We start from the raw sequence: 89,315 nt of genomic DNA, 5'->3' as shown, positions 1-89,315 counted from the left end.
TTTTTGTTGACGATGGGCAGCACCGTCATGTTCATGATTTCCGGGATGGTGTCCATGTCCGCTCCCCAAGTGGAATGCCCCTCGTGCAAAAAAGTGACGAAAATGCTGGGAAAAAAAGACGCCTGTATGTTTTGCGGGCAGCCTCTCCTGCTCGAGGACGAACAGCCGCAGCAAAACCAGACCTGACGGGAAACAAAAAATCCACCTGCAGCCGATTGGCGCAAGGTGGATTTTTTCCTTGGTCACATGTCATTGCGGCCGGAAAGCCGCGCGCGAAATCACCGTGTATCACTTTCGATTCAGCCCGTCATTGATCGCCTTCCAGATCTCGGGCTGTTCGAAGCCGCGCCGCCACGAAGCGATGCCGGCCAGATTGTACTTGTGCACAAGGGCGACCCGCTTTTGCATGGAGGTGACGTCTTCCAGCCACATCTTGTAGACAGCTCCATCGGCAGGGTCCTCATAGCGGACAAACAATTGTCCGGAATCTTCGTCAAGCGTGGGAGTCAGCTTGCGCTCTTTTATCCATTCTGAGGCCCCGGCCATCGACAGCGCTTTGGATGTGACCTTGACGCTGCCGTCCGGCTGCTTCGTCTCTTTCCACAGCCGGGTGTAAAACGGCACACCCAGCAGCAGCTTCTCGGCGGGCACCTCTTCCAGAACACCCTGCAGTCCTCTCTCCGTCCACGGCAAGGAAGCGACAGAGCCCGCTATCGGACTGGACGCCCAGTGCTCGTCATACGTCATGACCGCGATGTAGTCCACGACCTCGGCCAGTTTCGCCCGGTCGTAAAAACGGGACCATCGGTCGCTGGACGACTTGATCGTGACGTCCATGGACACGGCCAGTCCCAGCTCGTGCAGGTACGGCGTCATCTCACGGACGAATTGGACAAGTCGCTCCTTGTCCTCTACATAGACGTTTTCAAAATCGATGTTGATGCCGTCCAGATCGTACAGATGAGCGTAGTGCACGATCTGCGCAATCAGGTTTTCCCGCTTGTCGTAGCTGCCCAAAACGGACTGGGTCCAATCGGGGTTAAACCCGTTTGTCACCACCCCCCAGACCTGGTACCCGCGCTGGTGGGCCCACTGCACGTACCCGGGGTCCGCCTTGTTGAGCAGCGTGCCGTTGCCGTCCTTCAGCTCAAACCAGGTAGGGGAGACGACGTTCACCCCCGGCATCGGACCAATGTTGGCAACGGCGGGATTGCGGTTGACCACGTGTTCCCAGGTCAAATTGATCTTTGTACCCTCCGGCTTCCACACGGTCGGCTGTTCCCGGCCGGGCTGGTCGAGACTGACTTTGCGCACCTCGGTCAGCGATACCGCCGATGTCGGCAGGTAGCCCGTAATCCCTTTGGAGGACAATACGCGGTACCACTTTTCCGATTCGCCCAAAATATCGACGGCCTCGCCATTGGACAGCTCAGCCACATAGGGGGAACGGTGCGTCGGCTCCAGGCGCAGGCGGACCGGCTCATCCCCGTTGACGACGCTCCCCTGCTGCACGGTGTACCCTTCCTTTTCCACCCGCAGCACCCCGGTGTCGGGATCGCGGCTGAACGAGACGCGGTACAGCTTTTCCAGCGGCTCCAGCGGAATGAAGCGGGTGCCGTTTACTTCCTTGACGGGCACCTGCAGGGAAACGGGCCGTTTGTTCAGGTACGCGACCAGTTCCCCGCTCTGCATGCGCAGCACCTTGTCCTTCGTGGTCACGATCACCGATCGGGTAGGCTCGTCCCAATAGATCGCAGGATCGAGATGTTCCTTGAGAAATTCAAACGGCAGCAGCACCTGCTCCGCTTCAAAGAGATACTTCTTGTCGTACAGGCCGCCCTGCCAAACGATTGCCTGACGGCTGCCTCCATACGGTTCGACATGTTCGTTGGACGGTTTGATGAAAAACCAGTACGCCGCCGCGGCAATCGCCGCCAGCAGCAGAAGGATCGGGGTCACGCGCTTTCTCTTTCGCTTGCGCTTGAAACGAGGGCGAGGGCCCAATTGCACTTCCAGACTCACAGATTTGCTCTCCTTGCACACGGTCCGCCTGCCAGAAAAGACAGGCATCCCGGTCGTTTCCGCTTTTTTTGATCATAGGGCATTGTCGGTCGATTCACAACCTTTTGGCTGGAGGGACATGTTGGGAAACGTGCCCCTGTAAGAAAGACGAATCAGACGAAAAAAGGTTACACCAACAAAAAACACCCTCTCTCCAACAGGAACAGCCGGTTGAAGCAGAAGGTGTTGTTCCGGGGCGCACGCGGTTCAATCAATGAGCTTTCTTTTGGCACTCTTCGCACACGCCGTAAATCTCCATGCGGTGACCGGTCACGCGGAATCCGACCGACTCGGCAGCCGCTTCCTCCACATCCTGCAGGTACGGGAAGTGAAAATCGCGGATGGCCCCACACTTCGTACAGATGGCGTGGTAATGGTCTTCCTCCACGTTGGCGTCAAAGCGGCTGGACGCGTCCCCGTAGGTCAGCTCGCGAACCAGACCCGCCTCCTTGAACACGCGTAAATTGTTGTAAACCGTCGCCACGCTCATGTTGGGAAACTTGCCTTCCAAAGCCTTGTATATCTCGTCAGCCGTCGGATGCGACATGCTGTCCAACAGATAGGAGAGAATGGCATGACGCTGAGGTGTCATACGTACCCCGGTACTTTTCAGGATTTCAACAGCCTTTTCCACTCGCTGTGACATTGAGTTACACCTCACAGTCTTATGCAAGCCAAACAAACAAGCGTTGCTTGTTTGTGATTGATTAGAATTACTTTAAATAAGTGTACGTCTATTCTTCGAACGCTGTCAATATCCATTCCGCTGAAAACGGGAATGTCCGGAGCCGTTCCCCGTCATTTGGCCACGGTCCGCTTGGTCGTTTTCTGTTTCGCTGCCGTGGATGGAGTCCGCGATTTTTTCGCCTCTGCCTGGGCATATCTGCACATCTCCCGCAGCGGACAGACGTCGCACTTGGGATTGCGCGCGGCACACACCCGACGTCCGTGCCAGATCAGCCAGTGATGGGCGTCGGACCACTTCTCTCGCGGAATCCGCTTCATCAACTGCCGCTCCACTTCGTCCACGTTGTCGCTTTTCGCCAGACCCAGCCGGTTGGCGACGCGGAAGACGTGCGTATCGACTGCAATTGCCGGTACGCCAAAAGCGTTGGAGAGGACGACGTTGGCTGTCTTGCGCCCGACACCCGGCAGCGCCTCCAGCTCCGCATGGGTTTGCGGCACTTCGCCGTTGTACTTCTCGTAGAGGATGCGACAGGTCTCCAGGATGTTCTTACTTTTATTCTTATACAACCCCAGCCCTTTTATATGCTCTTCCAGCTCTTCTGGCGTCAAATGGATGAAATGCTCCGGCTTGTTGAATTTTTGAAACAGGGGGCCGGTGATTTCATTTACCCGTTTGTCCGTGCACTGCGCAGAGAGAATCGTGGCAATCAAGAGTTCGAACGGCGTCGTGTAGTTCAGCTCGCAATGAGCGTCCGGGTACATTTGATAGAGGGTATCAAGAATTTGGTCGACTGGTACTTTTCGTTGCGCCATAGGTATGTCCCCCTTTCCTCTTCATTATACGTCCGCCGTCAACCAGTCGTCCTGTACGCCTGAAGCTGCTGCAGGTCATGGCAGGGATGTAAGCCCTGGCGTCGAATACGATTTGGAAGAATGTTACACCGGGAAGGTGACGCTGATGAAGGTATTTCTCACGGGTGCAACCGGTTTTGTGGGAAAAGGCGTGCTGTCCAGGCTGACGGCATCCGGTCACGAGGTCACCTGTCTGGTCCGTCCCGGCTCGGAGGCGAAGCTGGCGCAGGCGGACACAGCGCATGTCACGATGGCCCCGGGAGACTTGTTCGACCCGGATTCGCTCCGGCGGGCGATGGAAGGCGCTGAAGCGGTGATTCATCTCGTCGGCATTATCCGGGAACAGCCGAAAGCGGGCGTGACGTTTTCCCGCATCCACGTCGAAGGCACGCGGAATGTGCTGCAAGCGGCCGCACAAAGCGGCGTCCGCCGATTCGTCCACATGAGTGCGCTGGGAGCGCGAGCCGGTGCCGCCAGCACGTATCACCGCACCAAGCACGAAGCCGAGGAACTGGTCAAAGCGAGCGGCATTCCCTACGTGATCTTTCAACCATCGGTCATCTTCGGCCCGGGCGACGAGTTTGTGAACATGCTGGCCAATTTGGTCAGGCTTCCCGTCACCCCTGTTATCGGCGACGGTTCCTACCCGCTGCAGCCTGTCGCCCGCGAGACGGTAGCCGACGTGTTTGAACAGGCGCTGACACGGGAGAGCGTCACAGGCCAAACGTTTGAAGTGGGAGGTCCGATCCCTCTTAGCTACGCTGAGATTTTGGACGTCATCGGAGAGGTAATCGGCAAGCGGCACGTCCGCAAGCTGCACATACCGGTGGGGCTGATGAAGCCGGTTGTCTCGCTGATGGAAGGCTTCTCCTTTTTCCCGATAACCCATACGCAGCTCACCATGCTGCTGGAGGGCAACGCCTGCTCCGACACCGACGTCCTGTACAGCGCGTTTGATACGCCCAAGATCCCGTTTCGGGAAGGAATTGCCCGGTATGTACGATGACCAGATTACCCCTGAAAGTTTCATCAGGGGTTTTTAGCATTTAGCGTATCTCCAGGATGCCTTTGCCGCCGCGGTAGGCGTGCAGGAGACGAACTTCGCCAACGTCAGCGAAGCCGTACCGGCGGTAAAGGCGCGCGACGTGATCATTGATCGGGAAGACCAAAAGCCGGCTGCCGCCCTCCTCCAAAAACCGCTCCTGGGCATGGCGCAGCAAATGGCCGATCAAGCCGCGGCCGCGAAATGCGGGCAGGGTAGCCACGTTTTCCACCCGCATGTACTCCCCGGCGCGAAGCAGGCAAAGCGTGCTGGCCGGTTCGCCGTTGACGCGCAGCAGGTAATGCGAAAAATCGGGATGGGCAAACTCCCTGGCAAACGCCTTCTCCCTGACTTCTCGTCCGCCCAATTCCGGAATCGACTCGACGGTGAGGCAATCGTCGTAGTTGGCCGCCGTCACCGGTTCGATCACAATCCCTTCCATCGGCCGAGCCTCAGCCAATTCCCCCTGCCACAACTGCATGGGCGAAGGCAGGGATTCCATTTGAAAGCCGTGCCGTTCCAACGCCGCAATCAGCGGCTCTTTGTCCCCCTGTTCGTACACGTATATACGGGGAATGATGCCGCGCTCTGAAAAAAACGAGATGGTCTCACGGACAATCGCTTCCGCCTCAGCTTCCCCGGTGACCGGCTGGGACACATGGGCGTGATTGGCATCGTAGTGCATGGGATTTGCTTCATTCACAAACAACATCCCCCAGGAACGGACCTCCATTCGGGAAAACGCCCGCTTGTACGCTATGTCCGTCTGTTCCGTAATCGACAAAATTGCAGCCTGTGAGAAGACAGTCACCTTTGCTCACCCGCCTTACGTGTCATGTTCGAAAAACGGCAGACAGTGCAGCAGATAACCGATTTGCTGCGACACGCTCCATTTCCGGTGTGTTTAACGTCAGCAGCGAAACTGCCGTAAAAAGGGGCGATCGTCTAAACGTCTGCCGATCCGACGGGATGCTCAAATCACGCTGATAACCTTTTAAAAAATTGCGATTTTTCTGTCTGAAGGGAAGACATCATGATCCGCCATGCCCCTGATTGCTCTCTCACCAGTTCAGACATATAGCCGGACCGGCCGCTCCTGTTCACTGAGCGGCCGGCGACTGATCCGGCGACAGATCCTTTGCACTTGCAGAACACAAGCTGCCCGGGTGCTGACAGTCCTGCTGCCTTCTATCTGCTGTTGCACTAAGTACAACGCAGTCAGTCTGTTCCCTGTTCGTGCAGATGCTGCTCCGCTTGGCCCGTATTTCGGTTGACCCAGCGGGCGACGACAAACAGGTAATCGGAGAGTCGGTTCAAATACTTGACCACCGCAGCATTCAGCTGCTCCTGACTGCTGACCAGCACCGCCTTGCGCTCCGCTCTCCTCACTACCGTCCGCGCCACGTGAAAAGCGGCCGCAGCAGGGTGACCGCCGGGCAGGATAAAATTGGAGAGCGGCGGCAGAGTCGCGTCCAGCTTGTCGATCTGTTCCTCCAAAAACTGAACATCCTCGTCACGAATCGGCCAGCCCACCGTTTTTCCTTCCGGCGTCGCCAGCTCTGCACCGATGTGGAAGAGCTTGGTCTGCACGATGTGAAACACGCCCCGCAGTTCGTTCCATGCTTCCCCGTCAGGAAGCAGCGACAGCGCCAGTCCAATGGCGGAGTTGGCCTCGTCGCACGTGCCGTAGGCCTCCACGCGGTCAGCGTGCTTGGGAACGCGCACGCCGGATACCAGAGACGTTTCCCCTTTGTCACCCGACTTGGTATAGATTTTCACAAACAGCCCCCCATTCCCGTTATTTCCCTGGAAATCGACAAAAACACGCGGCTTTTTGAATGCACCGCCGTTTTACATGGCTTCGGCGACCACAATCAGCTCGGTGCTGGAGGCGTCAAACGGCGCCTTGGCAAACGAGCCGAACCGCTGCGTCACTTTCAATCCATTAAGCCGAAGCAGGTGGTGCAGCTCAGCCGGAAAGATGTAGCGCAGTGTAAAGCGGCCCGTCACCCGCTCAGTCACCACTCCTTCCGGGGAGATCCGCTCGTAGGTCCGGGTCACTTCGGCCAACTGCTGAAAGTGGTCGTAGCGAGTGTAATCCCACATCGCGACCTCTTCGCCCGACTCCAGCCGATAAACCCCGCGCAAGGACATTTTTTCGCTCTCTTCGTAAAGATGAGCGATTTTCGGGACAAATACGTTCATCACGAACTTCCCGCCCGGTGCCAGGTGACGGCGGATACAGGAGAGGGCCTTCATCTGCTCCTGGATATGCAGCAGGTGCAAAAACGAGCGAAACGGAATCATGATCAGCGGAAAGGTTTTGCCCAGATCAAATGCCCGCATGTCTCCCTGCACAAATGTAAGCCGTCCCGATACTCCGCGCTCGTCCGCCTTCTTTTGGGCCCGCTCCAGCATTTCCGCCGACAGGTCCAACCCGGTAACGCTCACCCCCGCCTCTGCCAACGGAATGGCAATGCGTCCGGTACCGCAGGCGAGATCCAGCACCTCACCCCCGGCAGCGCGGGCCATCTCCAGGTAAAATTCGACGTCCCCCGGCAGACCGCGCTGCGTCAGATCGTAATACTGCGTCCAACGATAGATCTCACTCATCATCTCTTCACCTACGCCTGCATGACTTCCGATTCGAGGTAGGCCAGCAACAGTTTGGCCGTGTTTTCCAGTGCCTCCTTGTGCGTCCGCTCGTGGGAGTGGGACGCGTCCACGCCAGGCCCGATCAACCCGTGCACGATGTCGTATCCGGCACGAAGCGCGGCGCTGGCGTCGGAGCCGTAGTACGGGTATATGTCCACCTGGTAGTTCAACCCATGCGCTTCAGCCAGCTTCACCAGGTGCTTGCGCAGTCCATAGTGGTACGGACCGGACGAATCTTTGGCACAGATGGAGACGCAGTACTCGTCCGTGGTCTGTCCTTCGCCGATTGCCCCCATGTCCACCGCCAGATACTCCACTACCCGTTCCGGGACGCTCGCATTGCCGCCGTAGCCTATCTCCTCGTTGTTGCTGAAGAGGAAATGGGTCGTGTACGGCAGTGTGGCTCCGCTCTCCCGCAAGTGTTTCAGCACGCCAAACAGGATGGCCACGCTGGCCTTGTCGTCGATGTGGCGGGATTTGATAAACCCGTTCTCGGTAACAGTCACCCGCGGATCAAACGAAACAAAATCACCGACGCGAATGCCCAGCGCCAGCACGTCTTCCTCGTTTTTTACCTTTTCGTCCAGCCGCACTTCCATGGTTTCCTCGGTGCGCTCCATTTTGCCTGCTTCCCGGCCGTAGACATGGACCGACGCCTTGGTCGAGAGGATCGTGCCGGTAATGATCCGGCCGCTGTCCGTCTCGATCATGCAGTGCTCACCTTCCACGGCGTTCCACGCGAACCCGCCAATCAAGTCCAGTTTCAGCCGGCCGTTTTCCTTGATCTCTTTTACCATTGCGCCCAGCGTGTCCACATGGGCCGTCAGCAGTCGTTGCTTGTCGTCGTTTCTGCCAGGCAGGGTGGCCAGCACCGCTCCCTTGTTGGTGCGAACATAGTCGATGCCCAATCGGCTCAATTCTGCTTCGATCAGGGCCATTACTTTGGCGGTATTGCCGGTCGGACTGGGCGTGTTGGCCAGGCGGCAAAACATCTCCACCATGTAGTCGGTCGATACGGTCATCGTATTTCCTCCAATGTCTTGCATCATGATGCGTGTAGTATCCTTGAATGAAAAAGCCTTCCTCGCGTGAGCAGGCGCGACAGAGGGGCTAATGTTATTGCTGCTGCAGTTGCTCAATCGTTTGCAGCACTTCCTCGACGTGCCCCTTCACTTTTACCTTGGGCCACACCTTGACGATCGTGCCTTCCGGGTCGATGAGAAATGTAGAGCGTTCAATGCCCATGTATTCCCGGCCGTACATCTTTTTCAGCACCCAGACGCCGTACGCCTCCGCCACCTGATGATCCGGGTCGGCCAGCAGCGGAAACGGCAGCTCGTGCTTGGCAACGAACTTGTCATGCGATTTGACATCGTCGGGGCTGATGCCGAGCACCACCGTGTTCAGCTCGGCAAACTTCGGGTGATAGTCGCGAAAATCGCACGCTTCCGTCGTGCAGCCCGGGGTCATGTCCTTGGGATAAAAGTACAACACTACGTATTGACCGCGAAAATCCCGAAGAGAAATCGTCCGATTGCCGTTCGCCTGCAGGGTAAAATCAGGCGCCGCTTGTCCTACTGCTACCATCATGAAATCCCTACTTTCCGTTTCAATTTTTATTGACGCGCTTGTCTCATTTTACCACAAAGCGCAGATCCACTTCATCTGCTCGCACGTTGCGTATTTGGGAGGAAGACGATAAAATGGAAGGATAGGAAAATTGTCAAAAATAAAGAATTATAAAATTTGGCGTAGTAGCTGGATGGTGAATCAATCATGAAGGAGTTTTTTCAGGTAACCGAGCCGGATGCCCTTAAATCTCTTGCCATACCGGAGCGCGTAAAGATTTTGGAACTGTTTGAAGACCTGGAGCCCCGCACGGCGAAGCAGATCGCGACCGAACTGGGCGAAAACGCCGCTCGCCTGCATTACCATGTGAAGGAGCTGGTCCGCGTCGGTCTTTTGGAACAGGTGGACACCCGGGTCAAAGGCTCGATCGTGGAGAAGTACTATCAGCCTGTGGCCAAGGTGATCCAGGTCAAACTGCAGCTGATGATCGAAGAAAACGCACAGCAGTTGAGCGACATCATGTTTACGCCGTTCCGCACCACGGAGCAGGATTTGATGCGGACACTCAACCGGTTTGTGGCCAGCGATGTGGACGTGCGCAAAGAGTACAAGGACACGTTCGCGTTCAATTTAACTGAATTTTATTTAAATCAGGAAGAACGGAATCAGCTGGTGGACGAGATCAGCGAACTGCTGCAAAAGTACAAGGGGCTGAAAAATGAAAACGGCCGCCGCAAATTCAAGTTCTTTGACGTGCTGTTTCCGCTGATGCCGCCCGATCCGGCCGAAGACGAGGGCGACGGGGTTGAGGACAGCGACGAATAACCGCTTTGCCTGACGCATAGGAATGACTGTCACGCTGACACACGAACATCATGTTTGCGCGATGGTTTTCGCCCATGTTTGACGGCAAGGAGGTTGGCAATGTGCACCATCCTGTTTGATTTTGACGGCACCGTCGCAGATACGCTGCCGCTGATTTTCACCGCGTTTCGCTCGACGTTTCAGCAGTATCTCCACCGCCACTACACAGACGAGGAGATCCTCGCCATGTTCGGACCGACGGAGACTGACATTCTGCAGGCGATGATTCCGCCAGAACAGCTGGAACAGGCTCTCGACCACTTTTTCCGGGTCTATGCGGAAGGACACCGGCACGTGCACAATCCATCGGAAATCGCGCTGATGCTGGACCGGCTGCGCGAGGCCGGCTTCGCCATGGGCATTGTCACCGGAAAAGGGCGGCGCAGCGCCGACATTTCCCTGCAGGCGTGGGGGCTGGACCGCTATTTTGACGTGGTCATCACTGGCGACGACGTGTCACGGCCAAAGCCCGATCCCGAAGGCATTCTGTCGGCAATGAAACAACTGGGAGCACGCGCCGAACAAACGCTGTACGTGGGAGACAGCGATGCCGATGTACTTGCGGGACGGGCCGCATCCCTGGTCACGGTCGGCGTGGATTGGCTGCCAGTCACACAAAAAGCGGGCTGCTTCCAGCCCGAACCGGATTACCTGTTTACAGACCCCGGGTCCTTTACAGATTGGGTCCTGGGTAATGAAAAAGCGGGCACCCGATAGACACGGGTGCCCTTTTGTGTTGAGGACGGTTTAATAGGCGCGAGCGAACCAGACAGTATGTTTGGCTTCCCCGCCGCAGGTGATGCAGGTATGCTTGACTGTCGGCGGCTCAAACGGAATGTTGCGGGAGGTGAACTTGGTCTCCTCTTTCACTTTCGCCTCGCAAGCGTCGTCGCCGCACCAGCCGGCCAGCACCCAGCCGGCAATGCGGTTTTCGCTTTCCGCCTTGGCGATGTGCTCCTTCAGCGCATCCAGGGTGTCGATGTCCAGGTGGGAGTGGGCGGTACGGAACGCCAGCGCCTTTTCAAACATGTTCCGCTGAATCTCTTCCAGCAGGTCGGCGACCGCTTCCACTGCCCGGTCCAGGGCGACCGTCACCTTTTCGCCGGTATCGCGACGGGCCAGGACCACCTGTCCGTTGTCCACATCGCGCGGACCAATCTCCAGGCGAATCGGCACGCCGCGCATTTCCCACTCGTTGAACTTCCAGCCCGGCGTCTCTTCACGCAGGTCTGCCTTCACCCGCACGCCCGCCGCCTTCAGAGCGTCAAACAGCGGATCGAACTTCTCCATCACCTTTTCCCGCAGTTTGGGCGGACCGACCGGGATCATCACCACCTGGGTCGGTGCCACACGCGGCGGCAGCGCCAGACCGCGATCGTCACCGTGAACCATGATCATCGACCCGATCAGGCGGGTGGACGTCCCCCACGAAGTGGTATGGACGTACTTGAACTGATTGTCCCTGTCGAGAAACTTGATGTCAAAGCCTCTGGCAAAGTTTTCACCCAGGTAGTGCGAGGTGCCGGCCTGCACCGCCTTGCCGTCCTTCATCATCGCTTCGATGGAATAGGTGTCCACTGCGCCGGCAAAGCGTTCGCTCGGCGTCTTCTGCCCTTTCCAGACAGGGATGGCCAGCTCCTGTTCGACCACCTCGCTGTAGATGTCCAGCATCTGCATCGTTTCCTGCCGCGCTTCCTCCTCGTTGGCGTGGGCGGTATGCCCCTCCTGCCAGAGGAATTCAGACGTGCGCAGGAACGGCAGCGTCCGCTTTTCCCAGCGAAAGACGTTGGCCCACTGGTTGATCAGCACCGGCAGATCGCGATAGCTCTGAATCCACTGGCTGTACATGTGGCCGATGATCGTCTCCGATGTCGGCCGCAGGGCGAGCCGCTCTTCCAGCTTTTCGCCGCCCGCTTCGGTCACCCAGGGCAGCTCCGGATTGAAGCCTTCCACGTGCTCCTTCTCTTTTTGGAAAAACGACTCGGGAATCAGCATCGGGAAATAGGCGTTGCGGTGGCCCGTCTCCTTGAACCGTTTGTCCATCGCCGCCTGAATCCGCTCCCACAGCTCGTACCCGTCCGGCTTGAACACGATACAGCCGCGGACTGGTGTGTAATCCATCAGATCCGCCTTGGTAATCGTATCGATGTACCAGCGCGAAAAGTCTTCCGACTGCGGGGTAATCTCCTTTACATACGCTTTTTCATTCGCCATGTCACACACTCCTCTAAAATAAATAAACCCCCATCCCAATTAGGGACGGGGGAATTACCCGCGGTACCACCCTGATTGACCGCAACGGCGTGCTGCGGCCCACTCAACGCCCGATAACGGAAGGGCATCCGGCATGGCTCATCGCCAGCGGCTCCAGGATGGGGAGCAGATACGCCTGTGCATCGACCTTCCAGACAAGGGCCGACTCTCTGGAACACGGTCAGTACCTGCGGGTCCTTTCATTGCCTTTGATTAGGCAATATCATAGCAAGCCAAGAAATCATTGTCAATTTGTCATGCGAAGGTTGAGCCGTCCAGACAGCTTTACGTACAGCGGATACGCTGCCAGCGAGAGCACAACCCCTTTGAGTATGTTAAACGGCACGATGCTGTACAAAACAAACGACCAGACGCTGTCCGCCTGGAACTGGGCCAGCAGCTGTTCCAGCGACACCTGGTAGAGAGCCGCGTAGGCGGGCAGCAGGAAGTAGGCGTTGGCAGCCGCCATGACCGCCGTCATCAGCACGGTTCCCAGCACAAGTCCTGCGGCAAAGCCCTTTTTCCCCATGCCGCGGCGCTGCAGATAAATGGCTGCCAGGATAAAGCTGGCGCCGGCAACGACGTTGGCCGCCTCGCCGATCAGCAGGCCATCCGTATTTTTTAACAGCATGTGCAGCGTGTTTTTCAGCACTTCCACCAGGACCCCGGCCACCGGTCCGTACAGCAAGCCCCCGATCAACGCCGGCAGCGTGCTGAAATCCAGCTTCAGGAACGGCGGCAGCAGCGGCACCGGAAACTCGAGATACTGCAGAACAAATGCGACCGCCGCCAGCATGGGAATCGCCACCAGCCGCTGCGTCGCGTGTGATGGGCGCATCGTCGTTGCTTTCATCTGTACCATCTCCTCACGTGTTACTTCCTTCTGATGAGGAATGGCAACAGAAACGTCCACCCCTGCCCGGTCGTCTATCCGTACGTTCACCAAACAAAAACCCTGAGGACTGACTTCTCCTCAGGGCTTGCGAACGCGGACAGCTGACCATGCCAGTGCCACAGGTATGCGAAATGAAAGGGGCCACAACAGGCATACGCCCCCACATCCCGTACCCGCGCACAGACAAACAAGCACGTGCGGTGTACGTACTGTCGTCATCCTTCTCCCATCCAGACTGTACTGTCGGCTCCGGACTCGCACCGGATCCTGCACTCCAAGCGTTTACGCCGGGAGGCTCGCGGGCTTACGCGCCGTGCGCGATCACCGCCGGTCGGGAATTTCACCCTGCCCCGAAGGAATTGTATATTGGTTGTTACCAGCTTATTATACGACGACGCTGATGAAGTTGACAATGCCGGAAGTTTCCAAATCTCCAAATCATCAGGGAGCCCACATGGTCAAACCGCAGATGGTGGAATCTGCGGTTTGACCCGTTACTGCTTCGGCTGTTTTTTTACTGGGTGGCCAAGCGTTCTACGATATTGTTGATCAGCATTTCTTTTTGCAGAGCTAATTCATTTGGTTTATCGCCGACCCAGAAGTATTTCGACACAGCGACAGCAAGGTAAATGGTTACTGCACCACCGGCATTCAAGGCCACTATATGGCTGTATATAGCCGCTGCACTGATCGCCGCAGCAGCGTACGCAACGTACAACACGCACTGTCCAGTTCCGTATCCTTCTTTTCCGCTTTTTACCCTTCGTTCATCTTCTTTGATTACCTGATCCAAAATTTGGCCGCCCTTGTCGATTGCCTTATTAATTTTGAGGTGGTCACCGCTGTATACTGCGCGCTCAAATTCCGCGAAGTAGGACGGAGATTTCGCCTTCATCCGCGCAACCAGGTGATCAATGACTTGCTTCGTTTCTTTTTGATTTACCTTGCTCAGCAAATCTTTCGTCCAGATTTCAGGGAAAAGGTGGGCAACAGGACCTTGTCCAAAGATAATGCCGCGGAAGAGCGTTTCCCCATCGTACTTCACTTTGGAAGGTTGAGTTGCGTAAGCATTTACGCTTACCAGCATAAGCAAAAAGGCCAGAAAAATGGGAAGTGCTTTTTTGAGATTCATCCCTACTCAAACCCCTTTTCACAATATTTTTTCTTCTCTGTGGTCAATTAGCGATGATTCAAAATCTTATAGGCGTCCCCTCCCTTTCAACATGGAGCAAAGCCAACCTGAATCCTTGCCACGTTGAAATGAAAAGTGCCGCTGCCTTCGCCATGGACAAGACGGTTGTTGCTGCTCCAACGTGTTGTTGTAAAGATTAAGCACCTTTCACTTGTTGAGGAGAAAGGTGATAATCTTTCTGCGTTGGGCTTGTCTCCTTCTTGAACAGTCTGATCCGATGCAGAGACGTGAACTCTTGCTCCACTGGCCGCAGATAAAGGATCAAAACGGCGCTCATGATCATGGAAAAGCTGATTAACCCGAGCATAACGGCAATCACTTCATGCATGAGCAGGGCAGCAATGAGGAAATATTTCCAATACTTCTTGGGGGCAAACAGCGCGCCAAACAAACACACTTGCAGAACAAGGGTGCCCCATGTCGGCAGGACGACCGCTGGCGATGTCAGGATGGGGTTTACCAGTTGCAGAAAGAATGAGGGCAGACCCAGCATCGGGTCCCGCAAATAGTAGTAGACGGAGGTTCCGTTGAGCCACGTTGACTCGAACATCTTGGCAACCGATGAATGAAAATATATGATCGCAACCTGCAAACGAATGGCAAAGAAGGTTACCAGTGCGATGATGCGCCGAATAATGACGTGATCGGAAACAACTTGCGGTTCATGGGCTTTTTGCCAATGCCATTTTCTCGAATCGGTCAATGTGATCGGCAGCAGCAAAAACGTAAAGACAGCAGCTACCTGGTCTCCGCCGTCCAAGGTGATGGCCGACACGTTGAAACTGTAGCAAATCCACCAGTGAATGACCCCGGTAATTCGCGGACGCCATCCGGAAGCGACGATCAGAAGCAAAACGACCGCGATCCATCTGACCATGTCCAAATAGAAATAGTCGTTGGGAACGGTGCAAAACAGGCTGATCGTGTTCACGCAAGTGGGATAGACATCCATGCCGGACGAAGGTCGGAAAAACGTATGGGCATCGTTTACCGCCAACGTCAGCGCGGTCGACAATGCCATCAACGATCTGGCCAAGCCATACACGTTTGTCCACGGGTTTTGCGTCAACGCCAGGTTGTAGGCAAATGATCCTAATTTTTCGAACATTTCACGTTCACCCTCACAACTTTTGATGGCATATCGATTTTCTTACCGCTGCGGCTCCACGCCCAGGGAACCGGTTCCTGATACACAAAGCCGATGTCTCCGCAAATGGTCGGATAAGGCGTAGGGTTGTCCAATTCCGCGTAGACAGCTGCCTTGTTCAAGCAAGCATAGGGATTTTCTTCGCAATCCGTTTTGGCGGACTCCGGTATTCTGGAACTGAGAAGACCGGCCTCGATCCCTTGACTTCTTCCAAAGCGCTTCAATCCAAAAAAGTTTTCAGACCGATTATTTGGCCAGGCGGCTGCCAGTGTCCCATTTGTTATGTCCACCACTTGAAACGTGAGGTCTCGCGCATCTTTGCTGTAAAAGCCCCACCCCTGCGGAAACCACGAGGCAATGTACAGTTCCTTTGCAAGCGGTAAAGCGGAAATGGGATTGGTGGGCATCACTGCGTGAATGGCTGCGACAAAGATGTAGAGCCAAAAGGCAGCCACCAGAGCGAAGATGAGCCCAAAGCGTGAAAATCTGGTTACACCGACAGGCTTCAACATGCTTCTCCCCTTTCACTGTTTTTTCATCTGGATTGGCCATGGTTTCGCTCCGTACACCCAGGATAGAAATGATTAAAAAAATTTATATATTTTTCCATCCATTAGTAGGATTGGACCATGACTTGCATCAGTTTTTGGGAGTGGAAAATCTATCATTTGGATACATCTTATTCCTTTTTTACTACTATATCCAATATTTTGAAAAATCAACTATTATTATCGCAGTATGTCAGTCTTCTCGCGGTGCATCATGGAAATATCTGCATAAAATTGTATAATATATACTTGCGAGTTCTTTTTTGGGGTGAAGAGGCTACTTGTGGGGGAGGTTTGCGTATGGGAGAAAAGGTGTATCACCGTGAAGTCCAGCGCTTTCGCCAAAAAGTGCTGTGGACGATCGTCATCATCGTGGATGTGATCCTGTTGTCCGCATTTAGCTATGATTTGTACCAACGAATCGTTTTGCGAAAAGTGGTCAGCGAGCCGGTAACCGATGTGGAAGCGTGGATCATTTGGATTCTGTTTGGTATTGCTACGCCGCTGTTGATAACCTCGCTGTTCTTGACAAAACTCGTCGTTGAGATCAGGGAGAAAGGGTTGTACCTGCGTTTTTTCCCATTCGCGAAACACTTTATCCCCTATAACGAGATAGCAGCGTATGAAGTTTGTCAATTCAGCCCTTTCTGGGATTTCGGCGGTTTGGGTGGAAGATGGATCTTTGGCGGATGGGCCTATACCGTGAGCGGAAATCGCGGAATCAAAGTACGCCTGAAGAACAACAAGGTATTTGTGATCGGTTCGCAACATCCTGAAAAACTGGTTGAAGCCTTGGCCAAAGCAATCGGAAATTCATAGTTTCCCGTTTGAAGGCCTGCACATTGATCTGCCAAAGTTGCTGGTCGGCTTTGGCAACAAAACTGGAGCGGGGTCACGACCCCGCTCCTCTGTATTTGCGCACACCCCAGTTCCAGATCGCCAGCCCGATGCCGAAAAAGATTACCCCCATGACCGGCGTAAACGCCGCGTACACGTACCACGTCTCCTTGCGCAGAAAGTAGGCGGCCGGATAAACGCCGACGAAAGCAAACGGCAGAATGTACGTCAGCACGAAACGAATCACCTTGTTGTACACGTCCACCGGGTAGCGGCCGTACTGCTGGATGTTCCAGATCATTGGCGCGATGCCCGTGCGCGAATCAGAGAAAAAGCTGACGGCGGCAATCGCCGTGTACACCCCTGCATAGATCAGTGCCCCGCCGATCACCAGCACGACAAACAGCAGCGGATCGTACCAGTGGAAGGACAGATCCAGCTTGAATGCGGCGTAGCCCATGATAATCAGCCCGGAGATGATGCCAAAGATCCGGTCCGGTGCCATCGATTCCAGACACACCTGGGCCAGGTTGTGCAGCGGCCGGGTCAGGATGCGGTCCATTTCGCCGCGGATGATGTAGCGCTCGTTGAAGTCCCAGAAGCTGAAAAACATGGAGAACAGCGCGTACGGAATCAGGAAAAAGCCGTAAATGAAGATGATTTCGTCCCGCGTCCAGTCTTTTAGCAGCGGCACGTGCTGAAAGACGACGATGATGAAGACGAGATTAATCAGCTCGTAGATCAGATTGGAGACCAGATCGCCGAAAAAGTCGGCCCGGTATGCCAGCCTGGTCTTGAAATACTGTCCGAGGTAATCGGCGAAGACGCCGATGATGTGTCGCGCGTTTTGCATCGGTTACCCTCCCTGCACGACCAGTTTGTGACGAGCCCGCCGCCACAGAATCAGGATCGGCATGAAAATCACCGCAATCCAGACCGCCTGCAGCCCGATCAGCTCCCACGCCTGCTCCGGTGAAATCGCGCCGGTGAAGATCAGGCTGGGATAGTAGTTGATCGCCTGGAACGGCAGCCACCCCATCAGCGTCTGGGCCCAACCGGGGAAAAAGCTGATCGGCAGCACCAGGCCGGACATCAGATCGACAATCACCCGCTTGGCCCGCATCATCCCGTCGTTGCGGAACAGGAAAAAGGTAAACAGGCCGGTCAGCAAATTCAGCTCCGTGTTGATGACAAACGCAAGCGTCAGGCTGACCAGGTACAGGCCCCAGCCTTCCGGCGTTCCCGGGAAGCGGAACGGGATCAGCAGGCTGACCAGAAAAATGCCGGGCGCTGCAAAAAAGAGCAGGCGAAAGATACCCTCGCCAAAAGCCTGCGCCGTTTTCACCGAAAGGTAATTGTAGGGCCGGATCATCTCGATGGCCACCTTGCCTTCCCGCACGTCCTGGGCGATCTCCATGTCGATGTTGTTAAAGTAGAACGCTCGGGACATCCAGGCGATGGCGACGTATGCGGTCATCTGCTCCACGGTGAGGCCGCCGAGCTGCTGCTGGCCGCCGTAGATCGCTCCCCAGAGGAAGTAGTAGGCGCCGATGTTGATCGCGTAGATAATGATGCCGCTGTAGTAGTTCACCCGGTAGGCGAGCATGGTGAGAAACCGGATGCGAATCAGTTCCAGATAAAGTTTACCCATGGCTGACAACCTCGCCGTCAGTCGAGTAGATGTTGCGCACGATGTCTTCCGTGCTGGCCTCCTTGATCTTCACGTCGCTCACCTCAAACGAGCCCATCACCACAGACAGGACGAACGGCAGCATCTCCTGGCTGCGCGCCACTTTTACCCGCAGCGAGAACTCGTTGTCCTGCAGGATTTCACAGGGCAGCTCGCCAAGCGCCGCCCGCATCTCTTCCGGCGCCGTCCGCTTCTTGAACTGGAATGCCACCTCGGTGCCGTTGCCCCACTTCTCTTTCAGATCAGTCAGTTGGCCGTCAAAGATCAGCCGGCCTTGGTCCATCACCAGCACCCGCTTGCAGAGCGCCTCGATGTCGGACACATCGTGCGTGGTCAAGAGAATCGTCGTATGTTCCGTTTCATTCAGATTGCGGAGAAATTCCCGGATTTTCTGCTTGACCAGCACGTCCAGTCCGACCGTCGGCTCGTCGAGAAAGAGCAGCTTCGGCTTGTGAATCAAGGCGGCGGCCACTTCGCAGCGCATGCGTTGGCCGAGGCTCAGCTTGCGCACCGGCTGGCTGACGAACGAGGCGATGTCCAACTCCTCGATCAACCGCTCCAGCCAGCGCTCTCCTTCCGTGTCGTCCACCTTGTAGACGTTTTTCAGCAGGCGGAACGACTCCAGCGGCGACAGGTCCCACCAAAGCTGGGAGCGCTGTCCGAAAACGACGCCGATCGAGCGGACGTACTGCTCCCGCTGCCGGTACGGCACGTATCCGTTGATGACGATCTCGCCGCCGCTCGGGGTGAGAATCCCCGTCAGCATTTTGATCGTGGTTGATTTGCCGGCTCCGTTTTCCCCGATCAGGGCGAACATCTCCCCCTCCTCAACGGTAAAGGAAATATCGTCAACCGCCTTGACCGTTTTGTACTCCCGGCTGAACAAGTCGCGAAACGCACCCGCCAAGCCGGCACGGGCCTGGTGGATGCGAAATTCCTTTTGCAAATGACTGACACGTATCATGACAACCCGTCCTTTGCTTAACCTCTACATAATCCATAGCTAAGTTTATCGAAGGCCATTCATTTCTGCAAAATCCAGTGTGCTGAAAAGCGTCGAGACGCCAATCTGTTCGACAGATCGCCATCCCGTCGTCCTGCTTTTTAACGGGGACAATTGCACCTTTTCCAATTACGCCCCCAAGCCGGCTGTGGTAAGATGATGGAGGACTTTGTGGACAGAAAAGAGGGAGTACATATGAAACGAGAGCGATCCGCACAGCTGCACGAAGAAGCGATGGAGGTCATCCTGGGCGGGGTGAACAGCCCGTCCCGCTCGTTCAAGGCAGTCGGCGGCGGCGCCCCCGTCACGATGGAACGGGCGCAGGGCGCCTATTTCTGGGACGTCGACGGCAACCGGTACATCGACTATCTGGCGGCGTACGGTCCGATTATCACCGGCCACGCCCATCCGCACATTACCAAAGCGATCAGTGAAGCGGCGGCCAACGGCACGCTGTACGGCACGCCGACGCCGTGGGAAATCCAGTTTGCCCGCATGATTCGCGAGGCGATTCCGTCGATGGAGCGCATCCGCTTCAACAACTCCGGAACGGAAGCGGTGATGACCTGCATTCGCGTCGCCCGCGCGTATACAGGTCGCGTCAAGATCATCAAATTCGCCGGCTGCTACCACGGCCACTCCGACCTGGTGCTGGTGGCGGCAGGTTCGGGGCCGTCCACGCTGGGCATCCCGGACAGTGCCGGCATCCCGCAGAGCATCGCCAACGAAGTGATCACCGTTCCCTACAACGACATCGACGCGTTTGCCGAAGCGATCCGGGTCTGGGGACAGGAGACCGCGTGCGTCCTGGTGGAGCCGATCGTCGGCAACTTCGGGATCGTGCCGCCCAAACCCGGTTTTCTGGAAGCGGTGAACCGGATCGCCCACGAGGCGGGCGCGCTGGTCGTCTACGACGAAGTGATCACCGGCTTCCGCTTCTGCTACGGCGGGGCGCAAAACCTGCTGGGCGTAGAGCCGGACCTGACCGCACTGGGCAAAATCATCGGCGGCGGGCTGCCGATCGGGGCGTACGGCGGCCGACGCGAGATCATGGAGCAGGTGGCACCGCTCGGCCCTGCGTATCAAGCCGGTACGATGGCGGGCAATCCAGCCTCAATCCGAGCCGGCATCGCCTGCCTGGAAGTGCTCCGGCAGCCGGGCGTTTACGAGGAGTTTGAACGGTTGGGCCAGCTGTTGGAAGAGGGCATTCGCCGCGCTGCCGAGACACACGGAATCACCATTCAGGTGAACCGCGTCAAAGGAGCGCTGGCCGTCTACTTCACGGACCAGCCGGTCACTGACTATGCCTCCGCTCAGGCGGCGGACGGAGAATTGTTTGCCCGCTTCTTCCGGCTGATGCTGGACGAGGGCATCTGCCTCGCGCCGTCCAAATACGAAGCCTGGTTCATCACCACCGCCCACACGGAAGACGATATTCGCGCCACCGTGGCGGCAGTGGACCGTTCATTTGCCGCACTCGCGAAGTAAGCGGTCAAAAATTGCCTGCGACAGCTGCCGGCCGCTCGGGCATACTAGCCTCAAACAGCATTCACACAGGAGGGAACCCCGTGTCCAAAGGCGAACACACTTACCCGCAGGCACCGGAAAAGACGATGGACCCAAAGATGAACTCCAAGATGATGGAGGTCGTCGGCTTTCAAAATCCGCGAAAAACCGAACATCACAAAACCCAACAGCACGACCGGTAACAAATGCAAATTAATGCGCATTCCTCTATTTACCACAGACGAATGCGCTTTTTTTTATGCGCGTGGGACAGGCGTTTTTATCGAACAAAAACATTTTATTTGCATAAAAACGCTTTCATTTGCATAAAAAGCCAGACGATTTCTTGTGTCCCCCTTATATTCGTGGTATTCTAAACATTACAATTTTGAACTTTCCGAATTGTACGCAGGGGAGGTGGAGGGTCAGGCCAACTGACCGGGACCATGCTAGACAACAGACAGAGAAATACGATTGAGCAGTTTCAAGGCTATCATGTGATTGAACACGACAGTTGCGGCATCATCTGTATCATCGAGAAGTCGGGAACGCCGACGCGGACCAACGTGCAGGAAACGATTCGCTCGCTGATCCAGATGGAACACCGCTCCGGCTTTATCGACGGGGAAGGAGACGGCTGTGGCATCCTCACGGACATCCCCCGCGCGCTCTGGTCCGCCTATCTGCACCAGGCCGGGCTGGACGGCGATCTGGCCCGTGATCCACGCTTTGCCGTCGCCCACATCTTCGTGCCGCGCTCGGGCCACGACCCGCAGGCCGTTCAGGAAGCGATTCGCGGACTGTTTGCCGCGCACGGTGTGGAGATCCTGCTGGAACGGGAAAACGCCGTCAACTCGGCAGTGCTTGGCAATAACGGCAAGCGGGACGAACCGGTTTTCTGGCAGTTGGCCGTCTTCGCGCCGGAAGGCTTGAACCAAGCTGCGTATGCCAGCCGCCTGTTTGAATTGCACGTCGCCATCGAAGCGGCCCACAACGTTCACGTCGCTTCGCTCAGCCCGGTGACCAGCGCCTACAAGGTAATGGGCGCCGCCAACATTCTGCCTCAGTATTTTCACGACCTGGCTGACGAACGCTTTGTCTCGTCCGTCACCATCGGTCACAACCGCTATTCCACCAATACCTTGTCCAACTTCTTCCGCGTTCAGCCGTTTTCCCTCCTGGGCCACAACGGTGAGATCAACACGATCAGCAAGCTGGAAGAAGAGGCACAGATGCTCGGCGTGCCTTTGGTCGACGGAGGGAGCGACTCGCAAAACCTCAACCGCACGATCGAAACCTTTATCCACCGGTACGGCCTGAGCCTGTTTGAAGCGATGGAAGTGGTGTTCCCGCCGATCCATCACGAGATGAAAAACCTGCCGGATGACCTGCAGGACTTGTACACGTACCTGCGCCAGGCTTGGGGTCACTTTGCCCAGGGACCGGCCGGGATCGTTTCGCGGTACGGAAATGAGTGCGTGTTCAGCGTCGACGCCCTGGGGCTGAGACCGCTGTGGATGGTGGAAAGCGCCACGTCCTATTACTTCTCCTCCGAGCAGGGAATCATACCGGTTCATCAAATGGCAAGCGAACCAAAACCGCTCGCCCCCGGTGAAAAGGTGGGCGTCATCCTGCACGCGGAGAAAGAGGTGGAAGTGATCCCCCACCACAAGCTGCAGCAGATCGTCCGCGACCGCTTTGCGGAAAAGGTGGAAGCAGCCGGTGCCCGTCAGCACCTGCACTTCGCCTATGAAGCCAACGCGCTCGTCGCCGAACCGGACACGTCGGCACCGACCTCTTCCGTCTACAGCGCATTTGGCTGGGACCGTGAACAGATTCAACTCGTGGAGCAGATGTCCGCCAACGGAGCCGAACCGATCCGTTCGCTCGGCCACGACGGCCCGCTGGCTGCACTGTCCAAGGAGCGGCAAAACCTGGCCGATTACATCAAGGAAAGCGTGGCTGTCGTCACCAACCCGGCGATTGACCGCGACCGGGAGATGGAGCATTTCTCCACGCGCGTCGTGATCGGGACCCGCGTACCGCTGTCCGGCACAGCCTCGGACGGCCTGCGTCTGGAGCTGCCCTCGCCGCTGCTCTTCGAAGGGCAGTCGCTGCAGGAGACGGCGCAGCAGCAGGGCACGCTGTCGCTGGAACAGGTGATCCACTACTTCAACAACCACCCGTCCAGCATCGCGATCCTCTCGACCCACTTCGAACGGGAAAGCGGACTGGAAGGCGGGCTGAAACGGCTGCAGGAATCGGCCGTACAGGCAGTGCAGAATGGAGCCGTGCTGATTGTGTTGGACGACACAGAGACGCATCAGAACGGCCGGTACTGGATCGACCCGCTGCTCGCCGTATCCGCTGTCGACCAAGGCTTGAAAGCAGCGTTTGACGCTGATGGTATCAGCCTGCGCCGCCGGGCCGGCATCATCCTCCGCTCCGGTGCCGTCCGTTCGCTGCACGACCTGGCCTTGTCCTTTGGTTCCGGTGCGGACGCGGTTTCGCCGTACCTGATGTTTGCCACCGCCTTTGCCAAAGCAGGCGCGGCATCAGCCGCCAATCTCTACGCCGCACTGAACAAGGGGCTGGAGAAAGTGATCTCCACCATCGGCATCCACGAGCTGCGCGGCTACGGTCGGCTGTTCTCCTCCATCGGGCTGCAGGCGGACGTGGCGAAGGCGCTCTCCATCGTGAACTTCTGCGGTTCCGATCAGGTCGGCCTCTCCTATGCCGCTCTGGAGGCGGACAGCATCAAACGGCACGAGGATTACGCCAGTGCAACGGCGAGGGAAGCCAAGACGTTCCACATTTTCCCCCGCCTGTGGAAACTGATCGGACAGGTCGCCGCCGGAGAGATTCCGTACGCCGACTACGCGTTGAAGCTGGAAGAAAACGAACGGGACAACCCGATTGCGATTCGTCACGTGGCCGACTTTGCCTTTGACCGTGCCGAGCAGCAGGTGGACCCGGCCCAGGTGGACATCAGCGTAGGCGATCATTCGCTGCCGTTTTTGATCTCCTCCATGTCGTTCGGCTCGCAGAACGAAACGGCCTTCCGCGCCTATGCCGAAGCCGCCGACCAGCTCAACATGATCAGCATGAACGGCGAAGGCGGCGAAATCAAAGACATGCTCGGCCGCTACCGCAAAACGCGCGGTATCCAGGTGGCGTCGGGCCGCTTCGGGGTCAACGTGGAGCTGGCCAACGCGGCGGATATCCTGGAAATCAAGATCGGCCAAGGGGCAAAACCGGGCGAAGGGGGACACCTGCCCGGCTCCAAGGTAACGGCGAAAATCGCCGCTGCCCGGAACGCCACGATCGGCTCCGACCTGATCTCGCCGTCCAACAACCACGACATCTACTCCATCGAGGACCTGGCCCAGATGATCACGGAGCTGAAGACGGCCAACCACGAAGCCAAGGTGTGCGTCAAGGTGCCGGTCGTGCCCAACATCGGGACCATCGCCGTCGGCATTGCCAAGGCAGGCGCCGATTTCATCACGCTCTCCGGTTTTGACGGAGGAACGGGGGCGGCACGCGTCCACGCCCTGCAGCACGTGGGGCTGCCGGCCGAGATTGGCGTCAAAGCCGCCCACAACGCCTTGCTCGAAGCAGGCCTGCGCCACAAGGTGGAACTGTGGGCCGACGGCGGCGTGAAAAGTGCAGCAGACGTCGTCAAGCTGATGCTGCTTGGCGCCAATCGCGTCGGCTTTGGCACCCTGGCGATGATCGCTGTCGGCTGCACCACCTGCCGCGGCTGTCACCTGGACACCTGCCACGTGGGTATCGCCACCCAGATCGACTCGCTGGAAGAGGCCCACGAAAAAGGGCTGCGCCGCTTTGTGCCGCGCCAGTTCGACCAGGCTGTCAACGGGCTGAAAACCTTGTTTACCCTGTTTGGCGAGGAAGTGCGCCGCATCACCGCCGCGCTCGGCTTCAGCCGTACGCAGGATCTCGTCGGCCGCTCCGACCTGCTGGTCCAAACCCGTCTGCTGGAGCGAATCAACCTGTCGGCGCTGCTGGCCGTCCATCCGCTGTACACGCCGGAGGCAGCCGCCGTTCGGGCGGAAGAAGCGGAGGAGCGCGTGCTGGTCACCGCCGGTGCTGCCGCCGCTTCGGAGAACCGCTACTTCAGCCCGGATCGACCCATCCGGGAGACGTTTGCCGGGATTTTGTCCAGTGAACGCGTGCTGGGCAGCCGCTGGTCCGGTGCCCGCGTGAAAAATTACCTGGACGGCAGTTACGCCTCGCTGCCGGAAGTGTCGCTCCACTTCACCGACGGCAGCGTGCCGGGCAACGGTCTGGCCGCTTACAACGCACAGGGCGTTACCATTCGGGTGGAAGGCGGCGCCCAGGACGGCGTCGGCAAAACCAGCTTTGGCGGCCGCGTCTCCATCCTCAAGCACAAGGGTCATAACGGTGCGTACATCAACGGCTCCGTCGGCAAGAGCTTCTGCTACGGTGCGCAAAAAGGCTTGTTCATCGTACAGGGCAATGCCGATTCCCGCGCCTGCATCCGCCTCTCCGGTGCAGACGTCGTGTTTGGCGGCGAGATTACCGAGCCGATTCGCGACGAGCTGGGCGGTATCGGAGCACGGGCCAATCTGAAAGGCTTTGCCTTTGAATACATGACCAACGGGCGCGCCGTCGTGCTGGGCGATCCCGGTCCGTGGATCTGCGCGGGCATGACCGGCGGTGTCGTGTACGTCCGCCTGCAACCTGAGATGGGCTTTGACCAGGCAGCTCTGGAGCGCAGGATCGCCAAAGGGGCAAAGGTGTTCCTCTACCAACTGGACGAAAAAGGCGTAAACGACGTGCGCGAGCTGCTCTCCGCCTACAAGGAGGAACTGCTTGCCACCGAGCAGTACGAAACAGCCGGCCGCATCCAGAAGCTGATTGACGATCCGGCTGCACACTTCCTGATGATTTCGCCGAAAAAAGAGCAGGCCGATCCGTCTGTCTCCACCGAGTAACCTCCCCGACAAGATCAGCAGCCTGCCAGAGAGGACTGACGTCCTGAAAACACTCGCACTCTTCCCACTATGGGAAGAGTGCTTTTTTACCACACATAAGCATTCACTGATATTGTCAAGATTGGTCAAAGACTGTACAATAAAAAAGTGAAACTGTCACCTGTGATGATCGTACAATTGAGTATAGGGCAAACTATCATACGTGCTCTCATTGTTCATGATCATATACGAAGGAGTGATTTTCCCCCATGTTCTTTCACCCCATGGACTTCCTGATTTTGATCGCGTTCGGCCTGTCGCTGTGGGCCCAGTTTCGCGTCAAGGGAACGTTCAACCGCTTTGCCGATGTTCCCGCGTCTTCCGGCCTGACCGGTGCGGAAGCGGCACGCCGCATGCTGGACGCCAATGGCCTGACGCACGTTCCAGTTGAACACATCCCCGGTACGCTGACCGACCACTACGACCCGATTTCCCGCACGGTTCGTCTGTCCGATCCGGTCTACTTTGGCAATTCCATCTCGGCAATCTCCGTCGCCTGCCACGAGGTAGGACACGCCGTGCAGCACAAGGTCTCCTACCCGATGCTGGTGGCCCGCCACCGCATCTTCCCGGTCGTCAACTTTGCGTCGGGGGTTGCACCGCTGCTGCTTTTGGCCGGCTTCTTCTTCAAGGCAGCCAATCTGCTGCTGCTGGGGATCATCTTCTTCTCCGCAGCCGTCGCCTTCCAATTGATCACGCTGCCGGTCGAGTTCAACGCAAGCAGCCGCGCCAAAGACATGATGGTCAAAATGGGCTTCATCCGCAACACGGAAGAACGAGGCGTCAACAAGGTGCTGGGCGCCGCTGCGCTCACCTATGTGGCCGCCGCGCTGATCTCCGTGCTCGAACTGGCCAAATACGTAATGATCTTCAACAGCTCCAACGAAGACTGATAAATCTTGCAGCACATGCACGAACAGGTACAGCCTCCTGTTTTTAAGGAGGCTGTACCTTTTTCCTTATATCCGCTACGATAGGTGATGAAGCTTTACATAGGTATAATGGATGTGAACGTGGCTCGGTAAGCCAAACACGTCCTGCCGAATGAACGATTGCAGTTTTCCGCAACAAGAAAGGAGACAGTTGTGATGAAAATCGGATGGATCGGGCTGGGCAACATGGGGATCCCGATGGCCGGCAATCTGTTGGCTGCCGGATATGAGGTGAAGGCGTGGAACCGCACGCCCAGCAAGGCAGAGCCGCTGCTCGCGCAGGGAGCCACCCTGGCTGGCTCTTTGGCGGAACTGGCGGAATGCGATATCGTGTTTACAATGGTGAGCGATGACGAGGCCGTCAAGGCTGTCTACACCGGACCGGACGGTCTGCTCACTTCCGGTGCTCGCGGCACATTGGCCGTGGACATGAGTACGGTCTCTCCTCAGACGTCCCGCTATCTGGCCGAACAGTGCCGACAGGCGGGATTTCGCTTCCTCGACGCACCGGTCTCCGGCAGTGTCGGCCCGGCCAAGGAAGGCAAGCTGGTCATCATGGTCGGCGGCGACGAGAGCGACTATACCCAAGTCAAACCGCTGCTGGACAAGCTGGGCAAACTGGCACTTCACCTCGGCCCCAACGGTGCCGGCACGTCGGCCAAGCTGGCGATCAACCTGCTGTTGGGCATTACCGTGCAGGGAGCGGCTGAAACCCTGCTGTTCGCCCGCAGCATGGGTATCGAAGCCGAGCAGATGCTGACCATCATCAGAGAGAGCGCGGTCGGCACGCCGCTGATCCGCGGCAAGGAAGCGTCCATTCTCGCCGACAACTACCCGGCCGCGTTTGCCCTCAAACACATGGCCAAAGACCTTCGCCTCGCCCGCGAGGAAGGCGTCTCCACGCCGTTGGCCGAATCGGCGGCCGCCTGCTACCGCGCCGCGCTGGAGGACGGCATGGGTGATCTGGACGTCATGGCAATCTTGCGTTTTCTGGACCGGCAGTAACGCCGGTCCTTCAGTATGTAGACAAAGTCCGTGGTGTCATGTGTGATGGTGCCCGCTCGCTCGCTAGGCCCATCACTTCATGTCACGTACTTTTTCTCCCACTTCGGTTGATCATCATGTTTCCATTTCCCGCTGGGGTTTTTGACGGAAGAAGCTGAAAAACACCCAGCCGGCGTTGATGAACAGCAGGGCACTGGTCATCAGAAACACCCCGTTGATGCTGATGAAACCGGCCAGGAAGCCGCCGATCATCGGTCCCAGCATGCTGCCCATGCTGACAAAGCTGTTGTTGTACCCGTACACACGGCTGATCATGTGACTGGGCGTGAGTCGGCGCAGCAGAGCATTGACAGCGGGCAGCAGGCCGCCAAGCGACAAGCCGAGCAAAAAGCGAAGCACCACCAACTGGGTGACGTTTGCTGCCAGAGCCTGCGGCACGAACAACACGGCTGCAAACAGCAGGCTGCCAAACAAAACGCGATGGGAACCGTAGCGGTCTCCCAACCGTCCCAAGAGGGGCGCCGCCAGCACGTTGGCGATGCCGGTAGACGCCTGGACCACACCCGCCCAGAAGGCGACGTTTCCCTGCTGATGCAAAAGCTGTGCAATGAAAATCGGCAGCACCGGTACGATACTGAACAAGGCAAACTGGATCATGATCGTCACGAAGAAGACCGTCGGCAGCTCCCTGGAAGAGAAAATCTTGCGAAAGTCATCAGACAGACTGGAGCGTTCCTTGGCCTTCGGGGGCACAAATGTTTCCTTTACGGTAAACGTAATCACCAGCGTCGCCAACAGGACCAGGCTGCCGGTCACGACAAAGATCATGCGGAACCCGATTCGATCGGCCAACACCCCGCCGATCAGCGGTCCCATAATGGAGCCGGCGGTCACGAACGACTGCAACAGCCCCAATGCCCATCCCGCTTTTTCCCGAGGCGCATTGGAGGCGACCAGAGCCGTGCTGGCCGGGACAATTCCTCCCACCGTTCCGTTCAAGAGGCGCAGGGCCAAAAGCTGCCACAAACTCCCGGCAAAACCGGTCGCCGCGATGATGACGGACATGAAGTAACCGGAGCGCAAGATCATGATTTTGCGGCCGTACTTGTCAGCCAGATTGCCCCAGATCGGGGACACCAGACTGGCGGTCAAAAAGTTGGCGCCAAAAATGACTCCTGCCCATGCGGTCACTTCATGCGGGTCTTCCACCCCGAAATCCTGCTGGATATACAGCGGCAAAAACGGCATGATCATGCTCATCGCCATCATGACGACAAACAGCGCCCCGCACAATACATACAAGTTGCGTTTCCACGTTTCCACGGGCGCCCTCCTCCTTTCCGGTGCGAGGAAACGCGACTGCCTCGCCGTCTCCTCGCGGCCCCGCGCGTTTCGTCCACTGGCCGGGTTCCCTATGACACCGGATGCTCTGCTGTGGGAGCGCCCAGATCCTGTACGCTCCACAAATTATGATACACACCTTTTAGCGCCAACAATTCTTCGTGTCTTCCCTGTTCGACGATCCGCCCCTCTTTCATGACCACGATCTTGTCCGCGTGGGTGATGGTGGAGAGGCGGTGGGCCACGATGATCGTGGTGCGCCCTTTGGTCAAGCGGGCCAGCGATTCCTGAATCATGTGCTCAGACTCCAGGTCGAGTGCTGATGTGGCTTCGTCCAGGATCAAAATGGCCGGATCACGCAGAAAGACGCGGGCGATGGCAATCCGCTGTTTCTGCCCGCCGGACAGCTTGACTCCCCGCTCGCCCAGCTCGGTGTCGTATCCATCGGGCAGTTCCATGATAAACTCGTGGGCGTTGGCCGCCTTGGCCGCTTCGATCACGGCCGCTTCATCCGCGTCGGGATCGCCCATCAGGATGTTTACCCGCGCTGACTCGCTGAACAGGATGTTGTCCTGCAGCACCATGCCGATGTGGCTGCGCAGATTCTGCTGCTGCACGTCGCGAATGTCAACACCGTCGATGGTGATCCGTCCTTCCGTCACGTCCCAGAAACGGGGCAGCAAGCTGATCAGCGAGGTCTTGCCTCCGCCCGACATGCCGACGATGGCGACCGTCTCGCCCGGATTGATCGTCAAATTGACGCGATCCAGCACCAGCGGCCCATCCTTGCGATAGCGAAACGAGACGTTTTCAAACCGGATTTCGCCGCGAATCCGCCCCGTCTGCGGATCGACCGGGAGCCGGCCGGCGCCGGGCTTGTCGACGATATCGTACGACTCGTCGATAAATTCAAACATCCGATCCATCGAAGCAACGGCCTGTGTCAGCGTGGTGGAGGAGTTGACCAACCGGCGCAGCGGCGTATAGAGGCGTTCCAGATAGGCGTAAAACGCCACCAGCGTCCCGATGGTGAGCGTTCCCCCGATTACCTGGTAGCCGGCGTAGGCGATCACCATGAGCGGCGCAATGTCCGTCACCGTGTTGACGGCAGCAAAGGTGTTGGCGTTCCAACGCGTATGCTCCAGCGCCTTTTGCAAAAAGCGGTTGTTTTCCTTGGCGAACACCCGGGATTCGTGCTCCTCCAGGGCAAAGCTGCGCACCAGCGACATGCCGTTTACGCGCTCGTGCAGGTGTCCCTGCAGGTGGGCCAGGGCGGCCGAGCGCTCCCGCGTAAGCTGCCGCAGCCGCTTGTAAAAGTATTTAACGGACACCGCGTACAGCGGAAAGACCAGGATCGCGACCAGCGTGAGCTTGACGTCCATGTACAGCATCACACTCAGGGTCAAACCGATCGTGATCAGGTCCAGCCAGATGTTCATCAGGCCCGTTTCGATAAAGGACTTGGTTGACTCCACGTCGTTGATTACCCGGGAGACCACTTCCCCTGTCTTGTGGTTGTTGTAGTAGCGCATGGAGAGCCGCTGCAGGTGAGTGAACAGTTGGTTGCGAATGTCAAACAAGATGCGGCTGGACACCCACTGGGCGAAGTACTGCCGCCAGTACTCCACAGGCGCTCGCACAACGGTAAAGACCACAAACGCCACGGCCATCAGCCAGAACAGTTGAGTCAGCTTCTCCTCCCGGGGCAGGGGGCTGGGCAGCAGGTCATCAATCACGTACTTGATCATCAGCGGCAATAGCAGCGGTATCGAAAATTTGATGATGCCGATAAAAATGGTTCCCAGGATATGTTTCCAATAGGGCATGACGTATGCCATGTAGCGCCGGATGCTGTTCACGGTCGTCCCTCCTTTTGCCAGTTCCCGCTTTCCCTCCTACATGTATTCGTTCCGGGACAGGTGATGACCGACAAACAAGGAAATCCCTCTCCCGGCCGTTCGGGAAAGGGATCATACCTCGTCATCGCGCACCAGCAGGTAACGCTCGTACCAGCGTTGGACAAATCCGTTTTGAAAAGGGCCACGCCGCAAACGGACCCAATCCAGCACTTCCCGGAGAGCGGTCTGCACGCGTTCGACGACAAACGGAGGGTAGTTCATCTGCTTGCTGTGCAGCAGAAACTCCTCTTCGTCGAGAATCGTGTAAGTCATGTCGGGAAATACCTTGACGTCCAAATCGTAATCAATGTAGCTTAACAGATTTCCTTTCAAGCTAAAAGGCGAACCAATGTTGCAGTAGTAATAGATGCCGTCATCGCGAATCATCGCGATCGTATTAAACCACTGTCCGCGGCCAAACGTGCAGATGGCAGGCTCTCTCGTCCGCCATTCCCGGCCGTCTGCCTCTGTTACCTTGACCCGGTCGTTGCCTCCAATCACGACCGCATCGCTGGAATGAATCAGCGTCGTCTTATCCCAGATGCGGTGCAGTGAATGGTCGTGTTTAAAACTTTCAATGCGGATAATGGAGCCTGGAGCTGGCGACATGACTCTCCCCTTTCTTCTCTTCTCTGTATGAATGGGGATAAGCCTCCCTTAACTTAAGAAGAGAGCTTTTTGGAAAGTGTAACATATTTTTGCATCTCGTAGCCAAGTGAATAGTAAAAAGGGAGAACCTCCGGGTTGTCCTGATTCACCATGATCAAGACGCGATGGACGCCCCGTTGCCGAAAGCGTTTTTCAATCGCCTCCACCAGCTTCCGCCCGATGCCGGTCCCCTGCAGGCGGGGAGTAACGGCCAGGCGGTAAAAGTAGGCGCGTGATCCGTCTATCGTGCCGACGACCACCCCTACCACTTCTCCATCCTTCTCCGCAACCATGACCAAATCGCTGTCCCAGGCCAACTGTTTGGCCAGGTCGTTCAATGACTCCGTGTCCGATTCTTCCAAACCGGTTTCCTGCCAAATACGCGTTATCGCCGAATAGTCACCGAGCCGAAACGGTCGAATCAGCATACGTTGCCTCCTTCGATGCCTTCTGTTCTTATTGTACACCACTTGGACAACTTTGTCTCCGTATGAACGCGAGAAACAGGTCGCAATTGGGAATACAAACCCGTCGGCCCGGCCCAAACGGCCCAAACGGACTTAGGTCAGCAGCGACAGACCGCCGTCCACGATGAGGGTCTGGCCGCGGATCATCCAGGCCTGATCGGACAACAGGAACATCACCGCATTGGCCAGATCGTCCGGCTCCACGATGCGGCCAGCCGGTGTACGCGCCGCTGAGTGGGCCAGGAGCTCCTCGCGGTTGGGGAAGTGACGGAGCGCGTCGGTGTCCACAGCTCCCCCGGACACCGCGTTGACGACAATGTTGTACGGCGCCAGTTCGACAGCCAGGTAGCGGGTGAGGGCTTCGAGTGCCGCTTTGGACACGCCGACAGCGGTGTAGTTGTCCAGCACGCGAATTGAGCCAAGGCTGGAGATGCTGACGATTTTCCCGCCCTCGCCGTTCTTCATCATTAGTTTGGCCGCTTCCTGTCCGCAGAACAACAGGGCCTTGCTGTTAATCTCCATCGTCCAGTCCCAGTGATTCTCTTCCAGCTCCATGAGCGGGCGCATTACGCCAGACGCGGCGTTGTTCACCAGTACGTCCAGGCGGCCGAACTCCCGGTCGATTTCGGCAAACAGTTCTTTGATTTTGGCCACATCGCCCACGTTTGCCTTCACCAGGTGAACGCGGACACCCAGGGCTTCCAGCTCCGCCGCTGTTTCCCCGGCGGCCGTGCGGTTGCGCAGGTAGTTGAGCACCAGGTCATATCCCTGTTCCGCCAGTCGACGGGCGATCGCCTTTCCGATCCCCCGGGTTCCGCCCGTAACGAGCGCCACTTTTCGGTTTGTATGCATGAGGGTTTCCTCCTATCACACCAACTATTAATATCAGGTACCAAAAAAGAACATTCTCATTATACACCGTGACTGTCTGAATTGCCACCTGACCACTTGCTCCCAGACAGCGCGACTTCAGGCATGGAAGCGGCAGCGGACAGCCATACTATGCGAAACAGCTTGTGCCTGACGGCGGGGAAGGAGTGTTTTCATGTTTATTGGCCGCGAACTGTCGGAACTGACGATGACACCGCTCTCCCAATGGGAAGTAAACGAATTGCTTTACTACCATCACGCCATGTCTCAACTGGCAGCCTATCTCAATGCTGAAGGATGTTCGCTCCACGCCCGCATCATCCGCGAACTGGAATCACGCGGACCAATCGGCGGCGATGGCGGCGGCTGGGATCACGCGTCTGCGCCGATTTACGATTGAACAAAAGGAGGGAATGAAAAATGAAAACAGAGACTCGTCAATGGGGCATCATCATCGGAATCGTGGCAATCAGCCTTGCCGCGATGATCGGACTTTTGTACATGTTTTGGTAACCCGCCACCAGGCTGTCCGGCTCCCGTTGTAGGCCGGCACTGCGCATTGTTGTCAGAAAATACTTTCTTCTTTAAATTGGGCAAAAAATACTTTACATCAAGAAAAAGTTGCCATATGCTAAGATTACGATTTTTCCCTCGAATGGAAAGGAGGTTGTGCTGCTATGATGTTCAAAGGAAATCTCGACCGAAATGATTGGCTCACAGTTGTTCCAACTTCATACGGCAACGCCTCCCGGACGGACGAATCGTAACAGGACTCGTTTCTTTGCCATACCCCTTTCGTCGCATACCCGACCGCAGGCGCTGTCGCTTGCGGTCTTTTTGTTTCCTCGTTGCTGGAAACACGACCGCAGCCGTTTGGCTTGCGGTTTTTTTCTTGAAAGGAGGTGAGACGGATGGTATTCCACTTCTTGTTTTTCACAGTGAGGATTGAGCGCAAAAAGTCAAGCGCCAATCAGCGTGCCGCCGAGTACCAGCGCTCCCGCTATCTGCAGGAACGCGCCGAAGCTCAGGCGCTCGAAGCCGCCCGATATCCGGAATTTCTCACTCGCGTGTAACGCGCATATATACCTTGAGGAGGGTGTTCTTATGAGCAGCAAGCAAAGACGTCAAAGGATGCGGTTCACGGGAGTCAAATCGATAGAGGGCGGCTGACTGAACCAGACAATTTGCACAGGAGGGATTTGGTCATGTACATTCCGATGATTTTCTTTGCCATCATCATCGAAAGACGCGTGATCTCTACGGATGAGCGCGAAGCCCGCTACAGGCAGCAGCAGGCGATTAAGGCATGGGAAGAGCAGCGCATCTATCAGGCGTCCCAGTTTCCCGAGTACTGTACGCGGCTGTAATCGCAAAGACACTTCACCTGCAAAAAAGCGACCGGTCACCGGTCGCTTTTGATCGTTTCCAGGATTTTTTGATGAGCCACGGGAAACGCGAGCCCAGCCAGTTCGTCCGCTGTCGCAAACCGGGCGTTCGGCGGCAAATCGTCGCCCTCGATCCAGTCGCACTGCCACACTTCCATGTGCCACTGCAGGTGGGAAAACGTATGTGTCAGCTCCATCAGCGGCTCGATCACCTCCACGTCCACCCCGAACCGCTTCCTGAGCCCCTGTAAAAGCGCCTCCTGCTTCAGGGAACGGGTGTCAGCGTCCGTCTCCACCATGGGAAACTCCCACATGCCGGCCAACAGCCCCTGCTCCGGACGCTTGTTGATCAAGACGGCATCCCCCCGCTTGACCACCGCCACCTGCAATCGGACGAGACGCGGCGGTTTGGCCTTGCCTTTGACCGGCAAATCGTCCTGTACCCCTTCCTTCCGGGCGAGACAGTAGTCAAACACGGGACAGGTGAGACACTGCGGCGTACGCGGCAGGCAGACGAGAGCGCCCAGCTCCATCAACGCCTGGTTGAAATCACCTGCTCGGCCATGCGGAATCACCTGCCGCACGAGGTGTTCCACCTTGACGCGGGTCGCCGGCTTGGCGATGTCGTCCGTCAGGTAGAGCAGCCGGGAAAAGACGCGCATCACGTTGCCGTCCACGGCCGGCTCCGGTTTTTCGTAGGCGATGCTCAGAATGGCGCCGGCGGTGTACGGTCCGATGCCTTTCAGCGTGGCGATCTCTTCTGGCGTATCGGGAATGACGCCGCCGTAGCGTTCCTGCACCTCCCGCGCGGCCGCCTGCAGATTGCGGGCGCGCGAGTAGTAGCCAAGCCCTTCCCATGCCTTCAGCACTTCCTCCTCCGGCGCTTCGGCCAACGCGGCCACGGTGGGGAACTTGGCCATGAAGTTCTGGTAGTACGGCTTTACCGTTTCCACACGCGTCTGCTGCAGCATGATCTCTGACACCCAGACGCGGTACGGATCGCGGTTGATCCGCCAGGGCAAATCCCGTTTCTGGGAATCGTACCAGGCCAGCAGATCGCGGGAAAAGCCAAACACGTGAAACTCTTCCGGTAACGTATACGTCAATGCCTTGCGTTTTTTACCTGCCATCAGATTCCTGCTTGCTCCTTTTGTCAGCCAAATCGATCGGGCGAAACGCCCAGATGTTCAGCTTGGCGGCCCCTCCCGCGATGCACTCGCAAAACGCCTGATCGGCACGCCGCCACTGTTTGATGCGCTCGTACTGCTCCACCGTTTCCACGTCAAACGCTTCGACGAACAGGCCCGGCTGCTCCAGGCCTTCCCAATGCCGGTACTGACGGGCACCCATCGCTTCCATCCTTCCGGCCATGGAAGCCAGCAGCTCCAGGCATCGGTCCCGCTTCGACTCGTCCGTCTTGTATTCGATAAACACGGTAAGCACAGCTTCTTCTCTCCTTTCGGTCCCTTCCATCATACCCGTCTGAGCGACAGGGAACAAGCGCGCATTTTTTTCGACTGTGAAGGGGAAATCTCACGCCCAAATCGCTATAATAAGGAATAGAACCGGCAGGATCAAAGGAGGGAGAACACGTAATTCATGGACACCGCCACACACTTTGTCATGGGCTTCGGACTGGCCGGTCTGGCCCACCTCGATCCCGTTGTGGCCGCGACGCCGGGTTTGGCGGAGGCGGTGGCGCTCGGCACCGTCATCGGCTCTCAAGCTCCTGATTTGGACGGTTTTACCCGCATCCGGGGAAGCGCCGCCTACATCCGCCATCACCGGGGAATCTCCCACTCCATTCCCGCTCTGTTTGTCTGGACGGCAGCGGTGTTTGCCCTGGTACAGGCGATAACACCGCAGACGCACTGGCTTCACCTGTTGGGCTGGATTTTTGCCGCGGTCGTGCTGCACGTTTTTGTCGACCTCTTTAACGCGTACGGAACCAAAGGCCTTTATCCCTTCCGCGACAAGTGGATCGCCTGGAACACCATCTTCATCTTCGACCCGTTTATTTTTGGCGTACATGTGGCCGGCCTGATGCTGTGGGGCGCAGGCGCGGCTCCGGGACCGCTGTTTTTCTGGATTTATGTGCTGATCGCCTGCTATTACGTCTGGCGCGGCCAGGCGCATAAGCGGACGACCGCACTGGTCAGGGAAAGCATCGGCAAGGAAGGCACGTACACCGTCATTCCCACGCTTTCCTGGAACCAGTGGACGTTTGTCATCAGGACGGAGCAGCACTGGTACGTCGGGGAAGTGCACGGCGGGGAGGTCACGATCCTCGACGTGTTTGCCGTCAAACCTGAAAACGAGCTGGTGGCAGCAGCCAAACAAAGTCCCAAGGTACAGGCGTTCTTATCGTTTACCCGCTACGCCCACGTGGAGACAAAGGAACAGCCCTTCGGCTACGAAGTGAAGTGGTTTGACCTGCGCTACCGCGCCCGCTTTCAGGGCAAGAGCCACTACATGTTTGTCGCCGTCGTCTATCTGGACAAGGAACTAAACATCCGCGACTCGTTTGTCGGCTGGATTCACCGCGGCGAGGAGCAGTTGGCCAAAAAACTGGACCCCGAAAAAGAGATTCAGCTTAACTAACGACCGTTTGACCGTAATAAAAGCGCGTGCCCTGAGGGGCAGGCGCTTTTTTGCATACCTTTGGCGCGTCATGTCACAACATCAGTCCGTCCCCGCGCCAAATTGCCAGATCACGTGGCTTAAGCTGCCCAACTGGAAGCTGAGGTGCAGCCGTTGGGCGCGGCGGTCGTCGTCGGCTGCTCCCATGGCGTAGAGAAGCGGAACAAAATGTTCGCTGCCGTGCCGGGGAACGGCCCAATTCGCATAGGGAGCCAGCTCCCGGTAGCGGTACAAGGCGGGCAGATCCCAGGCAGTCAGTGTTTCCGCGAGCCATTCTTCAAACTGGACCGCCCACTCGTCCGCCTGCCCCGGTTTGGCCCACATGTTTATTTTGGCAAAGTTGTGCACCGTACCGCCGCTGCCGATGATCAGGATGTCACGCCGGCGCAGCGCGCGTAATCCCCGGCCAATGTCGTACTGTTCTTGGGGAGTGAGGGCAGGGTTGACGGACATGGGCACTACGGGAATGTCGGCATCCGGGTACATCAGCCGCAGCACGACCCAGGCCCCGTGATCCAACCCCCGCGACGGATGGAAGCGGACCGAAACGCCTGCCGACCGCAGCAGGGCCGCCGTCTCTTCTGCCAGCAGCCGATCACCATTAGCGGGATACTGGATCTCATACAGTTCGCGGGGGAAGCCGCCGAAGTCGTGAATGGTACTGAACACGTCGGCTGAACCGATTTCCTGAACCGGACTCTCCCAGTGAGCGGAAAAAATCACGATGGCCCGGGGACGTTTCAATTGGCCGGCCAACTCCTTTAACGCATCCGTATACGTGTTTTTCTCAACGGCCAGCGTGGGCGCTCCGTGGGCGATAAACAGGGATGGCAACATGTATGTTCACTCCAATTTACTTTTGTCAGTAGATTACTTTTTGTAACCATCATACCAGATGTGATCGTTTTTTACTATCCCCGTGTTTCTCCCATTTTTTACGCGCTGAGAAACGGTGTCTGCCGCGCCCTTCGCTCAGGCGGTCGTCTTCACTGGGTTGACGGCCGCCCGTCATCTGCCTGCGGCACTTCGCTCGCCAACGTAAAAAAGGCATGCCGCACAAAAACGGCATGCCTCATTCATTCACGGACCGTCAATCGTAATTACTTTGCTGCTTCAAAGCGCTTGCTTACTTCGTCCCAGTTGACGACGTTCCAGAAAGCGTTGATGTAGTCCGGGCGTTTGTTTTGATACTTCAGGTAGTACGCGTGCTCCCACACGTCCAGACCGAGGATCGGCGTTTTGCCTTCCATGATCGGGCTGTCTTGGTTCGGAGTAGACGTGATGGCCAGCTTGCCGCCGTCTACGACCAGCCAAGCCCAACCGGAACCGAAACGGGTGGTTGCCGCTTTGGTGAACTCGGCCTTGAAGTTGTCAAAGCTGCCGAAAGCCGCGTTGATCGCGTCAGCCAGCGCGCCGGACGGAGTGCCGCCGCCGTTCGGGCTCATGATTTGCCAAAACAGGGTATGGTTGGCATGGCCGCCGCCGTTGTTGCGAACCGCCGTGCGGATGGACTCCGGCAGTGCGTCCAGATTGCTGATCAGTTCCTCTACGCTCTTGGATTGCAGATCCGGATGACCTTCCAGAGCAGCGTTCAGGTTATTCACATAGGTAGCATGGTGACGTCCGTGGTGGATCTCCATGGTTTGCGCGTCGATGTGAGGCTCCAGCGCGTTGTGCGCGTACGGCAGTTCAGGAAGTTGGTGTGCCATTCTTCATTCCTCCTCGTGATATGTATGGGTCAAGCTACCACTTATTATAATGCAAGCAGAGCACTTTTACAACAAATCGGTATGCTAAGTATCGTAATCTATCAGCATATATCACGCAATACTATCTTGCAATGCGGAACCGCCGTGCTAGACTTGGAGTATTCCATATTTCCAACAGACAGGGTGATTCTTCGTGGACTTGGACGTAACAACGATCTTGTTTCTCGCATTCTTCGGTTTCGTGGCTGCCTTCATCGACAGTACAGTGGGAGGGGGAGGTCTGATCTCCCTGCCGGCGCTGCTCGGTCTCGGCATTCCCCCGTATCTGGCACTGGGGACCAACAAGCTGGCGGGAACCATTTCGTCGGCGACCAGCTCGTTTACCTTCATCCGGATGGGCAAATACGACAAAAAGCTAATGATCCTGCTGTTTCCCGTTTCGCTGATCGGGGCCTACCTGGGGGCCAAAACGGTCCTGTTTGTCCCGCAGGAAGTGCTGAAAGTACTGGTCATCGTGATGATGGCCGCCATTTTTGTCTATACGCTTATCAACAAACGGTTTGGTGAACAGTCCAGCTATAAGGGACTGACCACATTTTCGCTGGGATTGGGGATTCCCCTGACGTTTTTGATCGGCTTTTATGACGGTTTCTTTGGGCCGGGGACCGGTTCCTTTTTCGTTTTCCTGATGGTGCTCCTGTTTGGCTACGACTTTGTGATCGCCGCCGGAAACGGGCGGATTCTCAACCTGGCCAGCAACATCGCCGCGCTGTTCGTCTTTATCGTCGAAGGCAAGGTGATTTTCCTCACCGGCCTGACAATGGGGCTCGCGATGCTCTTGGGCGCCACCCTCGGCGCGCGGCTGGCGATCAAGACGGGCGTCCGCTACGTCCGCCCGCTGTTTTTGCTGGTGTCCATCGGCCTGATGACCAAAATGATTTACGAGCTGATTTTCACGTAGACGCGAGAATCGGCATGCCGGCTAGCAAACGGAGCCGGACCAATACAAAAAGCTTGGCGCATCGGCCAAGCTTTTTCATTTTTCATTCCCTTTTCGCTGTTTCAGGCGCACGATGATGCCGTCGATCAACAGACCGATCCCCGCGCCGTAAAACGGACTGGCGAAGCGAATGCCTTCGCTAATCGGCAGTTCTTTCAGATAAACGATGACCACACCGAGAATAAACCCGATCATCGTAAAGCGCAGACGGGTCGGACCCATTCATCCCCACCGCCTTACTTGCCGAATTTGTTGGGCAGCTTCATGTTTTTCATGTTGCGGCTCATTTGCTTCAGCTGTTTTTGATTCAAATTGACGCCCATCGCGCGGGCCATCGCCTGCAATTGCTTTTCATCCATCTGCATGTTCTGCAATTGCTTCTTCAGGTAATACGTGCCGCCGGCAAATCCGCCCACCAGGCCAATAATCAGCGTAACGATCGGAATTACCCAGTTGTACCAAGCCATTGATTCATTACCATCCTCTATTGGAATTACAGTCGTACCTATTGTACCACATCTGCCGCCGCTGTACATCGCGGACATGGGGAAGATCGAAAGGTTGAAAGGTTACCCGCGGCATTCCGGCGCGAACCACAGGTGCACCGGTATCAATCCGCGGCGTACCGCGTCAGCGGGGTGTCGCTCAGCCCCGAATAATTCTCTCGGGCCGATACACTCAAAAGGTCGTCCTCGGGAAAACGGTAGGCGGTCAGCATTCCGCCAAACACGCAGCCCTGGTCGATATTGAGCGTGCCGTTTTTACGTTCCGGTTGGGGCCGGGGGTCGTGCCCCCAGATGATCAGCGGATGGGTCGTTTTTCGTTCTGCCGCCCAATCCCGGCGGATCGGCCGGCCGTCCGCTCCCGTGCCGGCCACGTCTCCGTAACGGCAAAAGGTTTGTACGGCTGGAGACTCCATCCCGATGTAATCGTCGCGGATGCCGGCGTGAACCGCTACCGCTTCCAGTTTTCCGCCGTACTTGATCATCATGTGCGACGGGGAGGAAAACAGCAGCCGCCTGCTCTGCTCTTTCAGGAGCAGCGCGTTTTTCGTTCCGTACTCCTGCTCAAAACGGCGAAACTCCTCTTCCACTTTTTCATCGCCATGCGCCAGCGTAACCGGTCGCCCGTCCAGCCAGCGGGCAATCTTCCACCCGTGGTTGCTGTCCACCATCTCCGCTACGCCGATTTCGACGTGGCGGATGAAAAACTGCAGCATCTTGATCGAATTCGGCCCTCGACTGGTAATGTCTCCAAGCGAAAGAAGCGTGCGGCCGCGGGGATGGCGGTACGTCCCGTCGTGACTGCGCTCGTAGCCAAGTCGCTGCAGCAGCTCCATAAATTCGTCGTAACAGCCGTGTACGTCGCCGATGATATCGACACCCTTGTTCGCCACCAGCATTTTGGAGCGCATCCTCGGTTTGCGTTTCATGCCCATCCCCTCCTTTCCACATAACTATTATTGTCTATTGTTTACCATAAAAAAGAAAAAAACTCACCCCCCTTTTTTCCGGGGTGAGACAGACTGAAGACAAACTGTACTTTTTCAATGAGATTCCACAAGGAAACGATCTTTCCATCGTTGTCCGGCCGAAAGGCCTGCACATTGATCAACCGAAGGTGGAGATAAAGTACGGGCATGGAGTGATGGGTCAAGCGAGCTCCTTTGACGACCTGCTCAGCGGAAAAACGAAAGACGCGGGGAAAACAGGGGGCACAAGTCTCACTTCATCGAAATACTTCCACAGTAAAAGACATGCAATGCTCCTCATGAACTTCGATCGTAAAGTTTTGACATTATTGTTAAATGATTCTAAAATATTAACATTCACCGTCCCAGTCACAATGGAAAAAAGCCGTACAGGAGGAGTGCCTCTTTGCAAAAAACGGTAACGCTCTACTCATTTTTACTCGTCACGTTTCTATTTCTTATTTGCCTGGGTACTCCTAAAGAATTCTTTGCATCCGACGAGAAACAGAATACAAAGATAAGAGAAACCGTCCAGTTTCCCGCAGATTTTTTCTTGCCAAACCTGCAAGAGCAAACCTTTGAGTTCGTCTACACGGTTTCTGGATATAGTTTGCAGTACGAGTTGTACCGCTATCCTGAATTTCGGATTCTCACCCATGAGGAACATGCAAACTGGCAGCACCCTCACACCCTTCACGATTGTTTCTTCAGCTATGAACAAAGCCGGGAATCGCGTGAACTGCCCAGTCGTAAACAGGTTGGCGAGATGTTTCAGGTTGACCTCAACGATGTACGAGAACTCACGCCCAAGCTGCGCCTGTATGGCAACACGCTGCTCGAATACGAGGCTGACGGAATAACCGGGTACTGGGTGCTCAATCTTAACAGCACAGAACCGTTATCTGTACCCACGGCAAAACTACAGCAGCTTATGGATTTTCTAAAATCAGAGCAGATAAGAGACGGACGGATTATCGTAGTAGATCTGGAGAGTACTGATCAGGTCTGGTTTGGTTTTCCACGCCATCAGTGGATCTGCAAGGTGACTGTTTCTGCCGATGATTTGGCAAGTCTCCCGAATATGCTAAACGGGATGGGCAGAACCAATTTTCAGGAGAATGAACCATCAGTACAAGCAGAAAAATGACTTGATGATTAGCTGGTACAATTACAAAAATAAGCATCCCAACCATTCTTAGGTGAATCGGGATGCTTTTCTGTTCATTATGTGAGGTACTTTAGTCCGGTGTAACCCTTACTATCATTTTACATGCTTGATGCGCCAGTGCTGCGGACGGGGGGCAGTCCCAGCACTCCACCGTCACACGAGATTGTGTTTATGCACGTAAATGGCCGCTTGTGTTCGGTCCTCCACATCCAGCTTGGCCAAAATGTTGCTGACGTGCGTTTTGACGGTTTTGATGCCGATAATCAGCTCGTCGGCGATCTCCTGGTTGGATTTCCCCTGGCCGATCAGCTTCAGCACTTCCAGCTCACGCGGGGTGAGCTGCTCATGGGGCAGCGGCTCCTGACCGTGGCGAAAACGGGCCATGATCTTGCCGGCCACGCGGGATTCCAGCACCGGTTCTCCGGCCACGGCGGCTCGGATAGCGCGGGCGATTTCAGCAGCGCGCGAGGTCTTCAGCAGGTAGCTGAACGCCCCTGCTTCGATCACCGGGTATACCTTTTCGTCGTCGATGAAACTGGTCAGCACGATCACCTTGCAGGAGGGACACTGCTCCCGGATGCGGCGGGTGGCTTCCACGCCGCCGATGCCGTCCATGACCAAATCCATCAGGACGACATCCGGTTTCAGCTCCACCGCCAGCCGTACGCCTTCCTCTCCGCTCGCCGCTTCGGCCACCACCTCTATGTCTTCTTCCGTGGACAGATAGGCGGCCAGGCCCATCCTCACCATCTCGTGATCATCCACCAACAATACACGAATCACGGATGCTCACTCCCTTCCTGTTCCGTTTGCGGCATCACCGGGATGCGCACCTCGATTTGCGTCCCTTTGCCTACTGCAGAGTAAATGTCAAGCGATCCGCCCAATTCCGCCACGCGCTCGCGCATGCTCCGAAGACCATAGGAGGTCAGTTTTTCGCCTTCCGGATTAAACCCGACCCCATCGTCCGTCACCCTTAGCCGCACCTGTCCCTGCAGCGTAAACAGCTTCACCGCGATCTGGTTGGCGCGGGCGTGGCGCAGCGTGTTGGAAAGGGACTCCTGCAGGATGCGGAACAGATGATCTTCAATGCCGCTGGGCAAGCCTTCGACGTCTTCGATTTCCCAGGAGATCGCGAGTGTATTTTTCCGCGACAGTTCTTCCAGCAGATCGACGATCGCTTCCTTCAGGGTCTTGTTCTGCAGCGTGGCCGGACGGAGATGCAGCAAAAGCGCTCTCATCTCCGCCTGGGCCGCCGCCGCCATCTCCTCCACCAGCTCTATCTGCTGGGCAGCGCGCTGCGGATTTTTCTCCACCAGCCGCTTCAAGGCGGCCGTGGTCATCGCGATGGCAAACAACTGCTGGCTGACGGCATCGTGCAGCTCCCGGGCAAGCCGCTGCCGCTCTTCCGTAACGGCTGCCTGTTTCAACTGCTCCGCCAGCGCCGCGTTGTGATTGGACAGCCGCTGCAGCGACGCCACCTGCTCTTCCCACTGCGACGCCAGGCGGTTAAACTGCCAGCCCAGCTCGCCGATCTCGTCCGCGCCCAGATCGGGAACGCGGTAGGACAAGCGGCCGCGGCTCAGATTCATGGTCGCTTCGCCCAGCACGTACAGCCGCTTTTTCAACAGATTGCCGAAAATGTAGCCGCTGATCACGCCCAGCACCGTCCCCACGGCAAGCGAGACGGCAAAGGCTGCCAGCATGATCACCCAATCCGGCTCCGCCGGCAGTTGTATTTGCAGATTGGCGGCAAACCATTGGCTCAGTTCCGGGTCGTCTACCAATGTCGAGTAGAGGAGACGGATCTTTGGATCGTTGGCCCAGGCGATGTGCATCAATAGGAAACAGAGGAACGTGGCGGTTACCGTGCCGATGACCAGCATCAGGCCGAACCGCACATACTGCCATTGTACGCTCGCTAATCGCTGTCGACGCATCGGTCAGTACCCCCTAGATGTACTTGACTTTTATATCGCCGACAAGCAGCGAGAGTTGTAAATGGACTTTTTGAGCGGCCTGCTCGTACTGCTCGGAGCGGACCATCACACTGCGGCTGATGCCGCCTTGCCGGTGTCCAAACACTTCCAGGTCGCCTAAGCTCACCTCGGCTGTAACGGCAACCGGCATGTCGACCGGCACGTAAATGGTGACGTCCCCCACCCAGCCGTCGACAGTCAGGAACGCTTCCTCCTGCATCACCATCGCCCGCGACAGGTCGATCACCACATCCCCGATGCCGTGCCAGATGTGCAGTTCATTCAGCTCAAACCTGCCGGACGTAAGATGAAAATCGCCGATCAGGGAACTGCGGGTATCCTTGGGCCGCAGAATGCTGCCGGGGTGATGGGTCTTAACCCGTTCCTTGTAGACAGGCCCGTATTCTGTTGGCTTGGCCGAGCGTGCCGCCTTATCGTGAAACGACTTATCGTCGGGCGCGTCCCATTTCGGGGAGAAACTGCTCATGTCACCGAGCGTATCCACCCGTCCGTCGCGCCGCTGCGAGCGCCCCCGGATCAGGCGGAAGCCAAAGTAGATCAACGCCAGAGGGACGAAGAAATGGAACAGCTCATGGAATCCCACGCCGAACCACATCTCCAGCGCAATCAGGATGCCAAATCCGGCCAAAAGACCGCCTCTGATGCGTTTTCGCTTCTCCCACATGCGCGCGCCGACGTACACCAATATCATCGGCCACAGGCTAAACAAACTGAACGAAATGATATGCAAGGTGTCGAGCAACAGGCCAATGCCCGTCAAGATGATCAGAACACCAGCCGTCATTTTGTGCAAGCGGGACAGTTTCACAGGAGTCTCCTCTCTTACGCCCCATGCCGCTCATTTTCCTTCCAAACTGTTACGGCATGTATAGATAAACGCAGGCGGAATGTTCAACGGCGTGAAATCAGTCTCGACCCGTTGAAAACGCGCCTGCAGCTCCGATTTCAGTTGCAGTGAGTATTGAAACGTGATGAACAGCCCATCAGGGGCCAGCGCGGATTCAATTTGGTCCAGAATGCCGGTACGCAGCGTTTCCGGAAAGATGGCAAACGGAAGGCCGGAGATGATTACGTCGGCTTTGCCCAACCTCATTTCCTCCATATACTGCCCAAGCTTTAAAGCCTCTTCCCGAATCGGCACGTCGGGAAACCGGTCGCGCAGCATGGTCCGAAACTGATGATCACGCTCAACCAGAAGGTAACGGGCGTCCGGCCGCTTCTTTTGGAGAATGGCCTGCGTAAACACGCCCGTGCCCGGCCCCAGTTCAACGATGACGCCAGCGTTTGCCCAATCCACATGGGTCAGCATGCGCGCGCAGAGAAAACGGGAACTGGGGATGATGCTGCCGACTCGGCCGGGTTCGGCAAAAAACCGTCGTAGAAACACCAAGAAGTCTGACAAAAAAAGGACCTCCTCTAGGGGAAAAGCAGCCTGTTTCCCAGGCTGCCTTAGGTTCAATTCTACATCAAACGCCGCCGTTCCTCTCGCTTACGCTTGTTCCGGATGCTGTGGCGTTTCCTTTTTATCAAGCAGGGAGGCTTTGATCTGCGCCAGTTCCGCATCCAGCTCGTCCTTCTCCCATTTGCTCAGCGAGTGGTCCAGGCCTGCGTTGGTCAGGCGCCACTGGTCGCTGAGATCCGCTTCCGCCTCCATGCGCATCACTTTTTCTTCCATCCGGGCAAATCCGCGGCTCGCCGTTTCGCTCCCCATCCCGACAATGGCCTGATTTACCTGTTTTTGCGTCTTGGCTACTTGGGCGCGGGCCATCAGGGTGTATTTTTTCGCCCGCATCTTGTAAAACTCTTCTTTCAGCTCAGCCAGCTTTTCGCGCATCTTTTGCGCTGCGTCCGAAGCGGACTGATAGAGCGTCTCGTACTCCCGGGCACGCGCTTCGTACTGTTTCTTGTCGGCAAGCGCGCGGCGCGCCAGTTCGTCTTCACCCTCGCTAAGCGCCAGTTTTACCTGGCGATCCCGTTTTTCCACGAAGGCCAGCGCCTCTTCCCACTGCTGACGGAACTTCTTCTCAAGCGCCACCTGGCGGGCGACGGCCACTTCCACCTGTCCGATCTCCACTTCCATGTCACGCATGTACTGGTTCAGCATTACTACCGGATCTTCCATAGAATCCAGCACGTCATTCACCGAAGCCACAGTCAAATCACGCAAGCGTTTCAAGATACCCATCGTCACTTCTCCTCCTCATCATACCATATGATTCTCGTTGGATTAACAACCTTGTCCTGCGATCCGGCCATGCCGACGCGAGGATTACGGCTGCTGCCGCCTGGTTACACTTTTCTCCCATCGATCCAATACGTCATCGTCTTGCAGCACGCGCTGTGCCCACTGCCGCTCCCCGACGGTCGGAACCGTTTGATCCGGCACATCCCGTTGGCGAAGCAGGCGGAAGCCCAGGTACATGACACCAATGGCCAGCACGGCGTGGAACAAAACATGCAATTTGCCGATCAGCATCAGGAACCCGATCAGAAGGATCAGGCCGCCGGTAAACCGGGAACCTGAGCTGCTCATCATTTTGCGGGCGCCGTACAACATGATCAGCCCGGGAATCAGCACGCGGAGCAGCTCACTGCTGTCAATGCCAAGCTGATCGAGTATGACTAATCCCCCAATGAGCAGCAGGATCAGTCCGAGAAGCACTTTTCCAGACCGTTCGCTCATTAACTGCTTACCCTCCCATCGACTTTGTTTGGGTGTCACCCTTATGGCTTTATTGTAGACGGCTGACAGGTCTCGTCATAACGGGCGGGCGGTTGGTTTTTCCCTCCGACCCGGGGCGGAGGCACCTTCCTTCCGCAATCGGACAAGCACCCTGGCGAGATGTGGTGAACCATGCGCTGACGTGATCTGACACGAATCGTTTCCTGCTTGAGGGTGCAAATTGTGACAAAATTATGAACTCCACCAAAAAAAGACAGGAAAAATCGGACAAGTGTTGAATTGTGCTGAGGTGCGTGTAAAAAACATCGAATTTAGCCGAATTCCGCGGTGCGGAAACGGGGGACCCACGTTTTTCGGGGTGAATGGCAGCCGCCTGCCGGCCGCCTAGGGCATTCCTTTCGACCGAACCCATCAGCTAACCTCGTAGGCTTAGGAAAGGAGCAGTTTCTTTTGCGCAAAACGGTGGTTACTCTCTTCATCGCCGGGATGCTTGCAATAGGAGCAGGCGCTGCACACGCCCAGGAGGAAAAAACCCTGATGGGTGTTGTCAACAGCCTGTATGGTGTTCCTTACAAGTCGTCCGGCACAACCAAAAACGGATTTGACTGCTCCGGCTTTACGCGCTATGTGTTTCATGCGCTGGGTGTAGATCTGCCTCATTCGTCGTCTGCCCAATTCAAGTTGGGAGTACCGGTGTCCCGCAACGATCTCCAGCCCGGTGACCTGGTCTTTTTCAACACCAACGGGCACAGCGTTTCACATGTGGGCATCTACATCGGAAATGGCTTGTTTGTACACTCGGAGAGCGGCAGAGGAGTCGTCAACACGAAGCTGAACGATCCGTATTACTGGAGCAAGCGCTTTGTGGGTGCCAAGCGGATTGCGCTGCCTGCCATTGCCGAAGCTCCGCAGAATCCACAGAAAAAGAAACCTGTACAAGCAGCATCGCTGCCCGAGGCCACACAGCCGTCGCAGCAGCAAGAACAATCGACGCAACAACAGCAGAATTCACAACAACAACAACAACAACAACAACCGAATCCACAACAACAGCAGACTTCAACACAACAGCAGTAACCGACGCACATTGAGCCAGGGACGACAGGTCTCTGGCTTTTTCTGGCTACATTTAGCACCTGGTGTCAAGAGGTAGTAACATCCATCTTTTCTACGCTGACGCGGCTTGTCCGTGCGGGTGCCAGGAATCTGTCCCCCGCATCAGGACGAACCGTGATATTATGATGAAAGAAACAGGACCAGAACACATCTGGTGACTGGGGGAGAGTTCCGGTGAAAGACCATGTTTTGATAGTGGACGACAATGAGGAAATTCTCGAAATGCTGGAAGATATTTTGGGAAGCGAAGGATACGATGTGTCCACGGCAGTAAACGGTGAGCAGGCGTTGGAGCTGTTGAACGCAGGCACCAAGCCCAATCTGATTCTGCTTGACATCATGATGCCCGGCATGAGCGGCTATGAGCTCTGCTCGCAGATTCGCCGCGAGTGGGAACTGCCCATCCTTTTTCTCAGTGCCAAGGGCAAGGCGGTAGACAAGGTGGTCGGCTTTGAGATCGGAGCCGACGACTACATCACCAAGCCGTTTGACACGGAGGAATTGCTTGCCCGCATCCGCGCCCACCTGCGCCGCTACGAACGCATTCGCCGTTACAGTGAGGAGGCGGCAGAGAAAGAGAGAGCAGCAACCTCCATTACTGTCCTGAAGTTCAAGGGGCTGGAAATTCACAAGGAAACGTACTCCGTTTACGTCAACGACCAAAAAGTTGATCTGTCCACCAAGGAGTTTCAACTGCTTACCTTTCTGGCCGAAAACGCGGGCATCGTCTTTACGCGGGAGCAGATTTACGACCGCGTCTGGGGCTACGGATACGGTTCGCTCAATACGGTTACCGTGCACATCAAGAACCTGCGCGAAAAACTGGAGAAGGATCGCCAGTTCATCAAAACGCAATGGGGGACGGGGTACGTGTTCATCGGGGAGAAAGTGTAGATGAGCATCCGAAAGAAGCTGTTCCTCTCGTTTATCGGCTTGATCACACTCAACCTGCTTTTGTTCAAGTTCGTTTTTGAAGACATCATCGTCGAGCAGTTGAAGACGGACCGGCACAACCAGTACCGGTATGAAAAGGAGACGGCGGAAAAGGTGCGGGTCAATCAGTTGTTGAACTCCAGCGTGTTCAAGGACCCGTCCGAGCGTCGGGAGCTGGAGACACAGCTTCCGGAAGACCTGATGTACAAAATGGTCGTTACGGATGCGGACGGCAACGCCATTTACATCAAGACATCTCAGGCTTACAACCTGAAAAACCCGCATACATCCAATCCCGCAGCCCAGGAGAAAAGCGATCTGAAAGTGGTGGCGGAATACCACTTTCAGCACGAACCCCCGCGTCAGGGACATACCATCATCTACTTTTACACGGATGAATCGGACATTCTCGCCACCAAAGGCGTCTCGATGATGCTGTGGTTCATCTACGGCAGCATCGCGCTGGTCGGCCTCATTCTGCTCACCTTCTTTGTCCGTTGGATCTTGCGGCCGGTCAGCGAACTGTCCCGCGTGACTCAGGAAATCCGTGAAGGCAAGCGCTACGTCTCGTTTAGCTACCGCTCGCAGGACGAGTTTGGCCAGCTGTTCGACTACTTTTCCGACATGGTAAACGAGCTTCGCGAGGCCGAAGACCGACAGTCCGAACTGATCTCGGCCATCGCTCACGACTTTCGCACGCCGCTGACGACCATCAAGGGCTATGCCTCCTACATCGGCTCGGGACGCGTCACCGATGTCAAGCGCATTCAAAAACAGATGCGCAAGATCGAGGAAAAAACGGCTGATCTGGAAAAGCTGCTGGACGAGCTGCAGGATTTTAGCCAGCAAAGCTTGGAGATCAAGCTGAACATCAGCCGCATCCACGTAAAAAGTTTTGTCAAAGGCGTCATCGAAGACTACCTGGTGCGCATCAAGGAGGCGGGGCTGTCGTTTCAGTGGAAGCTGCGCGTCTCCAACGAACTGCACATCGAGGCGGACGAGGCCAAACTGCGCCGCGTGCTGGAAAACCTGCTGAACAACGCCATCTACTACAACAAGCCAAATGGGTCCATCCTGCTTACCTGCGATCAGCGGGACGGGCACGTGCTATTTTCCGTGATCGACAAGGGAGAGGGCATCGCGCCGGAGGACCTGCCCAAGGTGTTCACCAAATTTTACCGCGCAGAAAAATCACGCAACCGGAACAACGGCGGCACCGGCCTGGGTCTGCCCATCTGTCAGAGCATCGTCCAGCGCCACGGCGGCGTGATCACCGCGAGCAGCGAGCTGGGCGTGGGCAGCTGCTTTTCCTTTACGATCCCGTTTTTTCAACCATAATTTATTTCAATTTATTGATGGTTAATATTCACTTTATTTTTATCTGATACAGTATCTCTTGTAAGCAAGCATGTTGCTTTCCGTGATAAATAACCCCCATTTTTGGTATCTGACATCAAGCGGTCATGCTCGGTGGAAAGATGCCTCTTTTTTTATCCCCCTTTATTTCCGCACCTCCAGCCGCATCTTCAACCCGTTTTTCGGACGCAAGGTAACCAGCGGCTCCGGCTCCACCCGCTGTCCCGGTTCGGCCAGCCGCAGGCGGAAGCACTGGGCGATCGTGGCCAGCAGCAGCGCCGCCTCCATCAGCGCAAAGTTGTTGCCGATGCAGATGCGCGGCCCGCCGCCAAACGGAAAGTAGGCGAACGCGGGAATTCGCTTCAGCAAATCGCCGCCGAACCGTTCCGGGATGAATTGGTCCGGGTTGTCGAAATAGCGGCTGCTGCGGTGCATCACATACTGACTCATCATCAGCGTCTCACCCGGACGGTACACGTGCCCTCCGATCTCCACTTCGTCCACCACTTCCCGGTTAATCACCCAGGCCGCGGGATAAAGCCGCAGGGTTTCGCTGATGATCTGATTGGTATAGACAAGCCGCGGGACATCCTCTGCCGTCGGCAGCCGTCCGCCCAGCACCTCGTCCAGTTCTGTCCACAGCTTTCGTTCCGCTTCGGGATGGGTGGCCAGCAGGTACCAGATCCACGACATGGTGTTGGCGGTCGTCTCGTGGCCGGCGACAAAAATGGTCATTACCTCGTCACGCACCTGCTCGTCCGTCATGCCCTGTCCGTCCTCCTCGTCACGCGCGGCCAGCAGCATGGCCAACAGGTCGTTCCGTCCTTCGCCGCCATTCCTCCGCCGTTCCTCGATGATCTCGTATATGGTTTTGTCCAGCGTCTTCGCCGCCTCCTGAAACTTCTGGTTTTGCGGCGTCGGCACGCCGAGCGGAATGTCGATTATCGCCGAAGCCTTGTTCGACACGTACTGCAGCCCGATTTCGATGGCGCGGCCGATCTTCTCGACACCTTCCGTCAATTCTTTGCCGAACATCGTCTCGGTGATAATCGCCAGCGTTACTTTCATCATGTCTTGGTGCACGTCACGGATATCGCCGTCTTTCCACCGGTCCATCATGGCGAGCCCCTGACGGACCATCACGTCGGCGTAAGCGGCGATCCGCTCCCGGCGAAAAGCAGGCTGCATCAGCCGGCGCTGCCGCATGTGCTTTTGTCCCTCGCTGGTGAGAATGCCGTCTCCCACCACTGCACGCGCCACCTGCAGTCCTTTGGCCTTGCGAAAGTGGGCCTGTTTGGTGACCAGCACTTCCTTGATGTGTTCGGGATTGGTCAAGAGATACATGTGCCGGCTGGGACCAAAACGAAAATGGACGACATCGCCGTGCTGTTCCGCAGCCCTCTGCAAAAAGCCGAGTGGATCGCGGCGAAAGGCGAGCAAATGGCCGGATATGGGCAGCCCTTTGGGGGCGGGAATCGTTGTCAGGTTCATCGCAGACATCCTTTCCCAGTATCAGTGTTTGTCTCTAGTATCCATCCGGCCCGGCACCTTATACCACAAACGCCCTTGGGCAGCGTCAAAAAAACAAACCGCCTGAATTATCAGGCGGTCTCTCTTCTGTTTACGAAAGGGTCGGCTTGTCCACCTGCACCAGCCGGTTGGACACCAGCCGCTCGCGCACCTTGATGCCGATCCAGGCGGCCAGCACGGCCTTGATGACTCCCACCAGCAAAAAGGAAACGCCGCCGCTCATGATCGCGGCGCTCCACGGAATGTCCAGCACGTACTTGAGCTGAATCACGCCGCAAACCAGTGTCACAACCATGCCGACGTGGTTGGCCACCAGCGCCCAGCCAATGGAGAATCGGGTTTTCTCCAGGATCAGGCCGGTAATGTAGGCAGTCAGAATGAAACCGAAAATGTATCCGCCGGATTTGCCGGCCAGCACCTGGAGTCCGCCGCTCGCCCCCGAGAAAACCGGCAGACCGACCGCGCCCAGCAGCACGTAAATGATCATCGCCAGCGTGCCGTACCGACTGCCGAGAATGGTGGCGGCCAAACCGACCGCCAGTGTCTGTCCGGTAATCGGAATCAGCGGCAGGGGAATTGTGATTTGCGAAAAAACGGCCGTAACAGCGGCAAACACAGCAGATAAGAGCATCCATCTCAATCGTTCGTTTCTCATGGTAACCTCCCGTTTTTGTCAACCAAAACATAAGATGAGTTAACACTTTAATCATAATGCCTGTCCGAACAAATGTAAATGGCAAAACAGGAGGTATTGAGGCACGCCGAATCGTCAGGCAGACAGGCGGGAGGCTCGCGCTTTCCATTCCCGATCGTTTCGGCTATGCGCGGCGGTCGCAGTATGCCTGGAGGTGAATCAGCGAATCGACCGTGTGATCGATCAGGCGGCGCAAGTCCTCTATGTTGCCCTCGTCGATCTTGCGGTGAAAATCGAGCGTGATCTGATTGGCAAAGCGCTGCGGCGGCCACTCCTGCCGATGCTCGTCTAAACGCGCCTTGACCGTCTGCGTGATGTGCGGCCGGTGTCCCCACACCTCGTTGAGAATCGCGGTGATCGCTTCTGTCTCCCGCGGCACGTCGCTGATCTCCAGGAAATAATGGATGCAGATCGTGCAGCCCACATGCTCTGTCAGCGGCTTGTCCAGCTGCTCCGCCGCAATGTCTGCTAGCGAGGTGCGCAGCTGGATCTGCGCCGTCACCGCCGTGTCACCATCAGCCTTACCTGCCTGACGGAATTCAATCTGAAACAGCCGCTCAAATGTAGCCAGGTCCATCACGTCGGAGCGGCCCGTGATGATGATGGCTCCCTCGAAATCCCGATCGTACACCACTCCTTCCAGCACGACCCGGATATTGTCGAACACCAGCGGATGAAACACCTCCGCTCCTCCTTTCCATCCGAATGGCACACGCTACTAGGATGCCCGTCTTTTTTCCGTTTGGCAAGAACGACTTATACTCCATTATCTATACACAATCCATAAACTGGTATAGTATTAAATCAACATCCAGTTATCTGACTGCCTGTCTGCCAACACCACATATTCTGACGAGGAGGTTTTTCATGACCGCTGCTGATCGCATGCTTGATCGCTACGCCGAATTGGCTGTGAAAATCGGCGTCAATGTCCAGCCGGGGCAAACCCTTGTCATCAACGCCCCCCTCTGCACGGCCGAACTGGTCCGCAAGATTGCCAAAACAGCTTACCTGACCGGAGCCAAACACGTGTATACCGAATGGACGGACGATGAACTGACCCGGCTCCAGTACGATCTCGCCCCGTATGAAGCGCTGACGGAATACCCGATGTGGAGAGCGAAAGCGTACGAGGAGCTGGCCGAGAACGGGGCTGCGTTTCTTTTTATCATCGCGACCGACCCCGATCTGCTCAAGGGAGTCAATCCGGAGCGGATCGCCGCTGCCGACAAAGCGATGAGAACTGCCATGTACACGTTTCGCAACTACACGATGAACAACAGCGTCAGCTGGTCGGTGATCGCCGCTCCCTCTCCTGCATGGGCAGCAAAAGTCTTCCCGAACCTGCCCGAAAGCGAGCAGGTGAGCGCTCTGTGGAATGCCATCTTCCGCGCCACCCGGACAGACGTGGACGACCCGGTGACAGCCTGGCAGAACCATCAAGCAGCACTGAACGAAAAGGTGACCTACCTGAACGGCAAGCAGTACCGCTGCCTTCACTTTAAAGCGCCCGGCACCGACCTGTCGGTCCAACTGCCGCCCGGTCACCGCTGGCAGGGAGGAGCCAGTGTGACCGCAAACGGCGTACCGTTTACAGCCAACATCCCGACGGAAGAAGTCTACACCGCTCCGTTGAAAGACGGGGTGAACGGCGTCGTTTCCAGCACGATGCCGTTGAGCCACAACGGCAATCTGATCGAGAACTTTACACTCCGTTTCGAGCGGGGGCGCATCGTGGAAGTGACGGCAGAGACGGGCTTTGACGTATTGCAGAAGCTGATCGAGACGGATGAAGGCTCCCGCTACCTGGGAGAAGTGGCCCTGGTGCCGCATCAGTCTCCCATCTCCCAGTCCAACCTGATTTTTTACAACACGCTGATCGACGAAAATGCCTCCAACCATTTGGCGATCGGGAATGCCTATCCGGTCTGCCTGGAGGGCGGAGACAACCTCTCCCCCGAGGAAATGGAGCAGCGCGGTCTCAACACCAGCCTCATGCACGTCGATTTCATGATCGGTTCGGCGGAAATGGACATTGACGGGGAACTGGCCGACGGCACACGCGAGCCCATCTTCCGAAACGGAAACTGGGCGTTCTAAACAACATCCTTCCTGCTTCCGGGCCGACGTCGGTCCGGGAGCAGACAAAAAAAGCCGCCCGGCTGCGGCTGTCTTCCCTGCACTTCTCCGCTTGCGCGAAAGACTGATACGGGAACGGCTGCCCTGGCGGCTCTCCTCTCTTAAACGGATGGATGCTTACCGCTTGTTGTAATGGCGCAGGTAGGCATCCTTCGCTATTTTTTCCTGGCAGTCAAAGCACTCGGTCATGTAGGATTCAGCCTGCTCTGTCATCGCTTGGCCGCACACGGTGCAACATTTGGCTTCCAGATTGCGGAAAAAGGTGGCGATCGGCGTCATGATTATAACCTCCCGACGTGTTCGTTGAGGTTATTGTATTATAACAGGGGTTGTTTTATAAAACGTTGTTATAAAACATTACGGCGCATTTTCGCTCGCTTGCTTCTGTTTTCTGTCCGTTTCTCCTGCTTTCGCTGTATTAATACTTTTTTGATTTTTCCGCGCTGTTTTACAACACAAGCGCACCCTGGACATGTTTTGATCAGATCAGCAGGTTAAACAGTGTCGGGTCCTTGGTTACCTCCACGTAGCGAATGCCATGCTTATTCATCCGGTCCACCAACGGCTGATAGTCCTCTCTGCACTTCAGCTCGATTCCGACAAGTGCCGGCCCGTTATCCTTGTTGTTCTTTTTCGTGTACTCGAAACGGACGATGTCATCGTGCGGCCCCAGCACTTTGTCGATAAACTCGCGCAGCGCTCCGGCCCGCTGCGGAAAATTGATGATGAAGTAATGTTTCAAGCCTTCATACAGCAGGGAACGCTCCTTGATTTCCTGCATCCGGTCGATGTCGTTGTTGCCCCCGCTGATGACGCAGACGACGTTTTTCCCTGCAATCTGCTCGCGGCAGGCGTCAAGCGCGGCAATCGGCAGGGCCCCGGCTGGTTCGACGACGATGGCGTTCTCGTTGTACAGTTCCAAAATCGTGGTGCATACTTTTCCTTCCGGCACCAGCACGATGTCGTCCACGATCTCTTTGCAGATTTCGCGGGTGAGCTGTCCCACCTGTTTGACCGCCGCCCCGTCCACGAACTTGTCGATCTCCTCCAGCGTGACGACGTCTCCCCTGGCCAGCGCCTCCGTCATCGAGGGAGCGCCGGCCGGTTCCACCCCGATTATGCGGGTGGACGGACTGACTCCCTTCACGTACGTGCCGACGCCCGCAGCCAGTCCCCCGCCGCCGATGCTCACAAACAGGTAATCGATCGGCTCCGCCATATCGTTCATGATTTCCGCTCCGACCGTGCCCTGTCCGGCAATCACCAGCGGATCGTCAAACGGATGGACGAACGTCATGTTCTGTTCCAGACAGTAGGACATCGCCTCCGCAAACGAATCGTCAAACGTGTCGCCGACCAGCACTACGTCGACATACTCACCTCCGAACAGCTTGACCTGCGACACTTTCTGCCGCGGCGTCGTAGCCGGCATGAAAATATGGCCGCGAATCTGCAGCAGCCGGCAGGAGTAGGCCACGCCCTGCGCGTGGTTTCCGGCGCTGGCGCAGACCACTCCCCTTTGCCGCTGTTCATCCGAAAGGTGGCGGATCAGGTTGTAGGCGCCGCGAATTTTGAACGAGCGCACTACCTGCAAATCTTCCCGCTTCAAGTAGACGTTGCAGCCATACCGCTCGGACAGGAGCTTGTTTCGCTGCAGCGGCGTTTTCTCGATTACGTCTTTGAGCAAATGGTTGGCGACGATGATGTCTTCCATGTTGACAGCAGGCATGTGTTTTTAGCTCCTCCCCTGATGGTGATATCGGCAGCGCGGAACATGCAAAAAGCCCCCGCCTCCAGCCTTCGGCGCATCGCGCACGACTGGCTGAGGCGAGGGCATCGCGGTACCACTCAGCTTCTCTGCTTTCCTCGCGAAAAACAGACTCGGCGAGTTCCCCTGAGCAGAACTCCCGCCCGGTAACGGGGGCGTGACCGTTGCCCTGTACTCAAATCGGCGATCCCGTTCTTTCCAAGGCACAGCTCCAAGGTGATATTCAAAACAGGCCAGCGGCTGTCCTTTCAGCACGAGGGACAGCTCTCTGTGCGCCGCTTCTGTTTTTACTCGTCCTTTTCCGCGCTGTTCAACCAAAAAGAACTATTTAAATTAGTAAGAAATTATAGTCATTTTGCCATGCATTGTCAATGCTTTGCCACTCCCCCGCCAAATAAAAAAGCGGGGTCCGCCGTCCCCACTTGGTTTTGCTAAGATAGTTACACCGCTTCGTAGATCGCTTCGTAGCGCTTGCCGATCTCCTCATCGCTCATGCCGGCGTCGCGCAGACGCTTGATCAGCGCAGTAGCCCAGATTTCCGAGCGCTGTGCCATCTTGGCGTACTTTTTCGCCTCTTTTTCCCTGCGCTTGGCGCGATCCTCGCCGTTGGACTTCAGGTTGTCGAGGATGAACAGCATGTGCAGCGTCTCGTCCTCGTTCAAACTGGTCCAGTTGTCGTTCAGAAACGCAACCACTTTCTTATAGTATCCGTCAAACTCTTCAAAGGAAATCTCCGTATCCATGTTCAGATATTCCTTCATTTTGTCAAACAGCTCTTGCATCTTTCGTCACAACTCCCTCGTTTTTTTCTGCCCTATTATAGCAAAAAACGGGACAAGGGAGAAAGCCGCATCATGGTCAGATTGGCGGCGCTGTCCCTTCGGATTGTGATGACAAAAACGGGACGGAAAAATTCTGCCGGAAAAGCAGGTGTGGAGCGAATTCATTTTGGCACAGGTCCAGGCAGCGGTATAATGAAGGGACAACCACCTGTGAAGGAGATCGGCACGCATGAACAAATCGTCGCAAAAGGAAGCCGCCATTCGCATCGGCCAGCAGATGACCCTGACGATCAAAAGTCTCGGCATCAACGGCGAAGGCATCGGCTATTACAAACGAAAAATCGTCTTTGTGGATAAGGCCTTGCCCGGGGAGGTGGTGCACGCCGAAGTGACGGACGTCAAGGAAACGTACGCCATCGCCAAACTGGTGCGCGTGGTGGAGCGCTCCCCTGCGCGGGTCGAGCCGCCCTGTCCGGTCTATGAGGAATGCGGCGGCTGCAGCCTGCAGCACATGGATTACCAGGCCCAATTGGCCAGCAAGCGGGAGCTGGTGATCGAATCGCTGCGCAAGTACGCCCGGCTGGAGAATCCGCCGGTGGCGGAGACGATCGGCATGGACAACCCCTGGGGCTACCGCAACAAGGCGCAGTTTCAGGTAGGACGGCAGAACGGCCGGCTGGTGGCCGGCCTGTACCAGACCGGCAGCCACCGCCTCGTTGACCTGGAGGAATGCCGCGTGCAGCACGAGGCGACGAACGAGATCGTCCGCACGGCGCGGCAGATCATGGAGGAGCTGGGCATTCCCGCGTACGATGAACGAAAACGGACCGGTGTCATCCGCACCATCGTCGCCCGCGTGGCCTTTGCCACAGGCGAGACGCAGCTCACGCTGGTGACGGCGACCGAGGAGTTTCCGCGCGTCAAGGAACTGATCCTGGAACTGCGCACCCGTCTGCCCGGCCTGGTCAGCATCGTGCAGAACGTCAATCGAAAAAAGACGTCGCTGATCTTCGGCGACTCCACCCGCCAGCTCTGGGGAAAACCGTCGATCGCGGAGCAGTTGGGGGAGCTGTCGTTTGACCTGTCGGCCCGCGCCTTTTTCCAGCTGAACCCGGAGCAGACGCGCAAGCTGTACGAGGAAGTGAAAAAAGCCGCCGGGCTGACCGGCAGCGAACTGGTGCTGGACCTCTACTGCGGCACGGGGACAATCGCCCTCTGGCTGGCGCCGTACGCCCGGGAAGTCCGGGGCATCGAATTGATTCCCGCTGCAGTCGAGGATGCCCGCCGCAACGCCGAGAAAAACGGGGCCGCCAACGCCACCTTCCACGTCGGCCGCGCCGAGGTGCTGATGCCGAAGTGGGCCAAGCAGGGCGTAAAACCGGACGTGGTCGTGGTTGACCCGCCCCGCACCGGACTGGACGACGCCCTGATCCGCTCCCTCCTGGAGGTGCAGCCGCAGCGGATCGTCTACGTCTCCTGCAATCCGTCCACTCTGGGCAAAGACGTGGCGAAGCTGCTGGCCCGCTACGAACTTGTCAGCGTCCAGCCGTTGGATATGTTTCCGCATACGAGTCATGTGGAGTGTGTGGTGTTACTTACTTTGAGAGGGGCAAAAGAGTAAGTCCGTTGTTTTTCTGACACACCTGATACCAAGGGGCTGTTTGCCCCCTGCCCGCGTCGCGTTTTGGTGCGGACGCGATCCGCTTCTTTGCTGGTCGTCAAGAGAGCGAGCGGGCCCTACCACCCATGCGCCATGGACTTTGTCTGCACACGGAGACACGGAATTGCTGTTCCGTGTCTTTTTGCTGTAATTACAACGTTTTATATTAAATAACGGTTGCATGGAGTTCCCCGTTTGCTGATTGGGCGTATCGAGGGATTCGTCCCGCTTCGACAAAACCGATCGACGTATAGAGGTAATTGGACCGATCTCCTTCCCGCGTGTCGAGCACCAAAAGCGAGCGGCCTTCCTGTTTTGCCCGCTCTTCCGCTTTTTGCATGAGCGAGCGGTTGCTATACTCTGGCAGCCCATATTTCGATTTCAATTTTAATTTCAGGCAAGCCCAGTGCAGTAATATAGCCAACGGTCATCGCAGGATAGTCATTTCCGAATAACTTGTCCCACTCGGCGTAGAAGAAATCCCAATCAAGTTTTTCCGTGGCCCAGATATTCACTTTAATAATATGTTCGCTTGTCAAGTTTTCCGATTCCAGAATTGCCTTGATATTGGCAAATGTATGAACCACCTGCTCATTCAAAGCCGCTGGTATCTCCCCTTGAGGGGTTACGCCGATTTGTCCTGATGCCACAAACAGTTCGGCACCTCTCGGGATTTTGGTGATGTGCGTGTACTTCCCAACTGGCGCCGGGACAGTTGCGGGATTTGTTCTGGTAATTTTTCCGCTCATTACAGCAACACCTCGTCATGTTGGATTGTTTACCGTGATGACACGCATGTTCGCGATCTCTATTTTGAGTGCGGACACTCCCTTTCTCTTAAAAAGTAAGTTTTCTACAGTATACATAAATCATGGGGTATAATAAACAATCATCTGCCAAAAAATGCTATATTTTCAAACCTTACACCGCTGTCGGCATTCATGGAAAGACGGCAATGAAAAAAGAAAGGAGTGGTACTGTGCATGAAAAAAAGAAAACCCGCCTGGTATAAATGGGCGGCTCTCACGGCTTGTGTCGCATTGCTGGTTGGCATTAGTCTTTTGGTTCCCAAACCAGGCAGTGAACAGCCTCGTACAGGCGCCATCTTGGATGTCGTTTATCCCAAGGCTTATGCCTTTGACGACCATGACACATGGAGTGAGGTTCGCGAGCAAAATCCTGTTGCGGATGATTTTATTGAGGCCGTCAATGAATTCGCGTATAAGACTAGCCCCCATATCCTGAATAACGGCGGCAAAAACGTAAATTACTCCCCTCTCTCGCTCTACTTTGCGCTGTCGCTTGCCGCATCCGGTGCTAAGAACGAGACACAGGCACAATTGCTTCATGTATTGGGTGTTTCCGATCCGGCAATTCTTTTGGAACAGTCAGGAAATTTATACCGCACGCTTTACAGGGACAATGACATCGGCAAGCTGAAAATCGCCAATTCCATCTGGATGAATCAAGAACACGATGGGAAACCGGTTCAAATCAAACATGACTTTGTAAAACACGCAGCAGAACATTTCTATGCAAGTTCCCACATTGTCGACTTTGCCAAGGAAGAAGCCGGAAAAGCGATGGCTGCCTGGATATCAGCCAATACGAACGGTACACTGTCTCCCAGGCTGGAAACGAGTGCGGATCAAATCCTGTCAATCCTGAATACCGTATACTTCTATGACGAATGGGTTGATCAATTTGATAAAGAGAAAACAGCCGTGGATGTGTTCCACCTCGCAGATGGTCATGATGTACACGTCGAGTTTATGAATCAGACGTTTGGGACCGGAAGCTATGCAAAAGGAAAGGGGTTTACTCGCGCCGGCCTGGGGCTCAAAAATGGGGGACAAATGGTATTTATCCTGCCGGATCGCGGGGTATCCCCTTACGAGCTGCTTTCATCCCCCGAGCAAATGCGGAAGGCGTTTGAAGAAGGCGAGGACAGCCATGGGCAAATCGTCTGGAAAATCCCCAAATTCAGCTTTCAGTCAAACCTTGACCTGGCCAACGTTCTCAAAAAACTTGACGTGATTTCAGCCTTCACACCCAGGGCAGACTTTAGCGGTATTACCGATTACACAGCGTTTTTTTCCAGAGTCCTTCAAGGAACACATATCGCGATTGACGAAAACGGCGTGGAAGCGTCCGCCTATACGCTGATCGCCTATGCCGGTTCCAGGCCGCCGGAAAGCCGGGCAGAAATGATTCTTGACCGGCCCTTTATCTACGGGATTACGGCACCAAACGGCAGCCTGCTGTTTGTGGGGATATGCGAAAATCCTGCTGAATAACAGCGATTCATTTGCTCCTTTCGAGCTGCGTGGAACGTGTGGCACTGTATGGATTTGTCTGTTTGAAGCCAGATTGTTAAGATAGTACCAACGTCATAATCAGGAGGCTGCCAGATGTTGAACATCATTATTACGAGTGTATTGGTTGACGATCAAGAGAAGGCATTGCAGTTTTATACAGAAACACTGGGGTTTGTCAAAAAGCAGGACGTTCCCATGGGGAAATTCAGGTGGATCACGCTTGTTTCTCCCGATCAGCAAGACGGTACCGAGCTGTTGCTCGAGCCAAATGACCATCCTGCCGCCAAAGCGTATCAGCAGAAGATCTATGCCGATGGCATCCCCGCAACCATGTTTGGCGTTGCAGATATTCAGAAAGAATACAATCGATTGGTGGAACAGGGCGTGAAGTTTACGAAGGAGCCGACCAAAGTCGGTGACGTCACAATCGCCGTCTTCGACGATACATGCGGCAACCTTATTCAACTGGTACAGAAGTAACTGTGTTAAACGAACGGGCCGCACCATCGCTGGAGTGGCTTTCACTAGACCCTGTGTTTTACCAACTACCAGATGAAAGTCGCGATCGTCGGTGATTTCAGCAGCTACCAAAGCAACAGCCTGAACGCCTTCATGTACGAATCCAATCAGGGAAACATGGTCTTATTCAAGGAGACCGAATCCGACGCCCTAGAGGCACTTCACCAGATATCAGCGTGAAAGCCAAAAAGTGGGGGAAAGAATATATTGAAGTGGAAAAAGCCGGTTTGAAAGTGAATGTGAAACAGAATGCAGAACCACGAACGGGAGCATGTGCAACACAGGCTCCCATTTTTTCGTGTAAAGCAGGGGGGCCCGCATGGCCAGACGCAAAAAAAGGGCCTAATAGCCCCTTTTTTGCGTCTCATGATTCACCGGCCGTGTCAGCGCAGCTTGGCCGGGTCCACCTCCGGCACAAGACCTTCCGCCGCTGCCCGCGTGAGCAGAGCGGTGACCGCCTCATACCCTTCTTCGCCCAGGTCGGCGGTAAACTCGTTTACGTACAGGTTGATGTGCGCTTTCGCCACGTCGGGGTCCATCTCTTGCGCGTGGTGCAGCACGTACTCACGCGACGCTTCCGGGTGAGCCCATGCGTATTCGACTGACGCGCGGATCCAGCCGGCGATGGCCTTTTGATCGAGCGAACGGCGAGCGATGATCGCCCCCAGCGGAATCGGCAGGCCGGTATCTTCTTCCCACCAGCTTCCCATGTCGGCCAATAGGCTGAGTCCGTACGAGGGGTACGTAAAACGCGCCTCGTGGATGACCAGTCCGGCGTCGATCAAGCCGTCACGCACCGCCGGCATGATTTCGTGAAAGGGCATCACTACGATCTCGCCAACACCTCCCGGCACGTTGCGGGCGGCCCACAGGCGGAACAGGAGGTAGGCGGTTGAGCGTTCGCTGGGGACCGCCACGCGACGACCGGACAGCACCCCCGGATCGTTGCTGCCAGTCTTGGTCAGCACCAGCGGTCCGCACCCACGGCCCAACGCCCCTCCGCACGGGAGCAGCGCGTACTCGTTGAGCACCCACGGCAGGGCTGCATACGAAATCTTGAGTACGTCCGGCCCGTTGGGTGCCGCTGCCAGGCCGTTGGTAATGTCGATGTCGGCGTATGTGACATCCAGCTTGGGTGCGCCGGGGATCAGGCCGTGCACCCAGGCGTGGAATACAAACGTGTCGTTGGGACAAGGCGAAAAGGCAATTCTCATCGTAGCACCTCCAGGAATACTGAGCTTGCTGCCTCCAATGCGTTCAGCGCCTCCGCGATGCGCCAGGAGGCACGGTCACGCGGTCCGACCGGGTTGGAAATGGCACGGACCTCCAGGACGGGGAGGCCGCATTGACGGGCGGCAACAGCCACGCCATAGCCCTCCATCGCTTCAGCAGCCGCCCCGGGCACACGCACGCCCAATGTACGAGCGGTCTCAGCGGTGCCTGTCACAGTCGTTACCGTCAGGACGGGGCCGGTGCTGACGGGCAGCCCCGCCTCGCGCAGCGCCTCGGTCACACGGGCCGCCCACTCAGCGGGGACCTGGATGCGGGCAGAACCGAATCCCAGCTCGTCCACGCTCAAGAAGCCGTCCGGAGTCTCCGCCCCCAGGTCTGCGGCGATAATCTCGTTCGCCACCACCAGGGAGCCCACTTCCGCCCGTCCCGTAAAACCGCCGCCGATGCCGGCAGACACGACCAGGTCGTACGGGCCAACAGCCAGGGCCCGCGCCGTACTGGCTGCCGCTGCCGCCGCGCCGACGCCCCCTGCCAGCACGTCAAAGCGGCGGTCGCCGCGCAGTCCGCGCAAGACCACGTCTCTCTCTGCCGGAACAGCGGTCATCACGAGCACGCGCATGTCCGCTTTCCGCCGTTCGTGACCGATACCTTCGAGCGATCCCGTTTGCGGGTCCATCTTCATCTCTCTGATCTCTCCTCATTCATGATGCGTATATCCTTCCAACCTTCATGCACGTTCACACTCTTCCTCAACGTTATCGCTATCTCGTCTTCCTGTAAAGTTGTTTGCCAAAAACGATGTGCTCGGCCAGCGGTACGATCAACGCCATCAAGTCTTCCGTGAAACATGTGCCGAACCAGGAAACGATCACCATAGGACACAAGACCCATCTTTGCCGTTTTTTGCAGTCCGAAAGCAACGAATGTCTCTCTCAAACGTCTACTAGATTGGTAGATTTCTTCCGCCTACACGGCAGATCTTGTACGGGAACATTTTTCACGCAATAAGGAGGATTGTGAATTGAAACGATACCGCTTGCTGATGAGTCTGCTCCTCCTGCTGTTTGGGCTGCAGCCGATCGCAACGGCAGCTCAGCCGCAGACGAGCACAGGGGTGACCGCCAATGCTGCCGTCGGCCAATCGATTCCCCCGACAGTCCCGCCGGACATCGTCAATGGAACGGCTCCGCAACCTGTCATCAATCCGAACGCCGGTGCCGAGGGGAGCAGCACCCCTGTGAACCAGTCCCAGCAGGAGATGCGCGCCGCATGGGTGAGCACGGTGTACAACATCGACTGGCCGTCGAAACAGGGCCTGAGCATCGACGCGCAAAAACAGGAGTACATACGCTTGCTGGACGAGCTGAAAGCGACCGGCATGAACGCCATCATCGTCCAGGTGAGAGCGGAATCGGACGCCATCTACCCTTCCGCTCTCGTTCCCTGGTCCAAATGGCTGACCGGCACGCAGGGAAAACACCCGGGCTATGATCCGCTCGCCTTCATGATCGAAGAAACGCATAAGCGCGGCATGGCGTTTCACGCCTGGTTCAACCCGTTCCGGGCCAGCACGAACAAAGATCCGGGAAAACTGGCGGCAAATCACCCCGCCAGGCTGCATCCGAATTGGGTCGTGCCTCACAATAACCAACTGATCTTCAACCCGGGCATTCCGGAAGTGAGGCAGCACGTGATCGCCACCATTCTGGAAGTGGTGAACAAGTACGATGTTGACGGCGTGCACCTGGACGATTATTTTTATCCGTACGGGCAGGAAGCGTTTAAGGACGATGCGACGTATGCCGCCTACAATCAAGGGAGATTTGCCAATAAAGGCGATTGGCGCCGCGACAACATCAACACCTTCGTCCGCGACCTGTACCAGTCGATTAAACGCGTAAAGCCGCAGGTGGAGTTCGGGATCAGCCCGTTCGGCATCTGGCGCAACGCGAAGGACGACCCCACCGGTTCGGACACGAACGGCCAAAGCTCCTACGACAACCTGTACGCCGACGTCCGCACGTGGATTCGCAGCGGCTGGCTCGATTACGTAGCGCCTCAGCTCTACTGGAGCATCGGGTACAAGCCGGCCGCGTACGACAAGCTCGTCCACTGGTGGGCGGCGGAAACAAACGGCACCCCCGTCAAACTCTACATCGGTCACGCCGCGTACCGCGTGGGCAGCAACACGACCGACTGGGCGACCAGCGATGCGCTGATCAAGCAGCTCCAACTCAACAAGGCGTATCCCCAGGTAAAAGGCAGCATCTTTTTCAGCGCCAAAACGCTGCTGAACAATACCGCAGGGGTGGGTTCCAGCCTGAAACAGTACTATGCGGCGCAAACCCCGTAACAACGGGTCAAGAGCCGAAGCGGCGCGGTTCACGTCACCTGCAGCCGACGGCTTTGCTGACACACATAGTGCCTCTGTAGACAACTTGCGGAAAAATCAACAAGGATCGTGCGGACATCCCGCAACGATCCTTGTTTTTTGACGGGAACGGCGGTTGCCGCCCCCCTAGTGATAGCCCCGTTCGCCAAACGGCTGCAGCTTTTCCATCCAGGTTTCCTCCAGCTTTTTCAGCTTGTCCTTGGTCTCCTGGTATTTGTCCTGCTTCACTTCCAGGCGCTCCACCACCTCAATGTCAAAGGCGTCTTTCCCGTATTCGTTCCACTCCTGCTGCAGCTTGCTGTTTTTGTGACTGCCGTAATTCAGCTGAAATTGCGTGCCGTTTATGGTCTTCAGGTTCATGGTGCTGCCGATGAACACTTTCCCGTTTTGTCGGTTGGTAATCCGGTAGACACCCGCCTCAGTCTTCATTTCCTTGTACAGTTGTTTCAGTTCCGCTCGTCGATCCATCGGTATCTCTTCCTTTCCCTCAAAATCACGCTTTCAGCCAGTATTGGCTGCCGTCGTCCTTTCGATCCAGAAACCCGTAGTCGATCAAATACCGTCTGACGGTAACGTAGTCGTCATACACCGCCTGCAAGATCTGATTGACTTCTTTTTCCGTGTAGATGCGCTCAGGCTGAAACCGCTTGGCGATTTCCCGCAGCACCACCAGTCTGTGTTTTTCCTTCGAGGGGAAAGTCTTCAATGATCCATCGGTTCCTGCCGGGAAGTACTTTTTCAATAACTTGTCGTACTCGTCCAGCGTCACATTGTACCGATCGTCCACCATTCTGGCGGTGTGATGCACATCAATGAAGGTCGGCGCGTACTTGTCCCGTTCTTTCAACAGCTCCATCAACGTCAAAAACACCTTGGCCTGACGCTCCTTCTCCTTCAAGGCAAAGCGGTGATTCCGGATCGTGGAAGCGCTGCCGATGCCCAGCTCCTTCTGCACGTCCGCGTCGCTATTTCCCTGGTAAAACAGGCGCAGCAGACGGTTTTGATGGTCCGTCAGGCCGGTCAGCTTTTTGTCCAGCCGGATCAGGTAGTCAAACACGGACTGATGCGCCTGTTCAATGTGAACGCGCATATACCGCTCCGCTTCATAGAAAACGCCGTCAGCCGGATAGACGACGCCTTTCTCCAGCCGCTTGCCGCAAAGCAGGCATACAACATGATCGTCCTGCAGAATGTACCCGCGTTTCAATTCCTCCAACGAGGCGTTCCAAAACAGTTCCGATACGCCAATCACACAAACACACCCTTGTTTTGTTTATATTTTTATAGACATTTTATTGTTTTGTCTATAATTTTGTCAAGGTGTGCTTGTATCCATTCGCAGGCTGACGGAGAAAAGATCGTGTCTCCGTCTATTTTTTCTATTCTGAACATACCTGAAAATGCGCAAGCGACTGGACAGTTAATGGTATAATAAAAACATAATTATTATCGTAGGAGGGGAATGAATGGAAGAAACGCTCAAACAACATGCCACTCACAAAAAATTGACCCTCGGCAAACTGCTCAAGAGGGCGCTGTTCATCCTGATCGGATCGGGCCTCGTCTCCGTCGGGCTGGAAATCTTTTTGGTCCCAAATCGGATTATTGACGGAGGAATTGTGGGGATATCCATCATCTTGTCCCACTTGACGGGCTTGACGCTCGGGTTGTTCCTGTTCCTGCTCAATCTGCCGTTTCTGATCGTCGGCTACAAACAGATCGGAAAAACGTTCGCGCTTTCCACGCTGTTGGGTGTTTCCGCCATGTCGGTGGGGACAACGATGCTGCACGACGTTCGTCCGTTGACGGAAGACCCGCTCCTGGCAGCCGTATTCGGCGGCATCATTCTGGGCATTGGTGTGGGGCTGGTCATCCGCTACGGAGGATCGTTGGATGGCACGGAGATCGTGGCGATTTTGTTCAACAAAAAGACGCCGTTTTCCGTCGGCGAGATCGTCATGTTCTTCAACGTGTTTATTCTCGGAAGCGCCGGCTTCGTGTTCGGCTGGGATCGCGCCATGTATTCGCTGATGGCCTACTACATCGCCTTTAAGATGATCGATCTGACCATCGAAGGGTTCGAAGGCTCCAAATCGGTCTGGATCATCAGCGACAACTACAAGGAGATCGGGGACGCCATCGTCGCCCGGCTGGGACGCGGCGTGACGTACCTGAGCGGAGAAGGCGGGTATACCGGCGACGATAAAAAAGTGGTGTTCTGCATCATCACCCGCCTGGAGGAAGCCAAGCTGAAGCTGATCGTCGAGGAAGTGGACCCCGGCGCATTTCTCGCCGTCGGCAACATTCACGACGTCCGCGGCGGGCAGTTTAAAAAGAGGGATATTCACTAACCATTCGACTGGAAAAACGTGCCGCCTCGTGCAGAGGAAGCACGTTTTTCGCTTTTTGCCGTGTTGTATTCTATTTGCCGCCCGTCTCCCGCGGCAGCCTCGCCACCACCCGGCTCGCCTGTTCCAATGCCTGCGGAGACAGCTTCAGCGTCCAGAGCGGATCACACGCTCCTGTTTCACCTCGTCCCGTTCCTTCAGATCATCGGCGGGCGGAAACAGCATCGCCACTGTCGTCCCCCTGCCCGGTTCGCTCTCGACGCGTATCTCTCCACCGTGCGCCAGCACCAACTGCTTGGCAATCGCCATGCCCAGGCCGGACCCGCTGGCGTCTTCCTGCGTGTGACCTCCCCGGTAGTACCGTTCAAACAGGTTTTCCTTCGTCTCTTCGTCCATTCCCGGGCCGTCGTCTGCCACCTTCACGACAAACCCGCCGCCGCTGTTTGGTCCGACTGACACCAGCACGTTGGTTCCGGGCGGCGTATGCTTCACCGCGTTGGCCAGGACGTTGGCGACGATCCGCCGGAACCATTTGCCGTCCACCTGCCCCAACAGCGACGCCACCTCCGGTTGAAAGCGGATGACGTGCCGCTCCGCCCCGGGGTCGTTGACCGTATCGACGACGATGCGCCGCACCTGTTCCACGATCTCCGCTGTTTTCTTCACCATCGGCAGGGCGTTGTTCTTGAGCCGGTACGTCAGGTTCAAATCCTCGATCAACCCGGTCATGTAGTCGGCCTTTTCCCGAATAATCCCGCCGAACCGGCGAATCTCGCCGGGCCCCCATTCGTACTGGTCCGATTCCAGGATGGCCGCGTAGCCGTAAATGGAACTGAGCGGCGTCTTCAAATCGTGGGACAGGCCGGTGATCCACTCTTCCCGGGTCCGTTCCATGTCCTTTCGCCGCCGTTCGCTGTCGCTCAGGACGGCCGTCAAATGCTGCAGAGCGTCAAAGATGTCCTGAAACACGGCAAACGACTTCTTCCGCCTGCCCCTGCGTGTGGTGCCCACGAGCCTGCCGTTTCGGCCTGTCGGTTCTTGATAGCGGCCGTTTGCCAACTGTTCCAGCCAGTTCATCATGTGCAAGAGCGGCTGACCCACCCTGCGCCCGTACCACAGAGCAGCTGCGAGCACAACCAGCACCAGGATCAGCACGATTTTTAACAACGCCTCCTGCACCAGGCGATCGCTGTTCTCGGCGGCGGAGGTGCCGGGGCGGTAGAGCGGATTGGGGACGCCGACAACAAACGTGCGGCCGGTAGCCTCATCGTAGCGGCTGATGATATTGACCGGCCGGCTTCTCCGCTCCTGTTCCGCCTGCAGTATCTCAGCCGCCTCCAGCCGTTTGGCCGCCTGCGGATTGTTCCACTGCTCCACAAGGCTCCCCTGTCTGTCGTACACGGCCAGCCAGGCGTTGTGTTGGCGAAACGCCTCCTGCACTTCGCTCCCTGGCGCCGGACGGGAGACAGCATTTTCACCGGCCTCCCGCGGCAGCACCAGATGCAGCAGCCGAACCTCCGGCGCCGGGGTGCCGTACAGCACCAAATAGCTCTCCTCTCCCGACCGGATCGTCCAGATACGGGTGTGATGCGGAAAGCCGCTTTCGGGCTGAGCAAGCCCCACCAGTTCGCCCGGCGTGTACCGGCGCGGCACATCAGGCGGACAGTTGTAGGCGTAGACCGCTTCGCCGTTTCTGTCGATGACCTGCAGCCAGCCGTTTTGATTTTTTACGCTGTGCTCCACGTCCTCGTCGACGCGGACGCCATTTTTGTCCACAGCAATGAAGAACAAGGACAAGTCGCTGGCGCTGAGGAGGCTTAAATCGGTTGCCATTTCCCTTTTTGTGAGCTGGTAGCCTAACAATGCGAGCGAGATCACCAGCACGACGATCAGCACCACAAAAAACAGGAGCAGCTGGCGGAAGTGATGGACGATCATTTTGCGGCGCAGCCTCATCGCTTCCTCCCGTCAGCCACCAGTTTGTAGCCCAAGCCTCTTACCGTGACCAAGTATTTCGGCTGGCTCGGATTTTCTTCAATTTTCTGCCGCAGCTTGTGAATGTGGACCATGACCGTGTTTTCGTCAAAGAAGCCGTACTCGTTCCAGACGTGCTCGTATATCTGTTGCTTGGTGAGGACGCGGTTGGGACGCTCACAAAAAAAGAGCAGCAGGCGAAAGACCTGGGCGGAGCATTCCACCGGCTTGCCGTCGACGATCAGTTCGGCCGCCGCGACGTTTACCTGAAACCGGCCGAAATCGTATACGCGGCCGGAATCGTATGGCTGCTCCCTGGACTGGGACAGCGTCCGGCGCAAGTGTGCCTTCATCCGCGCCACCACTTCCAGCGGATGAAACGGCTTGGTGATGTAATCGTCCGCTCCGTACGCAAAGCCGCTCAGCTTGTCATAATCGGAGTCGCGGGCGGTCAGGAAAAAAATCGGCGCCTGCGTTCGCTGCCGTATCGCGGTGCACAGCTCAAACCCGCTCCTGTCCGGCAGCATCACGTCCAGAATCAGCAGGTCGTAAGCCTTCTTCTCGATGAGCCGGATGGCCTCTTCCGCACGCGTGCAGGTGTCCACGTTGCGGAACCCCTCTTTTTCAAGCACGGTTTTGAGCATCTGCAAAATCGCTTCTTCATCATCGACCAGCAATATGTGCGCTTGGTGTTCCACAGCCGTTCCCTCCTTGTGTTTTCATCATACCACGTGATGGAGCGCGGGCGGGTGACGACCGACATGTTTAAGAAAACGATAAGGAAGCGATTGGGGAGAAATAAGGCTCTCCTTTTACACTGAATCGTGAAAGGAGAGGAATCAACATGTGGGCAGTTTGCTTTCAAGAGTGTACCCGTCTGTTGCGGAGCGTGAAGTCGCTCATTACCGTCGCTGTGATCGTCGGGATCTCCTATTGGGTCTCCGATCTGGTCAATCAGGTAGCAGACATATTCTCGGAAAAGGAGCTGGCGCACGGACATGCGCTGGGCGTGTTCGTGCTGGTGATGCTTTTCGGGCCGCTGTTTGTGTTTGGCCTGTCCCATGACATCATGAACCGGGAACTGTCCAGCCGGACGATCCGGTTTTTGCTTACCCGTACCTCGCGGGCGAGCATCGTGCTCGGCAAATGGTTCGGTGTCCTGCTGTTCTGGACGTGCTGCATGCTGGTCACGTTTGGCGTCCTGTTCGCCTCCGTCCGCACGTTTGACGCCAACACGCTGTGGCAGTGCATGACACTGTTGGTGTACAGCACGTCCCTCGCGCTGTTGATGTCCATCGCGGTGCCGCGCCCCAGCTACACGATGTTTGCGGGGATCGTCCTGGGGTTGGGACTGCCCTTTCTCGGCCTCTGGACGCTCGTCTCCTCCCATGCCACGGCGAAGTGGATCGGCTATCTGACCCCCTACTTCTACATCGAAAAAGGGGGCGCGTTCACCGGCGTCATCTGGCTGTACGCACTGCTCTTTTTCAGTGCGTCCGTCTATCTGTTTCAACGGAGGGATTGCTAGTGGCACTCGTGGAAACCAACCAGTTGACCAAGCGTTTTGGCGAGCGAACGGTCGTCGACGGCGTCACCCTGTCCGTAAACGCCGGCGAAATCTTCGGGTTTTTGGGAAAAAACGGGGCTGGCAAGTCGACGTTCATCAACATGCTGACGGGCATTATCCGCCCCACTTCCGGTACGATCCGCATGTTTGACGGCGTCGGCCAGCCGGATGACTGGAAGCGGCGGATCGGCGTCCTGCCCGACTACTCCACCTTTTACGACTCACTGACGGCTCTGGACCACCTGCGCTATCTGGCACGGGTCAAAGGCATCCGTCTCAGCAAAAAGGAGTGCGAGCGCATCCTGGAGGACGTCGGTCTGGCGGAACACGCCGGACGAAAGGCAAAGACGTTTTCCTTCGGGATGAAGAAAAAGCTGGGCATCGCCCAGGCGCTGGCGGGCGATCCGGAGCTGCTGTTTCTCGACGAGCCGACCTCCGGCGTGGACGTGGAGTCGGCGCTGCAGATTCAGCAACTGCTGCTCAGGCTGCACAAGCAGGGAAAAACCATATTCATGACCTCGCACAACCTGCATGAGGTGGAAAAAATCTGTACGCGGATCGCGATTATGAAGGCGGGGAAGATTGCCTCCCTGGGCAGTCTGGCTGAACTGCAGGCGGCGCATCGCTCCTGGCGCACCGTCCGTGTCCGCCACTCCCAATTGGCCGCAGAACAGAAGCCCGAGCTGGTCGCCTTCGCCGAATGCATCGGCCGCCATCTTCAGTGGGAAGAGGGCCGGTTCTCCCTGCAGGTGGACGACGACCAGAACGTGGCTGCGCTGGTGCGGGCGCTGGTGCAGGCCCGCGTGGACATTTACGGCGTCCACGTGGAGGAGCCGTCCCTGGAGCGCATTTTTCTCGAGGAATGACGAAGGAGAGGGATTATCCCTCTCCTAACGTTTGCTTTATAAAGACCGGCAGATGAAAACACTGATGGATGATGCCCTCATCGACATACCGCGTATCCTTTCCGGAGACGCGCCCGGCTACCGGCTGATCGTACGTCTTCGACCCGAGGGTAAAGCTCCACAAGCCTCCCGGGTACGTGGGCACAACTGCCGTGTACATGCGGGTGATCGGAAACAGTTGGCTGATGTTGCGGTACGTCTGCCCCATCACATCGGCGTGAAAGATGGGGGACTGGCTCTGGCAGACCATCAGCCCGTCCGCTTTCAGCGCCTGTTGCACATGCTCGTAAAACGAATAGGAAAACAACTGCTCCGCCGGGCCGATGGGATCGGACGAATCGACGATGATCACGTCGTAGGTATCTTTCATCTCGCGGACAAACTCCACCCCGTCGCGATACAGGAAACGGACGCGGGGGTCCGACAAGCCGCCCGACACTTCGGGCAGATGCTGTTTGCACACCTGCACAACGCACTCGTCTATCTCCACCAAATCAACCTGTTCCACTTCCGGATATTTGCACACTTCACGGGCCGCCCCGCAATCTCCACCGCCAATCACCAGAACGCGGCGAGGCTGGGGATGAAACGCCAGCGGCACATGGGCAATCATTTCATTGTAAATAAATCCATCCATTGATGTTGTTTGCACAACTCCGTCCAAGACAAGCATCCGGCCAAAATCGTAGGAATCGAGAATCATCACATGCTGAAACGCTGACTGTTCCTCGTGGATCACTTCACGAATCCGGTAACGAATCATCAGGTTCTCCCGTTCGTTCTCGGTCAGCCAGCACGAACCGGCGCTGTTTTGAACAAACTTGGGCAATACGCTCATTTCTCACCCTCCTGAAAAACAAATAGAATCATTATCACCCTATCGAAAAATCGAATGATTTTCAAGGATGCGCGCGCTGCCCCCCCTCAGGCGACAATTTCCCAAAGCTCTTCCAACCGTTTGATCACAGCGAGGGGCTTGTGATCCGTAGCAGGCGGCACGCCGGCGGGATTCAGCCATACTGCCGAGAGGCCTGCATCCATCGCGCCGGCGATGTCAGCTGTCCAGTTGTCCCCGACGAACAGCGCTTCCGCCGGGGAAGCCCCCAAGCGCTCAAGTACAGCCGCGAAAATGCGCCGGTCCGGCTTGTGCCAGCCAATCTGCTCGGAGACGAACACCCTCTCAGCGGGAAAGAGGGGGGTGAGCCCCAGGCGTTCAATTTTTTCAAACGCCATGTCCGCAGGTCCATTGGTGACAATTGCCAGGGTGTACCGTTCTTCAAGCTGCGTCAGCAGCGACTGAACGGCGCGGTCGGGAACGACGGCTGCCATGCAGGCGGCCACATACTGCTCCTGAAAGTCGTCCAGCCGGTCTGTCTCCCCCCGGCGCCCAAATTCGGCGAGGGTGCGCGACAGCCGCAGGCGGCGCAGTTGGTCAAAGTTGATCCGCTTCTCCCGGATGTCCGCCCACAAGGCGTCGCTGTGCCGCTGCAGCGCCTCGTACACGGCATCGGGGTCAAGCCCGATCGTCAGCGGGTGGGATGCGATCGTCTGCCGCATGCCCTTTTCCCAGCAAGCTGAAAAATCAAACAGCGTGTCGTCCAAATCAAACAAGATCAGCTGAAAGTCCGGCATGGCCCTCCTCCTTTGCAAGCGTTTCATCGATGCGCCGGTTGTGCGCAAAAAAACAGCCCCCATCTTACCCATTGTAGAAGAAAAACGGGTAAAATGGAGAGGCCATTGTTGTCAGGCTGACCATGTTGTTGGTTATCCGCTGGTCTGCCCGCTCGGCATCGCCTCAGCCAGCGCGCGGGCCAGATCGTCCGGCAGCGGGACCGAGCGTCGCGCAACCGTGTCGATCATCACCATCGTCACGTCGGCGTCTGCCGCCCGTTCGTCCTGCTGATTGTACAGCTCCTGGCGGATGACGAAACTTTTCTCCCCGATTTTCACCACGGAAGTGCGCACCTGCACCTGCTCCAGCATCCGCAGTTCCTTGCGGTAGTTGATCTGGATGCTGACCACGACCGGCATGATCTGCCGCCGCTTCAGCTCCTCCAACGTAAACCCCTGCTGAAACATCCAGTCAAACCGGGCCCACTCCATGTACTCCAGGTATTTGGCGTTGTTGACGTGCCCGATCACGTCGATGTCGGTCGAACGAACGACCAGATCAAACAGATGCTGCATCCCCATCGCCCCTCTCTTCCTTCGCCTGTCTTTTTTCCAGTATAGCGAATGACCGCCGCTGAGTGAATATTCATTCGCAATATTCAGAAGGATTCTGCTGTTTTTTCTTCTCACATTCCTTATAATGAAAGCGTACAGACACATGAGGGAACCGCACGCTGAAAGGGACCTGATCCCTGTCAGGCGGGCGTTGGGACAGCTTGGTTACCACACCGGTTGCACGCCGGCCGGATCGGCGTGATGCGCCGGTGCGCAGGCAGCCGGACGTTTTCCCATCTTCCGGGAGGTGAAACACAATGGCACGTACCCTGTTTGAATGCGATGTACCCGGCGTTCCCCTCACCTAGCCGGTGCGGGAACGATCCTCGGATGTCCCCCCGGCACGCGACACGCAACACACCACATTTCCGGGAGGGGCTAACATGATGAATCCACAGTGGAAACAGCAGTTGATTGGAGGCGTGTGCCTCACGCTTGCCGCCGCTATCTGGGGCGGCGTATACGTCGTCAGCAAAGTGGTATTGGATGTAATTCCGCCGTTTACGCTCCTGATCATCCGCTTCACCATCGCGCTGGTGGTACTGGGCGCCTTTGTCGCAGCGCGGCGGGAGTTTATTGCGAGACGGGATTTTCCGCTCATCATGACCGTCGCGTTTGTCGGCGTCACGATTTCGATTGCCGCCCAGTTTGTCGGCACCAAACTCTCTACCGCCCACATGGGAGCGCTGATTACCTCGGCGTCGCCCGCCTTCATCGCCCTGTTTGCCGTCTGGCTGTTGAAGGAACGGATAAATGGACGGCAGTTGACCGGCATCCTGCTGGCCACCGTGGGCGTGCTGATCGTGATCGGCGTCCCGGACGAGGCTGATGCCCAATCGTCCCTGATCGGCAACCTGATTCTGCTGCTGGCAGCGGTCAGTTGGGGATTGTACACGGTGTTGAGCAAAAAGGCGACGCTCCGCTACTCATCCCTGTCGGTGACGACTTACGTGGCCTTGTTTGGCATCATCTTTACCAGTCCGTTGATGGTGTGGGAACTGTCGGTGACGCCCGTCACCTGGGGGTTCGGCTGGGAGATTTGGGCCGGCGTGCTCTACATCGGCATCATCTCCACGGCGGGGGCGTTTTACCTGTGGAACAAAGGATTTGAGCTGATGCAGGCGGGCAGCGGGGCAGGATTTTTCTTCATCCAGCCAGTCGTGGGCGCGCTGCTCGGCTGGCTGCTGTTGAACGAGCATCTGGGCCTCGGCTTTTTTGCGGGAGCCGCGTTCATCTTTGGCGGCGTCGCCCTGTCCAACCTGCAGCAAGCGGAATCGTACGAGAAAAACGAAGGCACACCCCATTAGGGTGTGCCGCTTGTTGTTTCCTGGTATTTCGCGCCCCCTGGCTGACGAACGCATCCCACGAGGAAGCCGATCGCAGCTCCGCATACTGCGGGGAGCAGCCAGCCGATGCCTTCGTTGTAAAGCGGAAGGTGTGCAAATACCGACGTGATCCCGTCAAGCGAAAGCCCGAACTGTTTGAGCCCATCGACGATGCTGATAATTGCGGTAGCGATGGTGGCTCCGACGTACACTTCCGAGTATCCGCGGAACAGGCGATGCAGGAAGGAGAGCAGCATCAGCACAATCGCGATCGGATAGATCATCAGCAGCACGGGAACGGAAATGGCAATCAACTGGGTCAAGCCGACGTTGGCCACTGCCGCGCTGAACAGGCTCAGGATCAGCGCCATGGTTTTGTAGGACACGCCCGGCAGCCGTTCCGAAAAGAAATGGCTGCAGGCGGTCACCAGACCGACCGACGTCGTCAGGCAGGCGAGTATGACACCGGCTCCGAGCAGCAGTAGTCCCTTCCCGCCAAACAGGTGCTGAACCACCGTTGTCAGGATTTGCCCGCCATTTTCAGACTGACCCAGCGAGTGGCTGGTCACCCCCAGGTACGCAAGGGCGAGATAGACCAGCGCCAATCCGGTGGCGGCGATCACTCCCGCCTTGACAGTGGCCCACCCGAGCTTTTTGCGTCCGGTGATGCCGCGGTCCTCGATCGCAGACGTGACAACGATGCCGAACACCAAGGCAGCCAGGGCGTCAAGGGTGAGATACCCCTCCACGAAGCCCTTGAAGAACGGCGCCGTTTGGTACGCTTCGGCAGGCTCGCCCGCTGATCCAATGGGATGCAGGAACGATTGGACAAACATCACCGCAATGATCAGCAGCAGGGCCGGCGTCAGCACCTTTCCGATGCGGTCCACCAGTTTGGAAGGACGCAAACTCAGCCAGAAGGTGACAGCAAAATAGACCAGTGTAGTGAGAAACAGCGGCGCCCAGCTCGTCTTCGCGCTTTCAGGGAGAAACGGCAGCACGCCCATCTCGAAGGCAACCGTTCCGGTCCGAGGAATCGCCAGAAACGGCCCGATGGCCAAATAGACGACAACGGTAAATACGGCGCCAAATACCGGGTGAACCCGGCCTGCCAACATCTGCAAATTTCCGCCGCTCATCCCGGTGGCAATGACACCCAGGAGCGGCAACCCCACACCAGTGATGATAAACCCGGCCATGGCCTCCCATGCATGGGTACCCGCGGCTTGCCCCAAGGCCGGCGGGAAGATCATGTTGCCCGCTCCGAAGAACAGGGCAAACAGCATCAGCCCGATGGTCAGGGTTTCTCTATGGGTTAATTCTCTCATGGTTTTCCTCCCCAACTCTCAGGTAAATTGAAATTTTTTGAAATTTTTTAAAGTCCCTGTGAAACGCTCAGGTATCACACGAGTGTTAACTATATACCTTACGTTCGTTTTTTTCAAGTCCAAATAATGACAAAAAAAGACGCCCAGAGGCGTCATGCGTTCTGATCTTCCTTTCGTTTGACAGCGCCGACCGCTTCCCACACATAAAGCGACACATAGCTGCGCCAGGGTGCCCAGCTCTCGCCAATCCGGCGGATTTCCTGTTCGTCCGGCTTGCCCGGCAGGCTGTACACCAACTGGATGCCGTTGCGCAGTCCAATGTCGGCCGCGGGCAGCAGATCCGGCCGGCCCATGCCAAACATCATTAGGCACTCCACCGTCCATCTGCCGATACCGCGCAGCGGTGTGAGATATGCAAAAATCTCCTCGTCCTCCATCCTCCACAAACTGTCCAGATCGACACGGCCATCCACTACGGCGCGGGCGAAGTCGATGATGTATTCCGCCTTGCGCTGACTGAACTGCAGCGGCCGCAGTTCTGCCGGCTCCAGGCGGGCGACCGCCTCGGCCGTGGGAAAAGCAAAATAAGTGCGGCCTTGATCGTCCTGCAGCTTCTCTCCCGCCAACTCCAGCAACCGACGGGTCAAAGCAGCGGCAAACGGCAGATTCACCTGCTGTCCGATGATCGTCCGGACCATCGACTGAAACAAGTCGGCGTCCAACAGAAAGCGAAGCCCGCGAAAGCGCTCCGTCAGCGGGCGCAGGACATCATCCTGCCGCATGTGCCGGTACAGCGGCTCCAGGTCCACGTCGACACTGAACATGTGCCGGATCGTCGCTTCGAGCGCCATCTTTTCACTGGCGGTCAAGGCTGCATCCGTCCGCCATGTGATCGCCGGTTGTTCCACATCCCCGGTAAAATGCAGGGCCGCCACCACGGGCCGCTGTCCGACGCGAAACACGCGGCGGATCATTCGCGCTTCCGCCTCCACCTGCATCTGCGGGTCCGGGTGCGTTTCCAGCCTCTTCAGCAGCCGTTCAAACGAATACGGCGGTTGCACGGCAATTATGGAACCATCCATCGACACACATCGCTCCTCTCTGCGCGGACATCCAGCCCGTCGTGCTTGTATCCAGCCTACACCAAAAAAGGCCGTATGTCACACGGTTGGTGACAACACGGCAACAAAACGTAAAAGGACTCCTGAACCATGCCTGTGGGAAAAAACATCCTCGCCCGCCCAACGCGGGGCAGGCGAGGATCGTTTGGCGGCTTCTTACTTGCTGAACAGCCCTTTGATCACAAACGCCACGTTGGCCGGACGCTCGGCCAGACGGCGCATGAAGTATCCGTACCAGTCGTTGCCGTACGGCACGTAGACGCGCATTGTGTATCCTTCGCGCGCCAGCTCGATCTGGGACTGCGGACGAATGCCGTAGAGCATCTGGAACTCAAACTGCGTGCGCGGAATGTTGTACTCTTTTTCCAATTGCTTCACGTAGGCAATGATGTTGTCGTCGTGCGTGGCGATCGCGGCGTAGCAGCCGTTCAGCAGGTGCTGCTTGATGATCTTCTTGTAGTTTTCATCGACGTCTGCCTTGTTCGGGAAAGCCACTTCCGGCGATTCCTTGTACGCCCCTTTGACCAGTCGCAGGTTGACCTTCTTTTCTTTCAGCTTTTCGACGTCTTCGCTGGACTTGTACAGGTAGGCCTGGATGACGGTGCCCACGTTGTCGTAGTCTTCCAGGAGTTCGTCCAGAATCTCCAGCGTCACTTCGTTGTGTGCGTAGTCCTCCATGTCAATCCGCACGAAAATGTTGCCGTTTTTCTTGGCTGCGTCCAAAATCCGCCGCATGTTGTTCATGCACAGATCGCGGCTGATGTCCAGGCCAAGCTGGGTCATTTTCAGCGACAGGTTGCAGTCCACGCCGGATTGGTGAATCGCTTCCAGCGTTTTGATGCAGTAGTCTGCCGACTCGTTGGCCTCTTCCACGCTGTAGACGAACTCGCCCAGGTGGTCCAGCGTGCAGACAAGCCCCTTTTGGTTCAACTGGCGAACGGTTTTGATCGCTTCGGCAATCGTTTCACCGGCGACGACGCGGCTCGCGCCGAACCGCAGGCCCCACTTTTTCGCCGCAGCGTTCAGCGTCTTGTTTTTGGACAGGAACAGGAAAAAGTCTTTCATGAGTTGTTCCATGAGAAATCGGTCTCCTCCTCAACAGGGATCTGTGTCCATATACCTAGCAGGAATCGTGCCAAACGGGATGAACAGGACAGATGCCAGCGATTAAGCTTGCTGACACACAGGAAATTACACACATATGTACAGATTGTGTCCATTCTTGTACACTTTTGATTACAAGGTAAAACACTGTCCATCCGGTGGTTGGCCTGTACCATGCGTGTACTTCTTAGTTTGGATAGGAAGTGATTTTTTGAAACCGTTATTTTCTCTCGATTGTCCATTGGCTTGTCTGGCCGAGCCAATCGGCTCCGCTGCTGTCAGTATACGTGATGGCGAAACGGAAGGTGTGCTGCACCTCGACGATCGCGACGCTGCTGTTCTCGTCGTCCCGGAGAAGGAGACGCTGCTGAAGGCGGGTGAACAGCTGCTTGCCTGGAAACGCCCCTCTGTGCCCGATCTGGTGACGCTCAACGAGGCAAACACTCCCTCCGGCCTGGTGACTGCTCATCGGCTGTTCAGCGCTTTCGTCACGTTGGCGCAAAACCAGTCCGCCCTGCTGCACACGCTGCTGGACACGATGAGCGAGGCCATTACGATTGTCGATATGCACAACGTGGTTCATTACTGGAACAAGGCTGCCGAGAACATTTACGAAATCGACCGCGCGCAGGTGGTGGGCACGCCGCTGGACGCCCATTTCGACAGCGAGTCCATCCGCCTTCTGGACGCGCTCAAGCAGGGCACCTCGGTGCAGCGGGTCTACCACATCCCCCGGCCGGACCGGCACGTGCTGATCAACGCCGCCCCGATCCGGCAGGAAGGGGATATTATCGGCGCGATATCCATCGAACAGGATATTACAGAACTGGTGCGGCTCAACGAGGAACTGTCCCACACCACCGCCCACCTGCACAATCTGCAACAGGAGATGAGCCGCTTTCAGGCGGCCGACGACCCGTTTTTCACGATCAAGGGACATTCCGCCGCCATTCAGTCGGCGATTCAAGCGGCGCGCAAGGTGGCTCAGACGGACGCTACCGTCCTCATCTACGGCGAGAGCGGCGTGGGCAAGGAACTGTTCGCCCAGGCCATCCACCAGGCCAGCCGACGGCGGGAGAAGCCGTTTATCGCCATCAACTGCGGGGCCATCCCGGCTGCGCTGTTTGAAAGCGAGCTGTTCGGCTACCAGGGCGGAGCGTTTACCGGAGCGGAGAAAAAGGGAAAGCCCGGCAAGCTGGAACTGGCCCACGGCGGAACGCTGTTTTTGGATGAAATCGGCGAACTCCCGTTGGAACTGCAGGTCAAGCTGCTGCGCGCCCTGCAGGAGCGGCAGTTTTACCGCGTGGGCGGCACCGAGCCGATCACCGTCAACACCCGGATCGTCGCCGCTACCAATCGCCAGTTGGAACACATGGTGGCGGAGGGCCGCTTTCGCGAAGACCTCTACTACCGTCTGAACGTCTTTACGCTGGAGATTCCGCCGCTTCGGGAGCGGCGTGAGGACATTCCCGAGCTGGTGCAGTTGTTCCTGCACGAGTACGCCATCGCCAACGATCAGCCTGTCCCGCGCATCACTCCGGACGTGATGCAGGCCCTGATTGACCACACCTGGCCGGGCAACATCCGCCAGCTTCGCAACGTCATCGAGCGCCTGTCCATCCTGCAGGAAGGAGGTGTCATTCTGCCGGAGCACTTGCCTTCCGCCATCCGCTCCCTGACGTTGGCAGCGCCGCCTGCCGTGCCGCTGACACCCCCGTATGCGCCCGTTTCCCAGACTTCACCGGCGGGCTACCCGTTCGCTCCGGACTCGGCCCTGTCGGAACGGGAACGCATCCTGGCCGCGCTTGATCGCACCTACGGAAACAAAAAGGCGGCGGCCGACCTGCTCGGCATCTCGCGCGGCACGCTGTACAACAAAATGAGAAAGTACGGGATCAGCCATGAGCGGTAAGGGGACGCTGCAGCTTAGTACCTGTTCATGATCGCATCTGCTTGCCTGCTGCAAAAAGAAACGCCCAATCATAAACGATTGGGCATCAGACTGAAGACAAACGGTTCATTGAGTTAGCGTCCACAAAAAATGATTTCCAGGCCGAAAGGCCTGCCCATTCATCAACCGAAGCGGAAGACAATGTGCATCGCATGGCGGGATGGGCCAAGCGAGCTCCTTTGACGACCTACTCAGCGGAAAAACGAAGACGCGGGAATCAACAGGGGACACAAGTCTCACTTCCTCGAAATACCCAGATGTTTGTCCCCTGCCCGCGTCTCGTTTTGGAGCGGACATCATTCGCTTCTGTGCTGGGCGTCAAGCGAGCGAGCGGGCCCGCTCTCCCATGCGCCGCGGACTTGTCTACACGCTGAACGCCCAATCATAAACGATTGGGCATTTTTGTCGATCATCGCCGCACCGAAGCAGCTAACGTCCAGGTCTCAGCCGAATGATGCGGTCGTCTCCGGGCCCAGGCTCACCGCGTCCATCCCGGTTGCTGGTCAGGAGGTAAAGCGAACCGTCCGGCCCTTCCACGACATCGCGAAGCCGACCGTATTTGTTTTGGTAAAACACCGAAAACGATTGGACGACAGAAGGGTTCCCCGGGTCCAGGGCGACATTCAGGAGTTGTTCACCGCGCAAATTGGCGACCAACAGCCGTCCTCGCCACGGGCCTCTGGTCACAAATGTCATTCCCGCAGGGGCCCAGGTGGTGTCGCCGCTGTGCAGGATCGGCGCTGTCATACCGGCAGCCTGCTGATCCCCCTGGATGACCGGCCAGCCGTAGTTGCCCCCCGGCTCGATCAGGTTGAGCTCGTCGTGAGCGAAAGGGCCGTGCTCCGAACTGTACATGCGGCCAGAGGACGGACTCCAGCCAATCCCCTGCGGATTGCGGTGACCCCAACTGTACACCGGTGATTGCGGAAACGGATTGTCTGCCGGTATCGTACCGTCCAGGTTGAGGCGCAGGATTTTCCCCGCCAGACTGGAGAGGTCCTGTGCCCGTTCCGGGACGCGGGCATCGCCGGTGGTGATGTACAGCCGACGGTCCGGGCCGATTTTCAGTCGTCCGCCGTTGTGAATCACGTCCCCCGGAATCCCGTCGATCAGCACCTTGTCCACCCGTGCCCGATTGTTCTCCTCCCGCAGCCGCACGACACGGTTGTAGGTGCTGTCTCCCTGACGATAGGTGTGGTACACGTACAGCCAGTGGTTGGCGGCAAAATCCGGATCGACGGCCAGCCCCAACAGACCGCCTTCCCCTTCGCTCGTGAACGGCGCGGGAAAGGTGATAAGCGGTTCCGGAAGCAGCCTGCCCTGCTGGATCACGCGCACGCTCCCTGGCCGTTCTGTAAAAAAGATGCGCCCGTCCGGGGCGACGTCCAGCGCCCAGGGCACGTTCACGTTGTCTGCCAGCGTCTCCGGCGTATACGGCACCTCCTCATCCGCCAGCACCGTGGGACGGGGCGCCGCGACGACCGGTTCCACAGCTGGTCTTTCCTGCCGTTCTGCGTTATTTGCTTCACACCCGCCGGCAGCCATCAAGGCGATAGCCGCAGCAACTGCCATCATCCACTTCCTCATCTCATCCCTCCGACAGCCATCTTCTCAGTCAGTTTGGTCATTTCGCCTCCTGAACAAAACTCCCGCAGGCTTTTTATACTTTTTTCCAGCCTTTTCTGCTACGCTCCCTTTCGGAAGGAGCGTGATTCATGGTGCATTCCTGCTTCTACTTGGTGCGGAAAAGTCGTCTTCCCCGCTATACGCGCAAATTGATCCGCCTGCGGATTCCGTTTGTGCTGGAAGAGACACACCGCATCATCAGCATCCCAGACGGCTACGTAGCCCTGGTGTTTCCGGAGTTGCCCGCACGCCAATACCAACTTGTTTTCCGGACATTCGGCTTTGACGGCCTTCCGTATCCGCATGTGTAATGACCTCTCTCTCGGAAAGGAGGTGATTGCCATGACGAAGCATCTGTACTTTGCCGTTCGTCTCCAGGACGCGGTGCACTTCATCCGGGTGTTGACCAGCCACGGCATTACGCGTTACCATCTGGAGCCGCACGAGGATCACGTTGCCTTCGTGTTCCGCAGCGTCTCTGCTGTCCGGTACACCATGCTCCGGCATGTCTTTGGTGCAGATGGCAAGTCTCGTCAAAGCCGTTGACAAGCGGACCGGCGTTCCCATGAGGGGCGCCGGCCCCCTAACCTTCTCTTTCAAGCAGAACAGAAAAAAATTGGTTCCCTGTCAGAACCAATTTGCATTCCGCTATTCCGGTTGAGCCACCCTCCGTTCTGCCAACTGCCGCTGCAGCAGGTATTTGCGCAACGTGTGAAAATATCTGGAGCCAATGCCGACAATTTTGCAGCCGTAGAAGTAATGCGGTCCCTCGACACGCTCGTGGATCACCTGCAGGTCAGCCTGAACGATGCCATCGGCGCGATTGCGGCCGTACAGCTCCACGTAGAAGCACAGCTTCCGTTCGTCGGGAACGGGCTTGTTGGCGCGGATCGCCAATCCCCCCAGACTCAGGTTGACGAGATTCACCTTTTGATAGAAAAAGGCATTGGGCGCGGCGGAATCGACGGACTGATACTGGACCCATCCCTGGACGTCCATGTCAAACCGCGGATATCGACGGCGCTGCTCGCGAAATTCCATGACGGTCGGCGAGTGGAACAGAAAGAGACGATTGCGTTCTTTTGCCAGCACCACCGCTTCAAAATTGTTGATGGTGTCGTAGTCGCTGGTTCGCACACAAGGCAGTTGGTCCCCCACCGTCACGTCCACCTGGTCGGGAAAGACAGCCTCGATGAGGTCGCCCTCTTCATAGATAACGCTGCCTTCAAATAATTGCTTGCCTTTTCGAATTTGCAAGATGCATTCCATCTGCAGTCTCCACCACTTCACACAAAAATTTGCCGGCTTTTCCGGAAAGACTCACGCGATCGTTTTCACGGAAAATGAGGTATAATGGGAACATTGACAGATAGGAGGTTACAGAACCCATGAGTCGTTATCAATGGATTACATTGGCGTTGGCACTTGCCGTGGCCGCGTGCTTCATCGGAGTAGGCGTGGCCATCGGTGAACGCAGTTGGCTCGGCGTGGTGGTCGGAATCGTCGGAGCGATCGTCCTGATGGGACTCGGCTTTACCTACAAGCGCAAACACATGCGCTGACCCTATGGCCTCAACGCCGAACGAGCAGGCTGTTCACGTAAAACAGCACGGACGTAAACCCCTTGGCCTGTTTCAACAGCTCTCTGGCAATGGTGTAAATGTGCGGCTGGCTCCGGTTTACCTTGCGATCGGCGAGGTAAAAGGCGACCAAGCCGTCTACGATCATACGGTGAAACGCAGGATTGGGCAAGTGGTCGACGCTTGCCTTTGCTTGTTGTATAAAGTACCGCATCCGCTCCGTCGCTTCCTGCTCCGAGGCGTAATAGCTGACAAAATTGAGATCGCCGCCCAAGCGATCCTCTTCCAGATCGATCAGGTAATCCAGCAGGATGTGCAGCCCGCACACCCATGGAAAGTAAGCCGCGGTGACCGCCTCGATCTCTTCGTCCGGGACGTGCGGCTCTGTCGCCAGGCAAAACAGGGCAAAGATGCCGATGGTCGATCCGGTAACGGCGGCAAACTCCTGCCAGTACAGATCCCGGTGCCGCTCCTTGTGCTCGTCCCACCAGGCGAGCAGTTGTTTCTCCCGCTGATCGGGAGCGATGTGCTTGTACACCTGCAGGTCGCTGTAAAGGCGGGACAGTTCCAGCACGCGCGGCATGATTTTGCTGTAGCCGGGAAGCTGCCGGGCATGGCGCTGGCTGGTCAGCACGAGGTCGGCCAAAAAACCCCCGTCGTCCTTTTCCTTGTGAAACCGGTAGTAATCCTGCAACGGAGCACCGGGTGTCAAGGCGTCCTGCATGGACAGATGAAGCTGCCGGAAGTCTTCGGGATCGAGCGACGTGCTGCGGTCGCAGAGATTGTCCAGGTAATCGCTGATCGTTTGGTAGGCTACGATGAGCGGTACGACGACCTCAACGTGAGGGACCACCTGAGCGGCGTAGACGGACCCGCCCTCGCAGTGGAATTTCTTGGTCTCCATGCTGGACAGCGCCTGCTTGCGGAGTTCCGGGTCCGGAATCGCCTGCGCCCGCCGGTACCAGGCGGCAAACTCCCGTTCCAGCACAGGACGAACATGACGGTAGATCCTGTACAACAGCTGCCACGGATGTCGTAGTTCCCTCACGTCATTCCCTCCTTATACACATAGCACTATCTTACCACAAATACCCTCTCTTCTCCTCATTGTTGCCGCGTGCGTGCCAATTTCTTCACACCTTCCGAAAAGAAGGGGAACACCTTCTGCCACCAGGCATGGACGGAAGAATGGACGGAGGAAAGAACGCCATGCGGGGAACAGCAAACTATCCGATCAGCCGTTTGGCCTCCAGATACAGCACCAGGATGAATTTTTTTGCGTTGATCCGGATGGACGACGGAGCCGGTTCGATATGGGTCTCCAACTCCTTCATCCGTTTGCGCACTTCGGTAAAGTCAAAAAAGGTAGTCGCGTAGCTTTCAAACTTCGGGTGGGCGTAGTCGGTCAACCCGAGTGACGCGAGGTGGGTCAGCGCCTGATAGATTGCCCGGCGCACCCGCTGTTCCGCAGCCTTTACCTCTTTTTGCACGTCGGCGGCCGCCGCCTGCCAGCCCAATTTCTCCGCAGCCACGCTGGCAAAGATGTCTTTCAGGGCGGGAAACTTGTAATCGCCGGCTTCTTCTTTTTCCATCCGGTAGAGGTAGTCCAGCATGTCCAGCAAATCCTTGCTGCCGCTTTCCCCGATCATCCCCAATTCCGTCAGCAGGAATTTGCCCGCCGTGCGGATCGTCCTGTCCGGCACTGGCTGCTCTTTTCGCTCGCCGCCCGCGCCTTGGGTCAAGACACTGAGCGATCGCTGGATGCCCTCGATGGAGCGCTGCAGCAGGATGCGCTCCCGCACCTTTTGCAGGACGCTGATCACCTCCAGTCGGTTGATTGGCTTGGTGATGTAGTATTCGATGCCCTGGGAGTACGCTTCCGCGATCATGTCCTTGGATTCAACCTGCGAAATCATGACGACGCGGCCGGAAAAGCCGGACAAGTGGCGAACCGTCTCAATCCCGTCGCGGTTCGGCATCAACAGGTCGATCAGCAGGATGTCGACTCCCTTCAGTTCCAGGTAGTTTTTGTCGATCCGCGAACCGTCCTCCGCCTCTCCGGCCACTTCCCCCAGATCGGCGTCCTCGATGATGTGAGCCAGCATCGAACGGATGGCCGGATCGTCATCCACAATAAAATAGCGCATGTCATCATCCTTTCTGCACAAGATGGGCGACCGGCAGGCGAATGATGAAGACAGCGGCGTACCCGTCCGTGTTTTCGCAGATCTCGACGTGCCCCTGCAGGGTTTCCGCCACTTCCCTGACATACGAAAGCCCGATCCCGGTGGACGGTTGGCCCGACACGTCGAACTTGGTGGTAAACCCGGGCTTGAACAGCAGTTCCTTGTCCTTGACGGCGATTCCCGGTCCGTCGTCGCCGACCGCAAACCGCAGCCACTCCTGCCTCTCGTCCAAAGCGGCGGAGACGGCAACCGTACCGCGCTCCCGGATCGCTTCCACGGCGTTGGCGACGAGGTTGTTCACCAACGACAGGGTCGTGTAGATGTGGCAGGGCAGTTCGGGCGCGTCCACGCGAGCCTCAAAGCGAATGTCCTTGCCCAGCAGGCGGGCGTACTTTTCGTTGGCGCGGACGATGATGCGGATCAGTTCTCCCAGCGGCAGGTAGTCCTTGGCGTTTTCGTCGGAAATCAGCTTGGACAGACCGGCGTAAATCCGCTGGTTGTCCTTTTTCACCTCGTGCACCTGCCCGGCGATGCGCAGCGCCTGCCGGGCGAAGGCCTCGCCGTTCTCGTCGCGGGCGCTGTCCTTCATTCGGCGGTACAGATCGTAACACTCCCGCGTGATCTCCTCCACCTGCCGCAAGGTTTTTTTCAGATGAACCGACTCCTCGTACAGGCTGGCGATCAGCATCAGCATGCGCTCGCTGCGGATGCGCTGCTGCTCCTCCATCCACTTCGCCTGACGGAGCTGGATCACGTTGAAAAAGCTGAGCACGAAAAAGCTGCGAATCAGCGCGATCGCCGACACCGGCCAGATCACCGAAAGCTGAAGCACCGCCTCCCACGACGACGCGCGAAACAAGAGCTCCACCAAATTGCCCCCTATCTCCGCCAGTGTCGCCAGCCCGCCGACCAAAAGCGGCCGGTGATGCCGCTCGTTGACGCGGAACAGCGAGAAGAGACAGAAATACGTCACGTAAAAGAAAAAGGCGGGCAGGTGCATGTGGATGGAGGCGAACAGATCAAATCGCTCGGACACCGACCAGTCCAGCGCCACCCGGAACAGCACCACCAGGCAGCCGGTCAGCACTCCGCTCACATACGCCGGGATCTTGCGCAGCCACAACAGGAAAAAGAAAAAGGCGGTCGTGCCGAAACTCACGCGAAAATCGTCCTGAAACGGGTGAAATTTCAACTCGCCTGCGATCGGCACGGCAATCAGCATCAGCATCAGAATGTATACGCTTTCTCTCATTGGTTTCCGCTTTCGTTTCAAGAAGGTTTCGACATTATTTTATTTTACTATAATTTTGCATAGATTTTTGTAGTTTTTTGTAGATAGGCGCTTACACTGACGGGTAGAATAGTCCCTTCATTCCCGCAAAATTATTGTATTATTGCGAAAAAAGGGTACTATAAGATATGAATGACTATTTACATAAGGGGGAATTTTCATGAAAAAACGCAGTCTGCTTCTCTCTCTGACGCTGCTCGTCACGATGTCGCTCGTGACGGCATGTGGCGGCGGCGGGAACAATGCGCAAGGGGGCCAGGGCGGCCAGGGCGGCAATGCCGGCGGCGGCAGCAGCGATCCGAGCCAACTGATCATCGCGACCGGCGGCACCGGCGGCACCTACTATCCGCTTGGCGGGGGCATGGCTGATCTCATCAAGAAAAACACCGGGATAACGGCAACAGCGACAGCAACCGGCGCTTCGGCAGAAAACGTCCGCCTCATCCGCGACAATCAAGCCGATATTGCTTTCATCCAAAACGACATCGCCGAGTACGCAAGCAAAGGCACCAACATGTTCGCGCAAGACGGCAAAATCGATTCGTTCCAGGCGATGGGCGCCCTCTACAACGAGACCATTCAGATCGTCGTCTCCAAAGACAGCAACATCAAGAGCGTCGCCGACCTGAAAGGCAAGCGCGTCTCCGTCGGCTCTCCGGGCAGCGGAACGGAAATGAACGCCCAGCAAATCCTGGAGGCGTACGGCCTGACTTTTGACGATCTGAAGCTGCAGCGCCTCTCGTTTGCCGACTCCGCGAAAGCCATTCAGGACGGCCAGTTGGACGCCGCGTTCCAGACGGCCGGCACGCCGACCGCGGCCATCACCGAGTTGGCCGCCACTACAGGCGTAAAGATCATTCCGGTTGACGCGGACAAGATTGACGCGCTGATCCAGAAGTATCCGTTCTACGTAAAAACGACGATCCCGGCCAACACCTACCAGACCGTACAGGAAGATATCAACACCGTCTCCGTCAAGTCGATGCTCATCGTCCGCTCCGGCCTGAGCGAAGACCTGGTGTACAAGGTGACCAAGGCGATCTTTGAGAACACGGACAAACTGGGGCACGCCAAGGCAAAGGAAATCAAGATCGAAGACGCGCTGAAAGGCGTCAGCCTGCCGGTACATCCGGGCGCGAAAAAGTTCTTTGACGAAAAAGGCGTACAGTAAGACCCCATGTTTCTGCGCAAACAGGCAGGAACCGGGAAAGGGCGGACGTCGTTCCGCCTTTTCTCCTTCCTTCTTCTGACCGCTGTGATTCTGGCGGCTCTCATCCCCGTGTTCCCCGCTCTGGTCATCCGTGACA

93 protein-coding genes, 1 pseudogene, 2 riboswitches and 1 other annotated feature (2 of these 97 only partly in view) are annotated in these 89,315 nt (G+C 56.8%); of the genes and pseudogenes, 35 read left to right on the top strand and 59 right to left on the bottom strand.

Annotated features, from left to right (window positions below):
- Positions 1-186: the 3' portion of a DUF2614 family zinc ribbon-containing protein gene (locus IRT44_RS09235; protein WP_171565026.1), read on the top strand. 189 nt of this gene lie to the left of the window's left edge; 186 of the gene's 375 nt are visible here — the last part of the coding sequence; the start codon falls outside the window, past its left edge; it ends in the stop codon at positions 184-186.
- Between the two features lie 102 nt (positions 187-288).
- Here the strand turns inward: IRT44_RS09235 and IRT44_RS09230 are convergent, their stop codons facing one another.
- The 3 genes from IRT44_RS09230 to nth all read right to left on the bottom strand — a co-directional run bounded on the left by IRT44_RS09230 (position 289) and on the right by nth (position 3,561).
- Entirely contained in the window at positions 289-2,022 is a 1,734-nt protein-coding gene (locus IRT44_RS09230; RefSeq protein WP_230077806.1) for a glycosyl hydrolase family 18 protein, read from the bottom strand.
- A 250-nt stretch (positions 2,023-2,272) separates the two neighbouring features.
- Positions 2,273-2,707 (bottom strand): peroxide-responsive transcriptional repressor PerR, encoded by a 435-nt coding sequence (gene perR / locus IRT44_RS09225; protein WP_212132677.1) that lies wholly within the window; start codon positions 2,705-2,707, stop codon positions 2,273-2,275.
- Positions 2,708-2,859: 152 nt separating this feature from the next.
- A complete protein-coding gene (gene nth, locus IRT44_RS09220; RefSeq protein ID WP_230077805.1) occupies positions 2,860-3,561 on the bottom strand; it encodes an endonuclease III in 702 nt (233 codons plus the stop codon).
- A 145-nt stretch (positions 3,562-3,706) separates the two neighbouring features.
- Between nth and IRT44_RS09215 the strand changes: the two genes are divergently transcribed.
- Positions 3,707-4,606: a complex I NDUFA9 subunit family protein gene (locus tag IRT44_RS09215; protein ID WP_230077804.1), complete on the top strand. Its 900-nt coding sequence runs from the start codon at positions 3,707-3,709 to the stop codon at positions 4,604-4,606.
- Positions 4,607-4,646: 40 nt separating this feature from the next.
- Here IRT44_RS09215 and IRT44_RS09210 read toward each other — a convergent pair whose 3' ends face one another.
- The 5 genes from IRT44_RS09210 to bcp all read right to left on the bottom strand — a co-directional run bounded on the left by IRT44_RS09210 (position 4,647) and on the right by bcp (position 8,884).
- A complete protein-coding gene (locus IRT44_RS09210) occupies positions 4,647-5,345 on the bottom strand; it encodes a GNAT family N-acetyltransferase (protein ID WP_230077803.1) in 699 nt (232 codons plus the stop codon).
- Between the two features lie 515 nt (positions 5,346-5,860).
- Positions 5,861-6,421, bottom strand: coding sequence for a cob(I)yrinic acid a,c-diamide adenosyltransferase (locus IRT44_RS09205; protein ID WP_171565032.1), 561 nt, complete (start codon positions 6,419-6,421; stop codon positions 5,861-5,863).
- Positions 6,422-6,493: 72 nt separating this feature from the next.
- Entirely contained in the window at positions 6,494-7,255 is a 762-nt protein-coding gene (locus IRT44_RS09200; RefSeq protein ID WP_171565033.1) for a class I SAM-dependent methyltransferase, read from the bottom strand.
- Between the two features lie 11 nt (positions 7,256-7,266).
- Positions 7,267-8,319 (bottom strand): M42 family metallopeptidase, encoded by a 1,053-nt coding sequence (locus IRT44_RS09195; RefSeq protein WP_212132673.1) that lies wholly within the window; start codon positions 8,317-8,319, stop codon positions 7,267-7,269.
- 94 nt (positions 8,320-8,413) lie between these two features.
- Positions 8,414-8,884, bottom strand: a complete 471-nt coding sequence (gene bcp, locus IRT44_RS09190) for a thioredoxin-dependent thiol peroxidase (RefSeq protein ID WP_171565284.1) — start codon at positions 8,882-8,884, stop codon at positions 8,414-8,416.
- 189 nt (positions 8,885-9,073) lie between these two features.
- On the opposite strand from bcp, the gene IRT44_RS09185 reads away from it, so the two are divergent.
- Positions 9,074-9,691, top strand: a complete 618-nt coding sequence (locus IRT44_RS09185; protein ID WP_171565035.1) for a winged helix-turn-helix domain-containing protein — start codon at positions 9,074-9,076, stop codon at positions 9,689-9,691.
- 99 nt (positions 9,692-9,790) lie between these two features.
- Positions 9,791-10,447 (top strand): HAD family hydrolase, encoded by a 657-nt coding sequence (locus tag IRT44_RS09180; RefSeq protein ID WP_230077802.1) that lies wholly within the window; start codon positions 9,791-9,793, stop codon positions 10,445-10,447.
- A 30-nt stretch (positions 10,448-10,477) separates the two neighbouring features.
- Here IRT44_RS09180 and proS read toward each other — a convergent pair whose 3' ends face one another.
- The 5 genes from proS to IRT44_RS09155 form a co-directional block, all read right to left on the bottom strand.
- Positions 10,478-11,944, bottom strand: a complete 1,467-nt coding sequence (proS, locus tag IRT44_RS09175; protein ID WP_171565037.1) for a proline--tRNA ligase — start codon at positions 11,942-11,944, stop codon at positions 10,478-10,480.
- 286 nt (positions 11,945-12,230) lie between these two features.
- A complete protein-coding gene (locus IRT44_RS09170; RefSeq protein WP_171565038.1) occupies positions 12,231-12,836 on the bottom strand; it encodes an ECF transporter S component in 606 nt (201 codons plus the stop codon).
- 256 nt (positions 12,837-13,092) lie between these two features.
- Positions 13,093-13,240: riboswitch (FMN riboswitch) on the bottom strand.
- Positions 13,241-13,392: 152 nt separating this feature from the next.
- Entirely contained in the window at positions 13,393-14,010 is a 618-nt protein-coding gene (locus IRT44_RS09165) for a sporulation delaying protein family toxin (protein ID WP_171565039.1), read from the bottom strand.
- A gap of 196 nt (positions 14,011-14,206) precedes the next feature.
- Positions 14,207-15,178: a sporulation-delaying protein SdpB family protein gene (locus tag IRT44_RS09160; RefSeq protein WP_171565040.1), complete on the bottom strand. Its 972-nt coding sequence runs from the start codon at positions 15,176-15,178 to the stop codon at positions 14,207-14,209.
- Positions 15,163-15,729: an SdpA family antimicrobial peptide system protein gene (locus IRT44_RS09155; RefSeq protein ID WP_171565041.1), complete on the bottom strand. Its 567-nt coding sequence runs from the start codon at positions 15,727-15,729 to the stop codon at positions 15,163-15,165. The genes IRT44_RS09160 and IRT44_RS09155 overlap by 16 nt, the downstream gene beginning before the upstream one ends.
- A gap of 336 nt (positions 15,730-16,065) precedes the next feature.
- On the opposite strand from IRT44_RS09155, the gene IRT44_RS09150 reads away from it, so the two are divergent.
- The gene (locus IRT44_RS09150) at positions 16,066-16,584 is read left to right on the top strand and encodes a DUF6141 family protein (RefSeq protein ID WP_171565042.1); all 519 of its coding nucleotides are present in this window, start codon (positions 16,066-16,068) and stop codon (positions 16,582-16,584) included.
- 73 nt (positions 16,585-16,657) lie between these two features.
- On the opposite strand, the gene IRT44_RS09145 is transcribed toward IRT44_RS09150, so the two are convergent.
- Genes IRT44_RS09145 through IRT44_RS09135 form a run of 3 tightly spaced genes read right to left on the bottom strand, consistent with a single transcriptional unit; the run spans position 16,658 to position 19,256 of the window.
- A complete protein-coding gene (locus IRT44_RS09145) occupies positions 16,658-17,455 on the bottom strand; it encodes an ABC transporter permease (protein WP_171565043.1) in 798 nt (265 codons plus the stop codon).
- Positions 17,456-17,458: 3 nt separating this feature from the next.
- Entirely contained in the window at positions 17,459-18,253 is a 795-nt protein-coding gene (locus IRT44_RS09140) for an ABC transporter permease (RefSeq protein ID WP_171565044.1), read from the bottom strand.
- Entirely contained in the window at positions 18,246-19,256 is a 1,011-nt protein-coding gene (locus IRT44_RS09135) for an ABC transporter ATP-binding protein (protein WP_171565045.1), read from the bottom strand. Before IRT44_RS09135 ends, IRT44_RS09140 begins: the two co-directional genes overlap by 8 nt.
- Positions 19,257-19,490: 234 nt before the next feature.
- Between IRT44_RS09135 and IRT44_RS09130 the strand changes: the two genes are divergently transcribed.
- The 5 genes from IRT44_RS09130 (at position 19,491) to IRT44_RS09110 (ending at position 27,756) form a co-directional block, all read left to right on the top strand.
- Positions 19,491-20,783, top strand: coding sequence for a glutamate-1-semialdehyde 2,1-aminomutase (locus IRT44_RS09130; protein WP_171565046.1), 1,293 nt, complete (start codon positions 19,491-19,493; stop codon positions 20,781-20,783).
- Between the two features lie 80 nt (positions 20,784-20,863).
- Positions 20,864-21,004 carry a hypothetical protein gene (locus tag IRT44_RS09125; protein WP_171565047.1) on the top strand — a complete coding sequence of 47 codons (141 nt, stop codon included), beginning with the start codon at positions 20,864-20,866 and terminating at the stop codon, positions 21,002-21,004.
- Positions 21,005-21,247: 243 nt separating this feature from the next.
- Positions 21,248-25,780 (top strand): glutamate synthase-related protein, encoded by a 4,533-nt coding sequence (locus IRT44_RS09120; RefSeq protein ID WP_230077801.1) that lies wholly within the window; start codon positions 21,248-21,250, stop codon positions 25,778-25,780.
- A 248-nt stretch (positions 25,781-26,028) separates the two neighbouring features.
- Positions 26,029-26,712, top strand: a complete 684-nt coding sequence (locus IRT44_RS09115) for a zinc metallopeptidase (protein ID WP_171565049.1) — start codon at positions 26,029-26,031, stop codon at positions 26,710-26,712.
- A 195-nt stretch (positions 26,713-26,907) separates the two neighbouring features.
- A complete protein-coding gene (locus IRT44_RS09110; RefSeq protein ID WP_230077800.1) occupies positions 26,908-27,756 on the top strand; it encodes an NAD(P)-dependent oxidoreductase in 849 nt (282 codons plus the stop codon).
- A 114-nt stretch (positions 27,757-27,870) separates the two neighbouring features.
- Here the strand turns inward: IRT44_RS09110 and IRT44_RS09105 are convergent, their stop codons facing one another.
- The 5 genes from IRT44_RS09105 to fabL form a co-directional block, all read right to left on the bottom strand.
- A complete protein-coding gene (locus IRT44_RS09105) occupies positions 27,871-29,079 on the bottom strand; it encodes an MFS transporter (protein WP_171565051.1) in 1,209 nt (402 codons plus the stop codon).
- An 89-nt stretch (positions 29,080-29,168) separates the two neighbouring features.
- Positions 29,169-30,935, bottom strand: coding sequence for an ABC transporter ATP-binding protein (locus IRT44_RS09100; RefSeq protein ID WP_230077872.1), 1,767 nt, complete (start codon positions 30,933-30,935; stop codon positions 29,169-29,171).
- A 132-nt stretch (positions 30,936-31,067) separates the two neighbouring features.
- On the bottom strand, positions 31,068-31,604 hold the full coding sequence (locus IRT44_RS09095; protein WP_171565052.1) for a DUF402 domain-containing protein: 537 nt from the start codon (positions 31,602-31,604) through the stop codon (positions 31,068-31,070).
- Positions 31,605-31,657: 53 nt separating this feature from the next.
- Positions 31,658-32,071, bottom strand: a complete 414-nt coding sequence (locus tag IRT44_RS09090) for a GNAT family N-acetyltransferase (RefSeq protein ID WP_171565053.1) — start codon at positions 32,069-32,071, stop codon at positions 31,658-31,660.
- A gap of 132 nt (positions 32,072-32,203) precedes the next feature.
- Positions 32,204-32,962: an enoyl-[acyl-carrier-protein] reductase FabL gene (fabL, locus tag IRT44_RS09085; RefSeq protein WP_212132667.1), complete on the bottom strand. Its 759-nt coding sequence runs from the start codon at positions 32,960-32,962 to the stop codon at positions 32,204-32,206.
- A 193-nt stretch (positions 32,963-33,155) separates the two neighbouring features.
- Between fabL and IRT44_RS09080 the strand changes: the two genes are divergently transcribed.
- From IRT44_RS09080 to IRT44_RS09070, 3 genes are all read left to right on the top strand, one after another.
- Positions 33,156-33,380: a hypothetical protein gene (locus tag IRT44_RS09080; protein ID WP_230077799.1), complete on the top strand. Its 225-nt coding sequence runs from the start codon at positions 33,156-33,158 to the stop codon at positions 33,378-33,380.
- 511 nt (positions 33,381-33,891) lie between these two features.
- On the top strand, positions 33,892-34,053 hold the full coding sequence (locus IRT44_RS09075; protein WP_171565056.1) for a YrzI family small protein: 162 nt from the start codon (positions 33,892-33,894) through the stop codon (positions 34,051-34,053).
- Positions 34,054-34,185: 132 nt separating this feature from the next.
- Complete coding sequence (locus tag IRT44_RS09070; RefSeq protein ID WP_171565057.1) at positions 34,186-34,347, top strand: YrzI family protein; 162 nt, start codon at positions 34,186-34,188, stop codon at positions 34,345-34,347.
- Between the two features lie 35 nt (positions 34,348-34,382).
- Here the strand turns inward: IRT44_RS09070 and mutY are convergent, their stop codons facing one another.
- Together mutY and IRT44_RS09060 are read right to left on the bottom strand one after the other, a co-directional pair.
- Complete coding sequence (gene mutY, locus IRT44_RS09065; RefSeq protein ID WP_230077798.1) at positions 34,383-35,495, bottom strand: A/G-specific adenine glycosylase; 1,113 nt, start codon at positions 35,493-35,495, stop codon at positions 34,383-34,385.
- Positions 35,485-35,808 carry a hypothetical protein gene (locus IRT44_RS09060; protein ID WP_171565059.1) on the bottom strand — a complete coding sequence of 108 codons (324 nt, stop codon included), beginning with the start codon at positions 35,806-35,808 and terminating at the stop codon, positions 35,485-35,487. The genes mutY and IRT44_RS09060 overlap by 11 nt, the downstream gene beginning before the upstream one ends.
- A 156-nt stretch (positions 35,809-35,964) precedes the next feature.
- Here IRT44_RS09060 and IRT44_RS09055 point away from each other — a divergent pair, with 156 nt between their 5' ends.
- Positions 35,965-36,966, top strand: a complete 1,002-nt coding sequence (locus tag IRT44_RS09055; RefSeq protein WP_230077797.1) for a metal-dependent hydrolase — start codon at positions 35,965-35,967, stop codon at positions 36,964-36,966.
- Positions 36,967-37,047: 81 nt separating this feature from the next.
- Here IRT44_RS09055 and IRT44_RS09050 read toward each other — a convergent pair whose 3' ends face one another.
- Positions 37,048-37,842, bottom strand: a complete 795-nt coding sequence (locus IRT44_RS09050) for a dioxygenase family protein (protein WP_230077796.1) — start codon at positions 37,840-37,842, stop codon at positions 37,048-37,050.
- Positions 37,843-38,105: 263 nt separating this feature from the next.
- Positions 38,106-38,714 carry a superoxide dismutase gene (locus IRT44_RS09045; protein WP_171565062.1) on the bottom strand — a complete coding sequence of 203 codons (609 nt, stop codon included), beginning with the start codon at positions 38,712-38,714 and terminating at the stop codon, positions 38,106-38,108.
- A 193-nt stretch (positions 38,715-38,907) separates the two neighbouring features.
- Between IRT44_RS09045 and IRT44_RS09040 the strand changes: the two genes are divergently transcribed.
- The gene (locus tag IRT44_RS09040; protein ID WP_171565063.1) at positions 38,908-39,675 is read left to right on the top strand and encodes a TSUP family transporter; all 768 of its coding nucleotides are present in this window, start codon (positions 38,908-38,910) and stop codon (positions 39,673-39,675) included.
- Between the two features lie 75 nt (positions 39,676-39,750).
- Here IRT44_RS09040 and IRT44_RS09035 read toward each other — a convergent pair whose 3' ends face one another.
- The 3 genes from IRT44_RS09035 to IRT44_RS09025 form a co-directional block, all read right to left on the bottom strand.
- Positions 39,751-39,936, bottom strand: a complete 186-nt coding sequence (locus tag IRT44_RS09035) for a hypothetical protein (RefSeq protein WP_171565064.1) — start codon at positions 39,934-39,936, stop codon at positions 39,751-39,753.
- 14 nt (positions 39,937-39,950) lie between these two features.
- Positions 39,951-40,181: a YneF family protein gene (locus IRT44_RS09030; RefSeq protein ID WP_171565065.1), complete on the bottom strand. Its 231-nt coding sequence runs from the start codon at positions 40,179-40,181 to the stop codon at positions 39,951-39,953.
- A 143-nt stretch (positions 40,182-40,324) separates the two neighbouring features.
- Positions 40,325-41,146, bottom strand: coding sequence for a bis(5'-nucleosyl)-tetraphosphatase PrpE (locus tag IRT44_RS09025; RefSeq protein ID WP_230077795.1), 822 nt, complete (start codon positions 41,144-41,146; stop codon positions 40,325-40,327).
- A 445-nt stretch (positions 41,147-41,591) separates the two neighbouring features.
- On the opposite strand from IRT44_RS09025, the gene IRT44_RS09020 reads away from it, so the two are divergent.
- Positions 41,592-42,332, top strand: a complete 741-nt coding sequence (locus IRT44_RS09020; RefSeq protein ID WP_230077794.1) for a hypothetical protein — start codon at positions 41,592-41,594, stop codon at positions 42,330-42,332.
- A gap of 174 nt (positions 42,333-42,506) precedes the next feature.
- Here the strand turns inward: IRT44_RS09020 and IRT44_RS09015 are convergent, their stop codons facing one another.
- The 6 genes from IRT44_RS09015 to IRT44_RS08990 form a co-directional block, all read right to left on the bottom strand.
- Positions 42,507-43,136: a response regulator gene (locus tag IRT44_RS09015; RefSeq protein WP_171565067.1), complete on the bottom strand. Its 630-nt coding sequence runs from the start codon at positions 43,134-43,136 to the stop codon at positions 42,507-42,509.
- A complete protein-coding gene (locus IRT44_RS09010; RefSeq protein WP_171565068.1) occupies positions 43,133-44,293 on the bottom strand; it encodes a HAMP domain-containing sensor histidine kinase in 1,161 nt (386 codons plus the stop codon). Before IRT44_RS09010 ends, IRT44_RS09015 begins: the two co-directional genes overlap by 4 nt.
- Positions 44,294-44,306: 13 nt before the next feature.
- A complete protein-coding gene (gene liaF, locus IRT44_RS09005) occupies positions 44,307-45,161 on the bottom strand; it encodes a cell wall-active antibiotics response protein LiaF (protein ID WP_171565069.1) in 855 nt (284 codons plus the stop codon).
- Positions 45,162-45,191: 30 nt separating this feature from the next.
- On the bottom strand, positions 45,192-45,755 hold the full coding sequence (locus IRT44_RS09000; protein ID WP_171565070.1) for a class I SAM-dependent methyltransferase: 564 nt from the start codon (positions 45,753-45,755) through the stop codon (positions 45,192-45,194).
- Between the two features lie 87 nt (positions 45,756-45,842).
- On the bottom strand, positions 45,843-46,538 hold the full coding sequence (locus IRT44_RS08995) for a PspA/IM30 family protein (RefSeq protein ID WP_171565071.1): 696 nt from the start codon (positions 46,536-46,538) through the stop codon (positions 45,843-45,845).
- Between the two features lie 84 nt (positions 46,539-46,622).
- A complete protein-coding gene (locus IRT44_RS08990) occupies positions 46,623-47,036 on the bottom strand; it encodes a LiaF transmembrane domain-containing protein (protein WP_171565072.1) in 414 nt (137 codons plus the stop codon).
- Positions 47,037-47,339: 303 nt separating this feature from the next.
- Positions 47,340-47,481, top strand: a riboswitch (cyclic di-AMP (ydaO/yuaA leader).
- Between the two features lie 5 nt (positions 47,482-47,486).
- Between IRT44_RS08990 and IRT44_RS08985 the strand changes: the two genes are divergently transcribed.
- The 3 genes from IRT44_RS08985 (at position 47,487) to IRT44_RS08975 (ending at position 50,423) form a co-directional block, all read left to right on the top strand.
- A complete protein-coding gene (locus IRT44_RS08985; RefSeq protein ID WP_230077793.1) occupies positions 47,487-48,113 on the top strand; it encodes a C40 family peptidase in 627 nt (208 codons plus the stop codon).
- Positions 48,114-48,326: 213 nt separating this feature from the next.
- A complete protein-coding gene (locus IRT44_RS08980; RefSeq protein ID WP_230077792.1) occupies positions 48,327-49,046 on the top strand; it encodes a response regulator transcription factor in 720 nt (239 codons plus the stop codon).
- Positions 49,047-50,423 carry a sensor histidine kinase gene (locus IRT44_RS08975; RefSeq protein WP_230077791.1) on the top strand — a complete coding sequence of 459 codons (1,377 nt, stop codon included), beginning with the start codon at positions 49,047-49,049 and terminating at the stop codon, positions 50,421-50,423.
- 162 nt (positions 50,424-50,585) lie between these two features.
- Here the strand turns inward: IRT44_RS08975 and IRT44_RS08970 are convergent, their stop codons facing one another.
- The 3 genes from IRT44_RS08970 to IRT44_RS08960 form a co-directional block, all read right to left on the bottom strand.
- Positions 50,586-51,932: a cytochrome P450 gene (locus tag IRT44_RS08970; RefSeq protein ID WP_230077790.1), complete on the bottom strand. Its 1,347-nt coding sequence runs from the start codon at positions 51,930-51,932 to the stop codon at positions 50,586-50,588.
- A gap of 130 nt (positions 51,933-52,062) precedes the next feature.
- Complete coding sequence (locus tag IRT44_RS08965; RefSeq protein WP_171565077.1) at positions 52,063-52,626, bottom strand: biotin transporter BioY; 564 nt, start codon at positions 52,624-52,626, stop codon at positions 52,063-52,065.
- Positions 52,627-52,789: 163 nt separating this feature from the next.
- A complete protein-coding gene (locus tag IRT44_RS08960) occupies positions 52,790-53,347 on the bottom strand; it encodes a hypothetical protein (RefSeq protein WP_171565078.1) in 558 nt (185 codons plus the stop codon).
- A 185-nt stretch (positions 53,348-53,532) separates the two neighbouring features.
- Between IRT44_RS08960 and IRT44_RS08955 the strand changes: the two genes are divergently transcribed.
- On the top strand, positions 53,533-54,765 hold the full coding sequence (locus IRT44_RS08955) for an aminopeptidase (protein WP_212132664.1): 1,233 nt from the start codon (positions 53,533-53,535) through the stop codon (positions 54,763-54,765).
- Between the two features lie 156 nt (positions 54,766-54,921).
- On the opposite strand, the gene yhfH is transcribed toward IRT44_RS08955, so the two are convergent.
- The 3 genes from yhfH to IRT44_RS08940 all read right to left on the bottom strand — a co-directional run bounded on the left by yhfH (position 54,922) and on the right by IRT44_RS08940 (position 57,354).
- Positions 54,922-55,083, bottom strand: a complete 162-nt coding sequence (gene yhfH / locus IRT44_RS08950; protein ID WP_171565080.1) for a protein YhfH — start codon at positions 55,081-55,083, stop codon at positions 54,922-54,924.
- A 202-nt stretch (positions 55,084-55,285) separates the two neighbouring features.
- Positions 55,286-56,533: a threonine ammonia-lyase IlvA gene (ilvA, locus tag IRT44_RS08945; protein WP_212132663.1), complete on the bottom strand. Its 1,248-nt coding sequence runs from the start codon at positions 56,531-56,533 to the stop codon at positions 55,286-55,288.
- Positions 56,534-56,624: 91 nt separating this feature from the next.
- Positions 56,625-56,885: a binding site (T-box leader), on the bottom strand.
- Positions 56,886-57,012: 127 nt separating this feature from the next.
- On the bottom strand, positions 57,013-57,354 hold the full coding sequence (locus IRT44_RS08940) for a hypothetical protein (protein WP_171565082.1): 342 nt from the start codon (positions 57,352-57,354) through the stop codon (positions 57,013-57,015).
- 229 nt (positions 57,355-57,583) lie between these two features.
- Between IRT44_RS08940 and rlmD the strand changes: the two genes are divergently transcribed.
- Complete coding sequence (gene rlmD / locus IRT44_RS08935; protein ID WP_230077789.1) at positions 57,584-58,975, top strand: 23S rRNA (uracil(1939)-C(5))-methyltransferase RlmD; 1,392 nt, start codon at positions 57,584-57,586, stop codon at positions 58,973-58,975.
- 205 nt (positions 58,976-59,180) lie between these two features.
- Here rlmD and IRT44_RS08930 read toward each other — a convergent pair.
- Together IRT44_RS08930 and IRT44_RS08925 are read right to left on the bottom strand one after the other, a co-directional pair.
- Positions 59,181-59,363: pseudogene (locus IRT44_RS08930) on the bottom strand (GNAT family N-acetyltransferase); the annotation flags it as partial.
- A gap of 4 nt (positions 59,364-59,367) precedes the next feature.
- Entirely contained in the window at positions 59,368-59,763 is a 396-nt protein-coding gene (locus IRT44_RS08925) for a RidA family protein (protein WP_230077788.1), read from the bottom strand.
- 234 nt (positions 59,764-59,997) lie between these two features.
- On the opposite strand from IRT44_RS08925, the gene IRT44_RS08920 reads away from it, so the two are divergent.
- The 3 genes from IRT44_RS08920 to IRT44_RS08910 all read left to right on the top strand — a co-directional run bounded on the left by IRT44_RS08920 (position 59,998) and on the right by IRT44_RS08910 (position 62,031).
- Positions 59,998-61,311 (top strand): serpin family protein, encoded by a 1,314-nt coding sequence (locus IRT44_RS08920; protein WP_230077787.1) that lies wholly within the window; start codon positions 59,998-60,000, stop codon positions 61,309-61,311.
- Positions 61,312-61,428: 117 nt separating this feature from the next.
- Entirely contained in the window at positions 61,429-61,812 is a 384-nt protein-coding gene (locus IRT44_RS08915) for a VOC family protein (protein ID WP_212132683.1), read from the top strand.
- A 51-nt stretch (positions 61,813-61,863) separates the two neighbouring features.
- Complete coding sequence (locus tag IRT44_RS08910) at positions 61,864-62,031, top strand: DUF4180 domain-containing protein (protein WP_268255225.1); 168 nt, start codon at positions 61,864-61,866, stop codon at positions 62,029-62,031.
- 203 nt (positions 62,032-62,234) lie between these two features.
- On the opposite strand, the gene IRT44_RS08905 is transcribed toward IRT44_RS08910, so the two are convergent.
- Positions 62,235-63,065 (bottom strand): 1,4-dihydroxy-6-naphtoate synthase, encoded by an 831-nt coding sequence (locus tag IRT44_RS08905; protein WP_171565087.1) that lies wholly within the window; start codon positions 63,063-63,065, stop codon positions 62,235-62,237.
- On the bottom strand, positions 63,062-63,760 hold the full coding sequence (locus tag IRT44_RS08900) for a futalosine hydrolase (protein WP_216369327.1): 699 nt from the start codon (positions 63,758-63,760) through the stop codon (positions 63,062-63,064). The genes IRT44_RS08905 and IRT44_RS08900 overlap by 4 nt, the downstream gene beginning before the upstream one ends.
- A gap of 345 nt (positions 63,761-64,105) precedes the next feature.
- On the opposite strand from IRT44_RS08900, the gene IRT44_RS08895 reads away from it, so the two are divergent.
- The gene (locus IRT44_RS08895; RefSeq protein ID WP_230077786.1) at positions 64,106-65,437 is read left to right on the top strand and encodes a glycoside hydrolase family 10-like protein; all 1,332 of its coding nucleotides are present in this window, start codon (positions 64,106-64,108) and stop codon (positions 65,435-65,437) included.
- A 165-nt stretch (positions 65,438-65,602) separates the two neighbouring features.
- Here IRT44_RS08895 and IRT44_RS08890 read toward each other — a convergent pair whose 3' ends face one another.
- Together IRT44_RS08890 and IRT44_RS08885 are read right to left on the bottom strand one after the other, a co-directional pair.
- A complete protein-coding gene (locus IRT44_RS08890; RefSeq protein ID WP_171565088.1) occupies positions 65,603-65,944 on the bottom strand; it encodes a GIY-YIG nuclease family protein in 342 nt (113 codons plus the stop codon).
- Between the two features lie 25 nt (positions 65,945-65,969).
- Positions 65,970-66,725, bottom strand: a complete 756-nt coding sequence (locus IRT44_RS08885) for a DUF2087 domain-containing protein (RefSeq protein WP_212132680.1) — start codon at positions 66,723-66,725, stop codon at positions 65,970-65,972.
- 217 nt (positions 66,726-66,942) lie between these two features.
- Between IRT44_RS08885 and IRT44_RS08880 the strand changes: the two genes are divergently transcribed.
- Complete coding sequence (locus tag IRT44_RS08880; RefSeq protein WP_230077785.1) at positions 66,943-67,827, top strand: YitT family protein; 885 nt, start codon at positions 66,943-66,945, stop codon at positions 67,825-67,827.
- Positions 67,828-67,971: 144 nt separating this feature from the next.
- Here the strand turns inward: IRT44_RS08880 and IRT44_RS08875 are convergent, their stop codons facing one another.
- Positions 67,972-69,780, bottom strand: coding sequence for a sensor histidine kinase (locus tag IRT44_RS08875; protein ID WP_230077784.1), 1,809 nt, complete (start codon positions 69,778-69,780; stop codon positions 67,972-67,974).
- Complete coding sequence (locus IRT44_RS08870) at positions 69,777-70,496, bottom strand: response regulator transcription factor (RefSeq protein WP_268255218.1); 720 nt, start codon at positions 70,494-70,496, stop codon at positions 69,777-69,779. The genes IRT44_RS08875 and IRT44_RS08870 overlap by 4 nt, the downstream gene beginning before the upstream one ends.
- 146 nt (positions 70,497-70,642) lie before the next feature.
- Between IRT44_RS08870 and IRT44_RS08865 the strand changes: the two genes are divergently transcribed.
- Together IRT44_RS08865 and IRT44_RS08860 are read left to right on the top strand one after the other, a co-directional pair.
- Entirely contained in the window at positions 70,643-71,326 is a 684-nt protein-coding gene (locus IRT44_RS08865; protein ID WP_230077783.1) for an ABC transporter permease, read from the top strand.
- A complete protein-coding gene (locus IRT44_RS08860; protein WP_171565093.1) occupies positions 71,326-72,231 on the top strand; it encodes an ABC transporter ATP-binding protein in 906 nt (301 codons plus the stop codon). The genes IRT44_RS08865 and IRT44_RS08860 overlap by 1 nt, the downstream gene beginning before the upstream one ends.
- Before the next feature lie 13 nt (positions 72,232-72,244).
- On the opposite strand, the gene speE is transcribed toward IRT44_RS08860, so the two are convergent.
- From speE to IRT44_RS08845, 3 genes are all read right to left on the bottom strand, one after another.
- Positions 72,245-73,108 carry a polyamine aminopropyltransferase gene (speE, locus tag IRT44_RS08855; protein ID WP_171565094.1) on the bottom strand — a complete coding sequence of 288 codons (864 nt, stop codon included), beginning with the start codon at positions 73,106-73,108 and terminating at the stop codon, positions 72,245-72,247.
- An 86-nt stretch (positions 73,109-73,194) separates the two neighbouring features.
- On the bottom strand, positions 73,195-73,902 hold the full coding sequence (locus tag IRT44_RS08850) for an HAD family hydrolase (RefSeq protein WP_212132656.1): 708 nt from the start codon (positions 73,900-73,902) through the stop codon (positions 73,195-73,197).
- Positions 73,903-74,034: 132 nt separating this feature from the next.
- On the bottom strand, positions 74,035-74,457 hold the full coding sequence (locus tag IRT44_RS08845; RefSeq protein ID WP_212132679.1) for an acyl-CoA thioesterase: 423 nt from the start codon (positions 74,455-74,457) through the stop codon (positions 74,035-74,037).
- Between the two features lie 422 nt (positions 74,458-74,879).
- On the opposite strand from IRT44_RS08845, the gene IRT44_RS08840 reads away from it, so the two are divergent.
- A complete protein-coding gene (locus IRT44_RS08840) occupies positions 74,880-75,803 on the top strand; it encodes a DMT family transporter (RefSeq protein WP_171565097.1) in 924 nt (307 codons plus the stop codon).
- Here the strand turns inward: IRT44_RS08840 and brnQ are convergent.
- The 3 genes from brnQ to IRT44_RS08825 all read right to left on the bottom strand — a co-directional run bounded on the left by brnQ (position 75,800) and on the right by IRT44_RS08825 (position 79,347).
- The gene (gene brnQ / locus IRT44_RS08835) at positions 75,800-77,149 is read right to left on the bottom strand and encodes a branched-chain amino acid transport system II carrier protein (RefSeq protein ID WP_230077781.1); all 1,350 of its coding nucleotides are present in this window, start codon (positions 77,147-77,149) and stop codon (positions 75,800-75,802) included. The genes IRT44_RS08840 and brnQ overlap by 4 nt on opposite strands.
- Positions 77,150-77,301: 152 nt before the next feature.
- Positions 77,302-78,231, bottom strand: a complete 930-nt coding sequence (locus IRT44_RS08830; protein ID WP_230077780.1) for a DNA-3-methyladenine glycosylase 2 — start codon at positions 78,229-78,231, stop codon at positions 77,302-77,304.
- A gap of 195 nt (positions 78,232-78,426) precedes the next feature.
- On the bottom strand, positions 78,427-79,347 hold the full coding sequence (locus tag IRT44_RS08825) for a proline dehydrogenase family protein (protein WP_230077779.1): 921 nt from the start codon (positions 79,345-79,347) through the stop codon (positions 78,427-78,429).
- A 238-nt stretch (positions 79,348-79,585) separates the two neighbouring features.
- Between IRT44_RS08825 and IRT44_RS08820 the strand changes: the two genes are divergently transcribed.
- Positions 79,586-81,286, top strand: coding sequence for a sigma-54 interaction domain-containing protein (locus IRT44_RS08820; RefSeq protein ID WP_230077778.1), 1,701 nt, complete (start codon positions 79,586-79,588; stop codon positions 81,284-81,286).
- 468 nt (positions 81,287-81,754) lie between these two features.
- Here the strand turns inward: IRT44_RS08820 and IRT44_RS08815 are convergent, their stop codons facing one another.
- Complete coding sequence (locus IRT44_RS08815; protein WP_230077777.1) at positions 81,755-82,912, bottom strand: PQQ-dependent sugar dehydrogenase; 1,158 nt, start codon at positions 82,910-82,912, stop codon at positions 81,755-81,757.
- A gap of 128 nt (positions 82,913-83,040) precedes the next feature.
- Here IRT44_RS08815 and IRT44_RS08810 point away from each other — a divergent pair, with 128 nt between their 5' ends.
- On the top strand, positions 83,041-83,262 hold the full coding sequence (locus IRT44_RS08810) for a hypothetical protein (protein WP_171565103.1): 222 nt from the start codon (positions 83,041-83,043) through the stop codon (positions 83,260-83,262).
- Positions 83,263-83,293: 31 nt separating this feature from the next.
- Positions 83,294-83,497: a hypothetical protein gene (locus IRT44_RS08805; RefSeq protein WP_171565104.1), complete on the top strand. Its 204-nt coding sequence runs from the start codon at positions 83,294-83,296 to the stop codon at positions 83,495-83,497.
- 102 nt (positions 83,498-83,599) lie between these two features.
- Here the strand turns inward: IRT44_RS08805 and IRT44_RS08800 are convergent, their stop codons facing one another.
- Positions 83,600-84,220, bottom strand: a complete 621-nt coding sequence (locus IRT44_RS08800; protein ID WP_171565105.1) for a PilZ domain-containing protein — start codon at positions 84,218-84,220, stop codon at positions 83,600-83,602.
- A 119-nt stretch (positions 84,221-84,339) separates the two neighbouring features.
- Between IRT44_RS08800 and IRT44_RS08795 the strand changes: the two genes are divergently transcribed.
- The gene (locus IRT44_RS08795; protein ID WP_171565106.1) at positions 84,340-84,513 is read left to right on the top strand and encodes a DUF5325 family protein; all 174 of its coding nucleotides are present in this window, start codon (positions 84,340-84,342) and stop codon (positions 84,511-84,513) included.
- Between the two features lie 10 nt (positions 84,514-84,523).
- Here IRT44_RS08795 and IRT44_RS08790 read toward each other — a convergent pair whose 3' ends face one another.
- The 3 genes from IRT44_RS08790 to IRT44_RS08780 all read right to left on the bottom strand — a co-directional run bounded on the left by IRT44_RS08790 (position 84,524) and on the right by IRT44_RS08780 (position 87,969).
- Entirely contained in the window at positions 84,524-85,579 is a 1,056-nt protein-coding gene (locus IRT44_RS08790) for a tetraprenyl-beta-curcumene synthase family protein (RefSeq protein WP_230077776.1), read from the bottom strand.
- A 178-nt stretch (positions 85,580-85,757) separates the two neighbouring features.
- Positions 85,758-86,678 carry a response regulator gene (locus IRT44_RS08785; RefSeq protein ID WP_230077775.1) on the bottom strand — a complete coding sequence of 307 codons (921 nt, stop codon included), beginning with the start codon at positions 86,676-86,678 and terminating at the stop codon, positions 85,758-85,760.
- 4 nt (positions 86,679-86,682) lie between these two features.
- Positions 86,683-87,969: a sensor histidine kinase gene (locus tag IRT44_RS08780; RefSeq protein ID WP_230077774.1), complete on the bottom strand. Its 1,287-nt coding sequence runs from the start codon at positions 87,967-87,969 to the stop codon at positions 86,683-86,685.
- A gap of 199 nt (positions 87,970-88,168) precedes the next feature.
- Here IRT44_RS08780 and IRT44_RS08775 point away from each other — a divergent pair, with 199 nt between their 5' ends.
- Entirely contained in the window at positions 88,169-89,179 is a 1,011-nt protein-coding gene (locus IRT44_RS08775; protein WP_230077773.1) for a TAXI family TRAP transporter solute-binding subunit, read from the top strand.
- A gap of 6 nt (positions 89,180-89,185) precedes the next feature.
- Positions 89,186-89,315: the 5' end (the start) of a DUF1850 domain-containing protein gene (locus IRT44_RS08770; RefSeq protein ID WP_230077772.1), read on the top strand. The gene runs 401 nt beyond the window's last position; the window shows 130 of its 531 coding nt (coding positions 1-130); its start codon is at positions 89,186-89,188; the stop codon falls past the right edge of the window.

The organism is Brevibacillus sedimenti, assembly GCF_020923495.1.
GTDB classification, from domain to species: Bacteria; Bacillota; Bacilli; order Brevibacillales; family Brevibacillaceae; genus Brevibacillus; species Brevibacillus aydinogluensis.
Note: the sequence above shows the minus strand (reverse complement) of the source record. Positions and strands in the feature narration are given on the sequence as shown.

What these genes read in the sequence shown, in the direction of transcription:
- perR (WP_212132677.1), bottom strand. Translation starts at nt 2,707, where the DNA reads ATGTCACAGCGAGTGGAAAAGGCTGTTGAAATCCTGAAAAGTACCGGG.
- nth (WP_230077805.1), bottom strand. Translation starts at nt 3,561, where the DNA reads ATGGCGCAACGAAAAGTACCAGTCGACCAAATTCTTGATACCCTCTAT.
- IRT44_RS09215 (WP_230077804.1), top strand. Translation starts at nt 3,707, where the DNA reads ATGAAGGTATTTCTCACGGGTGCAACCGGTTTTGTGGGAAAAGGCGTG.
- IRT44_RS09200 (WP_171565033.1), bottom strand. Translation starts at nt 7,255, where the DNA reads ATGAGTGAGATCTATCGTTGGACGCAGTATTACGATCTGACGCAGCGC.
- IRT44_RS09195 (WP_212132673.1), bottom strand. Translation starts at nt 8,319, where the DNA reads ATGACCGTATCGACCGACTACATGGTGGAGATGTTTTGCCGCCTGGCC.
- bcp (WP_171565284.1), bottom strand. Translation starts at nt 8,884, where the DNA reads ATGGTAGCAGTAGGACAAGCGGCGCCTGATTTTACCCTGCAGGCGAAC.
- IRT44_RS09185 (WP_171565035.1), top strand. Translation starts at nt 9,074, where the DNA reads ATGAAGGAGTTTTTTCAGGTAACCGAGCCGGATGCCCTTAAATCTCTT.
- IRT44_RS09180 (WP_230077802.1), top strand. Translation starts at nt 9,791, where the DNA reads ATGTGCACCATCCTGTTTGATTTTGACGGCACCGTCGCAGATACGCTG.
- proS (WP_171565037.1), bottom strand. Translation starts at nt 11,944, where the DNA reads ATGGCGAATGAAAAAGCGTATGTAAAGGAGATTACCCCGCAGTCGGAA.
- IRT44_RS09170 (WP_171565038.1), bottom strand. Translation starts at nt 12,836, where the DNA reads ATGAAAGCAACGACGATGCGCCCATCACACGCGACGCAGCGGCTGGTG.
- IRT44_RS09165 (WP_171565039.1), bottom strand. Translation starts at nt 14,010, where the DNA reads ATGAATCTCAAAAAAGCACTTCCCATTTTTCTGGCCTTTTTGCTTATG.
- IRT44_RS09160 (WP_171565040.1), bottom strand. Translation starts at nt 15,178, where the DNA reads ATGTTCGAAAAATTAGGATCATTTGCCTACAACCTGGCGTTGACGCAA.
- IRT44_RS09155 (WP_171565041.1), bottom strand. Translation starts at nt 15,729, where the DNA reads ATGTTGAAGCCTGTCGGTGTAACCAGATTTTCACGCTTTGGGCTCATC.
- IRT44_RS09150 (WP_171565042.1), top strand. Translation starts at nt 16,066, where the DNA reads ATGGGAGAAAAGGTGTATCACCGTGAAGTCCAGCGCTTTCGCCAAAAA.
- IRT44_RS09145 (WP_171565043.1), bottom strand. Translation starts at nt 17,455, where the DNA reads ATGCAAAACGCGCGACACATCATCGGCGTCTTCGCCGATTACCTCGGA.
- IRT44_RS09140 (WP_171565044.1), bottom strand. Translation starts at nt 18,253, where the DNA reads ATGGGTAAACTTTATCTGGAACTGATTCGCATCCGGTTTCTCACCATG.
- IRT44_RS09135 (WP_171565045.1), bottom strand. Translation starts at nt 19,256, where the DNA reads ATGATACGTGTCAGTCATTTGCAAAAGGAATTTCGCATCCACCAGGCC.
- IRT44_RS09130 (WP_171565046.1), top strand. Translation starts at nt 19,491, where the DNA reads ATGAAACGAGAGCGATCCGCACAGCTGCACGAAGAAGCGATGGAGGTC.
- IRT44_RS09120 (WP_230077801.1), top strand. Translation starts at nt 21,248, where the DNA reads ATGCTAGACAACAGACAGAGAAATACGATTGAGCAGTTTCAAGGCTAT.
- IRT44_RS09115 (WP_171565049.1), top strand. Translation starts at nt 26,029, where the DNA reads ATGTTCTTTCACCCCATGGACTTCCTGATTTTGATCGCGTTCGGCCTG.
- IRT44_RS09110 (WP_230077800.1), top strand. Translation starts at nt 26,908, where the DNA reads ATGAAAATCGGATGGATCGGGCTGGGCAACATGGGGATCCCGATGGCC.
- IRT44_RS09100 (WP_230077872.1), bottom strand. Translation starts at nt 30,935, where the DNA reads ATGGCATACGTCATGCCCTATTGGAAACATATCCTGGGAACCATTTTT.
- IRT44_RS09095 (WP_171565052.1), bottom strand. Translation starts at nt 31,604, where the DNA reads ATGTCGCCAGCTCCAGGCTCCATTATCCGCATTGAAAGTTTTAAACAC.
- IRT44_RS09090 (WP_171565053.1), bottom strand. Translation starts at nt 32,071, where the DNA reads ATGCTGATTCGACCGTTTCGGCTCGGTGACTATTCGGCGATAACGCGT.
- fabL (WP_212132667.1), bottom strand. Translation starts at nt 32,962, where the DNA reads ATGCATACAAACCGAAAAGTGGCGCTCGTTACGGGCGGAACCCGGGGG.
- IRT44_RS09080 (WP_230077799.1), top strand. Translation starts at nt 33,156, where the DNA reads ATGTTTATTGGCCGCGAACTGTCGGAACTGACGATGACACCGCTCTCC.
- IRT44_RS09075 (WP_171565056.1), top strand. Translation starts at nt 33,892, where the DNA reads ATGGTATTCCACTTCTTGTTTTTCACAGTGAGGATTGAGCGCAAAAAG.
- IRT44_RS09070 (WP_171565057.1), top strand. Translation starts at nt 34,186, where the DNA reads ATGTACATTCCGATGATTTTCTTTGCCATCATCATCGAAAGACGCGTG.
- mutY (WP_230077798.1), bottom strand. Translation starts at nt 35,495, where the DNA reads ATGGCAGGTAAAAAACGCAAGGCATTGACGTATACGTTACCGGAAGAG.
- IRT44_RS09055 (WP_230077797.1), top strand. Translation starts at nt 35,965, where the DNA reads ATGGACACCGCCACACACTTTGTCATGGGCTTCGGACTGGCCGGTCTG.
- IRT44_RS09050 (WP_230077796.1), bottom strand. Translation starts at nt 37,842, where the DNA reads ATGTTGCCATCCCTGTTTATCGCCCACGGAGCGCCCACGCTGGCCGTT.
- IRT44_RS09045 (WP_171565062.1), bottom strand. Translation starts at nt 38,714, where the DNA reads ATGGCACACCAACTTCCTGAACTGCCGTACGCGCACAACGCGCTGGAG.
- IRT44_RS09035 (WP_171565064.1), bottom strand. Translation starts at nt 39,936, where the DNA reads ATGGGTCCGACCCGTCTGCGCTTTACGATGATCGGGTTTATTCTCGGT.
- IRT44_RS09030 (WP_171565065.1), bottom strand. Translation starts at nt 40,181, where the DNA reads ATGGCTTGGTACAACTGGGTAATTCCGATCGTTACGCTGATTATTGGC.
- IRT44_RS09025 (WP_230077795.1), bottom strand. Translation starts at nt 41,146, where the DNA reads ATGAAACGCAAACCGAGGATGCGCTCCAAAATGCTGGTGGCGAACAAG.
- IRT44_RS09010 (WP_171565068.1), bottom strand. Translation starts at nt 44,293, where the DNA reads ATGCGTCGACAGCGATTAGCGAGCGTACAATGGCAGTATGTGCGGTTC.
- IRT44_RS08995 (WP_171565071.1), bottom strand. Translation starts at nt 46,538, where the DNA reads ATGGGTATCTTGAAACGCTTGCGTGATTTGACTGTGGCTTCGGTGAAT.
- IRT44_RS08990 (WP_171565072.1), bottom strand. Translation starts at nt 47,036, where the DNA reads ATGAGCGAACGGTCTGGAAAAGTGCTTCTCGGACTGATCCTGCTGCTC.
- IRT44_RS08975 (WP_230077791.1), top strand. Translation starts at nt 49,047, where the DNA reads ATGAGCATCCGAAAGAAGCTGTTCCTCTCGTTTATCGGCTTGATCACA.
- IRT44_RS08970 (WP_230077790.1), bottom strand. Translation starts at nt 51,932, where the DNA reads ATGAACCTGACAACGATTCCCGCCCCCAAAGGGCTGCCCATATCCGGC.
- IRT44_RS08965 (WP_171565077.1), bottom strand. Translation starts at nt 52,626, where the DNA reads ATGAGAAACGAACGATTGAGATGGATGCTCTTATCTGCTGTGTTTGCC.
- IRT44_RS08955 (WP_212132664.1), top strand. Translation starts at nt 53,533, where the DNA reads ATGACCGCTGCTGATCGCATGCTTGATCGCTACGCCGAATTGGCTGTG.
- yhfH (WP_171565080.1), bottom strand. Translation starts at nt 55,083, where the DNA reads ATGACGCCGATCGCCACCTTTTTCCGCAATCTGGAAGCCAAATGTTGC.
- ilvA (WP_212132663.1), bottom strand. Translation starts at nt 56,533, where the DNA reads ATGCCTGCTGTCAACATGGAAGACATCATCGTCGCCAACCATTTGCTC.
- IRT44_RS08940 (WP_171565082.1), bottom strand. Translation starts at nt 57,354, where the DNA reads ATGCAAGAGCTGTTTGACAAAATGAAGGAATATCTGAACATGGATACG.
- rlmD (WP_230077789.1), top strand. Translation starts at nt 57,584, where the DNA reads ATGAACAAATCGTCGCAAAAGGAAGCCGCCATTCGCATCGGCCAGCAG.
- IRT44_RS08925 (WP_230077788.1), bottom strand. Translation starts at nt 59,763, where the DNA reads ATGAGCGGAAAAATTACCAGAACAAATCCCGCAACTGTCCCGGCGCCA.
- IRT44_RS08920 (WP_230077787.1), top strand. Translation starts at nt 59,998, where the DNA reads ATGAAAAAAAGAAAACCCGCCTGGTATAAATGGGCGGCTCTCACGGCT.
- IRT44_RS08905 (WP_171565087.1), bottom strand. Translation starts at nt 63,065, where the DNA reads ATGAGAATTGCCTTTTCGCCTTGTCCCAACGACACGTTTGTATTCCAC.
- IRT44_RS08900 (WP_216369327.1), bottom strand. Translation starts at nt 63,760, where the DNA reads ATGGACCCGCAAACGGGATCGCTCGAAGGTATCGGTCACGAACGGCGG.
- IRT44_RS08890 (WP_171565088.1), bottom strand. Translation starts at nt 65,944, where the DNA reads ATGGATCGACGAGCGGAACTGAAACAACTGTACAAGGAAATGAAGACT.
- IRT44_RS08880 (WP_230077785.1), top strand. Translation starts at nt 66,943, where the DNA reads ATGGAAGAAACGCTCAAACAACATGCCACTCACAAAAAATTGACCCTC.
- IRT44_RS08875 (WP_230077784.1), bottom strand. Translation starts at nt 69,780, where the DNA reads ATGAGGCTGCGCCGCAAAATGATCGTCCATCACTTCCGCCAGCTGCTC.
- IRT44_RS08865 (WP_230077783.1), top strand. Translation starts at nt 70,643, where the DNA reads ATGTGGGCAGTTTGCTTTCAAGAGTGTACCCGTCTGTTGCGGAGCGTG.
- speE (WP_171565094.1), bottom strand. Translation starts at nt 73,108, where the DNA reads ATGAGCGTATTGCCCAAGTTTGTTCAAAACAGCGCCGGTTCGTGCTGG.
- IRT44_RS08850 (WP_212132656.1), bottom strand. Translation starts at nt 73,902, where the DNA reads ATGCCGGACTTTCAGCTGATCTTGTTTGATTTGGACGACACGCTGTTT.
- IRT44_RS08845 (WP_212132679.1), bottom strand. Translation starts at nt 74,457, where the DNA reads ATGCAGCATCTGTTTGATCTGGTCGTTCGTTCGACCGACATCGACGTG.
- IRT44_RS08840 (WP_171565097.1), top strand. Translation starts at nt 74,880, where the DNA reads ATGATGAATCCACAGTGGAAACAGCAGTTGATTGGAGGCGTGTGCCTC.
- brnQ (WP_230077781.1), bottom strand. Translation starts at nt 77,149, where the DNA reads ATGAGAGAATTAACCCATAGAGAAACCCTGACCATCGGGCTGATGCTG.
- IRT44_RS08830 (WP_230077780.1), bottom strand. Translation starts at nt 78,231, where the DNA reads ATGGATGGTTCCATAATTGCCGTGCAACCGCCGTATTCGTTTGAACGG.
- IRT44_RS08825 (WP_230077779.1), bottom strand. Translation starts at nt 79,347, where the DNA reads ATGGAACAACTCATGAAAGACTTTTTCCTGTTCCTGTCCAAAAACAAG.
- IRT44_RS08815 (WP_230077777.1), bottom strand. Translation starts at nt 82,912, where the DNA reads ATGAGGAAGTGGATGATGGCAGTTGCTGCGGCTATCGCCTTGATGGCT.
- IRT44_RS08810 (WP_171565103.1), top strand. Translation starts at nt 83,041, where the DNA reads ATGGTGCATTCCTGCTTCTACTTGGTGCGGAAAAGTCGTCTTCCCCGC.
- IRT44_RS08805 (WP_171565104.1), top strand. Translation starts at nt 83,294, where the DNA reads ATGACGAAGCATCTGTACTTTGCCGTTCGTCTCCAGGACGCGGTGCAC.
- IRT44_RS08800 (WP_171565105.1), bottom strand. Translation starts at nt 84,220, where the DNA reads ATGGAATGCATCTTGCAAATTCGAAAAGGCAAGCAATTATTTGAAGGC.
- IRT44_RS08795 (WP_171565106.1), top strand. Translation starts at nt 84,340, where the DNA reads ATGAGTCGTTATCAATGGATTACATTGGCGTTGGCACTTGCCGTGGCC.
- IRT44_RS08785 (WP_230077775.1), bottom strand. Translation starts at nt 86,678, where the DNA reads ATGCGCTATTTTATTGTGGATGACGATCCGGCCATCCGTTCGATGCTG.
- IRT44_RS08780 (WP_230077774.1), bottom strand. Translation starts at nt 87,969, where the DNA reads ATGAGAGAAAGCGTATACATTCTGATGCTGATGCTGATTGCCGTGCCG.
- IRT44_RS08775 (WP_230077773.1), top strand. Translation starts at nt 88,169, where the DNA reads ATGAAAAAACGCAGTCTGCTTCTCTCTCTGACGCTGCTCGTCACGATG.